Genomic DNA, 115,343 nt, shown 5'->3' on the forward strand with positions numbered 1-115,343 from the left:
CGCTCCTGATCACTTTTGCATCGCCTTTTTCCGCTACGTCAGGCTTGGCTTGGCTCTGTTTCACCGGCTCGCTCACCCCCGGCAGCGGCCGAAACGATGAAGCTGCCGTTAATATAATCAACAAGATGCCCTGTGCGACCATGTCGCCATCGTTACCAAATTTATTAACGAAGGTCTATTGCCCCTGAGTTCTCGCTATGGTCTGTTGCGGTCAGAGACGGGGTATTTGGGAGGTATTTGTGGGATCACCTTTCGTTCAATTCGATTCAAGTGGCGCGCTCATTGATCGCAAGGCAGGTGGCAGGGATATGCCATGTCTCTGTCGGGCCAGATGGTGCCTTCTACTGTAATCGCGGCTGATGCTGACGCATCGCTTACGGGCAGCCTTTCCGGTACGGAAGGCTATGATCTGATCGGCGTGGATCTGGTCGCAGGCCAGACTTACAGCTTCTCCTACCGTGGCACCGCGACGGGCGGGATCGACGATCCCTATCTGGCGCTGTTCGATCCCACATTGGGTTCGGTGCTGGCGGAAGATGATGATGGTGGCGCAGGTCGTGGATCGCTGATCACCTTTACAGCGGCCACAACGGGGACGCATTATCTCTACGCCACGTCATGGTATACGCTGGGAACCGGCGATCCGTCGCTGGATACCGGCGACTATACCATCGATGTCTGGTCGCCAGATCCTGCTAAGGACGCGCCCTCCACTTTTGCCGGCGCTGAAACGATTACCCAAGGCACGACCTTTGGCTATCTGGATTCCGGCAGCGACGTCGACATTTATCGGATCGATGTGACGGCGGGCAATGTCTATTCCTTCACCTATGCTGGCGGCATCGCCGGTTCTGCGGAATTGTCCGCTCCGGCCGAAGGCGAAAATATCGGTATCGTCTCGATCTACGATGCCGACGGCGCATTGGTCACCGCAGGTGTCAATTACGAAACCGGCGTGAACTTCTTCGCTGAAAATTCCGGCACCTATTATGTCGAAATTTCGCCCTACGACCCCGGCCTGACCGGCGGATATACGCTCGACGTCGCGGAACTCGACCCGGCGGATTATAACCCGCTGGATTCGATCGACTGGCGCAGCGCCGACAATGTGCCATTCGTCGATGTGGGCGGCGTTCCTACCGCCTATGTATATTTCGCGCCTGCCGGTGAAAATTTCGGTGAAACAGGCGACGATGGCACGACGCCGATGGTCACCTACGGCTGGAAGCAATTCCAGATCAACGGCGTGATGGCTGCGCTGGGCGAATTTGAAGAGATATTGGGCGTAAATTACGAGATTACGACCGATGTAACGCAGGCGACGTTCCGACTGGTCACGACGGAATCGACGGAATATGGCGCATATTTCTATCCCCAGGATCCCAGCTACGGGACGCAGCAGGGGATTGGCGCCTTCAACCTGCTCAGCGGCGGCTTCTCCTTGCCGGAAAGCCTGCAACCGGGTGGATATTCCTTCGCGGTCGTCATGCACGAATTCGGCCACGCACATGGTCTGGCCCATCCGCACGACAATGGCGGCGGGTCGGACGTCATGCTGGGCGTGACGGGTTCGGATTCGCTGGGCATCTACGACCTCAACCAGGGCGTCTACACCGTCATGTCCTATAATGACGGCTGGCAAACCAACCCCGACGGTCCGCAACCCTATACGCGCGCGACCATCGGCTATGGCTGGTCGGGCAGCCTCAGCGCGTTCGACATCGCCCAGCTTCAGCTACGCTATGGCGTGCATGAAAATAATATAGGCAATGACGTCTACCGGATCGACAATGCCAACAGCAAAGGCACCTTCTACGAAACGATCTGGGACACTGGCGGCACCGACACCATTCTCTACACGGGCAATGCCGACGCGCATATCGACCTGCTGGCTGCAACGCTCGACTACACACCCACAGGTGGCGGCGTAGTTTCCTATGCCGAAAGCTTCCATGGCGGCTTTACCATCGCCAATGGTGTCGTGATCGAAAATGCCACCGGCAGCTATGGCAATGACGAACTGCTGGGTAACAGCGCCGATAACCTGATCAAGGGCAATGGCGGCAACGACACGATATTGGGTCGTGAAGGCAATGATACGCTGCGGGGCAATGACGGCAACGACACCATCTATGGCGGCGCTGGCGACGACATTCTGGAAGGCGGTGCAAATGTCGACATCCTCATTGGCGGGGCCGGTTCCGATCAACTCAACGGCGGCGCGGGCAAGGATATTTTCCGCTTCGACGATGATGATGTCGATGGCAGCCGGGACTATATTCTCGACTTCACCAACCGCATCGACATCATCGACCTGAGCGGTATCGACGCGGACCGCAATACAGTGGATGATGATGCCTTCGTCCGCATCGGCAAGGCGCAATTCAGCGGCACAGCCGGGGAATTGCGTCTGGTCAGCGGCACCCTATATGGCGACACCGACGGGGATGGCGCGGCGGATTTCACGCTCCAGCTCACCGGAAAATCGCATGTCTTTGTTGAAGACATCATTCTGTAGTCGATTGCCGACCTGACGTTAACCTCGCCTGTTCGCGCGGTCGTTCATGGCCATCGAAATATCTGCGATGATATTTCGGTGGTCATAGGCGACCCGCCGGGCGGGTCTATCGCTATAGTGAATGACTATTGGCGGAAGGGGTGGGATTCGAACCCACGGATGCTTGCACATCGGCGGTTTTCAAGACCGCTGCAATCGACCACTCTGCCACCCTTCCGTTGCTTGGCTTCCTAGCGCGCCACGCGGACTTTCCAAGCATAAAAATTCCGGTCGGCCCGCTTCGTCGCCTTCCTGACGCGGCTGTGCCATTTGGGGTTTCATCTGCCGCTTGGCATGTGCCACAAAAGGGCATGGGAGATTCTTTGCGTATATTTGCCCTTTCGGCGCTGCTGGGCTTGTCCGTCATTTCTGCAACCGCACTCGTTCCAGCGACGGCGCAGGCGCAGGATGGCACGGATTTCCGCGCCTATCTGGAAAGCCTGCGGCCAAAGGCACGGGCCATGGGCATCAGCGACGCGACGATGGACGGGGTGTTTCCGACACTGACTGCCAATCCCCGCGTCGTGGCGCTGGACCAGACGCAACCGGGTGGCGGCGCCTATTCGCCGATCCCCAATTTCGAACCCTATCGTCGTCAGCATGTCGACGCCGCGCGCATCGGCCGGGGCCGCACCGTCTATCAGGCCAATCGCGCCCGGCTGTCGAGGATCGAGGCCGAGACGGGCGTGCCGGAGGAGATCATGGTCGCGATCTTCGGCCATGAAACCAATTATGGCAGCTATACCGGCGATTTCGACCTGATCCGTTCGCTCGCCACATTGGCGCATGAAGGACGCAGGCGCACTTTGTTTGAGCCGGAATTGCTGGCCACGCTTAAAATGCTGGACAGCGGCGTGCCACGCAGCCGCCTCGTTGGCAGTTGGGCCGGGGCCACTGGCTATCCCCAATTCCTGCCCAGCGTCTATCTGCGCATTGCCAAGGATGGCGATGGTGATGGCCGCGCCGACATCTGGACCAGCCAGGCCGATGCGCTGGCATCCATCGCCAATTATTTCGTGCAGGCCGGGTGGCGACGCGGCCAGCCCTGGGGCGTGGCGGTAAGCGTCCCCGCCGGCCTTGATCGTGCCAGCATCGCGGCGCGCACTACGCCCGCCCGCTGCCCGCGCGTGTTCAACCGGCACAGCCGCTGGCTGTCGATGGCGGAGTGGCGCAATCTGGGCCTGTTCCCAACTGGTGGCAGCTGGCCGGGCGACAGCGTCATGGCGACATTGCTGGAACCGGACGGGCCGGGCAAGACGGCCTATCTGCTGACCAGCAATTATCGGGCGATTCTGGATTATAACTGTTCCAATTTCTATGCTTTATCAGTGGGGTTGCTGGCCGATGCGGTCAAACAATAGGGGGATGCTGCCGGTTCTGGCCGGGGCAATGACTTTGCTCGTTTCGTGCAGCGGCGGTGAACAGCCAGGTGTACCACCGGCACCAGCGCCCATATCGCGGCCCGTGGCGCAGCGTGGCATGGTTGCCGACGATCCGGTAAAGATCGGCGCAGCTTATAAAGTCGGCGGCACGACCTATACGCCCGAAGACGCGCCCAATTACGACGTTGTCGGCTATGCGGGTTGGTATGGGGAGGAACTGGCGGGCGGGGACACGGCCAATGGCGAGGCGTTCGTTCCGTCTGCCATCACTGCCGCGCACCGCACGCTGCCGCTACCCAGCTATGTCGAGGTGACGGCGCTCGACACCGGGCGAACCATCGTGGTGCGTGTCAACGACCGGGGACCGTTCGCCAACAGCCGTATCATCGACCTGTCGCGTGGAGCGGCGGAACAGTTGGGGCTGATTGGCGCAGGCGCAGCCCCGGTGCGGGTCCGGCGGGTCAGTCCGCCCGATCAGGAACGTGTGGCGCTGCGCAGCCATGGGCGGGTTGCCGAACGGCTGGAAACGCCGCCTGCGCTGTTGAAAGCGTTGCGCGAAAAATTGCCCAGGAAGCCTGCGTTTACAGCCGCCGCCCCTGCGCCTGCTACCAAGGCCGTGCCAAAGCCGATGCTACGCGAAACATCGCCTCCGCTCGCTGGTTCGGCGCCTGTGCCGATGGCAAAATCCTATGTCGTGCAGGTCGCGGCTTTCTCCTCCCGCGCGCGTGCGCAAACGCTGGCGACGCGGATCGGCGCGCAGGCGGTCGAGGGTGCCGGGCTGTGGCGCGTGCGCTTTGGTCCCTATCCTACGCAGGATGCCGCGCAGGCAGGCGTGCGTGCTGCGGCATCCGGGGGCTTTGAGAATGCGCGGATCATGGCTAATGACGCGCCATAGGCACGTCGCGGAATCCGCTGATTCCCTCCCGCCGACTTTATCCAGCAAGGCAGTTTCCATGAAAAAGTCCGTCGCCCTTCTTCTTTTCACCGCTCTGCTGACGCAACCGCTGGTCGCTGCCGCGCCGCCTTATACCAGCGAAGCGCCGATCGCTTATCTCAAGGATCTCTCGTCCGGCGCTGTGCTGTACAGCAAGGGCGGACAGACCCGGATGCCACCGGCTTCGATGGCGAAGATGATGACGGCGCATGTCGCTTTCCGCCTGATCCAGAAGGGCGAATTGAAACTGAACACCATGTTCACCGTGCGCCCCGAAACTTGGAAACAATGGCACGGGCCGCAGGCGGGATCGACCATGTTCCTGTCGGCGGGCGAACAGGTGTCGGTCGAAAATCTGCTGCACGGCATTGTCACTCTGTCCGGCAATGACGCCTGCGTCGTTCTGGCCGAAGGGATTGCCGGAACCGAGCAGGCATTCGTCGCCGCGATGAATGAGGAAGCCAAGCGGCTTGGCCTGAAGAACAGCCATTTCGGCACCAGCAACGGCTGGCCCGACGAAGGCGTGACCTATGTGACCGCTGAAGATCTGGCTCATCTGGCGCAGGCGACGGTCGAGGAGACACCGGACCTCTACAAGCGTTTCTACGCCACCCGCTCCTTCACCTGGGGCAAGACGATGGGCGGCGCGGATATTCAGCAGGGCAACCGCAATCCGATATTGGGCAAGATCGCCGGGGCCGACGGCCTCAAGACCGGGCATACCGAGGAAGCCGGGTTCGGCTTTACCGGCTCGGCGGAACAGGACGGCCGCCGTCTGGTCATGGTCGTTGCAGGCCTGACCAGCTTCAACAGCCGCATCAGCGAATCCGTGCGTTTCATGGACTGGGGCTTCAAGGCGTGGAAAGCGCAGCCTTTGTTCAAAAAGGGTGCCGTCGTCGACACCGCGCCCGTGCAATTGGGCAGCGCTACGAGCGTATCGCTGGTCGCGCCGCAAAATCTGGCGGTCACCTTGCCCCGGACGGCATCGGCCAATGTGCAGGTGAAGGTGGTTTATACCGGCCCGATCAAGGCACCCATCGCCAAGGGGCAGAAGATCGCCGATCTGATCGTGTCCACGCCGGACACCCCGCCGCAGGTGATGGCCCTGGTCGCGGGTGAGGATGTTGCCGAAGCAGGGCTATTTGGTCGGCTTTGGAATGGCCTGAAATCGCTGTTCGGGTGACGTCTTTGCCGGACTTTGTTGGGCGGTTCATTACGCTGGAAGGCGGGGAGGGCGCAGGAAAATCCACGCAGCTTCGCGCGCTCGCGACCGTTCTGCGCGCGCACGGGATCGAAGTGGTGGAAACGCGCGAGCCGGGCGGGAGCGAAGGGGCGGAAGCTATCCGTGCGCTGCTGCTGACGGGTGGGCAGGATCGCTGGAGTCCCCGCGCCGAAGCGCTGCTGTTCGCGGCGGCGCGCGCGGATCATGTCGAAAAGACTATCCGCCCTGCTCTGGCGCGCGGCGCGTGGGTGCTGTCCGATCGTTTTCTGGACTCCAGTCGTGCCTATCAGGGGCAGGGCGCGCTGACCGATGCCGACATCGTGATGCTGCACCGCATCGGCAGCAACGGCTTCCTGCCCGACCGGACCCTGTTCCTGACGCTGCCCGAAACCGAAGCGGAAAATCGCACGCGCGCGCGGGATGGCGATGCGACCGACCGGATCGGCGGACGCGACCGCGACTTTCATCGCACGGTGGCCGACGCCTTTGCACGATTTGCAGCGCAGGAGCCTGAACGGGTGCGCGCCATCGATGCGTCCGGCGCGGCGGCTGACATCACTGACCGGCTGATGGCTGCGCTGGCCGACCTGCTGCCATGACCATGCCGATCGGCCATGATGTTCAGGCCCGTATGTTGGTTGCCGCCGCAGCGAGCGGGCGGATGCACCATGGCTGGATATTGGCCGGTCCCAAAGGCATTGGCAAAGGCGGATTTGCCCGTGCGCTGGCGCTGCGCCTGCTGGCCGATGCCGCAGGACCGCCTGTGGACGATGACGGCCTGGCCGTGCCGGAAAACCACCCGGTTCGCCGCCTGATCGAGGCATCGGCCCATCCCGATTATGCGCAACTTGCGCCGTTGGAAAAGGATGGCGTCACTGCCCGCAACATCAGCGTCGATCAGGTGCGCGGGCTTGGTCGGCTGCTGCATTCGGCCCCTTCGCTCTCATCTCGCCGGATCGTGGTGATAGACGCCGCCGACGATCTGGAACGGGGCGCGGCCAACGCGCTGCTCAAGACGCTGGAGGAACCGCCGACGGACATGGTCTTCCTGCTGGTCAGCCATGCGCCCGGCCGATTGCTTCCCACCATCCGCTCCCGTTGCCGCACCCTACGCTTCGATCCGCTGGAGGATGCGGCCATGCGTCAGGTTTTGCGTGCCACCGATGAAACATTGTCGCCCGCTGAAATCGACGCACTGGTCCGGGCGGGGGAGGGTTCTCCGGGCCGGGCCTTGCGCTATGCCGGGCTGAACCTGGTCGAACTGGAAAGCGCGCTCGTTTCGATCTCCATCGACGGGGATCCGGGCAATCGCCAGCGGCTGGCACTGGCCAAATCCCTGGCGCTCAAATCGGCACGCCCCCGTTATGAGGCGTTTCTGGAACGCGCGCCCGCCTTCATCGCCAACGCCGCACGCACGCGCAGCGGCGCAGCATTGGGTGGCGCACTCGACCATTGGGAAGCGGCGCGGCATCTGGCGGGTGGGGCCATCATTCTGTCACTTGATCCAGCGTCGGTCGTGTTCGAACTTGGGGGGCATGTGGCCGCACTGGCCCGGTCGTGAAATTGTAGCGCTGGGATGTTCCCTATGGCTGGAAATCGCTCTAGGGAAGGGCGCATGTCCAAGCCCTACACCATCACCACCGCCATCTCCTACCCCAACGGTCGTCCCCATATCGGCCATGCTTATGAAGTGATCGCGACCGATGCGATTGCCCGGTTCCATCGGATGCTGGGCCGCGACGTGTTTTTTCAGACCGGCACTGACGAACATGGGTTGAAGATGGTGCAGGCCGCGCGCGGTCGCGACATGGAACCGCGCGCGCTGGCCGACGAAATGTCGGGCTATTTCCGGTCGATGAACGAAACGCTGAATATCAGCCATGACCGCTTCATCCGCACCAGCGAAACCGCGCATCACAGCGCCAGCCAGGCGATCTGGCAGGCGATGGAGGCGAATGGCGACCTTTATCTGGATCGCTACGAAGGCTGGTATTCGGTCCGCGACGAAGCCTTTTACGATGAAAAGGAACTGGTCGGCGGGGAAGGCGGGGAAAAACTCTCGCCGCAGGGAACGCCAGTGGAATGGACGGTCGAGGAAAGCTGGTTCTTCCGCCTGTCCGCCTATCAGGACCGTCTGCTGGCACTCTACGAAAGCCAGCCCGATTTCATTCGCCCCGACAGCCGCCGCAACGAAATCATGCGTTTTGTCGAAGGCGGCCTGTCGGACCTCAGCATTTCACGCACCAGCTTCGACTGGGGGGTCAAGGTGCCGGGGTCGGACGGCCATGTCATGTATGTCTGGGTCGATGCGCTGACCAATTATCTGACCGGCTGCGGCTATCCCGACGATGCGGACCGGATGGCGCGATATTGGGCGGAAGGCGGCGACATCACGCATATAATCGGCAAAGACATTGTGCGTTTTCATACCGTTTACTGGCCCGCTTTCCTGATGAGCGCGAAGCTGCCCTTGCCCAAACAGATATTCGGCCACGGTTTCCTGCTCAACCGGGGCGAAAAAATGTCCAAGTCGGTTGGCAATGTCGCCGACCCGATCGCACTGGCGGAACGATTCGGCGTCGATCAATTGCGCTATTTCCTGCTGTCCGAAGTCATGTTCGGCAATGACGGCAGCTATAGCGCCGAAGCGATCGTGGCGCGGGCGAACAGCGACCTTGCCAACAGTTTCGGCAATCTGGCGCAGCGGACATTGAGCTTCATTGCGAAAAATCTGGAAGGCCGCTTGCCGCAACCCGCGCCGCAGGACGTCGATAGCGACCTGCTGGCCACCATCGCCGAAGCCGCCGCCACATTCCAGACCGCCATGGCCGACCTCGCCCCCTCTGTCGCGATCGAGGCATGGATGCGCGCCGTCTTCGCCTGCAACGCCTATATCGACGTGCAGGCGCCCTGGGCGCTGCGCAAAACTGATCCCGCGCGGATGGAAGCGGTGCTGGCAACCCTGTATGAAGCGATCGCCAGCCTTGCCATCATGATCCAGCCCGTCATTCCGGGCAGCGCCACCGCCTTGCTCGACCATATGGGCGTGGCGGCGGAAGGCCGCACCTACACGCTCATCGGCTCCGGCTGGTACGCCGCCCTGCGCGCCACCGGCTTCACGCTGAGCGCGCCCAAGCCGCTATTCCCCCGCCTCGAACTCACCGAAGCGGACGGATAATCGCCATGCTGATCGACAGCCATTGCCACCTCAATTACAAGGGGTTGATAGAGGATCAGGCCAATGTGCTGGACCGCGCCCGTGCGTCCGGCGTCGGCCTGATGCTCAACATCGCCACCCGCGAAAGCGAGTGGGACGATGTGCTGGCCACCGCCATCCGCGAACCGGATGTCTGGGCGACGGTTGGCATCCACCCGCATGAAGCCGACGAACATCCCCATATCGACACGGCCAAGCTGGTCGATCGCGCCGCCCATCCGCGTGTCGTGGGCATCGGCGAAACTGGCCTCGACTATTATTACGACCATAGCGACCGTGAGCGGCAGCAGGGCAGCTTTCGCTCCCACATCGTTGCGTCGCGGGAAACCGGCCTGCCGCTGATCGTCCACACCCGCGATGCGGAAGAGGATACGCTGGCGATCATGCGGGACGAGATGGGGAAGGGCGCTTATACCGGCGTCATCCACTGCTTCACCGCCAGCGGCGCCTTTGCCGACGCGGCGATGGACCTTGGCTTCTACATCAGTATATCGGGCATCGTGACGTTCAAGAGCGCGAAGGATTTGCAGGAAACGGCGGCGCGACTGCCGCTCGACCGTCTGCTGGTCGAAACGGACTCGCCCTTCCTCGCGCCGGTGCCGCACCGTGGCCGCCCGTGCGAACCGGCCTTCGTCGCGGACACCGCGCGGTTTCTGGCGAACCTGCGCGGCGAGAGGCTGGAGGATTTGGCGGCGGCCACGTCTGCCAATTTCCGCGCGCTGTTCACTAAGGCCGCATGAGCCTGATCCTCACCATATTGGGATGCGGCACATCGTCGGGCGTGCCACGGATCGGCAATGACTGGGGCGCGTGCGACCCGGCCGAACCGAAGAACCGGCGCACCCGCGTATCCATATTGGTACAAAGCCCGACCACCTGCATATTGGTGGACACATCTCCCGACATGCGCGCGCAGTTGCTGGCGGCGGACGTCATCGACATCGACGCGATCCTGTGGACGCACGACCATGCCGATCACAGCCATGGCATCGACGATGTGCGCCAGATATTCCACCACCGCCGCACGCCCGTGCCGGGCTATGGCCGGGCGCAGACGATGCGGCTGCTGGGCGAACGCTTCGCCTATGTGTTCCACGGGCGCAACGGCTATCCGCCGACTGTCGATGCGCATATCCTGCCCGATGGGCTGCGCATCGGTGACATCGACATTGCCTGCGTCGATCAGCCCCATGGCGACATCTGGTCGACGGGTTTCCGCTTCAGCCATGGTGACCGTTCGGTCGGCTATGCCACCGATTTTCACGACCTGACGCCTGACATGCTGGCGCTGTATGACGGGCTGGACGTGTGGGTGGTGGATGCCCTGCGCGAAAAGCCGCATCCCACTCACCCGCATCTGGCGTTGACGCTCGACGGCATCGTCGCGACCCGCCCCGACCGCGCCATCCTGATCCACATGGACCAGAGTATGGATTATGCCACGCTGCGCGATACTTTGCCCGATGGGGTGGAGCCGGGCTATGACGGCATGACGGTGCAACTGGCAACAGTGGAGCAGGGGGCGGTATGAATGGCGGCGATCAGGCGGCATCGACCATCTGGTATGTGCTGGCGATCATATTTGTGGCGTCCTCGCTCATCGGACGGCGGATGGCCTGGGGCGGATTATGGCGCATGGCCTTGTTGTGGGTCGCGATCTTCGCCGCGCTGCTGGGTCTGTTCAAACTGGCGCAGGATCAGGGATTTCTGACTGGCCGCTGGGCGCAGCGACCCGTGGAGCAGGGGGACGCGCCGCCGCTCCCTCCCGCCCGTGCCGAGGGGCAGGCGTTGCGCATCCCGGTTGCGCCGGACGGGCATTATTGGGTCGAAGGAACGATCAACGGCACCAGCGCCCGCTTCCTGATCGATAGCGGCGCGACCGTCACGGCATTGTCGGACCAGACGGCGCGGGCGGCGGGCCTCAACTATGACGTTGGCGCGCCCGGTATCGTCATGACGACCGCCAATGGCAAAATAGAGGCACGGCGCTCCAGTATCGCCAGCCTGGCCATCGGGCCGATCAACGCCAGCGACCTGCCCGTCGTCGTGTCGCCGGCCTTTGGAGAGGTGAATGTGATTGGCATGAACATGTTATCGCGCCTGAAAAGCTGGGGCGTGCAGGGTGGCGAAATGATATTGACGCCATGACCGCACACATCGCTCCACCGACCCAGCGCGATCGGTTGAAAGCCATTATCGGCGGGTCCACCGGCAATCTGGTCGAATGGTATGACTGGTATGCCTATGCCGCCTTCACTCTCTATTTCGCGCCGCATTTCTTCCCCAGTCAGGATCGCACGGCCCAATTGCTGAACGCGGCGGGCATTTTTGCGGTCGGATTTCTGATGCGGCCGATAGGTGCCTGGTTGATGGGCGTCTATGCCGACCGGAACGGACGCAAGAGCGGGCTGACGCTGTCGGTGGCGCTGATGTGCGCCGGGTCGCTGCTGATTGCGGTGACGCCGGGATATGAAACGATCGGCGTCGCCGCACCGCTGCTGCTGGTGCTGGCGCGCTTGATGCAGGGGCTGTCGATCGGCGGCGAATATGGCGCAAGCGCCACCTATCTGTCGGAAATGGCGGGCAAGAGCCGCCGGGGTTTCTTCTCCAGTTTTCAATATGTCACGCTGATCGCCGGGCAATTGGTGGCCATCTGCGTGCTGTTGACGTTGCAGGCGGTGCTGAGCGAGGCGCAACTGGATGCCTGGGGGTGGCGGATACCCTTCTTCATCGGCGGGGCGCTGGCGGTGGTAGTATTCTGGTTGCGGCGCGGACTGGCGGAAACGCAGAGCTTTGCGGTGGCGAAAGCGGCCGGTGCGCCCAAGTCCGGCTTTGTCGAACTGATCACGAGGCATCCGCGTGAAACGGTAACAGTCATGCTGCTGACCGCTGGCGGCACGATCGCCTTCTATGCTTATTCGATCTACATGCAGAAATTCCTGGTCAACACATCGGGCCTCAGCCGGCAAACTGCGTCGCAAATCAATGCAGTGACGCTGTTCCTGTTCATGCTGTTGCAACCGGTAGCGGGCGCCTTGTCGGACCGGATCGGGCGCAAGCCGCTGATGATCGGCTTCGGCGTGATGGGCGTGCTTTGCACCTATCCGATTTTCGCCACGCTGGCCGTGACGAAAGACCCGCTGGTCGCCGGGCTGCTGGTGATGGTCGGTCTGGTCATCGTGACGGGCTATACGTCGATCAATGCCGTGGTGAAGGCCGAACTGTTTCCCGCGCATATCCGGGCGCTGGGTGTCGCGTTGCCTTATGCGCTCGCCAATACGCTGTTTGGCGGAACGGCGGAATTTGTGGCGCTGTGGTTCAAGCAGGCGGGCATGGAGCAGGTATTCTATATTTATGTCACGGTGATGATCGCCATATCGCTGACCGTCTATGTACGGATGCGCGATACCGCAAAGCACAGCATGATCGAGGAAGATTGAGCGTGCGATAGGCTTTTATTTAACATAATATATATTATCGAACAAAATGAATGTAGCAGCAACGTTCAAATGTCACAGTTGCGCAAAGTAGAGATGTCTCACTTGGGCTACCGTGCCCTCCGGCTGTTCGGAGGTATTGAGCATGGCGGTGTTGCGTATGAGTACCGAGGAGCTTTCGCGGGTCGAGACGCTGATGCATGTGGTTTCAGGTCGCATGACCGTCACCCAGGCCGCAAGGCTGATGAGCGTCAGCCGCCGCCACGCCCATCGACTGCTGACCCGTTACCTTGACGATGGATCATCCGGGCTTTTGTCGCGCCGCCGTGGTCGACCAAGTAACCGGCGCTTGGATGATGCCATCAGAGATCAGATTGTCGCACTGGTTCGGACCCATTATCATGATTTTGGGCCTACATTGGCTGCGGAGTATTTGGCCGAACGGCATGATCTCCGGATCTCGCGTGAGAAGCTGCGGCAGATGATGATCGAGGCCGGGATTTGGAAGGATCGTCAGGCTCGCCGTCCTCGCCCCTATCAGCCGCGCTACCGCCGGGATTGTCGGGGCGAACTGATCCAGATCGACGGCTCAAAACATTGGTGGTTCGAAGACCGCGGCCCGCAATGCACATTGCTGGTCTATATCGACGACGCGACCAGCGAACTGATGCACCTCAGGATGGTCGAGAGCGAGAGCACCTTCGCTTACATGGAGGCGACCCGCGCGTATATCGAACGGCACGGCAAGCCGGTGGCCTTTTATTCCGACAAGCACAGTGTTTTCCGGAACGCGCGGGCCAGCGCCGCGCGTGGCGACGGGATGACGCATTTTGGCCGTGCGCTGGATGCTCTGAACATCGAGATCATCTGCGCCAACTCGCCACAGGCCAAGGGCCGCGTCGAGCGGGCCAACGCCACCTTGCAGGATCGCCTGGTGAAAGCGATGCGACTGGAGGGTATCTCGTCGATCGCGGACGCAAACGCTTTCCTCGACAGTTATATGGGCAGGCACAACGAGCGGTTTGCCCGCCCTGCCTTCGATGTCCGCGATCTGCACCGCCCGCTTGCCCCGCATGACGATCTGCGCTCGATCATGGTCTGGCGGGAGCAGCGAACGGTGACGGCAGCGCTGACGCTGCACTACAACAAGGCGATGTTCATCCTGGAGCCGAACGATGTCAGCGAAAAGCTGGCGCGCAAGCGGGTGACGGTCTGCGAATATCCCGACGGTCGACTGGAGATCGAGCATGAGGGCCATGTCCTGCCCTATCGTCAGTTCGACAAGATGCGGCAGGTGAACCAGCCTGCCATTGTCGAGAACAAGCATCTGGACGCAGCGTTGCTGCTGGCCCGGCAGATGCAGGCGATTATGCCGCATCACCGTAAGCGCAACAACGACGCCCCTGCCCGCCGTGACCAACCCATGCATCTGTTCCCCGAGCCAGACCCGCCACCAAAGATCGACCGCCGCAAACTGGGTGGGTCAAAGCTCAAGCGCGGCCCAAGGCTGAGCGATGCAGAGTTGCGCGAACGCCGCACGCTCGGCTTCGTGTAGAGGACATGACCGGGCCCACTGCAGGGCAGCGGGTCCATGGGTCCGCTACCCCAAGGTCAGCGCATCAGCAGGGTCTGCGCTGCGCTGTATCGATGGCTCCACGCAGCCCCTGCTGTTCCCCAACCTGTGACATTTCTATATGGCACAGATTGTGACTTCTCTATTTAGCAGGAACAATGAATGTAAGCGCAAAGTAGAAATGTCCCATCCCGCAAAATAGAGATGTCCCATTGCAATGGGTGGTCGCGGTCCGTGGTGGCATGGTCATCCTCTGCTGTGGAGGATGCGCTTATGACGGTGGTGGCCATGAACCGTGGCGAGCTTTCGCGGTATGATACGCTGCTTCGGGTGACGCGCCGCGAACTGCGGGTCGAAGATGCGGCGACGCTTCTGGGATTGACGCGTCGTCAGGTCGGCCGATTGCTCCTTCGTTTGCGGGCCGAGGGCCCCGAAGGTCTTGTTTCCCGGCGGCGTGGTCGCCCCAGCAACCGGCGTCACAGCGACGCCTTTCGTCAGCGGGTCATTGCCTTGGTGCGTGAGCACTACGCCGATTTCGGACCGACCCTGGCGACCGAGTATCTGGCCGAGCGGCACCAGATCACCATTTCGCACGAGACGCTGCGCAAACTGATGATTGAAGCTGGTCTGTGGAAGGATCGCGATGCTCGTCGCCCGCGACCCTATCAGCCCCGCTACCGCCGCGATTGTCGCGGCGAGCTGATCCAGGTCGATGGCTCGAAGCACTGGTGGTTCGAGAATCGCGGACCGCAGTGCACGCTGCTGGTTTTCATCGACGATGCGACCAGCGAGCTGATGCACCTCAGGATGGTCGAGAGCGAGAACACGTTCGCCTACATGGATGCAATGACCGCTTATATCGAGGCACACGGCAAGCCGGTGGCGATCTACTCGGACAAGCACGGCGTGTTTCGGAACAACACAGCCTCGGCCAAGGGCGATGGCATGACGCACTTCGGCCGGGCGCTGGAAGCGCTCAACATTGAGATCATTTGCGCCAACTCGCCGCAGGCCAAGGGCCGGGTCGAGCGCGCCAACGGGACGTTGCAAGACCGCCTGGTCAAGGCGATGCGGCTCGATGGCATATCGACGATTGCCGAGGCCAACGCCTTCCTGCCGGGCTATATGGCGCGCCACAACCAGCGGTTCGCCAAGGCGCCGTTCGATCCGCGCGATGTGCATCGCCCCCTTGCCCCGCATGACGATCTCAAGGCCGAGATGGTCTGGCGCGAGCAGCGTACGGTGACGCAGGCGCTGACGCTGCATTACAACAAGGCGCTGATCATCCTCGAACCTACGCAGGTCAGCCGACCGCTGGCGGGCAAGCGGGTCGATGTCTGCGAGTATCCTGACGGCCGGCTCGAGATACGTCACGAGGAACACGTCCTGCCCTACCGGGTGTTCGACAAGATCCGGCAGGTAAATCAGGCGGCGATAGTTGAGAACAAGCATCTCGATGCGGCGCTGGCGATGGCCAAGGCGATGCAAGAGATGTTGCCGCCGAGGAAGCGCAACAACAACGAGCCGTGCCGAAGATCCCAGGGCGCACACATGTTCCCGCCCCCGCAGCCGCAGGAAGGCGCACCGGTCAAGCGCAAGCGGGGCCGTCCCCCCCTTCCCCGGCTCAGCCCGATCGAAGCTGCGCAGCGTTTGCTCGAGCCCGTGTGACGGAGCCCACTGCAGAGCAGCGGGTCCGGGGCTCTGCCATCGCCAGATCAGCGCACCAGCAGGGGCTACGCTGCACAAGCTGGAAGGGTTCCGCGCAGCCCCTGCTGCATCAGGCAGTGACATTTCTATCTGGCGGAAATAGGGACTTTTCTAATTAGCAGGAACAATGAAGGATGATCTGGCCATCAATAGGGTCAGCCTCTATCCCCCGTTTAACAGCCACTTCATCGACCAAGGTGCCTATGTCCCAAGCCAGTCCAGCCGACATCATGCCGCTTGCCACCGTGATGGCGCAGTTGCGCGATCCTCTTACGGGCTGCCCGTGGGACATCGAGCAGGATTTCGCCAGCATCGCGCCCTACACGATCGAGGAAGCCTATGAGGTGGCCGACGCGATCGAGCGCAACGACATGGCGGCCCTGCGCGACGAATTGGGCGACCTGCTGCTTCAGGTCGCATTCCACAGCCGGATTGCCGAACAGGCCGGGCATTTCGGTTTGCAGGACGTGATCGACGCCATCACGCAGAAAATGATCCGTCGCCATCCGCATGTCTTTGGAAAAGGCGCACGGCGTGAAGATGGCCATGCCCAATGGGAAACGATCAAGGCCGCCGAGCGCGCCGAAAAGGAGCCGGATCCCAGCGCCCTTGCCGGCGTAGCGATCACCCTGCCCGCGTTGCTGCGGGCCGAGAAGTTGCAGAATCGCGCAGCAAGGACCGGCTTCGACTGGCCCGATATGGTCGGCGTGACGGCCAAGATCATCGAGGAACTGGACGAGGTGGAGCGCGCCGCGACCCAGGCAGAGCGCGAGGAGGAAGTGGGCGACCTGCTGTTCGCCGTGGTCAACCTCGCACGGCATCTGAACGTCGACCCGGAAGCGGCTTTGCGTGCGGGCAACAGCAAGTTCGACCGGCGGTTCCGCGCAATGGAGCATATCGCCGGAAACGGCTTTGCCGCCCTTCCGCTCGATGACAAGGAAGCACTGTGGCAGCGGGCCAAGGACATGGAAAAGAAGGCGTGATTCGCCCGGTCGCTCCGGCCGACCATGATGCCATATGGGCAATATTGGAGCCAGTGATCCGTGCAGGCGAAACGCTTGCCACGCCGCGCGACATGGCGCGGGAGGCGGCCCTCGCCCTCTGGTTGTCGCCAGACCGGACGGTGCGCGTGCTGGAAGCGGACGGCGCGGTCATGGGAATATTCTATGTCCGCGCGAACCAGATCGGCGGCGGGGCGCATGTCGCCAATGCCGGCTATGTTGTGGCGGACGACGCCACCGGGCGCGGATTCGCCCGGCGCATGTGCGCAGCCTCGATGGATCTGGCGCGAGAATTGGGCTTTCGCGCGATGCAGTTCAACTTTGTGATATCGACCAACGAACGAGCCGTCGCCTTATGGCAGGCCATGGGTTTTGCCGTGGTCGGGCGATTGCCCGGTGCGTTCGCCCACCCTTCTGGTGAAGTTGTCGACGCGCTGGTGATGTTTCGGAATTTGTAGGCCAAAGGCTTCATCCATTTCCAGACATGATCCAGACAAGGTTCGGACTTGAAACCTATATTTGACAAGTGCCTGCAAACGTCATAATTTTCTTCCACTGTCACGGAGGAACATGCGATGCGTTTGACTATCCTTCTCCCGCTCATTTTCGCCGTTGCGATGCCTGCCCAAGCCCAACAGAATGGGACAGGCATTTCAGGAATCCATTTCGGCACAGGCAATGTGTCTACCATCGGTCCCGTGACTGGCTTTGGTCCTGACAATTTCGGCGCTGGTGGTGGAGACGCATATCAAGCCATGCGTCAGGCACAGCGGCTGATTGCGTCGGGCGATTATGTCCAGGCGGACAGTGTGTTGGCGACCCTGATCGGCAGGACGGAAAATCGACAGGCCCGTTTTCTGAAAGGGGTCACGAAATTGGGATTGGGCGACCAAGCTTCGGCCCGCCGCTATTTCGAACAAAGCATGTATCGGGGGCGCAATGGTAATCCCGGTGCGATGTCGGGGCTGGCTATCGCGGAAATCCGGCTGGGTAATGTCAGCGCCGCCCGCAATATACTGGGGAAATTGCGCTATCAGCAGGAAAAGTGCGGGCATGGTTGCGACCGTGCCAATGCGCTGGAACAGGCTGTCGGCGTAGTTGAAAAAGCGCTGGCGTAACGCCCAGCAGCGCTATCCCTTCGCGCGCTTGCCAAAGCGCGCAAAGGCGGCGTCGGACAGACGCACTTCGATCCGGGTTTCGTCGCCCTGCGGATCGGTGGTCAGGACTTCGCCATGTTCGTGGAGCCAGGCGAGCGCTGCGCCGTCGCCCGCCGATACGCGCAGGCCATAGACTTTCGCGCCTGCGGTCATCTTCACGCTGATCGCGCGCTGAAGGTCCGGCACACCAGCGCCGGTCAGTGCGGACAGGATGACCACATCGTCCCGGCGCGACGCGGTTTCCCGTGCCAGCGCTTCGGCTTCCGGGTCGAGCAGGTCGAGCTTGTTCCACGCTTCGATAATCGGCGGAGCGTCCGGCTCCCCTTCCCCGCGATCGGCCGCGCCTTCGCCCGCGACGCCCAGTTCGCTCAGCACGTCCAGCACGTCGTCACGCTGTGCGTCACTGTCAGGATGGGCGATGTCGCGAACATGGATGATGAGGTCGGCGGACAGCACTTCTTCCAGCGTGGCACGGAACGCCGCGATCAACTGCGTGGGCAGGTCCGACACGAAACCGACTGTGTCGGACAGGATCGCCTTGTCCAGGCCCGGCAGCACAATCTGGCGCATGGTCGGGTCGAGCGTGGCGAACAGTAAATCTTCCGCCATGACGTCCGCCCCGGTCAGGCGATTGAACAACGTGGATTTCCCCGCATTGGTGTAGCCGACCAGCGCAATCACCGGCCATGGCGCGCGTTGCCGCCGGGCGCGGTGCAGGCCACGGGTGCGCGTGACCTGATCCAGTTCCTTGCGGATTTTGGCCATGCGGTCGCGGATCATGCGCCTGTCGGCTTCGATCTGGGTTTCGCCCGGACCGCCCAAAAAGCCAAAGCCGCCCCGCTGCCGTTCCAGATGGGTCCAACTGCGCACCAGCCGCCCCGCCTGATAATCGAGATGGGCGAGTTCGACCTGAAGCCGACCCTCGTTAGTCGCAGCCCGTTCACCAAAGATTTCGAGGATAAGCCCGGTGCGGTCGATCACTTTCGCCCCGACGGCCTTTTCCAGATTGCTTTGCTGGACCGGCGACAGGGCATTGTCGACGATGACCAGTTCGGCTTCTTCCTGCACCACCAGCGTGGCGATCTGCTCCACCTGACCGCTGCCGAACAAAGTCGCAGGCTTGCGGTCGCGGACGCGAAAGGCTTGGGCGGCGCGCACGTCAATACCGATGGCGAGGGCAAGGCCGCCCGCCTCTTCCAGCCTTGCGTCGCTGTCGCGGCGATCTAGCCCGTGGGTTTCGGCATGGACGACGATGGCGCGCGCGCCGCGCGCCACTTCGTCATCGGAGTCGCGGTTGAATATGGCCATGGGTGGTTAGAGCATCTGCCGGTCGTCCGGTCCACCTGTCGGCGGACCGGACGGAACGGGGATGATCAATCGTCCTGTTCATTCTCGCCCGACAAGTCGAGCGAATGGAGCGGCTGAACCGTCGAGATAGCGTGCTTGTAGACCAACTGGACCATGCCGTCGCGTTCCAGCAACATGCAGAACAGATCGAAAGCCGCGATTTCGCCCTGAAGCATCACACCGTTGACCAGAAACATCGTAACCGGGCTGCCCGATTTACGCACGGCCGACAGGAAAATTTCCTGCAACAATCTGGCCTTGCCGCTGTTGCTGTCGCTGACCTTGCGCAGGTCGGTCAGGTCCATCGACTGGGCGGGCATGACCGTGGAAATGGCGTGCTTGTACACAAGCTGCGACTGGCCATCGCGGCGCAGCAGCACGGAAAAATTGTCGAACCAGGTAATGATGCCTTGCAGCTTCACGCCCTTGACCAGGAACATGGTCACCGGGGTCTTGCTCTTGCGCAGGCTGTTCAGGAAGATGTCCTGAAGATTGTTCACTTTGTCGGCCATGGTCGATGCCGGTCCTTATTCTTGGCGGGACGTTACCCGCTCTTGCACCCCTGGGCAGGATGTCTTGCCTGCCCCCGCGTGTCGGGAGCAGGCCATTCGTATCGCAATTGCGAAGGGGCGTCCATGGCTCAGTGATGGCTGAACATGTCTTATTCCTTGCCGCCTAGTCTTTCCCGTCAGTGATGCCGAGCAGCTTGAGTTTGCGGTGCAGGGCCGATCGTTCCATGCCAATGAACGTCGCGGTGCGCGAGATATTGCCGGAAAAACGGCGGATCTGGATGCGCAGATATTCTCGCTCGAAACTCTCGCGCGCTTCCCGCAACGGCGCGCCCATGATGGCGGACTGGCCCATCCCCTCCCCGCCACCACTGCTGGTCAGTTCGGACGGTAGCATGTCGAGTTCGATCCGACCGATGCGGTCGCCCGGCGCCAGGATCATCGTGCGTTCGATGACGTTGCGCAACTGGCGGACGTTACCTGGCCATTCATTGGCCTGCAACGCGGCCATCGCGTCGCTGGCCATGTCTGGCGGTGGCACACGCCGTTCGGCGGCGAAGCGAGCAAGATAATGTTCGACCAGCGGCGGTATATCGTCGCGCCGTTCGGACAGCGGCGGGATGGCGAGCGGCACGACATTGAGGCGATAGAACAGATCTTCGCGGAAACGCCGTTCCTCAATCTCCCCCGCCAGATTGAGCGCGGTGGAGGATATGACACGCACATCGACTTTCACCTGCCGCTGGCCGCCAACGCGGGTAAAGCTCTGATCGGTCAGCACCCGCAATATCTTGCCCTGCGTAGTGACCGGCATGTCGGCCACTTCGTCGATATAAAGCGTGCCTCCATGCGCCTGCTCCAGATAGCCGGGGCGCACCAGGCCACTCTGATCCTCCAGCCCGAACAATTCTTCCTCGACCCGGTCGGGTTCCATGCGGGCGGCAGCGACGATGATGAACGGGGAATCGGCGCGCCCGCTCCAACTGTGGAGCATCCGCGCGGCGACTTCCTTGCCCACGCCGGCGGGGCCGGAAATGAGGACGCGGCTGCCGGTGGCGGCGACTTTCTTGATCGTCGCACGCACGCCATTGATGGCAGCGGACGTGCCGGTCAGTTCGTCATCCTGCCCGAAACGCGCGCGCAACACCTGATTTTCACGCCGCAGCCGCTCCGTTTCGGTCGCGCGGGATACCAGGTGGATCAGGCGATCGGCCTCGAACGGCTTTTCGATGAAGTCAGCCGCGCCTTTACGGATCGCGGCAACGGCCGTGTCGATATTGCCATGTCCCGAAATCATCAGCACCGGGATGGTCGGGTCGCGCCGCTTGATCTCATCGAGCAGTTCGAGGCCATCCAGGCGCGACCCTTGCAACCATACGTCGAGCAGAACGAGCGAAGGGCGGCGCGCGTCGACGGCGTCGATCGCGCTGTCGCTGTTGGCGGCGGTGCGGGTCGTGAACCCCTCATCCTCCAGCACACCGGCGACCAGATCGCGAATATCCTCTTCATCGTCGACTATCAGAATATCAAGAGCCATTGGCCGTCACTTTTCCTTTTGGCAGGGCGATGAATTGCCCTTCTTCCAGTTTTTCGAGCGCCGCTGCGGCGAAGCGCAACGTGACGCTTGCCCCCCCGCCCGGTGCATCGTCGAAGCGAATTTCCCCCAGATGCTCCTCGACAATCTTCTTGACGATGGCCAGGCCCAGGCCCGTCCCCTTGGTGCGCGTCGTCATATAGGGTTCCAGGATGCGATCCCGTTCGGGCGGCAGGCCGATGCCATCGTCGCGCACGTTGATGACAAGGTCGCCGCCGTCCATCGACAACGCCATGCGAACATGACCACGCGGCCCGCCTTCGTCGGATACGGGTTTGGATTCAATGGCCTCGACACCATTTTTGACGATGTTGGTAAGCGCCTGCCCCAATTGGCGGCGGTCGCACACCAGATCCAGATCGGGGTCGTCGGCATGATATTCGAACTGAATGTCGGGATGGGCGACTTCGTGCAGGAACAGGGCGTGGCGCGCGATGTCGCTGACCGCTTCGCGCCGGAACACGGGCTTTGGCATCCGCGCAAAGGAGGAAAATTCGTCCACGATGCGGCGCAAATCGCCCACCTGCCGCACGATGGTGCCGGTCAGGCGCGTGAAAGTCGGCCGGTCGCTGGTGATTTCCTCGGCATAGCGGCGCTGGAGCCGTTCGGCGGCGAGTTGGATCGGGGTCAGCGGGTTCTTGATTTCATGCGCGATGCGGCGGGCCACGTCGGACCATGCGGCGCGGCGCTGATCCGACAATTGCTGGGTAATGTCGTCGAAGGTCAGGATATGGCGCGATGCGTCATGCGACAGCTTGACCGCCAGCGTGCGCAGGTCGCCATGGGCGCGCAGTTGCACGATGCCATGATCTTCTTCCGACGCGATCAGTTCGGCCAGTTCGGGGGCGACCTGCGCCAACGGGCGACCGACCGGATCGTCGCCCTCTTCCACCAGGATCGCGGCGGCCGATCGGTTGAGCAATTGCACCACGCCCTGTCTGTCGACCGACAGCACGCCTGCACTCACGCCCGACAGGATCGCTTCGATAAAAGCGCGCCGTTCGTCCAGTTGGCTGTTTGCGCCGACCAGCGCGCCGGTCTGCGCCTCCAGCCGCTGGGTCATGCGGTTGAAGGCGGCGGCCAGCGTGCCGATTTCGTCGCGGCTCTGCGGGCTGCTGACGCGCGCCGACAGGTCACCCGCCGTGATGCGCCGCGCTGCCGTCACCAGTTCGTTGACCGGGCGCACCATCCAGTCGGCAACGGCCAGCGCGATATAGACGGCCAGCCCGACCAGCAGCAGCGATCCCACGAACAAAGCGACGTTGAACCGCAACTGGAGCGCGCGCGACTGGTTGGCGAAAGCGTCATAATCGCCGATCACCTTTTGCGCGCGTTCGACATTGCTGAACGAGGAACTGCCGGCGTTGCGGGTAACATAAAGGTAGATTTTAGAACCGGGGTAGAGCAGCGTCACCGCCTCGATCTGGTTCGCGCGCGCCTGCACCACGATATTTTCGCCATCGGTCAGCCGCTTGATGACCGCCGGGTCGAGCATGGCGGAAGCGGGACGGTTTTCGGGGTCCACGGTCGCGGCGGTGCGCGCGATGCCGTCCTTGCCCACTTCGATGATGGCCGAACGGTTCAGTTTGCGCGTGACGACCTGATAGAGATAACCCTCCGCAAAGCGCGGGCTGGAAACGGGCGATTGCGTCAGATAATCGCGCAGATCGTCCGCCATGGTGATGGTTTCGTCGCTGACCTCGCGCAGATTCTGCTCATAATAGCCGCGCGCCAGATCGCTGGCATTCTGGAGCATTCCGCGCGCGCTGTCCGATGCCCAGAATTGCACGCCATATTGGAACAGGAGCGACGCGAAGATCACGACCAACAGCATCGGCACACTGGCCGCGATCGAAAAGATCGCGACGAGGCGGACATGCAGTTGCCCGTCGCTGCCGATGGCGGATTGTGCCGCGCGTCGTTTGGCGACGCGCCGCCCCATCAGCATCAGCAGCGCGATCGCGGGAACCAGATTCGCCACCAGCAGCAACGCCACGATCGGCGGGGTCAGCAGGCTGTAGGATTGCCCGCCGCCCGACAGCAGATGCCAGGTCAGGCCCGCCACGCCAAGGAACAGCGCCAGAACGGTGATTTCGATCAGGCTGGCCAGCCGCCCTTTGCGCAGGAAGGGCGGCAACTTGCGCCGCCATGCCGATGCCCGCCGGGAAAATGTAGTCGCGCCGCTCATAGTGGCTTTGTTACAACAACCCCGTGCCTGATCAAACACAGTATTTGTAGTATGTCATGCCGCTGGTCGATGCAGCCCGTCGGTTCGTCCCATCGGTGGGTTGCGCCAAGCAACTGATATGGATCAATCGGCAACGCGCAACTGGAGCGGGTCCAGCCCGTAATCGGTCAGCTTCTTGCGCAACGTATTGCGGTTGATGCCCAGCAAACCCGCGGCGCGGATCTGGTTACCATCGACGCTGGCCAGCACTTCCTGCAACAATATCGGTTCGACCATCGCCAGCATGTCGTCATGCAGGCTGCGGTTGGGCTGGCCCAGGCCCACACCCAACTGGCGCTTGGCCCAGTCGCGAATGGCATGGGCCAGATGGTCGCCAGGTGCGGCATAGTCCGCCGGAACCGCGTCGAGCGGCAGCATGTTGCGTAATATCTCGGCGGTGATGACATTTTCACGGCTCAACACAGCCAGGCGCTGCATCATATTCTGCAATTCGCGGACATTGCCGGGCCAATGCCATGCCATCAGCAACTGGGTCGCATCGTCAGCCAGCGTCTTGCGCGGCAACCCCTCCTGCGCGGCCTTTTCCAGGAAATGGCGAGCGAGCATGATGACGTCCTCCCGCCGTTCACGCAACGGCGGCAGCGCGATCGGCACGACGTTCAGGCGGTAATAAAGATCCTGTCGGAAGCGGTTGTCGTCGATCAGCTGGGGCAGATGCTTGTTGGTCGCGGCAATGATGCGGACGTTGACGCGCACCGGCTTCGATCCGCCGACCGTAGTGACTTCGCCCGATTGCAATACGCGCAGCAGGCGGGTTTGCGCCTCCATCGGCATGTCGCCGATTTCGTCGAGAAACAAAGTGCCGCCCTGTGCCTGTTCGAATTTCCCCGCCGTGCGGGCATGAGCGCCAGTGAACGCGCCCTTTTCATAACCAAACAATTCTGCTTCGATCAACTCGCGCGGGATGGCCGCCATATTGATCGCGATGAACGGCTTGGTCCGTCGCTGGCCCAGACTGTGGATCGCTTCGGCCACCAGTTCCTTGCCCGTCCCCGATTCGCCCAGCACCAGAATGGACAGGTCGTTGGACAGGACACGGGCAATGGTGCGGTAGACTTCCTGCATCGCCGGCGAACGACCGACCAGTGGCAGGCCATCATGGGGCAGGCCAACGTCGCCCTGCTCCTCTCCCTCATCCTGCCGCGTGCCAAGCGCGTCGGATACCGCGCGCGTCAGTTCGTTGAGGTCGAAGGGCTTGGGCAGATATTCGAACGCGCCCTTTTCGGTCGCGCGAATGGCGGTGTTGAGCGTGTTTTGCGCCGACAGGATGATGACGCTCAGGTCCGGGCGCGCGGCAATGATGTCCGCCACCCCCTCCAACCCGTCACCGTCGGGCAGCATCACGTCGGTAATCAGCACGTCGGGCGTGAAGCTGTCCATCAGGGCGGTGCGTTCGCGGATGGACGCGGCCGTCTTGACCTTATGCCCCTGCCGCCGCAGCGCTTCGCCCACCACCACGCAGATGGCAGGATCGTCATCCACGACCAGAACGGTCCCCGTCGCAGCCATCACCCCATCCCCATCGGCAGCAGGATGCGGAAGGTGGATTCGCCTGCCTCCGCATCGCGCGAATATTGAACGAACCCGCTCATGTCGCGGACCAGCTTGTCGACCAGCGCCAGCCCCAGCCCCTGCCCGTCGCGCTTGCCGGTGATGAAAGGATTGAACAGATGGTCAAGAATATGTTCGGGAACGCCCGGCCCATTGTCGACCACCACGATCTCGATCGGCAACACCGCGCTGCCCTTGCCCCCGCCGACCATGACGGAAACGCCATGGCGAAACGCGGTTTCGACGCGGATGCGGGGCTTTTCGACACCTTCCAGCGCTTCGGCCGCGTTTTTGAGCAGGTTGATCATCACCTGCACCAGCGCATCGTCATTGATATTGGCAAATGGCAGCGATGGGTCGTAACGCTTTATGATCCGCACATTTCTGGCAAAGCCCGCCGCCGCAATGTCCGCAGCACGGTCGATCAGCGGATAAATGTTGCCAGGCGCACATTCCAGCGTCCGGTCAGTGGTAAAATCCTGCATCCGGTCGATCAGCGCGGCAATACGATCGACTTCGTTACAGATGAGCTGGGTCAGCGCAGCGTCGCGCCCGCCCTGCCCGCCTTCCAGCAATTGCGCCGCGCCGCGTATGCCCGATAGCGGGTTCTTGATCTCATGCGCCAATATTGCCGCCGCGCCCATGGCCGACCGCGCCCCGCCGGACGTGCCGCGATGGCCGATCTTGCGCGCCTGGCTTTGCGCGTGCAGCGACACCACGCGCCACCCATCATGATCGACGATGGGCGAAATCATCAGGTCCACTTCCATTTCGGCGGTGCGCCCGGCGTGAACCTTGATGTCATAGGCCGCAATCGGCTTGTTACTGTGCCAGATGTCGAAGCGCGCGCCCGCTTCTGCAATGCGGATCGTGCGCGCAATATCGCTGCCTATGATGGCGGATCGGGCCATATTGAGCAGGGTTTCGGCGCGGACATTGGCTTCGGCAATGGCATTGTCGGGCCGCACCACCAGCGTAGCGACGGGCAGCGCCGTCATCTGTTCGGCCAGCGATGGGCCATCCTGCTGCATACGCAGCCTGTCCTGCTGCATCCGCAGCGGGGCGGGAATGGACGACAAGGGGCCGTTCATGCCGCCTGGCGCGCGTCCACCGGCTCCGCTTCCGCCGCAATCAACGGTTCGTAGAAAGCCGCCAGCATATCCAGCACCTTTGCCGCGTCCGGCTCCTGATTGACGGCATGGCGGAATTCGGCCGATCCGGTCAGCCCCTTCGTATACCAGCCGATATGTTTGCGCGCCATATTGACGCCGGTATAATTGTCATAATGATCGAGCATCGCGTTGTAATGCTCTACGATCACGCGATATTGTTCCGCCAATGACGGATCGGGCAAACGCTCGCCCCGTTCCAGCCAGGCCATGACCTGACTGATCAGCCAAGGCCGACCATAAGCCCCCCGCCCGATCATCACACCATCCGCGCCGCTGTGTTCCAGCGCCATGTCGGCGTCCTCGATCGAACAGATGTCGCCATTGGCGATGACCGGCAGTTTGACCGCATCCTTGACCGACCGGATGAAGCTCCAGTCGGCGGACCCCTTATACATCTGGCACCGGGTGCGGCCATGGACAGTGATGAGTTTCGCGCCCAGATCCTCAGCGATATGGGCCAGTTCCGGCGCATTCAGGCTGCTATGGTCCCAACCCATCCGCATCTTGACCGTCACCGGGACGTCCACCGCCTCCACCGTCGCCTTGATGAGCGCAGCGGCCAGCGGCAGGTCGCGCATCAATGCGCTGCCCGCGTCGCCATTGACGACCTTCTTCACCGGGCAACCCATATTGATGTCGATGATCGCCGCGCCGCGATCCGCATTCAGCTTCGCCGCTTCGGCCATTTCGGTGGGCGAGCAACCGGCCAACTGCATCGACACGGGTTCTTCCAGCGGATGCCACGCCGCTTTTTGCAGCGACTGGCGCGTCTCACGGATCATCGCTGCCGTCGCGATCATTTCCGTCACATTGAGGCCGCAGCCATAGCGGCGCACCAGCGTGCGGAACGGCATGTCGGTCACGCCCGTCATCGGGGCCAGCACGACTGGCATATCAATGGTGATGGGACCAATGGCGATGGGCGAGAGTGTGCGCATGATAGAAGAATGAACCTGCCTAAAAAACAGGCAGTCCTTAGCGGGAAATGCCGCTTTGGGCAAGCGAAGGGGTCTGGCGGGCTTTGGGGCAAGCGGCTATGCCCCGCGCCATGACATCCAACAGGCACAGGACCATCGCCCTGCTGGTTGCCGCTGGCAGCGGTAACCGGGCGGGCGGCGACACTCCCAAACAGTTTCGCGTCATCGGCGGCAAGCCCGTGATCGTCCACGCAGTCGACGCACTGGCCGCGCATCCGGCGATCGACGCGATCGTCGTGGTGATCGGAGCGGGACAGGAAGCGCAGGTTCGCGCGCTGTTTGGCGACAGGATTCTGGTCGAGGGGGCGGAAAGTCGGCGCGGCTCGGTGCGTGCGGGGCTGGAGGCGATTGCGGCGGCGGGCGGCGCGGATCGGGTGCTGATCCACGATGCGGCGCGGCCTTTCCTGCCCGGCGCGGTGGTCGATCGGCTGCTGGATGCGCTGGACGGGGCAGAGGGTGCAATTCCCGTGCTGCCCGTGGTCGATACGCTGGTGCGCGGTGCAGCAAGCGCGATGGGCGACGGCGTGGCGCGCGACGATCTGTATCGCGTTCAGACGCCGCAGGCTTTCCGTTTCGACACGATCCTGGCCGCGCATCAGGCATGGGACGATGCCCGCGAAGCGACCGATGACGCACAGATTTTGAAAGGCCGGGGCCATGACGTCATGTTGGTTGCGGGCGATGAAGGATTGGAAAAATTGACCTATCCAGCTGATTTCGCCCGTGCCGAAGCCAAATTCGCGGCGGCACGAACCGTCCGCGTCGGCATGGGCTATGATGTCCACCGGCTCGCCCCGGACGAACAATTATGGCTGGGCGGCATACTGGTGCCGCATGATCGCGGGCTGGCGGGGCATAGCGACGCGGACGTGGCGCTCCATGCCATCGTCGATGCGCTGCTGGGCGCGCTGGCCGAAGGGGACATTGGTAGCCATTTTCCACCCTCCGACGCGCAATGGCGCGGCGCATCGTCCGACCGCTTCCTGGCCTATGCGCGGGAACGGGTGGCGGCGCGGGGCGGCTCAATCGACCATGTCGACCTGACCATCATCTGCGAAGCGCCCAAGATCGGCCCGCACCGCGACGCCATGCGCGCGCGGATCGCACAGATATTGAACATCGCCATCGACCGGGTCAGCGTGAAGGCGACCACCACCGAACGGCTGGGCTTTGCCGGGCGGCGCGAAGGGATTGCGGCGCAGGCCATTGCCACCCTCTCCCTTCCCGCGCTATCCTGACGCCATGCCAGACAGCATCCTCCCCCCCATCCTCGTCGACCTTGCCGAACGAGTCATCATCGCCAATCGCCGTGCGGGTCGCACCGTGGCGGTGGCGGAAAGCTGCACCGGCGGACTGGTGTCGGCCGCGCTCACGGAAATCGCCGGATCATCGGACGTGTTCGAAGCCGGTTTCATCACCTATTCCAACGATATGAAGGCACAGCTTCTCAAAGTATCTCAGGATGTGCTGGACACGTTCGGAGCCGTATCGATTGCCACGGCATGGGCCATGGCGCAGGGCGCGCTCAAGCAAAGCCATGCTCATGTCGCCGTCGCCATCACCGGCATTGCGGGTCCGGGCGGCGGGTCGGAACAAAAGCCGGTCGGCACAGTCGTATTCGCCCGCGCCGAACGGGGCGCAGGCGCGGACAAGGTCGTTGCCGACATGCGGCATTTTGAAAATAATGGCCGTGGCGGCGTGCGGCTTCAGGCCGCGTTATGCGCGCTCGAACTGTTGCTGCCCGACTCGCCCGGCGCGTAAAGCTGCGCCGCGCGGGTTTCGAACGCGCCGATCATCTTGCGCAGCGCCTTGTCGAACATCTGTCCGGCCAGCATTTCGAACAGCCGGTTCTTGAATTCGAACTCCACCTCGAAATCGACCAGCACCCCGCCCTTCCCATCGTCGCGGAAGCGCCATTCATTGTGCAGATGCTTTAACGGCCCGTCGAGATAGTCGACCCGGACATGATCCGGGCGATGCTTGTGGACGCGCGACGTGAAGCTTTCCTTGATCCCCTTGAACCCCACGATCATGTCGGCGACCATTTCACTGTCGTCATCCGACCGCACACGAATGGCGCTGATCCAGGGGAGAAATTCGGGATAGGCCTCTACATTGGACACCAGATCGAACATCTGGGTCGGGGTGTAGGGCAGGTCGCGGGTTTCGCTATGCTTGGGCATCGCGCGTTCAGGCCTTTGCCGCAGTCCTGGCCAGCTTGGCCTCTCGCGCCGCGCGCATCTGCGCGAAATCCTCACCCGCATGATAGCTGGAGCGGGTCAGCGGCGATGACGCGACTTGCAGAAAGCCCTTGGCCCGCGCGATCCCGGCATAGGCGTTGAACGCCGCCGGAGTGACGAAATCGATCACCTTGGTATGTTTGGGCGTGGGTTGCAGATATTGGCCCATCGTCAGAAAATCGATATCGGCCGACCGCATGTCGTCCATCACCTGATGCACTTCCAGCCGTTCCTCGCCCAGCCCCAGCATGATGCCGGATTTGGTGAAGATGGACGGGTCCAGCCGCTTGACTGATTCCAGCAACCGCAGCGACGCATAATAGCGCGCACCGGGGCGGATCGTCGGGTAAAGGCGCGGCACCGTTTCCAGATTATGATTATACACGTCGGGCCGGGCCGCGACGATCATCTCGACCGCGCGCTCATGCTTGTTGCGGAAGTCCGGCGTCAGGATTTCGATCGTCGTATGGGGCGTCGTGCGGCGCAGCGCTTCGATCACCTTGACGAATTGCGACGCGCCGCCATCGGGCAGGTCATCGCGGTCGACCGAGGTGATGACGATATGTTCAAGGCCCATTTCCGCCGCCGCATCGGCTAGATTCTGCGGTTCGTTGACATCGACCTTGCGCGGCATCCCCGTCTTGACGTTGCAAAAGGCGCAGGCGCGGGTGCAGACATCGCCCAAAATCATCACCGTGGCGTGCTTCTTGGTCCAACATTCGCCAATATTCGGGCAGGCCGCTTCCTCGCAGACCGTATTCAGCCCCTTTTCCCGCATCAGCTTGCGCGTCTCATGATAGGCGGGGCTGGTCGGTGCCTTGACGCGGATCCAGTCGGGCTTGCGCGCACGTTCCGGCTTGGCTTCGGGCTGGCCGGGGACGGCAATGGGCGTAATGTCGTTCATGCGCCCCAGATAGCGATGCCGGGCCACTCTTGCCAGTGCAGAGTTTGTGCGGCACATCCCCTTCATGACAGATTTTACCGACATGCTGACAGGCTATCACCGCTTCCGCGAAACCGGCTGGGCGCAACAGCGCGGGCGATGGGACGAACTGGCCGAAGGGCAAAGCCCGCGCGTCATGGTCATTGCCTGTTCCGACAGCCGTGTCGACCCGACCCAAATCTTCGACACCAGCCCCGGCGAGATTTTCGTCGTGCGCAATGTCGCGGCGCTGGTGCCGCCGTTCGAAACTGCGCCGGGCCATCATGGCGTTTCGGCCGCGCTGGAATTTGCCGTTCAGGTGCTGAAAGTCGGCGAGATCGTCGTCATGGGTCATGGAAAATGCGGGGGTTGCAAGGCAGCGCTCAGTCATGACCTGAAAGATGCGCCGCCGGGCGAAGGCGGCTTCATCCATAACTGGATCCAGTTGCTCGACGGTGCGCGCGACACGGTGATCGCCGCGCATGGTGACGACCGCAGCCGCGATGTCGAACGCGCGATGGAGCAGGAAGCGGTCAAGGTCAGCCTCGCCAATCTGCGCACCTTCCCCTGTGTCCGGTCCAAGGAACGTAAGGGCGAATTGAAGCTGGTCGGCGCTTTCTTCGCGATTTCCGACGGGCAATTGCACGTCATGGACGAACAAAGCGGCGTATTTTCGCCCGCCTGAAAGGACCGAACGATATGGCGTCCACACGCGATGGCAGCGGCAATATCGCCCTGCTGATAGACGCCGACAATGCGTCCGCTGCCCATTTCGATCCGGTCATGACCGTGCTGGCGGAGCTTGGCACGGTCAATATCCGCCGCGCCTATGGCAATTGGAGCAAGGCGACGCTCAAGACCTGGGCGGCCCTGTCCGTCGCGCAAGCGATCGAACCGCAGCAGCAGTTCGACCTGACCAAGGGCAAGAACGCCACCGACATGAAGATGACGATCGATGCCATGGACCTGATGGCCAGCGGCCGCGTCGATGGATTCGGCCTGATGTCGAGCGACAGCGATTTCACCCCGCTGGTCACCCGTATCCGCCAGCAGGGCATCCCCGTCTATGGCTTCGGATCGGCCAACACACCCGAAGGCTTCCGCCGCGCCTGCAGCCGTTTCATCAACGTAGCGGCGCTGAAAGCCGCCGACATGCCCGTGGCGACCAAGGCACCGGCAAAAACCGCGCCCGCCGCCAGCACCGCCCCGGCCAAAGCGGCAGCGCCACAGGCCGTCAAGCCTGCCGCGCCCCAACCCGCGCCCACTCCTGCCGCGCCAACCCCAGCCAAGGCCGTCGATCCCGAAGTCGTCCGCCTGCTGATCGACGCCTATGACGAAGCCAAGCGCGATGAGCGCGGTTTCGTGGCGCTGGGTCCGGTGGGGCAGCGCGTGGGCAACCGCTCCAGCTTCGACGTGCGCAACTATGGTTATAAACGCCTGTCGGATCTGGTCGCGGCCATCCCAAACTTCATCAGCGAAGTGCGCGAAGGCGGCCAGACCTGGATCAAACGGGTCAAGTGAGGCGGCGGTGGGACGAAGCCTGATCATTCCCCTCCCGCTTGCGGGAGGGGCAGCGAGACTTGTGCGCAAAGCGCATTAGTCGCAGCGGGGTGGGCTGTCGCAACGTCATGCCCACCCACTGATCCCCTCCCGTAAACGGCAGGGGGAACATATCCGAAAATGGTCGGTCAACGACGAATCGCCCCTTCATTTATCCTCATCTCTCAAGACCAAAAAAAGGGCCGGTCCATAAAGAACCAGCCCGCAAAGTTTTAGGAGAGGATGCCTGAAAGGCGCATTCTCTATGCAATGATAGCGGTATCACCGCAAATGCGAAAAGCGGAGGAGCAGTTGCAATTTTTGCAACCGGTCCACCGTTTCCTAAAAATCACCGCGTCAGCTTCTTGTACGACAGCGCGGTAGGCCGATCGGCCGCATCGCCCAGGCGGCGGCGCTTATCTTCTTCATAGGCTTCGAAATTGCCTTCGAACCATTCGACATGGCTGTTGCCTTCGAATGCCAATATATGGGTGGCCAGTCGATCGAGGAAGAAGCGATCATGGCTGATGACCACGGCGCAACCCGCGAAGTTTTCGATCGCTTCTTCCAGCGCGCCCAGCGTTTCGACGTCCAGATCGTTGGTCGGTTCATCGAGCAGCAGTACATTGCCGCCCTTTTTCAGCATCTTGGCGATGTGGACGCGATTGCGTTCACCGCCCGACAGCTTGCCGACATTCTTCTGCTGGTCCTGCCCCTTGAAATTGAAGGCGCCGACATAGGCCCGCGTGGACATGTCATGGCCGTTGACCTTCACATAATCGAGGCCGTCGGACACTTCTTCCCAGACATTCTTCGACCCGTCGAGATGGTCGCGGCTCTGATCGACAAAGCCCAGACGCACCGTCGAACCAATGTCGATCTCGCCCGAATCGGCCGTCTCCTGACCCGTAATCAGCTTGAACAGCGTGGATTTACCCGCCCCGTTCGGCCCAATCACGCCGACGATGCCACCGGGCGGCAGCAGGAAGGACAGATCCTCGAACAACAGCTTGTCGCCAAACGCTTTGCTGATGTTCTTGAACTCGATCACCTTGCCGCCCAGACGCTCTGGCACCTGAATGACGATCTGCGCCTTGCCGGGCGAACGGTTGTTCTGACCCGCGACCAGTTCCTCGAACTTCTTGATGCGCGCCTTGGACTTGGTCTGGCGACCCTTGGTCCCCTGACGGATCCATTCCAGCTCGTCGTTGATCGCCTTCTGGCGGCCCGTGGCCTCCCGATCTTCCTGTTCCAGACGCTTGGACTTCTTCTCCAGATAGGTGGAGTAATTGCCTTCATAGGGGAAATATTTCCCCCGATCGAGTTCCAGGATCCAGCCCACGACATTGTCGAGGAAATAGCGGTCATGGGTGATCATCAGCACCGCGCCCGCATATTCCTTCAGATGATTTTCCAGCCAGGTGACGCTTTCGGCATCCAGATGGTTGGTCGGTTCGTCGAGCAGCAATATGTCCGGCTTCTGGATCAGCAGGCGGGTCAGCGCGATACGGCGCTTTTCACCGCCCGACAGGCTTTCGACCGACCAGTCCGACGGCGGGCAGCGCAGCGCTTCCATCGCCAGTTCCAGCTGGCTGTCGAGCGACCAGCCATCGACCGCGTCGATCTGCTCCTGCAACGTCCCCATTTCTTCCATCAGCGCGTCGAAATCGACGTCCTCTGGCGGGTCGCCCATGATGTTGCTGATTTCGTTGAAGCGGTCCATCTTGTCCGCAATATCGCGCGCGCCGTCCTTGACGTTTTCCAACACGCTCTTGTTGGGGTCAAGCTGGGGTTCCTGCGGCAGATAGCCGACCGTGATATTCTCGCCCGGCCATGCTTCACCGGAAAAATCGGTGTCGATTCCGGCCATGATCTTGATCAGGGTCGATTTACCCGCACCGTTGGGACCAACGATGCCGATCTTGGACCCGCGATAAAATTGCAGGTTGATGTTGCTCAACACCGGCTTGGCCGCGCCGGGGAAGGTCTTTGTCATGCTTTTCATGACATAGGCATATTGCGAGGCGGCGGACATGTTCGGGCAGCTCCAACGGTCAGGACAAGGGGATTTTGCGCGGAGTTAGCGGAGGCGGGGCGCATTGGCAAATGGGTGATGGCCCGCTACGCTGCAACCCATGCAGAAAATCCGATCAGGCCCGCTTGCCGCCCTCCTCCTTGGCAGCATTTTCACCCCCACATTTGCAATGGCCGCCCCAGCGGACAGCATGGCGATTCGCGATGCGGCGCTGGCCGATATGGTCGCGTGGGACTTTACCGAAGGTCTGACTACCGAAGTCGGCCCGCGCCCCGCCGGCACGCAGCAGGAAGCGCGCGCGCGCGACTGGGCCGTGGCGAAGCTCAAAGCGCTGGGCTTCTCCAACGTGCACGCGGAACCCTATACCATGCCGGTCTGGGTGCGCGGGCGTGATGAAGCGAAGATTCTGTCCCCCTACCCGCAAAATCTGGTTCTGGCCGCGCTGGGCAATAGCGGATCGACATCGGACAAGGGGCTGGAGGGCGAAGTCGTCTATTTCCCGACCATAGCCGATCTGGAAGCTGCGCCCGCCGCCAGCGTGAAAGGCAAGATCGCCTTCGTCAGCCACGGCATGGAAGCGACGCAGGACGGCTCCTCTTATGGCTATTTCGGCGCGGCACGTCGGCAGGGACCAAGCATCGCATCGAAAAAGGGCGCGATAGCCATCCTGATTCGATCCATCGGCACCGATCATCATCGCGTGCCGCATACCGGCGTGCAGATGTGGGCGCCGGGCGTGACGCCTATCCCGGCAGCGGCGCTCAGCGTGCCGGATGCCGAACAGCTTGTCCGCATGATTGGGCGGGGGCAGCCGGTTAAGCTGCACCTGACCTTGACGTCGAAGATGCTCAAGGACCAGCCTTCGGGCAATGTCTTCGCCGAAATCCCCGGCAGCGATCCTGCGGCTGGCATAGTCGTGGCGGCCTGCCATCTCGACAGTTGGGATCAGGGGACCGGCGCGATCGACGATGCTACAGGATGCGGCATCGCTGCGGCTTCCGCGTTGCAGGTGGCCAAGAGCGGTACCCCCCGCCGCACCATTCGCGTGCTGATGGCAGGCGCGGAAGAAGTCGGCGGCGACGGCGCGCGCGCCTATTTCAAGGCGCATGGGGCGGAAAAGCACGCTCTGGCGATCGAATCGGATTTCGGCGCGGATCGGGTTTGGCGCGTGGATTTCAAACTGCCGCAGGGGCATGAAGCATTGGCAAAGCAGATCGCCGCCGGGCTTGCGCCGCTGGGCGTGGGGGCCAGCGGACAGGAAGCGGGCGGCGGCGCGGACATCGCTCCACTGGTGAAGGCAGGCGTCCCTGTCATCGACCTGCAACAGGATGGCACGCGCTATTTCGACCTGCACCACACGCCCGACGATACGCTGGACAAGGTCGATCCGGTGCAGTTGCGTCAGAATGTCGCGGCTTGGGCCGTCACGTTAAACCTTGTCGCCAACGCTTCAGAAACATTGGGCATTAACTGAACTTTTATAGTAGACAACGCCTTGTCGCGTGATTCCTTCGTTTCACCGGCGCAGAAAAGCATTGATTTGTGCATCGCACACGTTAATGCGGGTCGCTCGCGTAGGGTCACACTTAAAGTGCCTGACGCGGCAAAATGCTATGGGAGCCGTACACAATGAAGAAGATCGCTGCTGTTTTCGCTTCGGCCAGCCTGATGGCCCTCGCCGCTTGCGGTGAGAAGCCGGCCAACGAAACCGCGAACGCTTCGAACGCCGTCGTGGAAAACGTTGTTGAGAACGCCGTGAACGCTGCTGAAAATGCAACGAACGCTGCTGACAACGCTGCGAACGCTGCGAACAACGCCGCGAACGCAATGTAATCTTCGCATTAGCGAGATTTCCGAAGGGCGGGCCGCTATGTGGCCCGCCCTTTTTGTTTGTGCGCGACCCATGCGAATCCCGCCTCTCTACGCCGCGCGGAACATCCCCGCGTCTCCATCCGTTCGCAAATCATCGAACAATGGAGTGACGATCATGGGCAAAGGCATCTTATTATGGCTGATCGGCGTACCGATTCCGATCATTCTGCTATTATGGCTGTTCTTTCACTGATCGGTGATTGACGCGACGCGCGGTTCCCCGCTAAAGCCGCCCCTCGTCGGGGAGTAGCGCAGTCTGGTAGCGCGCCTGCTTTGGGAGCAGGATGTCGCAGGTTCGAATCCTGTCTCCCCGACCATTTTCAATTTATCGTTATATTTCAGTAACTTGCGCCGATTTTGGCGTCGGAAATTGACAGCAAAATTGACAGCTCAAACGACAGTCGCTGCATATCCATTGCTAGAACGGCAAAGGCGGCGCGCTCGATTCGACCAATTCAGGAAATGACATCGTCATTTCCGCTGTAATCCACTCCCCTAACGCCAACGCGGCAGCGTCGCGGGTCTCACTATCGGCTAGATGCACGAGTAACTGGCGCGGGGCGCACTGCACCCAACCAGCGATGGCGTTAGCCAGGTCAGCATCTTGAACAGGCGGTGGGGAAAGTTCGTGTCTCATGGTGGAATGAGAACATATCAAGAACGCGATTGCAAGGGCGTGTGTCACTGAGCGCGCGCATTTTGTTATGGACACCACAATAGGCCACGCTCTTATAGGGCTTCCACGCCGATACCCGGCGGGGAGCAAGCCATGACATACGAACGTCCTGTTACCGATGCCCTTGAAGCCTGGGCGATGTTTCTTCTGCACGCCGGATGGGATCGCGCGGCAGACGAATTGTTCTACAAGATCGAACAGTCGGAGGCCGCAGCGGCCTCCGACTGTTCAGAATGGGCGGCAGCCTTCTCTGCCTAGTCGCTAGGGTCAAAAGGCAGCGAGTAAGGCTCATCGGGGCGCTGCCAGTTGCTTGTGTTCTCTAGCAGCGCAATCCGCGCCAAGGCGCGGTAAACCATAGGACGGAGTGAGCCGGGCGCATAACCATGCGCCCGCTCGTTTTCGCTAAGCCATCGCGCGATCTTGGTAGGTGTCGCCTTTCCTAGCCCAAACTGCCTTTCAAGCAAAGTTCTAGCCGCCCACACGTCGCCCAGGAACGCTGCAACCCGTTCCAAACTGCCAGCTTTGAAATGGTCACTCTGTCGCCAAAGATGGGGCGCGATGCAGCGTGCGCGCTCATCAGCAGCGTCGAGAACTTTCCGCACGAACTCCGGCGGTAGCTCCACAGGGCACGCCTTGGCACGGACGCGGGCCGCTTGCTTGGTCAGATGCCACCGTAGGCTCTGCACTTCACGATTAGGACCACCAGACCCCAATACCTGTTGCTATGCAGGTCACATCGGTGATCTATTTACCGCTATCCACATTGGTGACTATACAAGATGTCAGTATCACACCCTGCATATCGTCTGGAGAAATGAATTGACGTTGGATCAAGTATTTTCAGCGCAGGCATTTCCAATTTTAGCCGCCCTTTCTGCCACACATGGCGTGCGGTCGTTCGCTGTTGAGAGAGATGGCTTTGACATTGATTTAGATTCAAAAATACTTTTTGAGATTCATCAAATCATGGGCAACACAGCATTCCCAAAATCAAAGACGATGGAGGTAAATTATCGCGATTACGATGGGCAAATAAATAGACGAGAAATTGACATAAAATGTGCATATAAGTTTAATAAGTCATTTTACATTGATGCAGAATGCTGGTTGCGTGGTGGAATTAGGTCATTCAAATTAGATAATATTTCAACATTCAAACTAGAAGATAAAATGTTTATTGACGATATCAAATTATCTAAAGATATAGATGATTCTGATTTTTTTATACATCCGAAAAAATGGGGTCAATTTAGAAAATCTGCTATGTTCTTGCGTCAGCATACTATAAAAAGGTCAGCTAGCAAACAGGATACATTTGAAATAGTTGCACGGTTCATTTGGAATTGTTTGAGTGCTGGCTACTGGAGTGATTTTGCGACACCTCAGCAAGCTGTAGGAGCCGCCCTTTTAGCTGAAACATTTATCGCAGAGACGGTGCCAGACTGGGACATCACTGAAGCAGAACTGATGATCGGTAAAGCACCAAAGTCGGTATTTTTCGGAGCATTGGCATCAATCAGCGAATTTCGTAATGCGCATGAACAGTAACATATGATCACACGCAACAAAAAAGAAAATACTGGGTTAGTCGCTAAATTAACCTTCGATTTCATATATTTTCGTAATCAAGAGCGCGATCTGTTTCCGAAGTGACGGGGGCGAGGCTCGTGCTTGACATGAAATTGAGGTCGCACACCTTGACAATCACCGATAAAATTTTGGCGTTGAATATCTAAATATATGATTTGATTTCAAATGCGCCACCCAACATCATGGGCATCATCAAGCACGAACACGCGCGCCACGCATTCCGATGGAATGCGTGGACATGCCGTTTGGCAAACCGTCATTAATTAGTTGGGCGGCGGTCACCGCGCGCCGACGCACCATACTGGCGATGCTGAGCATTCATTGCGCGCGCGCGCTAACCAGCCGCCCACCCCGCGCAGTTTTTGCCATCTACAGGTATGAACGTGCGCCAATGGCCATACCAGCCGACGCTGCAAGCGGCCAAGCCTTCCCGCACGTGGATTAAGCCGCTTATGTCGATCGCTTCAAACGAACTTGATCGAACAACTTGAAAAATATTTTTAATTCAAACATTTGCTGATCGTTACCCCCCCTAGGGGGGGGGCTACCCCGCGCAGTAGCGGGCCACCGTCGCACGGCTAATACCGAATTGCGCCATCGTCTGAGAAATGCTCGCCGCGTTCTCCTTACGCCATGCGGCCACCTGGGCAGCATCACCGGCCTTGGGCCTGCCTAGCCCCTCCTTACCCCGGTGTGTGCGCCCTGTAGCCTGTAGCGCCACCTTGGCAGCTTCTCGCCCAGCATCGCACCGTTCCTTGATTCTAGAGCGTTCCATGTCTGCAATCTGGGCAAGGACCGCGACAATCAACTCGCCAACGCCGCGACCGATTGCCCCTAGCCCACGAACATCCAGCGTCACGCCCATATCCAGCAACCGGCGCACTGTTGCCTGAACGTCCAGGGCATCGCGGCCCAGGCGATCTAGTGCAGCCACATAAAGGGTATCGCCTTCACGCACATATGACAGCAGTTTCCCGAAGCCTGGGCGATCTGCCGCCATCGTGGCACCGCTTATGCCTTCGTCCGCAAACTCTTTATCAAAGCCATCACCAAGCACTTGCCGCTGGGCTTCGATGCTCTGCCCACCAGTGCTAACACGATAATATGCGATGCGGTTCAAGGGATGCCTCCGAGTCTCAAAAGATACCCTTTACTATCGAGCCTGTATCATTAGTCAATATGGTATCTTTTGAGGCGCTATCTTGCTGGTTTTTGGGCTGTCCAAAACCTACAACTTTTGAGGCGGAAAGGCTGCGATACTCTTATTATTGGCAACATCGCTTAGATTATTCACGGTATGAAAAAGTTGCACGGCAGGGCAATCGTTATGGAGCAGCCGCGGCTGGTTCGTAGGGTTGTTCTCCGCCGGGATTCAATCGCTTGCTTCACGCTTCGCACATGGTAGCAACGTCCATTGAATAGAGCGGGAGGTCGTATGGCGCTGGAAGATGAAGTAAAGGCGGCTCGAACGGAGATAGTGTCAGACGGATACGATATGTCGATCGGTGAAGTGATGAACCTTTATCGAGATAACGAGCTAAAGATTGATCCAGCTTTTCAACGGCTTTTCCGGTGGGATGAAACCCGGAAGACACGCTTCATAGAATCTCTGCTGTTAGGAATCCCAATCCCGCCTATTTTCGTATTCCAGGATGAAAAAGGTGTGTGGGAGCTTATCGATGGTTTGCAACGCCTTTCTACAGTCTTTCAATTCACCGGGATTTTGAAAGGCGACGCGAATGGCCTCACGCTTGAAGGAACACAATTTTTGCCAAGTCTGTCCGGCAAGCGTTGGGAGGATTCAGATAGGGGCATTGGAGATGGCATCGGATCGTTGCAGCAGTTACAGATTAAACGTGCGCGAGTTCGCGTAGAAATCCTAAAAATGGAAAGTGATGCAAAGGCCAAGTATGAGCTATTTCAGCGGCTCAATACAGGTGGCGCAGGCCTTACTGAACAGGAAGTTAGGAATTGTATTGCCGTTATGGTAAACAAGCAACTTTTTGATCTTCTTATTCGATTATCGAACAACTTTGATTTTGTCACGACTACTGCGCAAACCGAAACCGCTATTGAAGCACAGGCAGGAGTTGAGTTGGCTCTTCGCTTTCTTGCCTTTCGCAATGTTGCATACGAGCGTGGACTCGATGTGCACGAATATCTGACCAATGCGCTTTTGACGATGGCCTCTGATGAAGGCTTTGACGAGATCGTCGAAGAAAGCGATTTCACTAAGACGTTTGATTATTTGAATGCTGCTCTGGGAGATAGCGCATTCCGCCGCTGGGATGGAAACAGCTTCAAAGGGAAATTTCTCATTTCGGTTTTCGAAGTTCTAGCTTTTGGCGTGTCGAAAAATATCGTCGCGCTTGATGCGATGGATGCGGCGGAGCGCAAATCATTTCTAGTAAGCAAAGCGAAGGAACTTTGGAACAATGAAACCTTCAAGGCAAACTCAGGTGGAGGAACCCGCGGCACCACACGCCTAGTAAATCTTTTGCCGATGGCTGAAGAGTTCTTGAAGCCCTAAGCGAGCTAGATATGGCAAAAATACGCTCATTAGACCAACTACAAGATACTCTAGATGGCGAACTTGGGTGGCGGATTAAGGAAGTCCTAAATCTCAAGATGAGTATTTCTGGCACAAAATCTTTAGCTCAATCCACTCTCATCAGAGCTGGAATTGCCCTTTTATACGCGCATTGGGAAGGTTTTATTAAAAGTGCCTCTCTTTCATATGCAGAATATGTTTCAACTCGTGGACTAAAATTTGAAGATTTGAAGCCATGTTTTATTGTTCTCGGCCTCAGAGGAAGACTAGAACTACTAGCTGTTAATAGAAAAAATGCGCCTTCGGTAGAGGCTTTACACTTCGTTCAATCAAAGCTAAGTGAAAATGCAATATTTAATCTTTCGAATGCAATAAACACAGAATCAAATTTAAGTTCATCTGTTTTTGAAAACATATCTGGATCGATAGGAATTGATACAAGCGGATATTCTTCATATTATAATTTGATCGATGAAAGCTTGTTAAAAAGAAGAAACAAGGTAGCTCATGGAGAATATCTTGATATTAACGCAATTGAATGGAAAGATCTAGCGGACACAATTATACAACTTATGAGATCATATAAAACTGACATTCAGAATGCTGCCACACTCGGCTCTTTTAAAGCACCGTAGTCAGATTTTATTCGCCTCAATCAGCGCAGCGCCAAAATCATCCATGCCGATATGGTCTCGTTTGGTCACGTCGCGGCTTTTCTTCGCCATGCCCAGCTTGACCAATTGCTGCCCCAGCATCGCTACGTTCCGGCGGTAGTTCTCTTGGTCGATCCCCTGCCCTGCCAACAGGCTTTCGGTGTCGCGCTCGCATAGCATAGCGAAGGTAGCAGCGGCATAGAGCAACGCGCGTTCGCTGGCTGTCGGGCCGCGACCAAGCTGAATGATGAGATCACCGGCTATCGCTTTGAACCGGCGTGCTTCCAGGGTGCGGCCATCGACCTTGCGACCACCAACCATCAAGGCGTCATCGGTCATTGGCTGGTTTTCCCATGGTCTTGATTGCCGATTGGACCCGCGCCTGCATTACATGAGAAGCCCTGCCGTCCAGGGCGTTGCGAACGGACGTTGCTGAAACACCGGCATGTGCGGCGATGCGAGCAATGGTAATATCTTTGCGGCGCTTGCTGTTAGATTGGCTGTCGATTGCCTGACGGCGTGGCATACGAACGCCGGTCTGAATATGTGCCAGGGCCGCGCTCCTGACAGCATTGGGGTCAAGATCGGCCCAATCGCATATCGCTTGGAAATCAGCATCGGCTTCAACAAACCAGCGCAGGGCGCTTTCGCGGCATTTTTCGCGCCCGCCCGACGTCCGTTCGTTGACAGCGCCATTTCCCATGGCTTCGCTGATTGCGTTGATAATGATCGCCATGGCTAGGCGCTTTTCCGGCTGTTCATATCCCTTGGTTTCATCGGCGGCGCGAATATGGTTTGTCATGATTTGGCCAGCACCGCTTTGCATCGGCAACCATATTCAAGTGGTGGCGTGAAATGGTCGCCCAATGGAGTTACAAATGGCTGATCGAGCGGGACGCCTTTCGGATTCATCGCTGGCACCTGGGCATGAGTATGGCGCACGCGCTCATCACCGGCGGTTTTCCAATAGCGGCGCTGATCGGCAGCCAATGCCCCTGCACGTTGGGCGATGCGCCAGCCTGCCAGCTTGGCGGTTTCAATTAGAGTGTGGATGACTTCGCCCGCAACGGCACGCGCACGGTAGGCGCGCAATTCCTTGGCATGATCGTCAAGGATGGTTTCAGCCTGGGCCATGGTCAGCTTAGGATTGTTCAGCGCCTTTTTGAGCATCTGGCGCTGGGCGGCGGAAACATGGCCGCGAGTAGCAGCGAGTAGCCGGCGCGTGTCGATATTGCGGACCACCATGATCGGGACACGCACCCCGTTTGGACCGACGCGGGCGGGAATGACCTTTTGCGGAGCTGCCAGATATTGGTGCAGCGTCATGCGCATAGTTTCCAGCATGGCGGCTTGTTTCACCGTCAAGCCGATGGACCGCCGGAGTTGCAAAGCTCGCGAATAGGGTTTGCCAGGCCCGTAGATGGCGGTTTCAATGGCAGCCGCGAATGCCAGCGCGCTATCGGCATTGAAACGTGCCAATAGGCGCTGGGCTGCGACGTTGGGAGGAGTAAGCCCAGCATCGCGTGGATTGATCGAATGACCGACCTGGGCAGTGGCGTGGGCGGCGGCGGCTGCAACCAAGCCGACAAGCATAAACAGAAGGTCAGCGTTGCCTTCTGCGATAGTGGGCAACAGATTGTCGTCTGCTAGGTCCAGCGTCATCACGAGTTGCGCACGGATATGATCGGCGTCGATATCGTCAAGGATTGCCGCGATTAGGTCAGCATTGATTTCATCGAACGCGGCGGAATGAACGCGGCTGAGCAAAGCGGCAAGATCGCGTTCATACGAGAGGGCCAAGGCTTCTATGTGGTCCGGCGCGGCCATTAGAATTGCACCTCCGCATTGTGGGCGGACGGCATGTAGAGATATGGCTCAATCTGGCGGCGAACGTGCTTTGGCAATTCGTCCGGCGTGCTGGCGTAATACATGACCATAGAGTCACCCAGCATACGCTGCATGATTGCGGGGCCGCCGCCTGGGCCGCCGGAAGCGAGAAGGTGGATAGCGAGGTCAACGGTCGCCCCGACAACAGACGGAACGATGTCGACAGCCAGGGGATAGCCCAGCACTGCGCGCGATGGAACGCGCGGCCATGCCAACGGCTGAGTGGGTGCAAGCTTGCGGCCCTGCCAACGCATGTTGTCGAGGATTGCAGTTGCCGTGATGATCGCCTTCGCGCGGGTGGCGTCGTTTGCAGCGTGCCAAGGCGCAGCGAACAATCGGGAAGTCGCAACCTCATTGGCCTGGGCAAGCGTGGTGTAACTATTGGTTCCGACGATCAACGCCGGTGCGGTGTCGGTCATGACAGATAGACTTTCGTGATGGTGTCGGCGCCAGTGCTGCGATGCTCAACCCGGACGGCTTTCAGGGTTTCGCCGTTGGGAAGCGTGAAGGTATCGCCAACACCGGCGGCACGGGGATGATTGAGAAGCCATATTGTTGCGGCCGCATCGCTGGCTTTTTCGCGGGATGCGGGGCCGACAATGCGGCCGGGAGAGTATGTGACGCGGGCAGCATGGATCGTGCTGCCCGCTTTGGTTTCGGTGCCTGTGATGTTGCGCGCCGGGGGCAGCCAATGCTCCACAGTATCAGTCATCAAAGATCGAACATCGGACAGCATACGGAAAACCTGAGTGTTAAATGAGTGCCGGTCGCGTTCGCCCAGGATAGGGAGACATGACGAACCACCGGCTTTCGGGGTTATTTTGCGCAGCCACTCACCGAATTGGCCGCCCCGCAAGCGGGCCTCTGCTTCCCCGTGCAAGCACGGGGCGCTGAATCTGTTAGGCCAGTTTCACGCCCTTCAACCGGGCCGCGCACTTGGGATGCTCCAACACAATCGTGCTGTAGTGTTCTACCCGCGTGCGGAATGCCGGTTTGGACTGAAGTTCGCCCAGGTCACGAACGCTAATCGGGGCCGACTGCGCGCCGAACATGGCACCGGGACCGAACGATACCGCATAAATAGAAGCGGTGTTGTTCGCTGTCCCTTGGGTTTCATCGAAGCCCAAAATTGCGTTGCCTTCATTGTCATCTTCGATGATGCCGAACGGAACGCCGTAATACATATCGACTTCGCGCCCCAGGTCATCCTTGGCGATGGTCAAAGCGTTAAGGCTGCGAGCCATCTGCCGGATGGTCTGCCGCATTTTTTTGTTCATCAGCAGCAGCGTGGGCGAGCCGTTGACGGCGTCCACAAGGTCATCAAGCATCTGCATGGTCAGCACCGCGCCGTTCGTGCCTGCGGTGATGACCTGATTGCCGGTGAGGCGCGTATTCAGGCCATCGAACTCCTTGGGGTTCGTCGTGCTATCGCCATCGAACACCGTTTTGAGGTGCGAAAGGGAAAGCGCCTTGACCTTCATAGCGTCGTGGATGGCGCGGGTGTCGTTCGCGCTGGTTGCCCAGGCGATCAGCGCGGCGTCAACGTCCAGGTCGCCGCCGATGATTTTCAGCGGGTCGGAAAGCTGATTGATGACGCCGGTGCTGTCGTCATAGGATTCATTGATCCCACGGAAGGCGATCCCCGGCAGCGTCTGCTCGCGGTTATAGACATATGCCGCACCTGCAATGTTCTGATATGGCATATACTGCATGATAGCATTGGTGCTGGCGAAAATTTCGACCACGCCGGACTGCAATGCGTCGGGATTGAGTTTGGCCCATTCGGTTTGGGTCAGCATTTTCAGATTTCCTCTAATTTTTTCTACGCGTTATTTGCTGTAACCAGCCGCAAGCCGCGCATAGACCGGCATGGACGTGGTATCGGTAGCCCTGGGCGTGATGGCAGGCTTTGCGCCGCCATCAGTGGGCAGCACGACAGGCTTGTCGAAAGCGCCGGTAGCCTTTGCCTGATTGAACCAGGCAATTTGATCGGCAGGCGACAGGCTTACAGGGATAAGCCCGCGCAGATGGTCGGGAACACCGGCCAAGACCGTTTTAGCAGTATCGGCAAGCTGCGCCTTGATTGCGGCAAGTTCATCGCCGCTTGTGTCGGTTTGTGTGCCGGAAGGCGTTTCGTCGCTCATGTTATCCTCACGAATTAAAGGGGTATGGCCAGTTGCGCGGACTCGTCGCGACGGCGTTGAAGTTCTTGGAAAGCGGTCTGTCGGTCTGGGAAGCCATCGGGATTGGCGGCCATGAGGGCATCGACTGGCGACCAAATGCCCAGGTCAGTTTTGGCTTGCGCGTTCGTCAATTGTTCCGTTTCCGAAAGCTGATCTTGCTGTTCAGCAAAATCGACGCCTACAGACGCATCGTCGGGGATAGTGCCGGGGGCGTGGGCATTGACCACGGTCTTCACGACATGAAACAGGCGGGCTTCCATGGCGCGCGCTTGGGCAATCTGATCCTGCCGAACCTCTTTCAGGTCCAAGCGGCCCGCGTGCTTGGCGCTACCAGACTCCGCAACCTTGGACAGGTCGAATAGGTCAGCGCCAACGCCGTAGGTTGCAGCCATTTCGCGCAGCACAAATTCAATCGCCGACAGGATCGAGCCGATAGGGGCGTTAGGTGCAGCAAAGCCAAACTGGCCATTGGCAGGCAGAGCCACAACACGGTCGGGGCCGAATTGCAGGACTTCGTTGGCACTTATGCCAGAAGCCCAGGCTTGCCCGTGTGCTTGATGCTCAACTGCACGCCAAAGGTTCGCTAGGCCAACATTCACCGCGTCCTGGGCAGCGTAAAGGTCCGCGCCGCCGGGCAACCAGAATTGATCGTCAGGCAAACGGTCAAACCAGGGGACGAAAGGCAAGATACCATAAGGATTGCCGTTATCAGGATTCCCTGGGATGGCCTTAGCAGCGCCGCGATAATCAAGCCTGCGAAAGCCGGTCGGCGTCCAATCTGCATATGTCGTATCTTCGACCCTATCGCCGGGGTAGGTCACAATGATCCGGCCAGGACGTTCGGGGTTGGTATAGATCACGTCCAGCGTGTTGGGCGTATGGACGTTCAGGGTGGGCGTGCCGGATTCCTCATCCCAACCAACTTGCAGCGCAACAGTTTTGCACACCTCAAGGTAGCGGCTTGCCTTTTTCAGCACCGCGTCGGCGTTCATCGCCCGATAGAGTGTGTCACCCGTAGATTGATCGAAGCCGTTGAAAACGCGGCGGGGTGGCAAGCGGTAGGTGCTGGCACGCTTGTCAACGATCGCGCGAACAAGATTGACGCTGAATATCCGAAACTGGTCTGGGCGGCTGAAACGCCGTGCAATCAAGTGGTAGGCGTCATCGTGGCTATTGTCCCAATAGTATCGCAGACGCCGCGCGCAATCATCTTTTCGTTGACGCGAAGAAGATGCTAATTTAACAACATCAGATGAAGATGAAAGAAACTTAATCACAAATTCTCACAGCATTAAAGCACGTTGGCAGTATAGCCTATATTTACAATAATTGGAAATGTATTTTATCTTGGTAGAGTGTGCGCACCGATATTTTTGATTTTGCTTTCGATGAATGCTGGTAGTTCAATGATATTGAGCGGACCGCGTTCGCGGTATGCTGAATACAATTTGCGCACTTCCACCATTGATCGGCAGCCATCGGCGCATGGTGGGATGATACCGCCGCCATTAAGCGCGCAGTGTGCGATGCTCGCTCCCCTGCCATTGCAATGGATTCCCTCAATTTCGTAGGCGCAAAGGGTAACAGTCCGAAGGCTGTAAACCGCCCAGGCTAGGGCATGGACATAATCATCATGCGCGCCGCGTGGGTGCGTGAATTTCGGAACTGCGGCCAACCCGTCCGTGGCCTTGCCATCCTCCACCACCTCAAAAATCGCCATTTCAGCCAGCAAATCTTTGAATGCCGGATGGATATGCAACCGCCCTTCCGCTGCGGCCTGATATAGCGCGGTGAATGCAGCGTATTTCGTGGCGCGTGAAGGGTGGATGACTTCCGACCCGCCGCCGTAGGGTTGCGCAGCACACCAGTCGGCAACGTCCTGCGCGCCGTAGCTCTCCAGCGTAACGCGCGACATGCCGTAAGCATGGTGATAGGTTTCAAACCGCTTTTTGATGCCGCCCAATCGGCCCAGGAACACCGTGTCGGCATCCATGACGAATATATGCTCCTCATCGTCTAGGACGATCTTGGCAATGCAAGCCGTCACCGTGGCATCACCATGGCGCGAGCCGCCAAAGGCGCGATCTAATCCTGCCCCCACGGCAAACGCCGACCCCGCTGCTAAAGCCTTCACGTCGAGCGGATACTCCTCGGTGCAGGAGTCCAGCACAGATTTTGGGAACAGGGCGTTAGCGGCATCACCCCAGCGGTTAAGATGCAGAAGGGCGAACTTATGGGGCAACATCTGCCGCGACAACGAACGTAGCTTATTAGGCGCGATCCAGGGCGGCGATTGGCGACAGGCTTCGTCTAAATCAGCATATTCGATATGGGCAAATGCTATCGACGTGTCAGGGTCGGTAGGATGATTGGCGCTCTGCCAGAGTTCCCACAATTTGGATGATCGCGGCGCGACCGTGGAATCAATGATGAGCAGCGAGCCATTGGTATCGAGCAGCGAACCGGCAAGCGCTTCGTAAACATCATCACCGCCATTTCTCGCCGCGTGGATTTCGGAAATCTGGGCAGCGGTTAGTTTCATACCCCACAGGGCAGCGGGATTGCTCGAATAGGCTTGGATCACACTGCCCGTTGAAGGCATTTCGATCCGGTCGGCACCGATCTTGACCGTGCCTGCCGCGACAAGCCTCTTGAGCAGTGGCGTGTTCTCAAACGCCTGCCTGATTGTCCTGAATGCCGTTGACGCTACTTGCTTTTCGGAGTTTGCCAGGACCGCGATATTCTCGGACGGACGCGACATGAAGCGCCACGCTATGAGCATCGCCGCAAGGACCGTTTTGCCGTGTCGCCTAGGGAAACTAAACACCGCGACCGACACGTCTGGATTGTCCAGCGCCTTGGCCACCTCTGCGCGGATGCGATCATCCAACACGAACGGGATATAGCCCCCGCTGCCAGATGGCACGCGCGGCTGAACATCGGCCAAGAACTGGAAAAAGCCCTCGGAGCCTTCGCGCCAGGACGAAATGGATGCGGCAAGATTTGATACAGGCGAATGGCGCGACAAAGGTAATACCAGCGAGAGATTGGGGACGCCGCTTGTTCAGCAGGATCAGCCTAATCGCACCCGGCTTGGGAGGCCCATTTCGGACTGGGCCACAGGTGGCCCTTAGTAATCGCTGCCCGATGCCGCTACGCGGCTAGTGGCCCATTGTGAGCGCGCTAACGTGATCGCCTCAAACGCCGTGCGGTATAACTCGCCGGACGCTGGCAGATTTTAGCCTCCATCTGCGAAGGAGGGGTTTACGGTCACCAAGACCACGCCGACGATGATAACAGCTTTGGAACAGAAAGTGAATAGCCTTCTGCTTGGTCAGCGCTCAAAGACCACCCGCAAACCTCCCCACCGGCGCGTTTCAGTTGCAACGTCGAACCCCCTAGCGCGTGCTCGCGTATACGTGTGCGTGCATTATGCGCTCGCGTATACGCGTATGCGTGCGCGCCGCGCGTCTTAAACCTAACAATAATATATAAGATTCTTAGATTCATATTTTGAATCAGATTCATACTCATTGAATTGGTTATCTTCACTTCGTTCAGATAACCGAGCGACGCTTCGCATCGCTCTTTTTTGTCAAAGGTCAATAATGCTGACCTATATCGTTTGAAGCGAAACCAGACACCAGCGGAGTGCAGAAACCGACCGGAGTTAAAAACCTGCGGGGTGGGGCTTCCGCATGGGCAAGCCGGTTTTGGCAAGCTAAGGGGGCCGCGTGGTGATATTTTGGCATCGGTGTGCCTAAATAGCCTCTATTTTGCCCGTAGAGGCACCGCACAGCGCGAAAACTTGCCTCACCTAACACACACAGCCAAACATACGCGGCGGCGCTCTAGACCCGGTTTACGGGCAATTAGGATTTTCAGGCTTGAACGATCAAATGACTGAAATCTACGCCATCAAACCGCACTGCTTCCATCCAACCGCTGAACATCGAAACGGTGCCTTGGCTCAACTGGCCATAGCCACTTGTCGTCGTCTTTTGGTTGTGACCGAGGCAAACCTCAATCTGATCGTCGAGAAGTTCGGCTTCGCTACGCAAGCGATCAGCAAGCGTATGGCGGAAACTATGAGAGCCAAAGCCGTCGTTGCCATCCTTTATGTCAACATCAGTCAAATATTCACGCCACCATCGCGACGGCGTGGCACCGATATGACCGCGCGAATTTGCCTCAAGTTCGGGGAAAAGCGGCGCGGCCAAATTGTTGCCCATCTGTTCCATCATGCGCGCATGGAACGCTAGGAAGCCGATGCGCTCCAACATGGGATGGACTGCCGCCGGGCGGCTTTTGCGGTTCTTGGTCGCCAAGCCTTCACTGTCATCGTGGCAGATATGGATAAACCAGACGCCGCGATCCTGCCGAACGTCGCCGACACGAAGCTGGGCTATTTCACCGATACGCGCGCCGGAAAACATGCAGATAAGCGGTATCCATTTCCGCCAATCATCAGCTTGTTGGTTGCCCTTCAAATGCTCACGGCCTTCACCAAGGAAACCAGTGAACAGCGGCGAATGGAGCATCTTGTTTAATTGCTCGGTCGAGAACGGCGGGCGGCGGTTCTTGCCCTTTACCTTATCATAGAACAAGCCCGCACAGGGATTGCTCAAGCCTGCCCAAGCTGGTTGCCTGGCTAACCAGGCATACAGGGGCGATATCGTGCTGAGCGCGTTGTTAATGGACGTGAACGCCGTTTGAGGCAGTCCCAATTCGCGCGCCCGCTTGGCAGCCTCTCGCATGGGCAAATGTTTCAGTTGCTTGTTGCTCATCCATTTGGGCGGCAGATCGCGCTTGGTGTCCCGAAAGGCGGCAACCTCAACCGGGGTGATGCTGCGAATGGAACGGTCAGCACCGACAAATTCGGCGAACTGTTGGATCGTTTTCCGATTTTGCGTAGCGGTATCGAGGTTCTTTTCCCCTTTCGCCATGGCTTCTGTCGCCCAACGCTCGAACAACTCAAGCAAAGTTTCACCGGGGGCAGCCTTGTCAGATGCGTGCTTACGGACGCGGGAAACCAGTTTGCTATCTGTTTCCGCTTCAAGGTCACCGCTTAACCGCTCCTTTGCTACCCTGCTTGCCGCAACCTGGGCGACGGCAAGGCGTTCGCATAATGTCGCGTAGCCTGGGCTATCGGTCGGCAGATCGAAGCCCATCGCCTCAATCGCCGCGTCCGCAAGCCCCCGCACTGGGCCAAACTCGCCGGTGATTGTATTGAGCGCGTGCGCTTCCACGTTAAATTGGGTGCGGCGGAGATGGCGACGATAGGCGGCAGCATCCCCGCTTGCCAATGACCTGCGCCGATCATCCTCATATGCAAGAATGCTGTCATATCCCACGGCGACCGCCGCCGATTCGATATCGTTGATTGAGGGCACGCGCAGCGTTGGCAAGAGCAGCCCCCATTTTACATCAAGTTGGTTGGCGTGGTGTCGCGCCAATGCCTTCGCCTGTTCCCGATCCGTGGTCCCTAAGCTGAACTGGACAAGCTTCTGTCCCTCCATCTCATGCAATCGCTTTGGCACCGCGCGACTGAACCAGAAGCAATCAGTGTTCGGACGTTCCCAAAGGTAGGGTGTTTTGCGGGATGATTTCATGACGAAAACCATACCCTAAATGGGTCGAAATTGACAGCGAAATTGACAGTGAAATTGACTTAGGAGAACAAAAAAGGACGTAATATCAACGACTCAGCAGAAATCCTTAGTCAAGAGATTTAGGCAATTCTGCTCCTGTCTCCCCGACCACTTCCTTCAAATGATGCGCACCACAGCCATCCATCCCGGCACCGCCGCCAGCGCCAGGAACGTGCCGAGCGGTACACGCGCCATCCGGTCCCTGACCCGGCCCGTCACCAGCATGACGATCAACCCCGCAACTGCCGCAATCAGCAAGATGAACGGCAGCGCCTGCCACCCGCACCACGCCCCAAGCGCGCCCAGCAACTTCGCGTCGCCCAGCCCCAGCCCGTCACGCCCGCGCAGCGCACGATAGCCGATCGCAATCGCCAGCAACGCGCCATAACCCACCGCCGCCCCGACGATCCGGTCGATCAGCACGACATCGGTCGCCCACATGCCCAACGTCAGGCCTAGAAAGGCCAGCGGCAGAGTCAGCGCATCGGGCAACCAGAAATGGCGCCAGTCCAGCACTGCCAGCGTCAGCAGCATCCAGCCCAGCACCGCCCATCCGATCCCGCCCAGATCGGGCATCCCCCCGATCGCCAGCGCGCCGATCAGTGCGCAACCCGCTTCCACCCGGCCATGCAGCGGGTCGATCGCCGCGCCGCAGGTCCGGCATCGGCCGCGCTGCACTAGCGCGCTGAACAAAGGGATGAGGGCGCGCGCACCCAGCACCCGCCCGCATCCGTCACAGGCGGACCGGCCCCGCGCCACACCGCGCCCCTGTGGCCAGCGCAGGATCAGCGTAGCGAGAAAACTGCCCAGAATCGCGCCCGCAACCCCGCCGAGCAGCACCATCACAGGCTGAATCACAACGTGCCTTCGACCTTGAGAACCTGCGCATTGCCGACGGTCGCAAAGCCCGACCGGCCCAGCGCTGCCGCCAGGGTCGGGTCAGCTGTTTCCACGCGCATTTCCGCGCTATACCGGCCCGATCGCCACAGGCGCAGCGCGATCTTCTCCATGCCCGACTGGCTCACCAGCAGCAGCAATATCGCATCGCCATCGCACGCCACGGTGCCGGACAATCCCTGCGCCAGGTTCAGCCCCGGAAACTGCCCCGCCATCCGCGCCCGGACCCGCCCTTCGCCATGGCCGCAATGGTCGCTGGCGAACCAGGCCGTCACATCCTCCATGTCCAGACTGGCGATCGGCAACGGCGCGAAGCTGCGGCCCAGCGGCACCGCTCCGGTCACATCGTCCACGCCGATCCGCCCGAACCCGACGGTCAGCGCCCCGCTAATGTCGTCGGCCAGCCCCGCCTTGCGCGCAATGTCGAACCGCGCCCGCGCCATGAGTAGCGAAACGGGGGATAGCCCCGCCCGCACGCTGCCCATCGGCATGTCGCCCAGCATCAACTGGTCGATCCGCCCACTCCACACCGTGCCGCGCACATCGCGCGCCGCCACGCCCAAACGCTCCAGCCCGACCAGCCCCAGCGCCACACACATCGGCAGGAACAGAATGAAGCCCAGCAACAGCACCACCAGCAACGCAATCCGCGCCCGGCGCGAAAGAATAAGCCCCATCATGGCTGGTTTCCCCGCACCAGCACCGCCTGCACCGACAGGCTGCCCGCCGTCGCAGCGGGCCGCGCGCTCATCGTTTCGACGCGCACACCCTGCCCCTCCAATGCCGCGATCCATGAAAACAACGCCACCGGGCGCACCGACGCTATCGCCACGTCCATCCGGTCACTGCCCTGCGCCTGCGCCCGTTCCAGCGTCAGCCCGGCCTCGCCCGCGCTCTGGCCGACAAACTGGTCGATCGGCGTGACGGGACCAGCGCTGGCGCCATTGCGCGGCAGATTCTTGAGCTGCTTCACCGCCGCGCGCACCGCCGCATTGCGATCGGTCGCGGCGATCAGATCGTCCCGCGACGCGCGTTGCGCCCGGTCGATCGGCACGACGATGCCGAACCACAGCACGACCGCGCCCAACAATGCGAACATCACGCCCAGCATCCACTGTTCGCGGCTGGATCGCTCCGCCCAGGCCGCTTTCATCCGTTCCATCATGACCGCACCGTAATATCTGCCAGCGTCCGCCCGCCCGCATCCTGCGATGGCGTGGCCGTGATCGTGAAGCCCGCCGCCTGCAACGCCAGCAGCACCGCATTGATGTCATCCGCCTTCGCCGCCGCCAGCGTCGCGCGCAACATCCCGTCCGGGTCGCGCGACAAGGACGTCAGCGCCACCCCCGGCGCATCCTGCATCGCCGCCATCACGGCTGCAACCGGCGCGGTAAAGGCCCGTCCGCCGGCGCCCCGCGCCGCCAACTGCCCCTCCATCTCGCCCAGCGCCTGCGCCGCATCGCTCGCGCCCGGCAGCACCTGTTGCGCCAGCATCAGGCTTTGCGTATCCAGACGGCTGGCCTCGGCATGGTTTTTGCCGATGCCGACCAGCGAAACCAGCAAACCCACCAGCAGGATCAAACCACTCCAAACCGCGATCCGGCCCAGCGCACGCTGGTCGATCGCGCGGCGCACCCGCTTGGCGAAATCCCCCTGCCGCAGGTCGATCGGCGGCGCATCGAGCGCAGCGATCGCCCGCCCCTCGATCACGCCCGTCTGCACGTCCGCGACTGCCGCGTCACCGATCAGCACGGGCAACGCCATGTCGCCGCTCAACGCCATGTCCACGCCGCGCAGCACCACGCCATCGCCGATGACGCCACGCGCAAAACCGCTCTCCGGTTGTGGCAACAACAATGGCGCAGGCACGATCAGGTCCGGGTCCAGCCCATGATGCTGCGCCCATAACAACCATTGCTGCATGTCGGTCCGCGCCGTCAGAGCCACCACATGGGGTCGGGCCGGATCGTCATTCTCGTCCGTCACGGCAAACAACTGATCCGACAGGGCAATCCCGCCCGCCAGCACCGCCAGCCGCGCCGCCGCCCGCCCCTGCCGCACGGGCAGGTCAGGATGCGCGATCCAGTGCAGCGCCACTTGCGCAGCGGGTGGCACGATCATCACCCGCGCCGCATCGGGCAAGGCCGCAAGCCCGCACGCCGCCAGCCAGTTCGCGCCTTCGCCCGCCTGCGTCAGCGCACCATCCACCACCCGCATCCAGCGTGGCGGCCCATCGCCCTCCTGCGATAAAAATACGATCAGGGCATCGCGACTGCTCATGCGCCCGCCCCCCAACTGCGCCGCACCAGCTTGGCCGGTGCCTCCCGCGCATCGATCAGCGCGCGCTCCACCAGCTGCGTTCCCCCGACATTCACCAACACGTCCACTTCGAAAAATCCTGTCGTCAATTTGACCTGTTCGGCCACCTCCGCCATCGGCGACAGGCCGGCCAGCGAGGGCAGCGCCCAGAATTGCACCGTGCTGCCGTAGCCGTCCGTCGGCCGCTGCGCCAGCAATTGCCGCGCCTGCGCCACGCTCAATTGCCCCGGCAACAGCATGGCGAACAAGGGTGCCTGATCGGGCAGCAATGTGTTGATGTTGATCGGCGACAGGTCAGTCACCGGCAACGCGCACACCCATGGCCGCGCCAGATCATAGATGGCCGGTGTAATGCCATTGACCGCGCGCAACTCCGACGCATCCACCATCATCCGGTTGGCCGCGCGATAGGGCCGCTGCGCCTGCGCATAAGTTTCATCCTCCGCCCCACCCGGCTGCGGCACGGCGTCGCTGTCGACCCAGTCGGCCAGCCCAGCGGAAGCCCCCTGCGCCGCGCGCGCATCGACGCCCAGCGCCTGCAACAATCCCTGAAACTGCGCGACACCTGCCGGGCGCACCTTCAGGCTGGCCTCGCTTTCCCCGCTGACCACGCTGTTCAAATTGAAACAATTGCCCCCGTCGATCACCCTCGCGGTCGCAACCCCGCCCGGCACCGGGATGCTCTGCGGCGCGCCCAGCCATCCGCCCGCCAGCGTGATGCGCGCCGGATTGGCCGCCACCAGATCGCCGATCCGCAACCGCGCCACCTGCGTCGCAGCGTCCGCATAGGCGCGCGCCTGGTCGATCGCGCCGCCATTGCCGGTCATCCGCGTGGCCAGCGCCACCCGCTCCAGCGCCGTCGCGGCCACCACCGCCATCACCGCCACCAGCAGCAATACGGTCAGCAACGCGGCCCCGCATTCACCCTTTTTGCGTGGATCAGGCATCGGGCGCCCCTTCGACGATCGGCTTTTCGACCGGCCCTGGCGCGACCAGAAAGCGCAGCATCACCGGCGGTTCGCCCGTGCGGGTCAGTGTCATTTCGACGGCGCGGGGCAGCAGGTCGGGCTGGCTCGGCGTCCATGCTTCCCGCCACTTCCCCTCTGCATCGCGAAAGCGCAGCGTCACAGCCTCGACATGTTCCAGCAGCGCGGCGGGTTCCTCGCCCGCTGCACCGTCCAACTGCGCATAGCTGCGCCGCTCCAACCGCCCCTGCCGCACCCAATATTCGATTTTTTGCAGCGAAGGACGCGGCAAATCGCCCAGATTGTCCCATCCCCCGCGCACCAACTGCATCACCGGCTGGCCCTCGCCCTGCGGATCGGCCCAGAAGGCCGGGGCCAGCGTGCCGCTTTCGGTGCGCGTGATCCGCGCCACCGCCTGCCCCAGATCGCCACCGATCGCGCCGCCTGCCCGCTGGATCGCAGCCATATCATTCAGCCGCGCCTTGACCTGCGCCTGCGCCGACACGCTATTGCCCAGCAACAACACCCCCGCCCCCGCCAGCATCGCAAAGATCATCAGCGCGACGAGCAGTTCGATCAGCGTGAAGCCCTGTTGGGCGGAACGCTCCAAAGGCGTGAAGCCGCGCTCGTCACGCATCACGCCACCACCCGCACGAAACTCAGCACCACCGGCGACGCGCCCGGCTGGCCATCGACGGTCAGGTCCACCTGCAACAGACGCTGGTCGTCGGTCGACTTCACCACGCGATGCCATCGCCAGCGCCGCCCGCCATTGTCCACTTCGCCATCTTCCTGCCCGGCGGACGGCGGCAACGGATCGCTCTGCACCTCCACCATCAAATTGCGCGCGACGATCTGGCCCAGCGCCTTGCTGTTCAGGTCGGCGGCGGTCCGCAACGTCACCCCCTGCAACCGCACCAGCGCCAACGCCGCCAGGCTGAACACCGCCAGCGCGACCAGCATTTCGAGCAAAGTGAAGCCGTGTTCGGCGGAACGCCCCAAAGACGTGAAGCCGCGCTCATTTACACCACACCGTGTTCCCGCGCAGGCGGGAACCCAGTCCAGTTCGGGCATCGACTTGCCCGCCTGCGCGGGACCACACTGAACCCGCTTCCTACCCACCGACCATGACCTTCCCCGCCATGTCGACGCGCACCGACACCCGCTCGCCCTCGCGCGCCAGTGTCACGGTCAGCGGATCGGTCGGCAGGCCAGTGCCGTCGAAGGCGATCTGTTGCCGCCCATCCTTGCCCACCAGCGCGCGGGTGCCACCCTTCCAGTTGGCGGTGACGAACGGCTTGTCCTCAAGCGGCACCCATTGCCCACTCTCGCGCCGCTGAAAGCCATAGCCCGATGCGGACACCCACAGCCCCATCGGCGCGGCGGTCACGACCGCTTCGTCGCGCGCGGCGGCCACGCGCGCGGCAAAGCGGTCGGCATCCTCGATCACGCGCCCGCGCGGATCGGGGATAGCCAGCACCACGGCAGCCGAAATGAAACCGATGATCGTCAGCACGACCATCAGTTCAATAAGCGTGAAGCCGTGTTCGGCGGAACGCCCCAAAGACGTGAATCCCGCTTGCGACGCAGGATCAAATCTCGCTGGAGAATATATCCGCATTTTCCGCTTCCCCGCCCGGCTGGCCGTCCGCGCCCAGCGAACTGATGTCGAACGCGCCCTTGCGCCCCGGCACGGTGTAGACATAGGCCCGGCCCCACGGATCGTCGGGCAGCTTCTTGACATAGCCGCCACGCCGGTAACGCTGCGGCTGCGCCAACGATGCAGGCGGATTGAGCAGCGCCAGCAAGCCATCGGACCCGGCCGGATAGGTCAGATTGTCGAGCCGATATTGCTCCAGCGCCTGTTCGATCGTCGCAATGTCGGCCTTGGCCTTCTCCACCCGCGCCGTATCGGTCGCGGGAATGACATTGATCGCCACGATCGTCGCCAGCAGGCCGATGATGACGATGACGACCATCAGTTCGACCAGCGTGAAGCCGTGTTCGGCGGAACGCCTCTCCCCACACTCGTCATCTCCGCGAAAGCGGGGATCCCGCTTCTTCTTCAGCAGCGCCACAGGATGGAGCAGAACAGTGAGATCCCAGCTTTCGCTGGGATGACGGCCAAGGAAATGCTTCATATTCAACTCCTTCAAGCCCCGGTCAGGCTTTGCAGCTGCAAAATGGGCAGCAGGATGGACAGGATGATGACGGCAACGATGCCGCCCATCAGTATGATGATGATCGGTTCCAGCATGGCGAGCGCGGTGGAGGTGAAGGCGTCGAACTCCCGCTCCAGATAATCCGCCGCCCGCTCCAGCATGGTGTCGAGCCGCCCGGCACTTTCCCCGCTGGCCGCCAGATAGACCAGCAGCGGCGGAAACACGCCCGCCCGGCGCAGCGCTGCCGACAGGCTGCCTCCGCCCCGAATCGCCTCGACAATCTCGTCCGACGCCCGGCGCAGCACCCGGTTGTGAACCGTATTGGCGGTCAGCGTCAGCCCCTCCATCAATGGCAGGCGGCTGGCCACCATGGTCGATAGCGTCCGCGCCATCCGCGCCGCGTGCAGGTCGCGGATCAGCTTGCCCAGCACCGGCAGGCCCAGCAGCGTCGCGTCGAAGCGATAGCGGAACCGCTCATTCTTCATCGCCCGCCAGAAGCCGACCCCGCCCAGCACGATAAGGATCAACAGCAACCACCAGTAAGCCGCCAGAAAGGCCGACACGCCCATCACGATCCGCGTCAGCAACGGCAATGCCTGCCCCACCGTATCGAACTGCTCGACCACCTTTGGCACGACGAAGATCATCAGCGCCGCGACCACGAACACCGCGAATGTCGCCAGCACCGATGGATAGGCAATCGCCGTCAGCACCTTCGATCGCATGATCGCCTGCCGCTCCATCAGGTCGGACAGGCGCTCCATGATCGTGGGCAGGCTGCCCGAACTCTCACCCGCCGAAATCATCGCGCGATAGAGCGGCGGAAAGCTTTTCGGCTCCGCGCCCAGCGCATCGGCCAGCCGCCGCCCTTCCATCACGCCTGAATGCACCGTGCCGACGATGGCACGGACATGATCCTGCTCGCTCTGCCGCCCAATGGTCCGCAACGATTCCTCCAGCGGACTGACCTGCGTCAGCGTCGCCAGTTGCCGCGTGAACAGCGTCAATTCCTTGGGGCTGAGGCGGGGCGAACGCAGCGCCATGCCCGCCCGCTTGCGCGCGCTTTCCACCGCGCCCGGCGTCAGCGCGACGATGAACAGCTTGCGCGCGTCCAGCTTCGTCCGCGCATCCTCTATTGCGTCCGCCTTGACCCGACCCGTGCGCTCCTTGCCCGCCGGGTCGATCGCGACATAATCGAAATCAGCCATCGGCGATCGTTTCCGCCTCGACTGAATCGCGCCGCGACACCCGGATCGCTTCTTCCGCCGTCGTCTGCCCGTCCCGCACCAGCGCGCGGGCGGCAGAACCCAGATTGGGCGCATTGAGGAAAGCGTGCCGCGCAATCAGCGATTCGTCGCCACCATCGTTGATCAGGCGGCGGATGGTATCATCGACCCGGATCGCCTCGAACACGCCGATCCGCCCCTTATATCCCGTGCCACTGCACGCATCGCACCCGCGCGCGCGGTAGATGATCGTGCCGGGGTCGAAGCCCAGCAGCGCACTGGCCGACTTGTCCGCCTGCACCGGCTCGCGGCAACTCTGGCAGAGCCGCCGCACCAGCCGCTGCGCGATCACCGCGCGCAATGTGGACGCCAGCAGGAACGGCTCGACCCGCATGTCGCGCATCCGCGTGATCGCGCCCACCGCATCATTGGTATGCACCGTGGACAGCACCAGATGCCCGGTCAGCGACGCCTGCACCGCAATTTCCGCCGTCTCGCGATCGCGAATTTCGCCGATCATCACCACGTCGGGATCCTGCCGCAATATCGCGCGCAGCCCCGCCGCAAAGGTCAGCCCGACCTTGGCATTGACCTGCGTCTGGCCCACACCCTCCATCGCATATTCGACCGGATCCTCGACCGTCAGTATGTTGCGCGACCCGTCGTTCAACTGCCGCAGGCCCGCATAAAGCGTCGTCGTCTTGCCCGATCCGGTCGGCCCGGTGACCAGAATGATGCCATTGGGTTCGCTTAAGCCCTCGCGGAAAATCCGGTCCGGCACGCCGGTCATCCCCAACAGGTCGAGCGTGATGCCCGCATTTTCCTTGTCCAGGATACGCAGCACTACCCGCTCCCCCGCCCGGCTGGGCAGAGTGGAAACACGCACGTCGAGCAGCTTGCCCCCCAACGTCAGGCCGATGCGCCCGTCCTGCGGCACGCGCCGTTCGGCAATGTCCAGCCGCGCCATCACCTTGACTCGGCTGACCACCACCGGCGCGACATGCGGCGGCATCCGCAGCGTTTCGCGCAGCACGCCGTCGATCCGCATCCGCACGACCAGACCCGTCTCATAGGGTTCGATATGGATGTCAGACACGCCCTGCCGCGCCGCTTCGGCGATGATGCCGTTGATCAGGCGGATCGCAGGCGCATCGTCCGCACTGTCGAGCAGATCGTCGGCAGTCGGAATATCGGCGGCAAGAATATCCAGCTCGTCCGCGCCCACTTCGAGCGATCCCGCCATCGCAGCCGCGCTGCCCTCCATCGCATAATGGTTCGACAGATGCCGGTCGAACTGCGTCGGTTCCACGAACAGCACATCGAAACTGCGCGCCAGATGCCGCCGCACTTCCAGCAACACGCGCGGATCGCTCCCCTCGCGCACCGCAATCGTCAACCGCTCGCCCTCGATCGGGAGCATCACCACGCCATGCTTGCGCGCGAAGCCATAGGGTATGTCGATGGGGCGAGGGGGGGCGGGAACCGCCAGTGTTTCGTCGCTCACTTGCGCTCTCCACTGGGCGGCACATCCACTGGCCGCACCACACGGCTCGACTGACGCACCACCGGCTCGATCACCTGTCGGACACCCGGCTGCACCACCGTATCGCTGGGTTGCGCCGCGACCGGCGGGGTTGCGCCCATATAGTCGCGGACCAACTCGTCGATGGTCGGCTCCATGTCGGGATTGCGCTGCAACTGCATGTCGCGGACATAGCCATAGCGCTGCTGCGTCAACCGCTGCGCATCTTCCTTCGACCGCAATATCGTCGGGCGGATGAACACCATCAGGTTGGTCTTGGTCCGGCTGCGGCTGCGCGATTTGAACAATTCGCCCAGCCCAGGAATATCGCTCAACAACGGTATCCGCTCGATCGTCTTGCGCTCATTATCGTCCAGCAATCCGCCCAGCGCCAAAATCTCGCCATCGTCCACCGTGACCGTCGTTTCGATCTCGCGCTTGTTGATGATGAGGTCGCTGCTGCTATTGCTCACCGGCCCGGCCACGCTCGACACTTCCTGCCGCAGGAACAGCTTGATTGCGCCGCCAGTGTTGATCTGCGGCTTCACCTCCAGCTTGATGCCAACGTCCTGCCGCTGGACCGTGCGAAACTGATTGTCGAAATTCTGGCTCAGCGCCTCGCCCGTCGTAACCGGCACCTGCTGGCCCACCAATATCGACGCCTTCTGGTTATCCAGCGTCATCACCGACGGCGTGGACAGCAAATTGCTTTCCGTGTCGGATTTCACGGCATTGATGATCGCCCCGAAAATCCCGTTCTTGCCGATCTGCGTCCCCAGCCCGCCGATGATCCCGGTCGCGCTGGTCAGGCTGCTGATCGCGGCCTGCTGCAATGTGCTGGCCAACTCGCCATTGGTCTGCGTCTCGGTCGTCGTCGTGCTGCCGTCCGCCGCCACCACCGTCGTCTTGGTCGTGCCAAGCTGAGTCGCACCATAGGCACCCGCAAGCGTCAGCAGATTGGGCGAAGCGTTGGAATAATTGGTCGCGGCAAAGCCAGTCGACGTGCTGCCCAGCAGGAATTGCACGCCCAGCTTCTTGGCCGCCGCATCGCTGATTTCCACGATGATCGCTTCGACCAGCACCTGTTCGCGCCGCGTGTCGATCTGGCGGATCGTTTCGCCCAGCATCCGCTGCACATCATTATTAGCCGCCACGATGATCGCGTTCGCGCCCTCATAACGGGTGACGATCGCCGGGCCGCGCGTCGAAATGCCGCTGCCACCGGAGGAGGATGACACCGCCGCAACCGGGGCCGCCGCCGCGCTCGCTGGAGCCGCACCGCCCGCCGCTGGCGTGGATGCGCTCACCGGCTGGCTGGTCGATTGCCCGACCAGTTGCTGCAACACCGGCAGCAATTTTTCCGCGTCCGCATGTTCCAGCCAGTAAACCCGTATTTCGGTGCCGCTCGCCGCCTGTTGGTCCAACTGCCGCGCCATCGCCACCAGACGCGCGACGGTTGCCCCATCGCCCCGGATCGCCACCGCATTGCTGCTGTCGATCGGCACCACCGTCGCGGCGGACGGCGAAGCATTTTCCCCTGCGCCCCCGCCCGCGACCAATGCCTGCAACGACGTCGCAATTTCCCGCGCGCCCGCATTTTTCAGCATCACCATCTGCGTCGCCGACGTGTCCCGGTCGATCCGCGCAATCACCTGACGAATGCGTGCTATATTGTCGGCATAGTCCGCCACCACCACACTGTTGCCCGCGCGGTTGGCCGTGACCGACCCTTCCTTGCTGACCAAAGGCCGCAGCGTTTCCAGCGCGCTCGCCGCATCGATCGACCGCAAGCGGAACACCTCCGTCACGAAACTGTTGCGATTGCTCGCCCGGCCCACCGCGCTTGGCTGCCCCGCCGCACCATCGGCGGGCTGGATGCGATAGGCGCCGCCCGGCGCCGGCACCGCGACCAGCCCGTTGGCGCGCAGGGTGGACAGCACGATCTCGAAATATTCGGATCGCGACAGCGGCCGGTCGGTCACGACCGACACTTTCCCCTGCACCTTGTTGTCGATGATGAAGGTGCGCCCCGTCACCCGCGCCGCATCCTGAATGAAGGCGCGAATGTCCGCGTCCCGCACGTTGAGCGTCTGTTGCGCATGAACGGGAACCGCCAGCACAAGAGCAAGCGCAGCGGAAAGATGGAGGAAATGTCTGGTCATTGGCCTTGCACGATCAGGTTGACGGAGGCGACGGCAGCGCCACGCTCCACGGTCAGGGACAGGCGCGCTCCGGGCGCGATCTGGTTTTGCAATGCTTGCAGGTCGCCCAGCGGCTGGCCGTTCACCTGCGTCACGATGTCGCCGGGGCGAAAGCCCGCGCTGGCAAATCCCGGTCCCTTCGCGCTGACGACCAGGCCCGTGACCCGGCCATTCTGCATCCGGGGCGCAAAGCCGATGTCGCGTTTCAGGCTGTCGGCGGTCGGGCCAGTCCCGCCACCGGGCGCAGCGGGCGGCGGCGGCGCAGCGCTCTGCCATCCGGCATTGTCGGCGGGCGCTGGCGCAGCGTCGGGCGCGGGCGTCGACTGGTCGATGAAAATCTGCTCCTCGGCCCCGCCCCGGTCGATCGTCACATGATCGAACGCCACCGATTTCAGCACCACTCCGGGCAGGATTTCATCCCCCACGGCAAAGCTGTTCTGCACCCCGTCAGGCGACGCGATGATCGCGCTGCCCTGCCCGGATCCTTCGTTCAGGCGGATGCCATAAAGCGTCAGCGCCAGCGATGTGACGACGGCATTGCCCGGCTGGGCGGGCGCGCCGCTGCGGAAAAAGGGATCGAAACTGGCAAACAAGGCCTGTCGCGCAGTCGGCGACAGGATTTGCGCCTGCCGTCCTTCCCACGGGCCAAAGCTGCCCACGGGCGCGACAATCACCCACATCAGCCGCACCAGTTGCAGCGCCAGCACAGCGAGCAGTCCGTGTTCAGCCAGGCGCAGCGCGTCGAACGCGCCCTTGCGGTTGCCCCTGCCGCGCATAATCTGCCCAAACGGCACCCGCATGATATGACCCAAGCCCCCGACTGTTCCAGTCGTCTGCTAGGGATTTTGTCTTACTCAAAAATGACACTTATGTGACCGATATATTACACCGCCTTTATCACGCGCGTCCCACTTGCATTTGCCGGGCCGGGCGATAGCAACGGCCCATCATGACGGCGCAAAATCCCCCCGTCGCATCCGATGGCGACCCCGCATGGATCGGCACGCATCCGCGCATTCAGCGCGTGCCGAGCCGCGACCTCACCCTGTTCATCCAGCGCGATTTCCTGTCGGCGGACGAATGTGCCGCGCTGATCGAACGGATCGACGCACACCGCCGCCCCTCGACCATCGCGGACGCCAATGGCGACGGCTATTTCCGCACCAGCGAAACCTGCGACCTCGACCATGACGATCCGTTCGTGGCGGCAATCGACGCCCGCCTCGCCACCTTCGCTGGCATCGCCCCGCTGCATGGCGAACCGATCCAGGGCCAGCGCTATGATGTGGGTCAGGAATTCAAGGCGCACACGGACTATTTCGACCCCAAGGGCGCAGACTTTGCCAAATATTGCGAAGTCGCGGGCAACCGCACCTGGACGCTCATGGTCTATCTGAACGAACCGGCGGCAGGCGGCGCCACTCGCTTCCCCAAAATCGGCAAGACGGTGCAGCCGCAAAGCGGCAAGCTGCTCGCCTGGAACAACCGCAACACAGATGGCCAGCCCAACCCCGCCAGCCTGCACCACGGCATGAAGGTGCGCAGCGGCGTCAAGCATGTCATCACCAAATGGTATCGCGAACGCCCCTGGGGCTAGGCCAGCACTTTCACCACCCCGTCATCCCCACACCCCGTCATCCCAGCGAAGGCTGGGATCCCCCTTTCTTCTTCCGCAACGGCGAGAACGAAAAAAAGACCGGCCCGCACGAAACGGCCCGGTCTTGTTACGCCATCAACGGGACCGCGCGAACGCGGCCCCATTGGCATCAGAAGGCTACGGTCATCGACGCAGCGATGGTCGTGCCGATCTTGTAGCGGTTATAGAACACCTTGTTATCGCCCGCCTGCTGGAACTCCTGGAACTTGCGGCCCAGAATGTTGCGCGCTTCAAGCTTCACTTCGCTGTTGATCCCGCCGGGCAGCTTGACCGCCTGACGCGCCACGAAGTCCAGTTGCACGCCCGGCTTTTCCTTGATGTCGGGTTGCAGGTTTGGCCCACGACTGGTCACCCGGTCGCTGGCATAGGTCAGCAACAATGTCTGCTGCGACAGGCGATCGGTATCTTCCAACCCCAGTTGCAGATTGAGCAGATGGTCCGACTGGCCCGTCAACGGCACGCCGTTCAGGAAATAGTCGGATGCGGCAGGCAGGTCGCCGGTGGTGTAGGTATAGGGCGTGGTCGTGTCGCCTGCCTGCACCTTCAGCTTGGACTGGGTATAGGTATAGTTGCCGATCAGCGCGATGCGGCGGTTCTCGAAGAACGGTTCATCGCCCAGCCCGTAAAGCGGCACATATTTCTGCGCTTCCAGCTCGAAACCATAGAGCGTCGCTTCGGGCGCATTGGCAAAGCTGGTCGTCACGGCATAGGTGTCGGTGATCGTGGTATAGGTTTCGATCGGATTTTCGATCTTCTTGTAGAAACCTGCCGCGATCAGCCGCTCATCCTTGCCCATATACCATTCGGCGCGGACCTCCGCGTTCCACAGCTGGCTATCCTGCAAATAGGGGTTGCCGCGATAGAAACGGTTGGAATCGGTGTCGAGATAGGGCTGGGCAATCAGCTCGCGGAACTGCGGGCGAGCAATCGTCTTGGACGCGCTGGCGCGGAACTGCACGCCCTTGGCCGCTTCGAACGTCAACGTGACGGCGGGCAGCCAGTAATCCTTGCGGATTTCGTTGAACGGGGTCACGCCCGTGCTGTAAACATCCACGCCGGTAACTGACTGCACACCCTTTTCGTAGCGCACGCCAGCATTGAACGACAGGCCGGGGAACAATTCCGCCTGCACCTGGCCATAGCCCGCATGGACCCGCAGAGCCGCATCATAAACTGGATAATTGCCCGAAAATTCCAGCAGGCTGATGTCGTACAGCTGCACCGACGCATCCGACAACAGATAGTCGGGGCGCAACTGCTGCACCGGGATCGGCAGGTTGGTCGCATCGAAATGCAGCTCGTAACGCGACGATGTCCGCTTCGTGTCGGTGAAGGCATAGCCTGCCGTCACGGTGAAGGCCGGTGCGATCTTGTAGCTGAGGTCGATGCCCGACGACCACAGGTCTTCGTTCAGGTCGCTGAACGTCACCGACGCATCGCCGCGCTGGCGATTAAGGGCGTTGATGAAGCGATCGCCGACCGGATCTTCGGCCAGTGCGCGGTTGGTGCGGACATAGACGAAATCGCGCTCGTAGGGCGCTTCACGCTGCGACTTGGCATAGGCACCGCGCAGGTCCAGGCTCAGCGCATCGTTCAGCTTGAACTCGCCGACCAGCTGGGTGTCGATCAACTGACGCTCATACCAGGCGGTATTTTGCGTCATATAGTCCGCGCCCTGAATCTGGCCGTCATTCTGCCCGATCGACAGCGCGCTGCGCTTCAGCGTGTCGCGGATATACAGGTTGGTCCAGCGCAGCTTCTGGTCGCCCAGCTCAAGGCCCACGCCCAGCAGGCCGTTGACCGTCATTTCATTGTCGGTGCTGATCTGCTGCGTATTCTTGCCGGCCCCTGCCGCCACGTCCAGCGACGCCTGCTGCAACGTGTCGCGGGTGCGCCACTTGTTGCTGTAGGACGCCGTGGCGATGACGCCCAAACGTCCGTCGCTGCCGATGTCGGTCGCCGTGCCTGCATTGATCGAACCGGAAAAATTGAACGGCAGGCTGTTGGTGCGCTGCACCACCGACGTGTCGGAATTGAGGAACTGCATGGCGATGTTGCGCAGGTCCGCGCGCGCCATGTTAGGGAAGGGCGTCCCGCTGTCGATCGCGTTTTGCAGCAGCGGCGGCACATCGCGCGAACCATCGTCAAAGCCGGTCCAGTCGGACTTGCTGCCATAATGGGTATAGCCCAGCTGGCCCGACGTTTCGGTGTTGGCAGAGCTGCCGAAGCCGACTTCCAGATAGCTCTCGGTCGGAATCGCCTTGGTCGTCAGGTTGATGACGCCGCCGCCAAATTCACCGGGGAAGTTGGCGGAAAAGCTCTTTTGCACCAGCGTCGAAGCAATCACGCTGGTCGGGAACAGGTCCAGCGGCACGACGCGCTTCAACGGCTCAGGGCTGGGCAGCGGCGAACCGTTCAGCAGCGCGAGCGAGTAACGATCGCCAAGGCCACGGACATAGACGAACCCGCCCGACACGACCGACAGGCCGGTCACGCGCTGGAGCGACCCTGCAATGTCGCCTTCGCCCGTGCGCTTGATGTCGGCGGCGGACAGGACGTTGACGACTTCGGGCGCGGACTGCGACACGTTGGTCGTGCGGCGGCCGGTGACGATGATGTCCGCGCCGGGGATCGACACGTCGACATTGCCCTCTTGCGCAGCGGCCTCGTCGGCGGCGCTGGGGGTCGTGGTCATGCCCGCGTCACCTGTCGAGGTGCCGGGATTGGATTGCGCCATGGCGACAGGTGCGACCAGGGCGGTGGAAATCAGGAGCAGGCGCGCCAGGCTGAGCGGCTTCGACATGCTAGGTGTCCCCCTTTGGGAAATTCAGTGCAAAGAAGGCGGGGGAGCGAATAACTACGCTCCCCCGCCCCTGTTGAGGTCGTGGGTCCGATCAGGTCGTCGGGATCGCCGTGCAATTCTTGCTGGTGGTGCCAAAGCTGGCGGTCACCGAGTTGCAGGTCCAGCCAGCATACCAGGTGTCGCTGCTGTCCTTGACCGCGCCGACATAGTTGGTCGTGGTGAAGTTGCTGTCGACCGTCTTGGGGTCGGTCGCAACCAGCGCGGTTTCGGTAGCACCGTTGATGAACAGCGACGTCAGCGACGGGGTGTAGGTGATCGTGGCGTTCGGGCCAGCTTCGAAGATCGACTTCACCACATCGGCGGTCACGCCGGTGTTGCCCTTATAGGGCGTGGCGCTGCACTGCATCGCGACCGAGATGTAGCGTGGCTTGCCAGCGTCCTGCAACGCGGTGTCGGCGTCGCGCACGGTGGCGGCGGCGTCGATGCGCAGGCAGCTCTGGGTCGGGCTGACGATCAGGCCGTTCACCAGCGTCAGGTCCGCACCGCCGCGCAGCAGCATCGAAGCGCCGTTGCTGCCGGTGGTCGAACGACCGATGAAGGTGAAGTTGGCGACCTTGACGAACTGACGCGGCAGGGCGTCGACGCCGTTATTGGCAGCCGACCCACCGTTGGAGTCGGTTTCCATGAAACTGTCGCCAATGTCGTTGCCCGAACGATGGGCGCTGATGACATATTGGATCGTGCCGCGATAGCCGACGTCGGTGTCCAGATTGTCGTCCTCGACGCCCGTGGTCACGATGTAGCGCGGGTGAACCGAACCACCGAAGATTTCGATGGCATCGTCCGAACTGTTATGGACCTGGATATGGTCCAGCGTGGTGCCGGTGCCGACGCCCGACGGGGTCAGACCCTGCAATTCGCTCGAACCCGACAGGACGAAGCCGGAATAGCGGATCTGCACATAGGACATGCGGCCCGAATTGTCGGCGTCGTTCGCGCCACCATAAAGGGCGTTGCTCGCGCCTTCGGTGTCACGCTCGCACGCCGTGGTGCCGGGCGCTGCGGCAGGTGCCTGGCAATCGGTGATCCGGCCACGGCCCAGCAGCACGATGCCGCCCCACTGGCCCGACGACTGGTCGGTCGCGGTGCCAAGCACGTTTTCGCGGCTGGTGAAGACGATCGGCTGAGTCGCGGTTCCGACAGCATTGATGCGATTGCCGCGATTGACGGCCAGGAACGTGTTGCCGGTGCCGGCAAAGATGTTCACGCCCGGATCGATCGTCAGCGTCACGACATTGTTCGTGCTTGCCGCGCCCTGATCGGTGCCGACATCGACGCGACCGGGCATCGAATAGATGACGCCAGCCACCTTGGCGATCGCCGTGGTGCTGTTGAAACGCGCCGGGAAGGCGCAGTTGCGCCAGGTGTTGGTGCCATCCGAAATGGTGCCAAGGTCGGTCAGCTGGTCAGCGCCCGAAATAGTGGGGCAGCTGGCGGCCGGGGTTACCGACGTGGGGGTCGGGGTCGGCGTGGGGGTCGGCGTAGGCGTGGGGGTTGGCGTCGGCGCGGGAATGACGATGGTGCCTTCGCCCGGCGACGCGATATCGTCCGCGCCGCAAGCGCTCAGCGCCGCGCAGGCGCAGCCCGCCATCAGGATCGTGTGAATACGGTTATTCTCGGCCATGTCGTCTCCGCTCCGGTCAACACCGGGTTTGTTGCAGTGCGAAGCGCAGGGGAAACCGACTCGGACAACGCCCCCTGTCGCCCTCAGGAGCGGCAGATAGGAGCCTCCAATGACATGGCCGTGCCGTTTTCATGACGAAACGACGACTTATAAATGACAATAATATGACATTGGTTGCACATATATGACAAAGGGCATCGCCCGGATGGACGATGCCCTTTGTCTCTGACCCGGTGCGACCCGTTCAGCGTGCGGCGTAGCGCATTTCCAGACGACTGAGCGCACGGCGCGCAATGTCACGCGACGATGCTTCGCCGCCATCGGCAGTTACCAGCATGATATCGGGGGCATAACGCGCGCTCTGATAGGCGGCGCGCGCATCGGCCATACGGCCCAGCCCGACATAGGCATTGCCCAGGTTGATGAGGCGGGCCGGATCATTGGCGGCATCGGGGCGCACCACGGTCAGCCTTGTCGCGGCCCGATCAAACTCGCCGGCTTTCAGCGCCGCCGAGGCAAGGCGACCATCGGGCAGCCCGACCTCGACCAGCCGTTCCGATGCGAAGGCGCTCGCAGGCGCGAGCGAAACCAGCGCAACACCCAATATGAGAGCGACCTTCGACATGATTTTTCTCCAAAAAAACTTCTTACTATAGTCTCTATTATTTCACTGTGATGACAGTTGGGCAATAGCGCCGGGAAGGGAGAAAAAGGATTTATATCACAGTCTAATCAACGTCTTATGATTTTTTCTTCATACTGTCATAAATATGTAATTGAAATGACAGGTCGAATCCATCGATTCGATTCGCGCCGGACATGCCAAAAGGCGGCGACCGCTGATGCGACGCCGTTGCGCGTTAAACCGACAAAAAAGACAGGTCCGGGAGGTTCTGTTGCCCGGCCCTCCCGGAAGCCGCTGAATTCCCTTCTGTTGCCCGGTGGGTTCAACCGCGCTATTTTAGAATGAAGTCAGGCCGTTAGGCCCTCATTCACGCTGCAATGGCGAGTGCTTCGTTATCGTTGGCACTTGTGAGTTTTGCACAGTTTAACGGCTTACACGGGCCGGGTAAAAATATCGCCTTTGAACACACGTCGATCCTAGTTCGCCCCCGTCAGACACCCCGCTCAAAGCGGGGCATGTGGTGGAGACGCCGGGTACTGCCCCCGGGTCCGCTGCGTCTATTATACGACACAATTTATCACCATAGCCGGGCGAACCCGGCCCGACCTATATGGAACCGCGCGGGCCATTTATCAAGTCACTCGCGCAAAAGGGAGCAAACGACATGTGCATCATGGCCATGGCATGGGCCGCTCATCCGCGCTGGCAACTGCTGCTGATCGGCAATCGGGACGAATATCACGCCCGCCCCGCCGCACCGCTTGCCCCCTGGCCCGACCGGCCGGGCGTCATCGCCGGACGCGACCTGCAATCGGGTGGCACCTGGCTGGGCGTATCGACGGCCGGGCGTGTCGCCATCGTCACCAATCTGCGCGGCCATGGCGATCGCTCGCCCGATCGCGCCTCGCGCGGCGCACTGGTCGCCGACCTGCTGGCGGGCGACGGTTCCTATGCCGATGCGCCACCATCCGCGCTGGACGATTTCAACCCCTTCAACCTCATTCTGATCGACGACCAGACCGCCCATTTCCTGACCAACCATCCCGCCCCGCGCCGAACGCACCTGCCCCCCGGCCTCTATGGCCTGTCCAACGCCACGCTCGACGCCCCCTGGCCCAAGACGCTGGCGCTCAAAGCCGCGCTTGCCGAATGGCTGACGACCAACCCCGACACCCCGCAATCCCTGTTCGATCCCCTCCGCACCGAAACCCTGCCTGCCACGCAGGCAGGCGACGAAACCTCCCCCATCTTCATCCGCGATTCCCTCTACGGCACGCGGTGCAGCACCATCGTCGCCATCGACACCGCCGGACAGGGCCAGATCATCGAACGCCGCTTCGACGCTACCGGCCACGCCACCGGCGACACCCTGATCGACTTCCGCTTCCCCCCGGCGCAATCGCACGCTAAAGCGATCCCATGATCCTCGTCATCGACAATTATGACAGCTTTACCTGGAACCTGGTCCATTATCTGATGGAACTGGGCGCGCGGGTCGAAGTCGTCCGCAACGACGCCATTTCCGCCGGACAAGCCTTGTCCAGCGGCGCGAAGGCGTTCCTGCTTTCGCCCGGCCCCTGCACTCCCAATGAAGCGGGCGTCAGCCTGGATCTCGTCGCCGCCTGCGCCGACGCGGGCGCGCCCCTGCTGGGCGTATGCCTTGGCCATCAGGCGATCGGCCAGCATTTCGGGGGCAAAGTGGTGCGCGGCGGCCTGATGCACGGCAAGACGTCGCCCGTCACCCATGACGGCACCGGCCTGTTCGCGGGCCTCCCCTCGCCCTTCACGGCAACCCGCTATCACTCGCTGATCGTGGAGCAGATTCCCGAAACACTGGTCGTCAACGCCACCAGCGAAGACGGATCGGTCATGGGCTTCCGTCACGCCACGCTGCCGATCCATTCGGTGCAATTCCACCCCGAAAGCATCGCCACCGAACATGGCCATGACATGCTGGCCAACTTCCTGAAAATCGCCGGCATCCCGGTGCGGGCGCGCGAAGCGGCGTAACAAACCGCCCGCGTGCGCCGGGGAAAACTGCATACCCCCTCGACTCATCCGCCCCGCCGCGATTAAGGCCAATCGCGATGACCAGCCTGCCCGATCCTGCCGCGCCGCTCGACGCGCTGACCGCCGCCCGCGCCTTCGACCTGCTGTTTGACGCGGACTTGGCCGAACAGGACATCGCCGCCTTCCTCGTCACCATGGCCCGGCGTGGCGAAACTGCGACCGAAATCGCCGCCGCCGCCCGTGCCATGCGCGCCCGCATGATCCCGGTCACTGCGCCACCGGGCGCGATCGACGTTTGCGGCACCGGGGGCGATGGCCATCACACCCTCAACGTCTCGACCGCCGTGTCGCTGGTCGTCGCCGCGTCCGGCGTGCCGGTCGCCAAACATGGCAATCGCGCCGCATCGTCCAAGGCCGGAGCCGCCGACACGCTCGAAGCCCTCGGCCTCGACCTCGATCGCGCCGCCGCTACGGCGCAAGCAACCCTCGCCGACCTCGGCATCTGCTTCCTGTTCGCGCAAAATTACCACCCCGCGCTCAAGCGCCTCGGCCCCATCCGCCGCGCCATTGGCGAGCGCACTATCTTCAATCTCATGGGACCGCTCGCCAATCCCGCGCGCGTCCGTCGCCAGCTCGTCGGCATCGCCCGCCCCGCCTATGTCCCCATCTATGCGCAGGCATTGAGCGACCTGGGCGTGGACCGCGCCATGATCGTGTCGGGCGACGAAGGGCTGGACGAACTCTCGCTCGCCGGAGGCAATGACCTGGCCGAAGTGACCGGCGACGGCCTCATCGCCATGCGCCGCCTGTCCGCAGCCGATCTTGGCCTGTCCACTCATCCGGTCGAAGCGATCCGGGGCGGCGACGCCACCCATAATGCCGCCGCCCTGCGCGCCCTGTTGCAAGGCGAACCGGGGCCATATCGGGACGCCGTGCTGCTCAACGCCGCCGCCGCCCTTGTCGTGGCCGACGCGGTTGCCGATCTGAAGGAAGGCGTCGAGGAAGCGGCCGAAACCATCGACCGTGGCCTTGCCAACGCTCTGCTCAATTGCTGGATTGCCTATTCATGACCAACAAGCTGATCGAGATTTGCGATTTCAAGCGGGAGGATGTCGCCCATCGCAAGGCCGCTACCACCGTTTCGTCGCTCTACGCCCGCGCAGCGGAACAGACGCCCCCGCGCGGCTTTCGCAAGGCGCTGGACGATGCCGCCCTGTCCGGCTTCGGCCTGATCGCGGAAATCAAGAAAGCCAGCCCCTCAAAAGGCCTGATCCGCGCCGATTTCGATCCGCCAGCCCATGCCATCGCCTATGCGGCGGGCGGCGCGGCCTGTCTGTCGGTGCTGACGGACGAACCCTATTTTCAGGGCCATGACGATTATCTCATGGCCGCCCGCTCCGCCTGTGCGCTGCCCGTCCTGCGCAAGGATTTCATCGTCGATCCCTGGCAGATCCTCGAAAGCCGCGCGCTCGGCGCGGACGCCATCCTCATCATCGTCGCGGCGCTGGACGATGCGCAGATGAAGGACATAGAGGATACCGCGCTCGGCCTCGGCATGGACGCATTGATCGAAGTGCATGACGAAGCCGAACTGGAGCGCGCGCTGAAACTGCGCTCGCGCCTCATTGGGGTCAACAATCGCGACCTGCGCGACTTCACCGTCGATTTCGCCCGCACCTACGAACTGGTGGGGAAGGCACCGGAAGGCTGCACTTTCATCGCCGAAAGCGGCCTGACCTCCCATGCCGACCTCACCGCCATGGCCGACCATGGCGTGCGCTGTTTCCTTGTCGGTGAAACACTGATGCGCCAGCCCGACGTGGAGGCCGCAACGCTCAATCTCCTCACCGGCGCATGACCGGCCTCACCCATCTGGACGAAGACGGCGCGGCCCGCATGGTCGATGTCTCTGCCAAGGCCGTAACCGCGCGCGAAGCCGTCGCATCCGGGCGGATCGACATGATCGCCGACGCTGCCAGCGCTATCGCGGCGGGCCTCGTCAAGAAGGGCGACGTGCTGGCGGTCGCGCGGGTCGCGGGCATCATGGCGGCCAAGCGCACCGCCGACCTCATCCCGCTCTGCCACCCGATCGCGCTCAGCGCCGTCACCGTGGATTTCGCCCTCGACGCCACGGGCGTCACCGTCACCGCCACTGCCCGCACCGCCGGGCAGACGGGCGTGGAAATGGAGGCGCTGACCGCCGCATCGGTCGCGCTGCTCACTGTCTATGACATGGCCAAAGCGCTCGATAAGGGCATGATGATCGGCAATATCGGCCTGATCGCAAAGACCGGCGGCAAATCGGGCGACTGGCGCCGCACCCCATGAGCCTGCTGCCGGTAGCCGAAGCCCAGGCCCGCCTGTTCGCGCTGGCAACGCTCTTGCCAGCAGAGCAAACTCCGCTCGTCGCCTGCACCGGCCGCTGGCTGGCGCAGTCCATAATCGCCTTGCGCGACCAGCCATGGGCCGCTCTGTCCGCGATGGACGGCTATGCCGTGCGCGCGGCCGAAGAACCCGGCCCTTGGCGCATCACTGCAACCAGCAGCGCCGGTGGCCCGCCCCCCGCATCGCTTGGCCCCGGCGAAGCCTGCCGCATCTTCACCGGCGCGCCTCTGCCGCCGGGTGCCGACGCCATCCTGATTCAGGAAAATGCCGCCGTCGAAGCCGACCTGCTTCGCGCCATCGACGGCACGCTGGCCACGGGCCGCCACGTCCGCCCCGCCGCATCCGATTTCGGGAATGGTGCGCCCCTGCTCGAAGCAGGCGCACGGCTCGGCCCGGCACAGATCGCGCTGGCGGCACTGGGCGGTCATGGCCAGCTCCCCGTCCGCCGCCGCCCCTGCATCGCGCTGATCTCGACCGGCGACGAACTCGTCCCGGCCGGCGCACCAACCCCACCGGGCCGCCTGCCCTCCTCCAACGCGCCGATGCTCGCCGCCCTGCTGGCCGCGCTACCCTGCGATGTGATGGATCTGGGCATCGTGCCGGACGATCTGGACGCTATGGTCGCCGCTCTCGCCCGCGCAAAGCAGGCCGACATCATCGTTTCGACTGGCGGCGCATCGGTCGGCGATCATGATCTGGTCCGCCCCGCCTTCGCTCAGGCTGGCGGCACGCTCGATTTCTGGAAGATCGCCATGCGTCCGGGCAAGCCACTGATGGCCGGTCGGCTGGACAGCGCGCTGTTCCTGGGCCTGCCAGGCAACCCCGTATCGGCCTTCGTCACCGCAACTTTATTCCTGCTGCCCCTCGTCCGCCACCTGTCGGGCGCGCACGATCCGCTGCCGCCAACGCTCGAAGCGCGCCTCGCTTCCCCCCTGCCGCAAACCGCCGAACGCGACGATTATCTGCGCGCACGTCAGGGCAAGGATGGAATCGTTACGGTAACGTCACAGGACAGCGCCGCCACTGCCGCCCTCGCCATGGCCGATTGCCTCATCCACCGCCCCGCCGGATCACCAACCGCCGCGCAAGGCGAAAGCGTCACGATAATCCCGCTTTAGCCACAAATATATGTCAGCAATGCTGTCTTTCTCCGACCATATCCTCGCGATGGTCGCGATCGCCAAATTGCCGCTCACCTTCCTGAAATCGCACGCCATTTCCCCAACGCCGACGATTGGCGTCATGGTCTGTCCGGTGCCGATCGTTAGCAGGGTAAGGAATTTGGGGCATCATCACTCTCTATGTCCATCTTGCTGTCTCTTTTGTCGGCAGCATGATCGCAAAACCCCCTTGCCCCCATCTCGTTCCCGCAAATGCGACGGGTTGCAGCGGCGCTTGACTTGCCCCGTTCCGTTTACTAACTGTTCTTCATACGTTCCACGGAAGGACCGCAGTCATGTTGACGCTCAAGCAGCAGGAATTGCTCAGCTTCATTCAAACCCGGCTGGATGAAGGCGGCGTGTCCCCCTCGTTCGAGGAGATGAAGGACGCGCTCGACCTGCGTTCCAAATCCGGCATCCACCGGCTCATCAACGCGCTGGAAGAACGCGGCTTCATTCGCCGCCTGCCCAACCGCGCCCGCGCGCTCGAAGTGTTGAAACTGCCCGACGCCATGCACCGCACGCCCGCTGCCCCGGCAAAACCCAAAGCCGCGCCCAGCCTGCCGATGCTGCCCACGGCGGCCAATGACGTCATCGAAATTCCCCTGCACGGCCGCATCGCGGCAGGTGTTCCGATCGAAGCGATGGAAGGACAGAATATGCTCTCCGTCCCCGCCGCCCTGCTCGGCGCGGGCGATCATTATGCGCTCGAAGTCTCCGGCGATTCGATGATCGAAGCGGGCATATTGGACGGCGACTTCGCCCTGATCCAGCGCACCGAAAGCGCCCGCGAAGGGCAGATCGTCGTCGCCCTGATCGACGAGCATGAAGCCACGCTCAAATTTTTCCGCCGCGAAGGGCCACGGGTCCGGCTCGACCCGGCCAACAGCGCCTATGAACCGCAACTTTATGATTCCAATCAGGTGCGGATTCAGGGCAAGCTGGCCGGACTGCTGCGCCGCTATAACTGAGGACGGGCCAAGTTACGGCGCGGTGCTGGGCGCGCGATCCACGGATGCGCGTCGCCCGGCTGCCGCACCGTCCTGACCGAACCATTGGCCAGGTTGATGGCGACGCCACCCGTCCGCGCCAGCAACCGGCGGTCGATTTTCAACCAGCGCGGCCTGCACCAGCGCGGCAATCCCCGGTCGGCGATCACGATATCCGCCGCCGCGCAGTCCTTCTCAAACTGCACCCGCTCCACGAACATGGAATTGCGAGTCATCAACACCGCCCATGTCCGCTCGCCCGCCCGTACCCGCGCCGCACATAAATCCGCCGAACAGCGCGCCTCCGGCAAACCCGCCAGCGCATCCAGCGGCCCGTCATAGCCCGCACTCTCCGCCAGCGTATCGCGCACATAATCTCCCGCTCCGGCACGCAGCAACGCCATCCGCCCCGTCGCCATCCGCACCACGACATGGCGGCCATCGCCCGTCACCAGCAGGTCAGGCGGCGACTGCATCAGCATCGCCGCCACACCGACCACAACCCCGCCAAGCCCCAGCCACCGCCCCCCGCTGCGCCACAACAGGCACCACAACAGCCCGCCGATCGTTACCCCGAACGTCCATCCCGGCATGGCCGGCGTCACCATCATCGCCATCGGCTGCGCCGCCACGCCATGGGCCAGCACCAGCAACAGGCCCAGCGCCCGTTCGGTCAGCCACCAGAATGGCGCGCCCAACCCCGCCAGATCGAACAGCAAAGCCAGCGCCTCCAGCGGCATCACCACGAACGTCGTCAGCGGAATCGCGATGATATTGGCGAACGCCCCCAGCATCCCGGCCTTGTGAAAATGAAACAGCGCGATCGGCATCAGCACCAGTTCGACTGCGATCCCCGTCATCAACGTCGCGGCCAGCACCCGCATCCCCTTGCGCATCACCCCCTCGTCCCGCGCCGCCGCAAAGGCCCGAAACCCCGGATGCTCCGCCAGCGCGACCAGCGCCGTCACGGCGGCAAAGCTCATCTGAAAACTCGGCCCCGCCACCGCTTCGGGCCAGAAGGCCAGCACGACCAGCGCGCCCGACGCCACCAGCCGCAGCGTAATCGCGTCCCGCCCCATCGCCAGCCCGCCCAGCACCAGCAACGCCGCGACGCACGACCGCACCGTCGGCACTTCCGCTCCGGTCAACAGCGTGTATCCGATCCCGGCCAGCGCTCCGCCCCCTGCCGCGATCAGCATCAACGGCCACTCCAGCGCCGCCCGGCGGCTCAGCGCCATCACCCGCATCAGCAGGAAAATCACCGCCCCGATCAGCGCCGTCACATGCAGCCCGCTGATCGACAGCAGATGCGCCAGCCCGCTGCGCCGCATCGCTTCGGCATCCGCCTCGGCACTCGCGCCCTGATCCCCGGTCGCCAGCGCAATCGCAATGCCCTGCGCCGGGCCATCGACCTGCCCGGCTATGTGCGTGAACAAACGCGCCCGTAAAGACGGCGCGACACTGGCCGGACGCAGCAACGCGATTGGCTTCAAAGCCTTGCCGGTCGCACCGATCCCTTGAAAATAGGCGCGCGCGGCGAAATCATAACCCCCCGGCACGGCGGGCGGCGCGGGCGGCATCAACCGCACGCGAAAGCGGATCACTGCCCCTTCACCCAGCCCCGCCGGTACATCATCCTCCGCAATATTGACCCGGATCATCCCCGGCAGCGCTGGCGCATCGACGGGCCGCAGCATCGCCCGCACCATCTGCTGCGCTGGCACCGGGCGCACCGACACCACTTCCCCCGTCACCGTCGCGAACAACGCGCGCGCCAGCGGCGGCTCCCCCACCAGCATCGCCTTGCCCCACACCAGCGCGCAACCGATGCACGCCAGCATCCCGCCCGCCACGATCATCCGTCGCAACCGCCCGCCTTCGGGCAGCAACAGCCCGGCACAGGCCAGCCCCAGCGCCACGCAGCAAAAGGCCATCCACCCCAGCGCATCGGGCAACAGAAACCAGGCGGAAATACCCGCGCCCAGTCCCACCGGCACCCAAAGCGGCACTTGCTCCCGCTCATTTTCCAGCCAGCATTCCACCCGCGCAAATCCGCCGCGCGCGCCCGCGCCGATCCCCCGACCAAGGGAGGTTTGTCGTGGCTCAAAAGCCATGCTAGGGGGCGTCACATCCATGGGTCAGCAAGGCGAATGTCAGGGAATATGACGGCAAGTGCAACGGGAATGAACAAGCCGGTGGTGACGCGGTTCGCCCCCTCCCCGACAGGTTTCCTGCATATCGGCGGCGCCCGCACCGCTTTGTTCAACTGGCTGTTCGCGCGCCATCATGGCGGCAAATTCCTGCTGCGGATCGAGGATACCGATCGCGCCCGCTCCACCGACGAAGCGGTTGCCGCCATTTTCGACGGCCTGAACTGGCTCGGCCTTGGCGGGGACGAGGAACCTGTGTTCCAGTTCGCCCGGACCCCGCGCCATGCGGAAGTCGCCAATCAACTGCTCGAAGGCGGCCACGCCTATCGCTGCTACGCCACGCCCGAAGAACTCGCCGCCCTGCGCGAAGAACAGCGCGCCGCCAAGCAGCCGATGCGGTATGATGGCCGCTGGCGCGACCGCGCACCGGAAGAAGCGCCCGCAGGCGCGCCCTATGTCATCCGCCTGAAGGCACCACGCGAAGGCGAAACGGTGATCGAGGATGCGGTGCAGGGCCGCGTCGTCGTGCAGAATGCCGAACTGGACGACATGATCCTGCTGCGGTCGGACGGCACGCCTACCTATATGCTGGCGGTGGTGGTCGATGATAACGACATGGGCGTCACCCATGTCATTCGCGGCGACGATCATCTCAACAACGCCTTCCGCCAGCTTGGCATCATCAAGGCGATGCAGTGGGAAGAACCCGTCTATGCCCATATCCCGCTGATCCACGGGTCGGACGGCGCGAAACTGTCCAAGCGTCATGGCGCGCTGGGGGTGGACGTTTATCGCGACGATATGGGGATGCTGCCCGAAGCGGTGCTGAACTATCTGCTGCGGCTTGGCTGGGGCCATGGGGACGAAGAATTCATCCCGCTCGCTCGCGCCATCGAACTGTTCGACGTGTCGGGCGTCGGCCGCTCGCCATCGCGCTTCGACATCAAGAAGCTGGAAAATCTCAACGGCCATTACCTGCGCGAAGCCGATGATGCCCGCCTCGCCGCGCTGGTCGCGCCACGGGTCGCCGCGCGTCTGGGCATCATCTTGCCTGAAAACGGTCTCCCACTTTTGGGCGATGCGATGGCTTCGCTCAAGCCAAGGGCCAAGACCGTTAACGAAATTGCGGAGGGCGCGGAATTTCTGTTCAAAAATTGCCCGCTGGATTTTGACGAAAAGGCATCGGCTCTGCTAGACGAATCGGCGCGCGCGCTGCTGGCGAATACAGCCGACGCTCTATCGACCGTTCCGACCTGGACGGTCGAAGCGATCGAAGACGTAATACGCCGCGTGGCGGAGGATGCCGGCCTGGGGCTGGGCAAGGTGGCGCAACCGCTTCGGGCGGCGCTTACCGGACGCACAGTCTCGCCGGGGATTTTCGATGTCCTCTTCCTTTTGGGGAAAGAGGAGAGCTTGGAACGACTGACCGCTGTGGGGCACGCATCGGTCTAGTTGATGGCACTCAAGGAGAAAAATATGTCGGATAACAATGCCACTTTGACCGTTGGAGGGGAAACCAAGGACTACGCCGTCATGGACGGCACGGTCGGTCCTCAGGTCATCGACGTTCGCAAGCTCTACGCCAATACCGGCATGTTCACCTATGATCCGGGCTTCACCTCGACGGCCAGCTGCGAATCGGGCCTGACCTATATCGACGGCGACGAAGGCATCCTGCTGCATCGCGGCTATCCCATCGGCCAGCTCGCCGAAGAATCCAGCTTCATGGAAGTCTGCTATCTGCTGCTGAACGGCGAATTGCCGTCCGCCGACGAACTGGCCGATTTCACCCGCACCATCACGCGCCACACCATGGTGCATGAACAGCTGTCGGCTTTCTTCCGTGGCTTCCGCCGCGACGCGCATCCCATGGCGATCCTGGTCGGCGTGGTCGGCGCGCTGTCGGCCTTCTACCATGATTCGACCGACATCAACGATCCGGTGCAGCGCAAGATCGCCAGCCACCGCCTGATCGCCAAGATGCCGACAATCGCGGCGATGGCCTATAAATATTCGGTGGGTCAGCCCTTCGTCTATCCGCGCAACGACCTCTCCTACACCGCCAACTTCCTGCGCATGACCTTCTCGGTCCCGGCGGAAGATTATATCCCCGATCCTGTGATCGTGGACGCGATGGACAAGATTTTCATCCTTCATGCCGACCATGAACAGAATGCCTCGACGTCGACCGTGCGCCTCGCCGGTTCGTCGGGTGCCAATCCGTTCGCCTGCATCGCGGCGGGCATTGCCTGCCTGTGGGGTCCGGCCCATGGCGGCGCGAACGAAGCGGCGCTCAACATGCTGCGTGAAATCGGCACGGTCGACCGCATCCCCGAATATATCGCCCGCGCCAAGAATAAGGACGATCCGTTCCGCCTGATGGGCTTTGGCCACCGCGTCTATAAAAATTACGATCCGCGCGCGACCGTGATGCAAAAGACGGCCGAAGACGTCCTCAAGACCATGGGCGTGACCGATCCCGTGTTCGACGTGGCCCGTGAACTGGAAAAGCTGGCGCTCAGCGATCCCTACTTCATCGAAAAGAAGCTGTTCCCCAATGTGGACTTCTATTCGGGCGTGATCCTGTCGGCCATCGGCTTCCCGACCGAAATGTTCACTGTGCTGTTCGCGCTCGCCCGCACCGTCGGCTGGGTCGCGCAGTGGAACGAAATGATCTCCGATCCAGCGCAGAAGATCGGCCGCCCGCGTCAGCTCTATACTGGCCCGGCGCAGCGCGATTATGTCGCGGTCGACAAGCGCTAAGCCAAACGCGCATCGACGTTTTTAGAGGAACGGCGCCTTGGTAACAGGGCGCCGTTTTTCGTTGCCGCCGCTTGTCAGGGCAGCGCAGGCAGGCTCAGGATGAAGCGCGCGCCTTCGCCCGGCTCTCCGCCGATGCTGATGTCGCCGCCCATCGCGCGGGCCAGACGGCGGGAGATGTAGAGGCCGAGGCCACTGCCGCCTGCATCGTCGCGGCCCAGCCGCTCGAACTTCTCGAATATCCGCTCTCGATCCGCGATGGCGACGCCCGCCCCCTGATCGACCACCATGATCCGGCTCGTTCCGTCGCTTTGCTCGGCCATGACCTGCACCATGCTGCCTTCGGGCGCGTAGCGGATGGCGTTGCCGATCAGGTTCACCAATATCTGCAACACGCGGCGAAATTCGCCGCTCGCCATGACCATTGCGTCCGGCGCGGGGGCCGTGATCGCAATCTGCCGGTCGATCGCCTTGACCGCCAGCAGCCCGGCGGCACGACGGCCCAGATCGGCCAGGTCCACGTCCTCGGTCATCACGCTGAAATCGGGCCGGTCGATTGCCTGCAAATCCGCCAGATCGTCGACCAGCGCCATCAAATGCCGCCCCGCCGACGCAATATCCTGCGCATAGCCTGCATAGTCGGGCCGCAACGGCCCATCCATCTGCGCGCTGATCGTATCGGCGTTGGCGATGATCCGCCCCAGCGGCTGGCGCAGCGAACGGTCGAGCCGCTTGCCAAACTCGGCCGGATACAGCGTGATCGGCGCGTCCTGCGCCATCGGCGCAGTAACGCCGCGCTCGACCGGAAAGGCGGTGCCGCGATAACCGACCAACTGCCCGCCAAGGTCGAACAGGGGATAGGCGGACAACCGGAACAGCCGCGACGGATCGCTGGCCAGCGCCGCTTCCTGATCGCGAAAGGCACGCCGCTGGGCAAAGCCGCGCAGCAACGCCATATCGCCATCCTCATCGGCCTGAAGCTGGAAATAGCTGGAAAAACGGCTGCCCGGCACCGGCGGATCGGACGGCGGCACCCCCGCCGGATCGCGCCCCTCCATAATCATCTGGAACTGCAATTGCGTATCGACCTGCCAGGTCCAGCCTTCGGACAGCGCGGCAATATCGCTGTCGCGTCCACTCATCGGCGCGGTGACGACGGGCCGCTCGTGCCAGTCGATGATCGACAGCGCTACACCCTCGCCCTCCGGCCGCGCCCGCACCCACATGTCGATATCGCATCGGTCCGTCGCGGCGATGACCGGACGGGACACGGTAATGCGCAACCGCATCGAAAGCCGCGCGATCGCGGCCAGTTGCGGAATGGCCAGCGCCACGCCGATGTCGCCCCCCGCTTCGCGCTGCAACGCCAGCAAAGGCGCGTCGGCGCTGGTCAGTACGCCTTGAGCCGATACCGATGCACGAATGATGGTCGGATGGGACGGCATGTTCACCAGCGCCCGACCCCGACCCCGGCCCCGCCTTCGCCAGCGATGCGGCGCAGATGGTCCAGCTTCGCGCGGAACGCGACGGGCGCCCGCAGGCCCGTGGCAGCGGCATCCGCCTGCCCTTCGCTCAACTGTTGATAAGCTTCGGCTTCCCGCACGATCGCTGCGTCCGACAGTGAAGGCCGCACCGGCCGCAACGCCAGCAGCAAGTGGCGATAATCGGCGTCCGATCCGCCCAGCACGCGGCACAGCGTCGCCACCTGCGCCACAGGTCCGACAACCAGAATATCCGTCACCTGAGCAATCGTCATGCGCACGCGGCGTGCGGCCAGCCCGGCAAACAGCAGAAACTGCCTTTGCCCCAGCGCCCCGCCCAGCAATTCGGGCGCATCGGCCCGGTCGCCCAGTTGCCGGACGAGCCGGTCGGCCTGCGCCAGCGGACTGGCCCCTTCATCATGATCGGCCAGCAATGCCCAGCCAGCCTTTTCGAACAGGCCGATCAGCGCGTCATCGGCATCCGGCACGCTGCGCTGCATGACTGCGGCCAGGCAGGCCGCCGCCGTCCACACCAGTTCGGCAAAATATTCGGCGGGAACATCCGCCCGCATCGGCTGATCCTCACCGCCGCGCGCGATCCATCGTCCCTGCGCCAGCGCCAGCGCGATCACCGCGTCGCCATGGTCGGGATCATCGACGCGCAGCAACTCGTCGGCCATTCCGCCCGGATCGCCTTCGCCATCGGGCTGCCCCGACTGGCGCAACATCAAACTGACGCCCGCCCGCATCTGCATATGCGCCAGCAGGGAAGGGCTGATCAGGGTCGGCTGCATCCGCACGCTGCGCCAGCATAAAGGGTCCGGCCAGCGATCCAGCGCCGCCGCAACTACAGGCTCTGCGTCGATCGCGGCCCGCAACGCCAGTTCGATCGTCGTCAGGCATCCGCCCAGATGCCGCCGCGTCTCCGCGATCAGCGCATCGTGGCGGACGCGATCTTCCATCGGAAAGAAAAACGCCAGGTCGATGGCATGGTCGACAGGCACGGCGGACATGCCGGCCATGACCCGCGCCATCGGCCAGCTGTCCATCATGGCCGCTCCGGTAAGGGACGAATAGGCGCTCATGGGGGCGACCATAATCCCACGTCCTTAAAATGCACTAAACCCTGACAGCTAAAAATCGTCAGTCGCGCGAACGCAGGATGATGGCCCCTGCCGAAGCGATCAGCGCCAGCATCGCTACCCGAAACCCCTGCGCCAACATCCCGAACAGGCCAGCGATAATCAGCAGGGGCAGCACCGTGCCGGGCGTCACGATCATCCATGGCCGCGCATGGCCGGTCCGCCGCCATCGGTCCGCCACCAGCATGATGCCCAGCAACAGCGCAAGGTCCGCCGCCATCGTGCTGCCCCCTGCCAGCACCATGCCTAACAGCGCCAGCACCGGCGCGGCAAAGGCCAGCCCGTTGGTGGGCGGCGACCGCAGCGCCAGTTCGTCCAGCCGATCCGCCACTTCCGCCAACAGCAGGGATAGCAGCAGCAGGCAAAATCCGGTCAGCGTCCATAAGAGCTGGATCGGCACCAGCGCGATTGCGCCCAGCGCAATGGCCGCGACCCGCACCTGCATGGCTGGCACCTGCATCCGCATCAGCGCGGGGCCGATCATCCGCGCCAGGGGGGAAAGGACATAATGTTCCACCCCTCCCCGTGACCGCCCGTTGGTAACGCCCGCCGCCGTCACTGCCTGCGCCACCAGGTCCGCCTGCTGCTGGCTGTCGACCAGCGCCACGCGCCCCTCCATCAGATCATCCTGTGGCACGGTGACGCGCCGCGCGCCTTTCTGCACCGCCGCACGCACCAGCGTCAGCGATAAATCCCAATCCCCGATCATATCGATCGTGCCGAACAGCAACGCCGGGCCGATCCGCGCCAGCCCCGCCCAGCGTTGCCCCGCGTCGATCCGCTCGAACGGCGTGCTGGCCCGGCTGTCGTCCGTCACTAACAGGGCATTGCCCTCCATCGCACCCATCGCCTCGACATGGGCCTGCGATACGATCGCGCCATCGGCGACCAGCAATATGTCGGCGTCGCGCGGCGCATCACGCACCAGCGACACCATGTCCCGCACCAAAGCGACCGCGATTCCGTCCGCGCTCAGCCGATCGACTGCCTGCGACAGGGCAGGCGTGATGACGCTGACCAATATCATGATGCGGTCCGCCCCCGCCTGCGCGGCCTGTCGCGCCTGATATTCCACCAGCGTCTGACCGGCAAAATGCAAGCTCGCCCGCAACCCTGCGGCCGAATCGGCACACGCCCGACTGGCGCTCAAAATAGCGGCAAAACCCATATGCTGAATTAGTCGACCCGATTGTTGTTCAGCCGACCTTTTCGCAAGGTGGAACGCTTCGCGCAAGCAAAGCCGTGCAGGAACGCAGATTCAGTCCTGTTGCAGCGTCGCCAGCGCCGCGCGCACGCGCCGCAACGCGCGCGGATCCCCCGGTGCAGCCTCCGCCGCTTCGTCGGCCAGCACCATCAGCGCCGTAACGCCGAAACTCGCGGCCAGACCTTTCAACCGCCATGCCGCCAACTGCCAGTTCGCGTCGCACCGCGCCCGGCTCAGCAGGTCGACCTGCCGTTCCGCGCTCTCCATGAACGCGACGCGCAGGTCGGCGATCAGGGCGCTGTCGTCGCCGACGGCCGCGGAAAGGGCTGCATGAAGGGCGCCGGGATCATAAGACATGCGACAGACGCTACCGGGATTGCGTTAAGTTTTGGTAACAGGGCATTTCCGCGCGCGGAAAAGATGCTAGGATGGCAATATGACAGGGGGCAGCACAATCGTCGAATTCTGGCGCGATCCATCGACCGCGACAGGAACGCAGGCAAAGGCGGATGACATCCTCCTTTTGGATCAAAGCGTTCTGGACCTGGATGAACCCTATTTGGAAGACCCCGATTCAGACGGTCAGGACAGCGACAGGCGGACGGGGCGGGTGCGCATCGCCCTGTCGCTGCTGGGCCTTGGCTGGGTCGGTTTTGCCGGCTGGGCGATCATCAGTTCGGGGGATCTTGCCGCTGGCCCGTCGCTCTGGGCAGGTGCTGTCGCCACTTTGGTCGCGCCGCTCATCCTGCTCGCGCTCGCCTATCTGCTGCTCATCCGCAACAGCCGCTCCGAATCGCGGCGTTACCTTGATACCGCGCGCGCCCTGCGCACCGAAACCGATCTGCTCGAACTGCGCATAGCCCGCATCGCGACCCAGCTCGAATCGGCGCGGCAGACGATGCAGGATCAGGCCGAACTGCTCGACAGCTATGGCGCCGCCGCCAGCAGCAATATGGAAGCATCGGCCGAACTGATCGCCTCGCGCGCACAAACCACGGCCGAACGCGCCGATGCCGCCGAACGCGCCGGCACCGCGCTGATCGCGCGCATGGACATGCTGATCGGCTCGATTCCCGAACTGGAAGATCGCACTGGCCGCATGGCGGCGCAGATCATGGACAATGGCCATGCATTGGCCGAACGGATCGACACGCTCGAAACGCGCCTGCACGCGCTGGCCGAATTGTCGGACGACGCGCGCGCCCGCACCCTGTCCGCGACCAAGAGCCTGTCGAGCCAACTCACTCAGTTGCAGGAATCGACTCGCGCCGCGAGCGAGGAAGTCACTGGCCTGGCCGACATTGCCACCAACCGCATCGAAGCGACGAGCCAGAGCGCGCGGCACGCGATGGAAAACAGCCGCCAGCTACTGGAAACCCAATCCTCCGCCCTGACCGGCCTGATCGGCACGGCGCAGGCCGGGGTCGCCGACACCAGCAAAAGCATCCGCGCAACGCTCGCCCGCGATCTGGACAGCGCGCAGGCGGACATGCGCGAACGCATGGAAGTCGCGCTGCAAAATGTGCGCGCGACGCTTGGTTCCACTGACGATGGCCTGTCACGCCGCGCCGAAGCGCTCGAAGCGCTGGTCGCCGCCGCGCAGGCGGGCATAGGCAGCGCCAGCCAGAGCGCCCTCGACACTCTGAGCCGTGACATGAACGCGATAGAGATCGACCTGCGCGCGCGGCTGGACGCCACGCTCACGCGGGCGCAATCGACTCTTGCCCTGACAGACGCCAGCCTGACCGGGCAATCCGCCACGCTCGACGGCCTGATCGCCCGCTCGCACGACACGCTCGACGCCATCGGGCGGGACACCGTTGCGGGCCTTGCCGACACGATCGGCGACGTCGAAAGCCGCCTGCATCACATCAACCACATGGTCGAAGGGCAACGGACGCTGATGTCCGGCCTGCACGCCAATCTGCACGACACGATCGAAGCAACCGAAAGCCGCTTCGCCACGCTGGAGGACAGCGCGCTGGCGCGGAGCCAGCGGCTGACCGATGCGCTGGTCCGGCTGACGGCAGAAACCCAGCGGATCGACGGCGCGCTCGCGGCAGGTGGGCTGAATGCCGAACGGTTGATCGGCTGCGCCGAAAACCTGCTCGTGGCGCTGGATTCCAGCGTGCGTGAACTGGACGAAACCTATCCCGGCACACTCGACCGCTTCGACGCCCGGCTAGAACAGAGCCGCGCGCTGCTGGGCAATACGACACCCGAAATGGAGCGTCTGGAAGCCATTTCGCAGGCGCTGGTCGGCCGTGCCGAGGAAGCCGAAGAACTGCTGCGCGGCCAGGGCAGCCGCCTGACCGAATGGCTGGAAAGCACGCAGGGCGGGCTGGAGGCCAATCGCGATCTGGTCGACCGGCTGCGCATCGCGCTTGACGGCGCGCATCAGGACGCGACACGGATTACCGAAGGCGCCGGGCCACTCCTCATCACCGCCCTGCTCCGGGTCAAGGACACAGCCGATCAGGCCGCCGAACGCGCGCGTCAGGCGCTGGGCCGCGCCATTCCCGAAGCGGCGCAGGCACTGGCCGACGCCAGCGAACAGGCGATGCAGGATGCGCTGGGCGACAGAGTGACCGCGCAGATCGAACAGGTCGCCCGCGTGGCCGAAGAAGCGGTCAAGGCCGCGCATCAGGCGTCCGAACGCCTCACCCGTCAGCTACTGACGATAGCGGACACCAGCGCCAGTGTGGAACAGCGGATCGAGGAAGCCGAACGCGCATCCGAAACCCGCGACCGCGACCATTTCGCCCGCCGTTCGGCGTTGCTGATCGAATCGCTCAACAGCACGGCGATCGACGTGGCCAAGATTTTGTCCAACGACGTTACCGATTCCGCCTGGTCCGCCTATCTGAAGGGGGATCGCGGTGTGTTCACGCGGCGCGCGGTCAAGCTGCTGGACGCCGGAGAATCCCGTGAAATCGCGCTCCATTATGACAATGACGCCGAATTCCGCGACCATGTGAACCGCTACATCCATGATTTCGAAGGGATGCTGCGGATCATTTTGTCGGCCCGCGACGGCAATGCTCTGGGCGTCGCCATTCTCTCGTCCGACATGGGTAAGCTCTATGTCGCTCTGGCGCAGGCGATCGAGCGGCTGCGTCAATGATGTCAGATCAGGTAACCCACCTCATATAGTCCCCAGCGCTTCCCTGCGAAGATCAGCGGCACGAACGCACTGCGCAGCGCCCGATAACGCCCCTCGCCCAGATCCTGGCGATAGGTGAACAGGAAAAAGTCGCCCTCTCCGTCCAGCGCCCGGCGCGTCTGGCTGTCCATGAACATCTGACGGTTGCGGGCATGTTCCATATTCCATGCCCGCTCTCCTGGTCGCTGCGGCTGGCTGCGCGCGCTGATATGCGTGGGCAGCCAACCGTTCATGTCGATCAGGCAACACCCCACGATCGCGCTGTCCTCACCCGTTTGCCGGTCCAGCATCGGGCGTAGCGCCGTATCGGCGAAATCCGCCAGCCGCGTGGCATATTGCGGCGGATCGGACCCTTCGATCATGCGATAATCATTGTCGAACAGGTCGGACAGATGCAGCGCGCCGTCGGCGATGGCCCGTTCGATCCGCTCGGTCACTTCCTCTGCGCCTTCCTCCGCCAGCGCGATGTAGCGGCTGTTGCGCGTGCGTTGCGGCCCATGGGCGGCGGTATTGAGCATGTCGTTGGCCATGCCTTCCAGCGCTTCAAGCTGCCCGCGCGCCATGTCGACTCGCACCGCGCTTTCGCCAGCCGACTGGCTGAACGCGGCCAGTCCCTGGCGCAACGCCGATACATCGCCATCGGCGGCATCGGTGCAGGTCACGATGGCTCCGGACCGCTCGCCAAACTGGCTTACCAGCGATGCGATTTCCGCCATGGTCATCCGCAACCTGTCGATATGCCCGCCAACGTCGCGCCCCCGCACGATATTGGCTTCCACGCCGCCGATCAACGCGCGGGCGTCCCGGTCCAGCTGGCCCAGCTTGTCACCCACCGACGCGGCCGATTCGCCCGCTTGCCCGGCCAGTCGCCGTATCTCGTCCGCCACGACCGCAAAGCCCTGCGTCGCTTCGCCGCCCCGTGCCGCCTCGATCGCGGCATTGACGCCCAACAGGCGGGTCTGCCGCGCAATCGCGCCCAGCTGGTCGGAAATATCCCCCACCACCCCGATCACCGTCAAAAACTGGCGCAAATGCCCTTCCAGCCCCGTGACATGATCCACCAGCCCCGCGACCTCGCCCAGCGACAGCGTCACGACGTCATGCCCGTCCGCGATGATGCGCCCCGCGCGGCGCGCCGTCAGGCTCAATTCCTGTGCCGCAGCGACGCTTTCATTCTGGCTGGCGGCCAGCATGTCCATATTCGCCTGCAAATCCGACAGGCGCGTCGAATCGCGCTGGATGCGCCGGTTCAGGCGGCTGAGATACCCGGCCGTCTCGCTGCACTGCAATGCGATGTCGCCCGATCTTTCCCCAAGGTCGGCCAACAAGTCCCTGTTTTCCAAGCGCGCCCCGTCTCTTTTCGATCATATCGAGTGTGACGGATTAACCATGCGCTGCAACACTTAATATTCCGCCCTCCCAATGCGACAGGCCATCGCAGCCCCGGCTTGCATCGCGCGGCGCGCTGGCCGAAAAGCAACTTCATGCTCCTCAACTTTCTCGACGCCCTGCGTGCAGCGGGCATCCCCGCCAGCATCAAGGAACATCTCCTGCTGCTCGAAGCGCTGGATCGCGACGTCATCGACCGGACGCCGGATAATTTCTATTATCTCGCCCGCGCGACCTATGTGAAGGATGAAGGGCTGCTCGACCGCTTCGACCAGGTTTTCGCCAAGGTCTTCAAAGGCGTACTGGGCAACGAAGGCGTAGAGGCAGAAATACCGGAGGAATGGCTGCGCCTGGTCGCGGAAAAATATCTCAGCCCCGAAGAGATGGAGAAGATCAAGTCCCTGGGCGATTGGGACGAGATTATGGAGACGCTCAAAAAGCGGCTGGAGGAACAGCAGGGCCGGCATCAGGGCGGCAACAAGTGGATCGGCACCGGCGGCACGTCCCCCTTCGGCCATGGCGGCTATAATCCCGAAGGCGTCCGCATCGGCGGGGAAAGCAAGCACAAGCGCGCGATCAAAGTGTGGGAAAAGCGCGACTTCGCCAATCTCGACAACACAAAAGAGTTAGGAACCCGCAACATCAAGGTGGCGCTGCGCCGCCTGCGCCGTTTCGCCCGCGAAGGATCGGCCGAGGAACTGGATCTGGACGAAACCATCCGTGGCACCGCGCGGCAGGGCTGGCTCGACATAAGGATGCGGCCCGAACGGCATAATGCGGTCAAGCTGCTGCTATTTCTGGACGTGGGCGGATCGATGGATCCGTTCATCAAGCTGTGCGAGGAACTTTTCTCCGCCGCGACCGGCGAATTCAAGAATATGGAATTTTTCTACTTCCACAATTGCCTCTATGAAGGCGTGTGGAAGGATAATCGCCGCCGCTTTGCCGAACGCACCCCGACATGGGACATCCTCCACAAATATGCCCATGACTATAAAGTGATTTTCGTCGGCGACGCCGCGATGAGTCCCTATGAAATCACGCACCCCAGCGGATCGGTCGAACATATGAACGAGGAAGCAGGCGCGGTCTGGCTCCAACGGGTCGCCCATACCTATCCTGCGACCGTGTGGCTCAATCCAGCGGCGCAGGCGCATTGGGGCTATAGCCAGTCGACTCGCATCATCCGCGACCTGATGAACGACCGCATGTATCCGTTGACGATCGAGGGGATCGACGCGGCAATGCGCGAACTCACCCGCAAACGCTGATGGCTTCGATTGCGGCAGAGGCGCTGGCGTTGCTCCGTCGCGGCGATGGCGCGTCGGCGATGGCGCTGGTCGAAACCGCCTGCGCACAGGCCGACGGCGAAGCGCTGGCGATGCGTGCGCTCTGGCAGGTCGAAGGTCGGCTTATGCCCCGCGACCTTTCTGCCGCCCGCGCGGACCTGAACGCCGCGACACAGGCCGGAAATGTCGGCGCTGCCCGGATGCTGGGCGGGTTTCTGGCCACCGGCACCGGCGGCGCGCGCGACTGGGCAGGGGCGCTGGCCCTGCTCGACGCATGGGTGGATCGGGACATATTGGCTACACGGCAAAGGACATTGATCGCTGCGATGGCCATCGACGCGGCGGGCGACCCACTGCACATCCCCACCCCGCACTCCCTGCACGAAACACCGCCCATCCACGCCTTCCCCGGCCTGCTAAGCGCGCCGGAATGTGATCTGCTCACTGACCTTTCGGACCACCGCCTGCGCCCCGCCCTCATCTTCCATGAAGGACAAGGGCGCTTCGTTGCCGATCCGATCCGCGATTCCGATGCGGCGGGCTTTCCCATCGTGTCCGAATGGCCCGCCATCCACGCCATCAACCGGCGCCTGGCGGCCGCGAGTGGCACACAGGTCGAACAGGGCGAAGTGCTGCAAATCCTGCGCTACCGCCCCGGCCAGCAATATCGCGCCCATCTCGACGCCGTTCCCGGTCTGGCGAACCAACGCAGCCTAACGCTGCTCGTCTATCTCAACGATGAGTATGACGGCGGCGAAACCCGTTTCAGGCGCCTCGACATCACCTATCGCGGGCGCAAGGGCGATGGCCTTCTGTTCGCCAACTGCCTGGCCGATGGCCGCCCGAACCCCCTGACCGAACATGCCGGTATGCCCGTGCGATCCGGCACGAAACGGGTCGCCAGCCGCTGGATCCGGCAACGCCCGTCCGAAACCCCTGACGGCTTTGGCCAGCACGAAGCATCCGCCTGAATGTACGAACAGACCCGTTTCGCCCGCATCCGACACGCGCTGGAACAGGCCGCCGTCGCGCCGGGCTGGCGCGGCCATGCGTTTGAATTTGCGATGTTCGGTTTCAAACAGGGCTGGGCCTGCCTGTTCGGCGGCCTGATGCTCGCGCTGCTGCTTGGCACGCATCTTTTCTATCCTGCCACAGCGCCACTGCACCGCTATGATTTCCTGACGCTCTGCGCGCTGGTGATCCAGATTGGCATGATCGTGCTGCGGCTGGAAACATGGCGCGAAGTCGCGGTCATCGCCATCTTCCACATCGTTGGCACAGTGATGGAATTGTTCAAGACAGCGGCGGGATCATGGATCTATCCCGAATCCAGCCTGCTCCATATCGGCCCGGTGCCGCTCTTTTCCGGCTTCATGTATGCCGCCGTGGGCAGCTATATCGCGCGCGTCTGGCGCATCTTCGATTTCCGCTTCACCGCCTATCCCCCGCGCTGGACCAGCTTCGCCCTTGCCGCTGCCATCTACATCAATTTCTTCGCGCACCACTGGCTGCCAGACATTCGCATCGCGCTGTTCGTCATTATCGCGCTCCTGTTCGGGCGCTGCCATATCTGGTTCCGCCCCCTCCACCGTCACCGCGCCATGCCGCTGCTGCTCGGCTGGCTGCTCGTCGCCCTGTTCATCTGGTTTGCCGAAAATATCGGCACCTTCGCCAACGCCTGGACCTATCCCGATCAGGCGAGTGGTTGGCACATGGTATCACCGATGAAAATGGGCGCCTGGTATCTGTTGATGATCGTCAGTTTTGTTCTGGTATCGCTGGTATCCCCCATCAGGCCGCCGGAAACAGAACCCCGCCCGTCATCGGCACCGGCACGCCAGTCGTCCCCGGAAAACTGATCGGCAACCCGGCCAGCCGCCGCACCGCCATATAGGCAAAACCCTCCGCCTCCAGCGCGTCGCCATCCCATCCCAGCGCGTCGACCGCCCGCACGTCAACGCCCGTCCGCTGCGCCAGCATGGCCATCAGCGTCGCATTATGCCGCCCGCCGCCCGCGACATGGATGCAGCGCGGACGCTCCGGCAAATGCGCCACGGCCCGCGCTACCGCCGCTGCGGAAAAAGCCGTCAGCGTCGCTGCACCATCTTCCAGCGTCATGCCACGCACTGCATCAATCGTGAACGCCTCCCGGTCGATGCTCTTGGGCGGGGGCAGGGCAAACCAGGGATCGGCCATCATCGCCGCCAGCCGCGCCTCATCCACCGCGCCCCGCGCCGCACAGGCTCCGCCCGCATCATAGGCCGCATCGCCCTGCGCCTGCATCCAATTGTCGATCAGCCCGCTCGCCATGCCCGTGTCGAACGCGACCAGCGCGCCATCGCTGCCGATCGCGGTGATATTGGCCACCCCGCCCAGGTTCAACACCGCCACCGGCTTGTCCAGCCCGGCGGCCAACGCGCGATGATAGACCGGCATCAGCGGCGCACCCTGCCCGCCTGCCGCCACGTCCGCGCTGCGCAGGTCTGCGACCACCGTTATGCCGAATACGCCCGCCAGCGCCGCGCCATCGCCAATCTGCCAGGTCCAGCGTCGTTCGGGCCGGTGCGCCACGGTATGGCCGTGAAAGCCGATCACGCCGACATCTTGCGCAATATGCCCGCTGCGCCCCAGCAGGTCGGCCACCGCCTCGACATGCCGTTCGGTAAGCTCTGCCTCCACCGACGCAATCAGCGGCTCAAACCCCGGCGCGTCCATCGCCATCGCCCGCGCGCAGCTTTCGGCCAGCCGCACCCGGAACCCCTCATCATAGGGCATGGCGTGAAAAGCGACTGGCTTCACCGCACCTTCCCCATCGGTTTCGATCAACGCCGCGTCGATTCCATCGCGCGACGTGCCGGACATCAGGCCGATTGCCAGCATATGAAACGACTCCGCCTCTTTAATCCCTATCTCGCCAATGCTACAGGCGCGCGCCATGAGCAACTATCAGTCCGATCTCCTCCGCCTGCTCGAAGCACGCGGCTACATCCACCAGCTGACCGACGCGGCGGGCCTCGACGCCATGGCCGCCAAACAGGTGGTGCCGGGCTATATCGGCTTCGATCCGACGGCACCCTCGCTCCATGTTGGCAGCCTGGTGCAGATCATGATGTTGCGGCGGATGCAGCAGGCCGGGCATAAGCCCATCGTCCTGATGGGCGGCGGCACTGGCAAGATCGGCGACCCTTCCTTGCGCGATGAAGCCCGCTCGCTGCTGACCAACGAAAAAATCGCGGAAAATGTCGCCAGCATCAAACGGGTGTTCGAACGCTTCCTGACATTCGGCGATGGCCCCACAGATGCCGTCATGGTCGACAATGCCGACTGGCTCGATGCCCTCGAATATATTCCGTTCCTGCGCGACATCGGCCAGCATTTCTCGGTCAACCGGATGCTCAGCTTCGATTCGGTCAAGCTGCGTCTGGACCGGGAACAGTCGCTCAGCTTCCTCGAATTTAACTATATGATCCTGCAAGCCTACGACTTTCTGGAATTGTCGCGGCGCGCGGCCTGCCGTCTCCAGATGGGCGGGTCGGACCAGTGGGGCAACATCGTCAACGGCATCGAACTGGCCCGCCGGGTCGATGGCACGCAGGTTTTCGGCCTCACCTCCCCGCTCATCACGACGGCGGACGGCGGCAAGATGGGCAAGACCGCCAAGGGCGCGGTCTGGCTGAACGCCGACGCACTCTCCCCCTACGATTATTGGCAATTCTGGCGCAACACGCAGGATGCCGATGTCGGCCGCTTCATGCGCCTGTTCACCGACCTGCCGCTCGAAGAGATCGCGCAGCTGGAAAAGCTGGACGGGTCGGACATCAACCATGCCAAGAAGCTTCTGGCCGACGCCGCAACCACGATGGCCCATGGCGCAGACGCCGCCGCCGCCGCCGCCGAAACCGCACGACGCACGTTCGAGGAAGGCGCATCCGACTCCAACCTGCCGACCGTCAGCCTGGGCGCGGATGGCCTGACCGTGGTGCAGGCGACGACTGCCCTGGGCTTTGCCACATCCAACAAGGAAGTCCGCCGCAAACTGGCGGAGGGCGCAATCCGTTTGAACGGCGAAGTCGTTTCGGACCCGGCTACCCTATTGAAAGTGGGCGACAAGCTGAGTTTCGGCGCAAAAAAACACGGTCTGGCCACCGCCTGACGCAACAAAAATAAGTCAGGAAAGCATTAACCAGCTTTCCTGACATTTCATTTACGGCCGGGCGGGCAGGCTGCCGCTCATGTCCTCGGTTTTTGCCAATCTCAACCATGTCATGCGCTCGCGCGACCCGTCCGTCGAACAACGGCGGGCGCCACGCGACCTTGTCGACATGGTCAGCCATGCCACGGCGCGCGGACGCACCCATGGTGTGCGCATCATCAACCTTTCACCACAGGGTTTGATGTGCCGCAGCGACGGCGAATTGCTGATGGGGGAACGGGTGACGATATGGCTACCGATCCTGAAAGACCATCCCGCCGAAATCCGCTGGAGCGAAGATGGCCGCGTCGGCATGGAATTTTTCGAGCCGATAAAGCCGCGCATCTATGACGCGCTGATGGCGCTCATCCCGCCGCGCCAGACGGCATGGTAAGCGCTTCGGTCCGTTCGATCCGTTGACGATGGCGCACCAGCGCTTCGGGCATGTCCGTGCGCAGGAAATCCAGCATCGCTTCGCGCACATCGCACCGCAGGTCGAATGCAACCCCTGCATTGCGCGCCGATAGCAGGCAGCGCAGTTCCAGCGCATCGGCGCGATGCTCCGTCACCTGCAACAACACCACGCGCCCATCCCACCGATTATTCGCCTGCGTTACCGCGACCAGCTTCTCGCGAATGCGCGCCACATCGGCGGTCGGATCGACATAGAGAAATACGGTGCCGAGCAGGTCGGACGTCTTGGTCGTCCAGTTCTGAAAGGGCTTTTCCAGAAAATAGGATACCGGCACCACCATCCGCCGGTCGTCCCAGATGCGCACGACGACATAGGTCAACGTGATATCCTCTATCCGCCCCCATTCGCCCTCCACGATCACCACATCGTCCAGCCGGATCGGTTCGGAAAATGCCATCTGGATGCCCGCGATCAGATTCTTGAGCGCAGGCTGTGCCGCCGCACCCACCGCCAGGCCCACCAGCCCTGCCGACGCCGCCAGCGTCACGCCGATCGTGCGGACCCCCGGTATCGCCATCAGCATCATCGCGATCACCAGCACCGCAACGATGCTCTGCGCGATACGATAAAGGATGCGCACCCGCGTATGCCGCTTGCGCGCTTTGAGATTATCTTCCGCGCTGATGTCCGCACCGCGCTCGATCATCACGCGCATCGCCCGCATCAGCCGCAACATCAGCCAGCCGACCAGCAGGGCAAAGACCATCTTCGACCCGATCGACCACAGCGATGCGACGCGCGGCCCCATGTCGAGCGGCTGCAACCCCGCCCCCAGCGCCAGCAACACCACCAGCCAGCGCGTCGGCTGAAAGATCGCGGGCAACAACACCGGGTCCATCCGCCGCCGCACGACCCGCAGCACAATGGCATAGAGCGCCCAGTGTATCAGGAACGCGGTGACGACTGCCGCGATGATCGAGAACGCAGCGGTCGATGTGATATGGGTCAGACTGATGTCGGTCATGCGGGGGCAACGCGACGACGTGAGGATTTGTTTCGCAGGTGCGGTAGGTTTCAGGGAATGAACTGGCGCAGCGCACTACGCCCCACCTCCCCATCGTCATCCCCGCGAAGGCGGGGATGACGGGAAAGGGTGGATGGCGGACTGTCCGCTTTTGACGAATGACACGCAAAAGCGGACGCTGCTTACCCGGTAAAAGCGGGGGCATAATCCACACGCCCGGTCGGTGTCTTTTCGATGGTCAGGTTTAGCCGCATGAAATATTCGGGCGGCGCTCCTTCATACCGCAAGGCATCGTCTCGCTCGAATCCGAAGCGGCTATAATAGGCCGGATCGCCAAGAACCACGCAGCCAGCGGCGCCTTGCAAACGGAGTTGTTCCAGCCCCTTGCGTATCAAGGCCGAACCCATGCCCGACGACTGATGCGCGGGTTCGACCGATACCGGCCCCAGACCAAACCATTTGCTCTGCGTGCCATCAATGGTGACAGGTGAAAAGGCGATATGCCCTACCAACGCCGCATCCTCGACCGCTACCAACGAGATTGTGAGAGCGTTGGCCGCTCGCAGCCTCTCGATTATTGCAGGTTCGCTTTGGTCACTGTGTGCCGCGCCTTCAAAGGCCCGTGCCGTCACATTGGCGATGGCGGTGTGATCGCCCTCTTGCTCGTCTCGTATCAACATCGCGTACAGTATAGCGGATATCTGCTATCGGGCGTCAAGACTTCCGGCTTCGATGTCCTCTTTTGGTCGTCCCCAGAAACGGACAGCCCTACCCCCCGCGCAGCAATCCCACCGCCGCATCCCGCTCGAACAGATACAGGCACACCCGCGCCGCCTGCCCGCGCGCACTGTCCAACCCGCCATCCCGGTCGATCAGCAGATGCGCGTCATCCCGCGCCGGGTCGATCAGCGCCGCCACATGCTCCGGCGTCGCCAGCTTCAACTGCGCCTCGCCCGACTGCCGCGTGCCAAGCACTTCGCCAGCCCCGCGCAGCTTCAAATCCTCCTCTGCAATGCGGAAACCATCATTGGTTTCCCGCATCAGCGCCAGCCGCGCCCGCGACGTCTCGCCCAGCGCATTGCCGCGCAGCAGCAGGCAGACCGACGGCTTGTCACCCCGCCCCACCCGCCCCCGCAACTGGTGCAACTGCGCCAGCCCGAACCGTTCGGCCCCCTCGATGATGATCAGGCTGCTGTTAGGCACGTCGACGCCCACTTCGATCACCGTCGTCGCCACCAATATCTGGGTGCGGTTGGCGGCGAATGCTTCCATCGCCGCATCCTTGTCCACGCCCTTCATCCGGCCATGGACCAGCCCCACCCGATCCCCGAACCGGCCGCGCAAGGATTCCGCCCGTGCCTCCGCCGCCGCCTGATCGCTCGTCTCGCTTTCCTCGACCAGCGGACATACCCAATAGGCCTGCCCCCCACCCTCGACATGCCGCGCCAGCGCGTCGACCACCTCGTCCAGCCGACTGGCGGCCATCACCACCGTCTGGATCGGCTGTCGCCCCGGCGGCATCTCGTCCAGCTTGGACACTTCCATTTCGCCATAATAGGTCAGCGTCAGCGTGCGCGGGATCGGCGTCGCCGTCATCACCAGCAGGTGCGGCGCGCGTTCCGCCTTGGACGCCAGCAACATCCGCTGCGCCACGCCGAACCGATGCTGCTCGTCGATCACGGCCAGCCCCAGCGCCCTATACTGCACCGCTTCCTGAAAAATCGCATGGGTGCCGACCAATATGTCGATGCTGCCATCGGCCAGCCCCATCAGCGTGGCTTCGCGGACCTTGCCCTTCTCCCGCCCGGTCAGAATGGCAATCTCCACCGGCAGGCCCGACGCCATTTTGCGCAGCGTCTCATAATGTTGCCGCGCCAATATCTCGGTCGGGGCCAGCATCGCCCCCTGCATCCCGGCCTCGACCGTGTTGAGCAACGCCATCAATGCCACCAGCGTCTTGCCCGACCCCACATCGCCTTGCAGCAGGCGCAGCATCGGCGTCCCCTGCGCCATGTCGCCTTCAATCTCCGCGCTCGCCCGACGCTGCGCGCCCGTCGGCGCGAACGGCAGCTTGAGCCTGTCGCGCAACCGACCGTCGCCCTGTATCGGCACGCCCCGCCGCCGCCGCGACGATTGCCGCACCAGCATCAGCGCCAACTGCCCGGCGAATATCTCATCATAGGCCAGCCGCTCGCGCGCCTGCGCGTCCCCCGGATCGGCATGAACTCGCCCCAGCGCCTCCCGCCATGTCGGCCAGCCCCGCTGCGCCAGCAAACTCGGCTCGATCCATTCGGGCAGGTCCGGCGCGCGCATCATCGCCTGGTTCACCAGATCGCGCATCCGGTTGTTGGTCAGCCCCTCCGACAGGCCATAGACGCTTTCGCGCGCAGGGATCGTCGCGGCTTCTTCGGGCGGCAGCACATAGTCGGGATGGACCATCTGCAAATTGTCGCCATAGGCTTCCAGCTTGCCCGACACGAATTTCGTCTCGCCCAGCGGCAGCAACTTGCGCGGCCACGCGCTGTTCTTGCCGAAATAGGTCAGCGATACCGGATTGCCATGCCGGTCCGTCGCATGGACGCGAAACGGCGCGCGCGCGCTCCCGCTGGCGCGATAATCCACCGGCGTCAGTTCGATGCCGATCACCCGCCCGGCATCGGCCATGTCCAGTTCGTCGGTCAGCTTGCGATCGACCCAACTGACCGGCAGGTGAAAGGCAATATCGACAGCCCGCGCCAGCCCCAGCCGCTCCAGCGGACGGGCCATCGCCGGGCCAATGCCCTTAAGGACAGAGATTTCGGCAAAGAGCGGATTGAGAATATCGGGTCGCATGGCTATCTGACGCGCTCTACCTGAAGCCGGATGGTCATACAAATGCCCGATCCGCGTTTTTGCCGCGCCCGCAAAAGGAACAAATTGTGAACGATGATCCCCAGATGCGCCGCCTGAAATTCCGCGCCTGGCACCGTGGCACGCGCGAATCGGATTATGCTGTCGGCGGTTTCTTCGAACGCTATCATATGGAATGGGACGCGCAGGAAATCGCCTGGTTCGAACGGTTCATGGATGAACAGGACGCCGACATCATCGGCTGGGCGCTCGGCACCATCCCCGTGCCGGACGAATGGAAAGGCCCGATGATGGACAAGTTCCTAAAACTCGATTTCGTCAAAATCCAGAACTGACACATCCTCCCCTGCAAGGGGAGGTGGCAGGGCGCAGCCTTGACGGAGGGGTGTCCCCCTCTCGATAGCACGACACCCCTCCACCACTTCGTGGTCCCCCTCCCCTTGCAGGGGAGGATATAAGAGCAAACAACATGACCGATCTCCAAAAAATCCTCCGCGCCAAAGCGCCGCTAACCCTGTCGGGCGTCCCCGCCGGGTTCCAGCCCTGGCTGCTGGCCGACATTGCCCGCGCGGCCTATGGATCGGGCGCGGGCCGCGCTGTGTTCGTCGCGTCGGACGAGCAACTGATGCGCGCGGTCGCGGAAACGGCGCATTATTTCGCGCCAGAGATTGAGATCATTGAAATCCCCGCCTGGGATTGCCTGCCCTATGACCGGGCCAGCCCGTCGCTGCGCGCCGCCTCGGCCCGGCTCGCGGGCCTCCATGCGTTGCAGGCACCACCCAAAGCCCCGCAACTCGTCCTCACCACCCTCAATGCCCTGACCCAGCGCACCCTCACCCCCTTCCGCGTCCGCCAGCTTGTCGCCCGGCTCGCGCCCAAGGAACGGATCGCCATCACGCGCCTCGCCGAAATGCTGCAATCCAATGGCTATGTCCGCACCGACACCGTGCATGACCGGGGCGAGTTCGCGATTCGCGGCGGCATTGTCGATCTGTTCCCCGGTGGCGAGGATCAACCGTTCCGCCTCGACTTTTTCGGCGATGAAATCGAAACCGTCCGCCGCTTCGACCCCACCGACCAGCGGACCACCGGCAATGTCGATGGCTTCACCCTCCTCCCCGCCTCCGAAGCGCTGCTGGACGAGGACACGATCAAGCGTTTCCGCAGCCGCTACCGCGAAACCTTCGGCGCGACCGCAACCGGCGATCCGCTCTATCAGGCGGTGAGCGAAGGCCGCCGCCTTGCCGGCATGGAACATTGGCTCCCTTTGTTCGAGGAGAAGCTGGTTCCGCTGACCGATCATCTGGGCGACACCGCCGTCATCATCCGCGATCCCGGCGTGGCTGGCGCAGCAAACGGCCGGTTCGAATCGATCCGCGACTATCACGCCAACCGCATCCAGGCGAAATCGTCCGACCCCGGCGCCTATCGCCCGCTCAAGCCCGAATCGCTGTATCTCGATGCAGCGGAATGGAACGCCGCCGTCGCCACTCTGCCGATGCACGCGGCCACGCCCTTCCATGAGCCGGAAAGCGCGACCGTGCTGGACTTCGCCGTGGATGGTCCCCGCGATTTCGCCCCCGAACGCGCGCAGAACGCCAATATCTACGAAGCCGTCGCCAAACATCTGGCCTCGCTCGCCACCAAGAAGAAAAAGATCGTCATCGCCAGCTATTCGGTCGGCGCGCGCGAACGGCTGTCGGGCCTGCTCCTCGACCATGGCGTCAAACGCATCGCCGCTGCCGATGGCTGGCAGGAAGCGCTGGGCATCGCCGCGGGGGGCAGCGTTACGCTGACCGTCCTGCCGCTCGACCATGGCTTTACCGCGCCCGATGTCGCGGTGCTGACCGAACAGGATATGCTGGGCGACCGCCTCGTCCGCCGCGCCAAGCGCAAGAAAAGCGCCGACGCCTTCCTACAGGAACTGGCGACCCTCTCGCCCGGCGACCTCGTCGTTCATATGGACCATGGCATCGGCCGCTATGAAGGACTGACCCAGATCCCGGTCAGCAAAACCGCGCATGATTGCGTCGCGCTCAGCTATGCGGGCGGCGACAAGCTGTTCGTGCCGGTCGAAAATCTCGAAGTCCTCTCCCGCTACGGTTCCGACAGCGACGGCGTGTCGCTCGACCGGCTGGGCGGCGAAGCATGGCAACGGCGCAAGGCCAAGATGAAGGAGCGCATCCGCGAAATCGCGGGTGAACTGCTCAAGACCGCCGCCGTGCGCGCCCTGCGTTCCGCCACCATCGCCGAACCCGACAGCGCGGGCTATCCCGCCTTCGTCGATCGCTTCCCCTATCAGGAAACCGACGATCAGGACCGCGCGATCAGCGACGTGATAGAGGATCTGGCGTCGGGCAAGCCGATGGACCGCCTCGTCTGCGGCGATGTGGGCTTCGGCAAGACCGAAGTCGCCCTGCGCGCCGCCTTCGTCGCCGCCATGTCAGGGATGCAGGTCGTCGTCATATGCCCGACGACCCTGCTCGCGCGCCAGCATCATATGCAATTTGAGGAGCGCTTTCGCGGCTTCCCCGTCAATATCGGCCGTCTCTCCCGCCTTGTCCCCGACAAGGAAGCCAAGAGCGTCAAGGCGGGCCTTGCCGACGGCACGATCGACATCGTCGTCGGCACTCATGCGCTGCTGGCCAAGGGTCTGGAATTCAAACGCCTCGGCCTCGTCATCGTCGATGAGGAACAAAGGTTCGGCGTCACCCACAAGGAACGGTTGAAGTCGCTCAAGACCGACGTCCATGTCCTGACGCTGACCGCCACGCCCATCCCGCGCACGCTTCAGATGGCAATGTCGGGCCTGCGCGAATTGTCGGTCATTCAGACCCCGCCGGTCGATCGCCTCGCCGTGCGCACCTACATCATGCCCTGGGATGGCGTGGTCATCCGCGAAGCGCTGCTGCGCGAACATTATCGCGGCGGGCAGAGCTTCTTCGTTGTCCCCCGCATCACCGACCTGACGGAGATCGAGGAATTTCTGCGCAACGATGTGCCGGAAATAAAGGCCATCGTCGCCCATGGCCAGATGTCGCCGACGCAGGTGGAAGAACGCATGTCGGCCTTTTACGACAAGCGCTACGACGTGCTGCTCTCGACCACCATCGTCGAATCCGGGCTGGACATTCCCAGCGCCAACACGCTCATCATCCACCGTGCCGACCGCTTCGGCCTGGCCCAGCTTTATCAGCTGCGCGGGCGCGTGGGCCGGTCGAAAACCCGCGCCTATGCCTATATGACCACGCCCGCCAACCGCATCATCACCGAAACGGCGGAAAAGCGGCTGAAAGTCCTTTCCGACCTCGACACGCTCGGCGCAGGGTTCCAGCTGGCCAGCCACGACCTCGACATTCGTGGCGCGGGCAATCTGGTGGGCGACGAACAATCGGGCCATATCCGCGAAGTCGGCTTCGAACTCTACCAATCGATGCTGGAAGAAGCGATCATGGACGCCAAGGCAGGCGGGGCCGGCCTTGAAATCCGCCGCGACAGCTTCTCGCCCCAGATCAGCGTCGATGCGCCGATCATGATCCCCGACGATTATGTCCCCGACCTCGACCTGCGCATGGGCCTCTATCGCCGCCTCAACGATGTCGAGGACCGTCAGGGTCTGGAATCCTTCGCCGCCGAACTGATCGACCGTTTCGGCAAGCTGCCCGCGCCCACGCAAAACCTGCTCAAGATCATCGAGATCAAGCAAAATTGCGTGAAAGCCAACATCGCCAAGATCGACGTCGGGCAAAAGGGCGCTTTGGTCAGCTTCTTCGAGGACAGCTTCCCCAATCCTGCGGGACTCATCTCCTATATCCAGCGGCTCGACGGCGTGGCGCGGCTGCGCCCCGACAGCAAGATCGTGGTCAACCGCAATTGGGGCGATTCCGCCGCACGCCTCAACGGCGCGCTGCAATTGTCGAAGGGGCTGGCGAAAGCAGCGGGGTGAACATCCTCCCGCCGAAAATGCGCGTAACTTCGGCGTAACTTGACTATTACTTTTCTGTAACCCGGCAACGGAAAAGCGGGGAAAAAGCGGGCCGGAAATGCCCCAGCGACGGTGTGAACTTCGCTGCGGTCCTTGCCCTTATTCCCTGCTGTCCTACCCAGACCGGATTTGCTAAAGCTTTGGGAAAGGGGAATATGACTATGGCTGTCGAACTGCTCGTGCTGGCCTGGGCCATGGTCCTGCTGCTCATCCACATCTTCGCCGCTGCACACGTCAAGACGAAGCAATATGGCACCGACTGGAACATGGGCGCGCGCGACGAAAGCCTGCCGCCGCTCAACCCCCTTGCCGGGCGGCTGGCCCGCGCGCAGGCGAATTTTCAGGAAACCCTGCCCATTGCCATCGTCGCGCTTATCGGCGTGGTGGTTGCCGGTCGATCGAGCGAAATGACGATGCTGGGCGCGCATATCTGGCTGGGCGCGCGCATTGCCTATCTGCCGGTCTATGGCTTTGGCATCCCGAAAATCCGCACGCTGATCTTTCTTGTCAGCTTGGTCGGCCTCGGCATGGTCCTCTGGCCGCTGCTAACCCTCTAACCGGCCAGCACCAGCGCGATCAGGTCGGCGGACGACACCCCTGCCGACCGCAGAAATCCTTGATAATAATCGCACCCCTCACGCGCCAGCAGGTCAAGCTGCGTCTGCGTCTCGACCCCTTCGGCAACGACTTTAAGGCCCAGCGACTTGGCCATATGGATGACCCCGCGCACGATGATCCTGTCCCGCGCCGTCCCGGCAATATCCTGCGCCAGCCCGCTGTCGATTTTCAGGTAATCGAGCGGCAGGCTTTTGAGGTAGGCGAGGCTGGAATAGCCCGTCCCGAAATCGTCGATCGCCACCGCCAGCCCTTCGGCCCGCAGCGCCGTCAGCAGCGCCGTCGCCGAATCGACATCCTCGATCAAGCCGCTCTCGGTAATCTCCACCGTCAGGCGCGCACGCGGAAAACCGCTCCGGTCCACGATTTCCAGCAGGTCGGTCATGAAACCGGGCTGCGCAATATCGGCGGCGGTCACATTGATCGACAAACGCAGCGCCGACAGCGCCCGTGGCCACGCCGCCGCCTGCCGCAACGCCTCATTCTGGATATGCGCCGACAGCGGCAGCATATAGTCCGACCGCTCGGCCGTAGCGAACAATATGCCCGCACCCAGCGGCCCATATTGCGGATGGTTCCACCGCGCCAGCGCCTCTACGCCGCTGATCTGTTCGGAATCCACCCGATATTGCGGCTGGAACACGATGCCGATTTCACCCCGGTCCAGCGCCAGCCGCAGGTCGGTTTCCAGCTTGTCCGGGTCGACCTGCCGACTATGGCGATCCGCCGACAGGATGCGAATCCCCTCCCCGCCCGCCTGCCTGGCATCGGCCAGCGCCGTCCCCGCCCGGCGCAGCAGGTGCGTTGCATCATCTTCCGGCCGCGCCTGCGCAATGCCGCACCGCGCAATCAGGCGGATCATATGATCCCCCGCGCTGAACGGTCGCCCGATCGCCGCGATCAATTGCCGCGCCAGAAATGTAGCCCGGTCGCTACCCGCCGCCTCGCCGGTCAGCCCGACCAGAAATTCGGTCCCCGCAATCCGCGCGACCATGGCACCGGGGGCCACATCATCGACCATCCGCTCGATCCGCCGCGCAATCCGCCCCAGCAGCGCGTCGCCGACCACCTGACCATAGGCCGCATTCATCCGGTCGAACTGGCTGATCGACAACAGCACGGCCGTCGTGGCAAGGCCAGCCCGCTGCTCCAGCCATTCCAGCGCCGCATGGCGCGACCGCAGCCCAGTCAGAACGTCGCGGCTCGCCAGATCGCGGTCATGCGCGTCCGACAGCCATTCGACATCGGCCGCAACCACGCCATTTTCGACTCGCAAATGATGGACCAGCCGATTGCCCGGACGCCCCGGCAAGGCATGGGCCAGCGCCCCCGGACGCCCGGTGCGCATCATCGCTTTGAGCGCGACCAGCACCGCGCCCCGCTCGGCACGCGGCAGGCGGCGCACCAGCGCTCCCGGCGTCAGACGCGACGTCCCGATATCCAGATGCCGGGCCAGGCTTTCGCTCAGTTGCACCACCAAATCGCGCGGTCCCAATTCCCAATAGAGCGCATCGCCCCGGCGGATCCGCTGCGCGCGTCGGCTATGCGCCGCACCACCGCCGATCCGATCCACCAGCCGCTGCGCCGAACCCAATGCCGCTCGCAAGGACGCCTCGCTGAACGGGGCAGTCAGATAATGAGTCGCACCGGCCTCCAGCAATGCTGGAAGCATCGCTTCGTCCACGCCGTCCACCAGCACAAGCAAGGCACCTCCACCGGCCTCCATCGCTGGAACCAGCGGCGCCAGCAGTTTCTCCACGCTGCCCCCGCCCCGCATATCGACCAGCGCGACCTGCGCTTCGCTGCGCAGATAGCGTTGCGGCGCATCGCCTGCACGGCGCGCACCGATCGCACGCCAACCCACCAGCCCGACGGCATGGCACAGCCCGTCGCGGTCACCCGGCGACAGGATGAACAGGCTGCGTTGTCCCTCTGCGGTGCGATCCCCGCTCACTATTCTGGTCCTCCGGCATGACGCATCGTCACGCCTTAGCAACAAGGCGTTACCGACCTCTTGCGCGCCGGGCAACACCGCATCATCCGGGGCGCTTGCACGGGGCCGGTCCATACCCTAGCTAAGGGGCATGGCCATGGCCGAACCTTCACGCAATATGATGACCGACGGCCTTGGCCGCCGGATCAGCTATCTGCGCATTTCGGTCACTGACCGCTGCGACCTGCGCTGCCGTTATTGCATGGCCGAAAAAATGCAGTTCCTGCCAAAAAATCAGGTGCTGACGCTGGAGGAGATCGCCTTGCTGGCCGATCTGTTCGTGGCGCGCGGCATCGACAAGATCCGCCTGACCGGCGGTGAACCGCTGGTGCGCCGCGACATTGGCGATCTGGTCCGCCGCATCGGGCGGCATCTGGGCAACGGCCTGGACGAACTGACCCTGACGACCAACGGCACCCGCCTGGCCGACCATGCCGACATGCTGTTCGATGCCGGGGTGCGCCGCGTGAATGTCAGCCTCGACAGCCGCGACCCGGCCCGCTTTGCTCATGTGACGCGCGGCGGCGACATCGACACCGTGCTGCGCGGCGTGGATGCGGCACGCGATGCGGGGCTGGCGGTCAAGATCAACATGGTGGCGCTCAAGGGCGTCAATGAGGATGAAATCCTGCCCATGCTCCACTGGTGCGACGCACAGGGTTTCGACCTGACGCTGATCGAAACCATGCCATTGGGTGAAACCGGCGAGGACCGCACCGACCATTATCTGCCGCTCACCAAAGTAGCCGACCAGATCGGGCAAAGCCACGCCCTGACCCCCTTGCCCCACCGCACCGGCGGCCCGGCGCGCTATCATGGGGTGGATGGCATGTCCGTGCGCCTCGGCCTCATCACACCACTGACCCGCAATTTCTGCGCCGACTGCAACCGCATCCGCATGACGTGCGAAGGAAAGATTTTCATGTGCCTGGGGCATGAGGACCATGTCGATTTCAAGGCGGCCCTGCGCGACGGTGGCCTGCCCGCCGTCGAACCGCTGATCGACCGGGCGCTGCGTTTGAAGCCGGCCGCTCATGACTTTCGCATCGGCACAGGCGAAGGTGCCGCCACCACCCGCCACATGAGCGTCACCGGCGGATGAACAGCGAACCACGGCGCGCCCTGCTCGCGTCCCCCACACAGGCGGCCAGAGCGGCGGAAGAACGGCTGCGCGCCACTTATGACTTCGTCCCGCTCGATCAGGCGGAAATGGTCATCGCTTTGGGCGGCGACGGTTTCATGCTGCAAACGCTTCATTCGATGCTGGAAGCCCGGCGCATCCTTCCGGTGTTTGGCATGAACCTAGGCACCGTCGGCTTCCTCATGAACGAATGGCGGCTCGAACGGCTGGACCAGCGGCTGGAAAAGGCCAAGAGCTTCAAGGTCAATCCGCTGCGCATGACCGTCGATACGGTGGATGGCGAACGGTTTTCGATCCCCGCGATCAACGAAGTGTCGCTGCTGCGTGAAACCCGCCAGACCGCCTGGCTGGAAGTGCAGGTCAACGACCGCATCGTCCTGCCCGAACTAGTGTGTGACGGCGTGCTGGTGGCAACGCCCGCCGGGTCCACAGCCTATAATCTGTCCGCCCATGGGCCTATCCTGCCGCTGGGGTCCGCTCTGGTCGCACTTACCCCCATCAGCCCGTTCCGTCCCCGTCGGTGGCGTGGTGCTATTCTGCCCGAAAATACCGTGATCCGCTTCACCGCGCTCGATCCGGTCAAGCGCCCGGTCAGCGCCGTGGCGGACCAGCGCGAAGTGCGCGACGTCGCGCAGGTCGAAATCCGCATCGACCGCACGACCCCGCTGACCTTGCTGTTCGACCCCGAACATACGCTGGATGATCGGATCGCGGCCGAACAGTTCATCGCCTGAAAGCCCCAGAAAAAAATGATGATTTTACTGCTTGCCATTTCTCGAATCTCGCTGCTATAGGCGCGTCCTGCCCAGCGAGAGCCGGGCTGCTCCCTGATAGCTCAGCGGTAGAGCATTCGACTGTTAATCGAATGGCCGTAGGTTCGAATCCTACTCAGGGAGCCAATTCTAAAAGTGGGGGTTTTTTGCCCCCTTTTGGTGCTGGGCCGGAACCGCCAGTTCCGCCGATTTTTTCAAGAATTCCAAACGGTTCTCGGAACGTGACGGTCAGCGCTCCACCCGCGAATGACGAGTTCGATAATATCAAATTCAGAGCCCGCCGCTTGGTCGCCAAGGGCTGATCCGCAAACTGGTTGTGGGCGGTCCTCGCGAAATCCAGCAGCGCCAGACCATCATCAATCAGGTCGTCCTCGGCGGCATGCAAGCTCTCCATATCTCGCAGCGTCCGATCCCGCTCTTCACGCCAGGTCGCTGAAACCCGGTCGTGGAATTCGACCGTGACCCGCCCATCGATCTTGTCGAGGTAAAGAGTGTCCAATCGGTGTTGAAGGCGATCGGCCTCAGCCCGCAAGCGCTCAACCGATTCGTCGCGGTCGCGCCGCTCGTCTGCATGACTCTCACGGATGGCTCGCTCAATGAGCCGGAATGACGCATCATCCAGCCGAAGCCGCCTGAGGACAGCTGCGAACTGCTCGTCGAGCGCCTCCTCCCGTATGTATCGTTCTGGGCAGCGCCCCTTGAACCTGGAGCAGTGGTAGTAGATGTATCGGCCCTTCTTGATCTCGGCCGTGACCGCGCAACCGCAGTGACCGCAGGTGATCAGTCCGGTGTAAGCAAATTGAAGCCGATTGCCGTGGACGTTGGAGATGCTCCGGCCATCCAGGATCTCTTGCACGTTGGACCAGGTGGCAAAGGTCGTCAGCGGAGTATGCGAGCCCTTGTAGAGTTTGCCCAGCCATTCGAACGAACCCGTGTAAATCCGGCTGCGTAGCATTGTGTTGATCGTGCTCACGCCCACTGGTTTTCCGCTCTTGCGGTACCGGAGGCCAGCCCGGACGGCCAATTGGGTAACTTCCTTGAGCGAATACTGGCCGCTCTCGAACCATTCGAACACGCGGGTCACCAACGGACCGATATCCGGATCGATTGTGATGACCTTCTTGCCGAGCGGGCCCATCACATTCACATAACCGAGGGGAGCGAAGGTCGGCCAAATCCCCTGCTCTGCCTTTTCGAGCATTCCCTTGCGGGTCTCCTCAGAGAGATTGTCGATATAGTTCTTGGCCATCAAAACCTTGATGCCATGCATGAACTTCTCCGATGATCTCGAATCCCGAGAGAGAACAACATTCTCCTTCACGAAATGGATCTCGATATCCAATCCGTCGACCGTCACCCAGTCCTTGAGGTTGCGGTAGAGCCTGTCGGTCTTCTCGACCAGAATCGTTCTGACGCTTGGATGGGATCTGATGTAGCGAAGCATTTCCTCGAATCCGGTACGCCCCGCGCGCTTCGCGGTCTCCACGTCAACATGTTCAGAGGCAATCGTTATGCCGTTCTGAGCCGCATACTCTCGCATCAACTTCTGCTGTGCCGGGATAGAAAATCCTTCCTTCTCCTGCTCGCTGGTCGATACTCGTGCGTACATGACCGCCTTATTGCGTTCTTGAATGATACGCTTTGCCTTCGGTTGTACGATCTTTGCGCGGGGTCTCGTCATCTCAATTACTCCTCATTACCCCAATATACCATCCATCCTCCCGTTTTTGAAAGTCATCCGGCGAAGTTCGATATGTGAATTACTTGGGGTTGTTTGGTTTTCCTTGCAGTTGGCGGTTCCTCCACGATCCTATTGGCGACTGTCGAAAGCGGTGAAAAAATCCACGAAATCCCCCAGAAAGTTTCTCGCTTCATCGTCGCTGACAGGACGATCGAGGTGCTGTTCGAAATACGCTCTGGCGTCAGCGACTAGGGCGGCCGAGAACATCGCGCGCCTGGAAACCCGTCGCCTTCCAAAGCTAGGCGGAGTGTCATGCATCCCGGAGGCTACAGTCACCAAGGGTATTGGTGGCGGTTCGACGGGCTCTGGATCGTGCTCGGAATCGAATGCTGGAAGTGAGGCGACAACTTCTGCCCCTACGGGCGGTGGGGGTGGTGAATTGGCTCCCAGAACCTTCGGCCGACGACGACGCCTCATGGCGTAGTCACAGACACTGGCGACAGCCCCTTTGAGGGTCGAGCAAAGAGGCTGGCCCCGAACCGTCGCCGTAGATGAACGAGGACGCTCGAGGTGTAGCGTTGTTGCCGCCATCCCGTGGGACTATGATAGACACCGATCGCCTTCCAATAGTCGCGCGTGGTGGCCAACCCGGAGAGGAATATCCAGCGCGCGGCTTCGACGTTGAAACAGGCATCCTGTTTCAACCAATGGCGGACATGTCGCTCCGGCCGACCGGTGATCGTCGCCAGCCGCGGTACCCACCAGCTATTGACCTGCAATGGCCCGAGGTCGTGGCTGCCGTCGCTGTTTGCGACTTCCGCGCCAATCCAGCCGCCCTCCTGATCTCGCAATCCCCAGAGCGTCTTGGCAAGCCAACCGCGACCGGCAGCTGACCGAGCAATGCACGTCGCGACGATCTGCTCGTCGATCGTGTTTTGACGGGTCGTTCGGGCTTCCAGGGAATGGACAGGGAATGCGAACATCAGGGCAGCTAAGACCGCCCTGATGAAGATCGGCGCGAACCTGGGTGCAAAATCGGCCCTAGTGATCATGGCCAGCCCCATGGTCGTGCTCTTGTGCGGGGGCCGGATCAACACGTGAGGGCGCCGTCTGGGTGTGTGGCCCCTCCTCAACACTCCGCGTCAGGATGTTCGTAAGCCACCGGTCCACAGCCTCCACCGCAGACTGCGCACGACCGGCAAGCAGATGGGCCAGGCCGCCCTGTTCGGTCCGGTTGCGGGCCTCCTGCTCCGCACGCATCCGCTCCTTGCGTTCCTGACGCTCACTGCGCTGCTGATCGCGCAGCCGATCCCATCGCTCTCCATGGCGCTCCTCGCGAGCCCTGTAACTGTCGCGATCGAGGCGGCCGAGGCCTTCCAGAGCGGAGGTCTTCTCCCCGGAGTGGCGTTCAAGCTTGTCGACAAGGCGCTCCCGATCCTCGGTCCACAGCTTTACGCCGTAACGCGCGCGCGTGATCGCGGTGTAATAGTTTTGGCCGGTCACCAGCCCGGAATTCACCGGCGCGAGCACATAAGCGCGGTCATAGGTCTTCGACTGGGCAGAATATACGGTCTCCGCGTAACCATGATCCCAGCTCTTGTGCTGGGAAAGGTCGATGTCCTGGACTCGCCCTTCCCGGTCCCAGCGGATCGTCGCGACCGTGCCATCCAGACGCTCGACGGTGCCGCGCTCGGCGTTCTTCAAACCAAGGTCATGGTTCACCAAACGCCACTGGATGCGGTCACCCGTGGCCAAATCGCGCTCTTCGCTGCGGAACACATTGACCTGCGACGCGCGTCCGATACGAGGGTCCCACCGGATGGTCCGACCATGTTCGTCGACCATCCGGACCACCTGCCGACCGTTTGCGTCACGGCCGATCCCGATGACCCGATATTCGGTGTCGCGGGCGACTCCCAGGCCCGCATTGTCCCGCGAGAAGATCAGCACCTGCCCGCCCGAATAGAAGCGGGTAAAGTGCTTCTCCTGATCGGTCATCCCGGCGGGCGTCAGGACTGAGAGCCGGGCGTCTTCCGCCGCAATTGCGCCCTCCGTCTTCAGAGCTTCCCGGATCTTGGTATTGACGATCAACCTGGTAGCATTCTCAAGGACGAGGATGTTGGTGTTCGCGCGGTTCTCGGGTTTCAGCCTGGTCCATTCGCCGACTAGTCCCCTGGCGAGAGCCTCTGCATCCCCGCCGCTGGTCACCTTGTCGAGGTTCTCCAGCGAGGCGGCATAGTTACCCAGACGAGCCTGGGTCACCGCTGCCTTCATCATCCGGGTTTCCTGGCGTATGGACTCGGTAAGCTCGGCCGTCGGAAGGCCCAGCTTCTGCAGCAGCCAGAAGGCCTTCCCCTGTTCGATGGCGCCGGTCTGCTTGTTGTCGCCGAGAACGATCAGCCGAGCGCCGGTCATACGGCTGATCTCAAGGACGCGAAGCGCCTGCCGGTTGCCAAGCTGACCGGCCTCGTCGAGTACGAGGGTATAGCTGTCGTCGATGTTGCGCCCGCCCCCGGCGACAAGGCTGGCGACGGTCCGGGAGTCGATCCGTGCGTCGGCGCCTAGCTTGGCCGCGGCTGATGATGTCGGCGCGAGCGCAACGAGCGTCATGCCTTGTGGGGCGGCGTCGTTCAGAGACTTTACCAGCGTCGACTTACCCGCACCGGCGACGCCGTGGACGCCGACAAGCCGGTCGCTGGTCGTCCCGACATGGAGAAGCGCTGCCTCCTGGGCAGGATTGAGGCCAGCTTCAGCCATGACCTCGCGAATGCGTTCGACGGTCGCAATGGGCGTGGCGTCATTAAGCGAAAGCGAGAGATGCTCGGACAGAGCCAATTCAAGGCGAGCGGTCCGGCGGGTGGTGCGGCCCCGAGTATGGATCTCGTCTCCAGTTTGATGCCGCGTTGCTAGCAGCTTGAAGCGGCTTTCATGTTCCTCGGCCAGGGGGCGAATATCCGAGAGCCTGACCTCGCCCACATGAGAGGCAAGAGCGAGCCGGAACATCCGGCCGAGATTGTTGACAGCCTCGCGGGTTTCCGCCTGGCGGATACCGAACAGCATCGCGCGGGCCGACGTGCGGTCATCCGGCGGGCGCACGTCGGTCTCGCTGCGGTCTGCATCTTCCCGCGCGGCGTCGAGGGCCTTCCGATAGGGCGCCGACCTGGACGCCCACTGGTCGTGCAGATCCTCCAGCGAGATTTTCTCCTTGGGACCGCGCGTCGCATAGAAGGATCTCTGCCTGCCGGCCTGCCCGGTCAGGCCATGCTCCTTTGCATGCGCGTTGATCTGTTCGGCCCGCTGCGACATGGCCCTGGCCAGCTCGGACGGAACGCCCCGGATTTCAAAAAGGCCTTTGCGGGGGTCGAAGTCGATCTGATAGCCAAGCTCGCGAAGGTCGTGCGCCAGCTCGTTGCGATAAACCTGCCCGGCGACGATCTGCTCGACGAACATCGCCCTGGTTTCGAGACTGACCATTTGATCGCCATCCTGGCGATTGGTCATGTTCATGACGACGACGTGCGTATGCAAATGCGGATCGAGTTCGCGCGATGCATGTTCGGTGAAGCGCGCAAAGATCAGCCGCCCCGTCGTCTCATGGACGATCTCGCCATCGACCCGGTGCCGCAGGGAAGCATGTTCCTCGAGATAGTCCAGCGCCGCGCCGACGGCCTTTTCATGGGCCACAAGGATACGCTCGTCGCCCATGACGAGTGCCATGATTGAAACCGACTTCGGCGCATTGACCGCGAAGTCCCATCCGGGGTGATGCTGGATCTTCCCCCCGGCACGGTGACGGCCGAGCTGAAGATCGCCAACCTTCCCGGCGAGAAGATCCTGGAAGATATCCGGGTCGATCTTTCCCTCGAGCCCAAGCTCGGCGGCGATCTGGCCGCCCCACTCCGAATGCTCGTCGGTGCCCTTGGTGTAGTAGTCGCCGACCGTATAGTAGCGGCTGATATTGGCGGGCTTGCCCTTGAGGCGGATGGGATTGATCATGCCGGCGTCGCCGAATTCCGGTCGCCATCATGGCGACCATGCTGCCGCAGTCGGAACGCGGTCGGTTTGCCGTAAAGCGTAAGCGGTGGGGGCGATGGCGGCGCGTCCACACCGCCGCCGCCCAAGTCGGTAACCTCGGCGGCCGGCGCGTCGACATTCTCTGTCGCTTCGGCCGCCGGCAAGGGGGCAGGCTGGTTGAGTGGCAGCTCCGGCCCCATGTCCGCAGGGGGCGCGCGGCGCCGTCGTGTGGCCGGACGCGGTGCCGCTGGCATTGGCTCTGCGGGCGGCTCGGGCGATGCGACCGGTCCCATGGACATCCGGACAGGGGTGGTCGTGCGTTCCTCAAATGCCACGGCGATCGAGGGTATGCGATTATAGCTGTCCTCGAAGCGCACCACGGGCAGATTGCGCCCGAACCGAAGATAACCGCAGAGATTGGGAAGGTTGGTGACCTCGGTGTGCATCACTAGGGGCCGGGTCACCTGCATCCGCGAAAGGTTCACGCCGTCCCGCATGTCGTTGACGCCGTAGGACATGCCTTCGTTCGCTTCGACCTGCTCAACTTGGCCGAGATTTTCGCTGACATGTTTCGCGGTCGGGGTGTCGTTGGCGCGTAGCGCCACCCAGGTCGAGCAATAGCCGGTGATCGCCGCGGCATCCTGGATGCCATAGGTCGCTTCAAGCTGCGGGTAGCTCTGGAAGCCCAGGATACCGCACCCGCCATATTTCCGGGCGCGAGCCAGGAAGTCGGAGAGGCTGGGCAGTTTCTGGAGCGAGGGAAGCTCGTCGATCACGCAATAGAGGCGCCGGTTGCGGTCGGCCGAGAGGCTCATGATCGCGCTGATCGCGATGTCCAACCAGACCGTGATCAGGGGGCGGAGCGACGGGAGCTGGTCCGCCTTCACGGTGATGAACAGCCAGCTGTCGTCCCGCTCGTTCGCCACCCAGTCGCGGATCGACAGGCCATCCTCGGTATCGTCGAGATAGGCGAAGGACCGCATCACCGAGGCGAGCTCGGCCTGGATGCCGGCCGAGGTCCGCTCCCCCTCCATGGAGATGAATGCTGCTGCGTCGGTCCCCTGCGCAAAGGCCGCGAGGTCCTTCAGCTTGGATCGCAGCAGGGTATCGAGCAGGATCGAGACCAGCGTACGCTGCTGGCGCGCGAGCTTGCGGAGCACCGCTACCAGGGTGCCGCGTGCAGACTTGGCCCAGAACGGATCGCCGGCCTTGTCGGGGATCGTCGACTCCGCGATCTGGTCGTAATGATAGTCCTTGGGAACATCGACCCAGGGGGACCAGCAGTCGGTCCGGACGTCCAACGGGTTGAGTAGGACATCGATGCCAGGACGGTAGAATTTCTCGACGAAGGTTCCGGCGGTGTCATAGACTATTGCCCGCTTGCCGCGCTGGCGGATGCCGGCGAGCATTTTGATGATGATGTTGGTCTTGCCGGTGCCGGGCGCCCCGCAGATCAGGATATGCTCGGGCTCGAAGATGTCGGGGACATTGACCCCGCCAATCTCGAAGCTGCCGCGCGCATGGCGCCAGAGCGCGCGGCGCACCTGTCGCACGGTCCCGAACCGGGCCCCGCGTAGGAACTGATTGGAGCCGAGCCCCCTCCCCGTGCGCGTAAAGTAGAACCAGGCCCAGAACAGCATGGCGAGCGCGAACACCCCCGAAAGCGCGGCGCCGTGGATGAGGTAGCGTTCGAAGGCCTCCAGCGTCGTGTGCGCTAGACCTGAGTCGAGCAGCCCTTTGGGGGTCGTCCAATATTCCCTACCAGCAGGCGTCTTGAACAGGATGGGTGCCGCATTGCCCGGAACCGCGTCCCCCATGAAGCTCGCTTGGCCCAGCTTCAGCAGGACATAGCGCTCATATTCGGTCGACTTCTCGAACCCGTACCAGATGATGCCGCCGATCCAGATCACCAGCCCCGCCACGAGGGTCTGATAGAAGACCTGTGTGGTCATCCGAACATTGTGGACAATGGCCTGGCCGCCGCGGGTCCAACTCCCCAGCGTGTCGTGCCGAAAGATGCTCACGCCTGGTCCTGCTCGGGATCGAGCAGCCCCCTTTCCCGGAGGAGGCGCCGGGCATCGGCAAGCCCCTGT

101 protein-coding genes, 3 tRNA genes and 1 other RNA gene (2 of these 105 cut by a window edge) are annotated in these 115,343 nt (G+C 62.3%); 49 read left to right on the plus strand and 56 right to left on the minus strand.

All coding sequences use genetic code 11. From position 1 onward, the window contains the following. Positions 1-142 carry the start of a hypothetical protein gene (locus SPBM01_RS21740; protein WP_223177781.1) on the minus strand. It extends 221 nt beyond the left edge of the window, so the window shows 142 of its 363 coding nt (coding positions 1-142); the start codon lies at positions 140-142; the stop codon falls past the left edge of the window. A 171-nt stretch (positions 143-313) separates the two neighbouring features. Between SPBM01_RS21740 and SPBM01_RS04555 the strand changes: the two genes are divergently transcribed. Further along, positions 314-2,518 carry a M10 family metallopeptidase C-terminal domain-containing protein gene (locus tag SPBM01_RS04555; protein WP_188064208.1) on the plus strand — a complete coding sequence of 735 codons (2,205 nt, stop codon included), beginning with the start codon at positions 314-316 and terminating at the stop codon, positions 2,516-2,518. A 129-nt stretch (positions 2,519-2,647) separates the two neighbouring features. Here the strand turns inward: SPBM01_RS04555 and SPBM01_RS04560 are convergent. Next, positions 2,648-2,735: transfer RNA gene (locus SPBM01_RS04560), tRNA-Ser, on the minus strand. A gap of 133 nt (positions 2,736-2,868) precedes the next feature. On the opposite strand from SPBM01_RS04560, the gene SPBM01_RS04565 reads away from it, so the two are divergent. The 15 genes from SPBM01_RS04565 (at position 2,869) to SPBM01_RS04635 (ending at position 18,148) form a co-directional block, all read left to right on the plus strand. Then, the gene (locus tag SPBM01_RS04565) at positions 2,869-3,918 is read left to right on the plus strand and encodes a lytic murein transglycosylase (protein ID WP_188064209.1); all 1,050 of its coding nucleotides are present in this window, start codon (positions 2,869-2,871) and stop codon (positions 3,916-3,918) included. Further along, the gene (locus SPBM01_RS04570; protein WP_188064210.1) at positions 3,902-4,834 is read left to right on the plus strand and encodes a septal ring lytic transglycosylase RlpA family protein; all 933 of its coding nucleotides are present in this window, start codon (positions 3,902-3,904) and stop codon (positions 4,832-4,834) included. Before SPBM01_RS04565 ends, SPBM01_RS04570 begins: the two co-directional genes overlap by 17 nt. Before the next feature lie 58 nt (positions 4,835-4,892). Next, the gene (locus SPBM01_RS04575; RefSeq protein ID WP_188064211.1) at positions 4,893-6,056 is read left to right on the plus strand and encodes a D-alanyl-D-alanine carboxypeptidase family protein; all 1,164 of its coding nucleotides are present in this window, start codon (positions 4,893-4,895) and stop codon (positions 6,054-6,056) included. Between the two features lie 5 nt (positions 6,057-6,061). Continuing rightward, positions 6,062-6,694 (plus strand): dTMP kinase, encoded by a 633-nt coding sequence (tmk, locus tag SPBM01_RS04580; protein ID WP_188065550.1) that lies wholly within the window; start codon positions 6,062-6,064, stop codon positions 6,692-6,694. Beyond that, positions 6,691-7,656 (plus strand): DNA polymerase III subunit delta', encoded by a 966-nt coding sequence (locus tag SPBM01_RS04585; RefSeq protein ID WP_188064212.1) that lies wholly within the window; start codon positions 6,691-6,693, stop codon positions 7,654-7,656. Before tmk ends, SPBM01_RS04585 begins: the two co-directional genes overlap by 4 nt. A gap of 54 nt (positions 7,657-7,710) precedes the next feature. After that, positions 7,711-9,273, plus strand: coding sequence for a methionine--tRNA ligase (gene metG, locus SPBM01_RS04590; RefSeq protein WP_188064213.1), 1,563 nt, complete (start codon positions 7,711-7,713; stop codon positions 9,271-9,273). 5 nt (positions 9,274-9,278) lie between these two features. Then, entirely contained in the window at positions 9,279-10,052 is a 774-nt protein-coding gene (locus SPBM01_RS04595) for a TatD family hydrolase (RefSeq protein WP_188064214.1), read from the plus strand. After that, positions 10,049-10,843 carry an MBL fold metallo-hydrolase gene (locus tag SPBM01_RS04600; RefSeq protein WP_188064215.1) on the plus strand — a complete coding sequence of 265 codons (795 nt, stop codon included), beginning with the start codon at positions 10,049-10,051 and terminating at the stop codon, positions 10,841-10,843. Before SPBM01_RS04595 ends, SPBM01_RS04600 begins: the two co-directional genes overlap by 4 nt. Beyond that, the gene (locus tag SPBM01_RS04605; RefSeq protein ID WP_188064216.1) at positions 10,840-11,460 is read left to right on the plus strand and encodes a TIGR02281 family clan AA aspartic protease; all 621 of its coding nucleotides are present in this window, start codon (positions 10,840-10,842) and stop codon (positions 11,458-11,460) included. Before SPBM01_RS04600 ends, SPBM01_RS04605 begins: the two co-directional genes overlap by 4 nt. After that, positions 11,457-12,752 carry an MFS transporter gene (locus tag SPBM01_RS04610; RefSeq protein WP_188064217.1) on the plus strand — a complete coding sequence of 432 codons (1,296 nt, stop codon included), beginning with the start codon at positions 11,457-11,459 and terminating at the stop codon, positions 12,750-12,752. Before SPBM01_RS04605 ends, SPBM01_RS04610 begins: the two co-directional genes overlap by 4 nt. Positions 12,753-12,894: 142 nt before the next feature. Then, entirely contained in the window at positions 12,895-14,304 is a 1,410-nt protein-coding gene (locus tag SPBM01_RS04615) for an ISNCY family transposase (protein ID WP_188062578.1), read from the plus strand. 291 nt (positions 14,305-14,595) lie between these two features. Continuing rightward, positions 14,596-15,990, plus strand: a complete 1,395-nt coding sequence (locus tag SPBM01_RS04620; RefSeq protein WP_188062959.1) for an ISNCY family transposase — start codon at positions 14,596-14,598, stop codon at positions 15,988-15,990. Positions 15,991-16,232: 242 nt separating this feature from the next. After that, entirely contained in the window at positions 16,233-17,012 is a 780-nt protein-coding gene (gene mazG, locus SPBM01_RS04625) for a nucleoside triphosphate pyrophosphohydrolase (RefSeq protein WP_188064218.1), read from the plus strand. Further along, a complete protein-coding gene (locus tag SPBM01_RS04630; RefSeq protein ID WP_262504324.1) occupies positions 17,009-17,488 on the plus strand; it encodes a GNAT family N-acetyltransferase in 480 nt (159 codons plus the stop codon). Before mazG ends, SPBM01_RS04630 begins: the two co-directional genes overlap by 4 nt. 297 nt (positions 17,489-17,785) lie before the next feature. Then, the gene (locus tag SPBM01_RS04635) at positions 17,786-18,148 is read left to right on the plus strand and encodes a tetratricopeptide repeat protein (protein ID WP_262504325.1); all 363 of its coding nucleotides are present in this window, start codon (positions 17,786-17,788) and stop codon (positions 18,146-18,148) included. A gap of 12 nt (positions 18,149-18,160) precedes the next feature. Here SPBM01_RS04635 and hflX read toward each other — a convergent pair whose 3' ends face one another. From hflX to dusB, 7 genes are all read right to left on the minus strand, one after another. Further along, positions 18,161-19,495, minus strand: coding sequence for a GTPase HflX (hflX, locus tag SPBM01_RS04640; protein ID WP_188064220.1), 1,335 nt, complete (start codon positions 19,493-19,495; stop codon positions 18,161-18,163). 65 nt (positions 19,496-19,560) lie between these two features. Continuing rightward, positions 19,561-20,046, minus strand: a complete 486-nt coding sequence (gene hfq / locus SPBM01_RS04645; protein ID WP_188064221.1) for an RNA chaperone Hfq — start codon at positions 20,044-20,046, stop codon at positions 19,561-19,563. Between the two features lie 163 nt (positions 20,047-20,209). Beyond that, positions 20,210-21,580 carry a sigma-54-dependent transcriptional regulator gene (locus tag SPBM01_RS04650; protein WP_188064222.1) on the minus strand — a complete coding sequence of 457 codons (1,371 nt, stop codon included), beginning with the start codon at positions 21,578-21,580 and terminating at the stop codon, positions 20,210-20,212. Continuing rightward, a complete protein-coding gene (locus SPBM01_RS04655) occupies positions 21,570-23,825 on the minus strand; it encodes an ATP-binding protein (protein WP_188064223.1) in 2,256 nt (751 codons plus the stop codon). Before SPBM01_RS04655 ends, SPBM01_RS04650 begins: the two co-directional genes overlap by 11 nt. Positions 23,826-23,948: 123 nt before the next feature. Continuing rightward, positions 23,949-25,394: a nitrogen regulation protein NR(I) gene (ntrC, locus tag SPBM01_RS04660; RefSeq protein WP_188064224.1), complete on the minus strand. Its 1,446-nt coding sequence runs from the start codon at positions 25,392-25,394 to the stop codon at positions 23,949-23,951. Further along, on the minus strand, positions 25,394-26,527 hold the full coding sequence (locus SPBM01_RS04665; RefSeq protein ID WP_262504326.1) for a two-component system sensor histidine kinase NtrB: 1,134 nt from the start codon (positions 26,525-26,527) through the stop codon (positions 25,394-25,396). Before SPBM01_RS04665 ends, ntrC begins: the two co-directional genes overlap by 1 nt. Further along, positions 26,524-27,546, minus strand: coding sequence for a tRNA dihydrouridine synthase DusB (gene dusB, locus SPBM01_RS04670; protein ID WP_188064225.1), 1,023 nt, complete (start codon positions 27,544-27,546; stop codon positions 26,524-26,526). Before dusB ends, SPBM01_RS04665 begins: the two co-directional genes overlap by 4 nt. A gap of 98 nt (positions 27,547-27,644) precedes the next feature. Between dusB and SPBM01_RS04675 the strand changes: the two genes are divergently transcribed. Further along, positions 27,645-28,823, plus strand: coding sequence for a bifunctional 2-C-methyl-D-erythritol 4-phosphate cytidylyltransferase/2-C-methyl-D-erythritol 2,4-cyclodiphosphate synthase (locus SPBM01_RS04675; protein WP_188064226.1), 1,179 nt, complete (start codon positions 27,645-27,647; stop codon positions 28,821-28,823). Between the two features lie 4 nt (positions 28,824-28,827). After that, a complete protein-coding gene (locus SPBM01_RS04680; RefSeq protein ID WP_188064227.1) occupies positions 28,828-29,346 on the plus strand; it encodes a CinA family protein in 519 nt (172 codons plus the stop codon). On the opposite strand, the gene SPBM01_RS04685 is transcribed toward SPBM01_RS04680, so the two are convergent. Together SPBM01_RS04685 and lipA are read right to left on the minus strand one after the other, a co-directional pair. Continuing rightward, complete coding sequence (locus SPBM01_RS04685) at positions 29,292-29,768, minus strand: type II toxin-antitoxin system RatA family toxin (RefSeq protein ID WP_188064228.1); 477 nt, start codon at positions 29,766-29,768, stop codon at positions 29,292-29,294. The two genes, SPBM01_RS04680 and SPBM01_RS04685, sit on opposite strands and share 55 nt — an antisense overlap. A 7-nt stretch (positions 29,769-29,775) precedes the next feature. Next, on the minus strand, positions 29,776-30,786 hold the full coding sequence (gene lipA / locus SPBM01_RS04690; RefSeq protein WP_188065553.1) for a lipoyl synthase: 1,011 nt from the start codon (positions 30,784-30,786) through the stop codon (positions 29,776-29,778). A 7-nt stretch (positions 30,787-30,793) separates the two neighbouring features. Between lipA and SPBM01_RS04695 the strand changes: the two genes are divergently transcribed. Together SPBM01_RS04695 and SPBM01_RS04700 are read left to right on the plus strand one after the other, a co-directional pair. Continuing rightward, on the plus strand, positions 30,794-31,432 hold the full coding sequence (locus SPBM01_RS04695; RefSeq protein ID WP_188064229.1) for a carbonic anhydrase: 639 nt from the start codon (positions 30,794-30,796) through the stop codon (positions 31,430-31,432). 14 nt (positions 31,433-31,446) lie between these two features. Then, positions 31,447-32,268, plus strand: a complete 822-nt coding sequence (locus SPBM01_RS04700) for an NYN domain-containing protein (RefSeq protein WP_188064230.1) — start codon at positions 31,447-31,449, stop codon at positions 32,266-32,268. Positions 32,269-32,635: 367 nt separating this feature from the next. Here SPBM01_RS04700 and ettA read toward each other — a convergent pair whose 3' ends face one another. Beyond that, entirely contained in the window at positions 32,636-34,321 is a 1,686-nt protein-coding gene (gene ettA / locus SPBM01_RS04705; protein ID WP_188064231.1) for an energy-dependent translational throttle protein EttA, read from the minus strand. Between the two features lie 100 nt (positions 34,322-34,421). Here ettA and SPBM01_RS04710 point away from each other — a divergent pair, with 100 nt between their 5' ends. From SPBM01_RS04710 to SPBM01_RS04730, 5 genes are all read left to right on the plus strand, one after another. Beyond that, the gene (locus SPBM01_RS04710) at positions 34,422-35,795 is read left to right on the plus strand and encodes a M28 family peptidase (protein WP_188064232.1); all 1,374 of its coding nucleotides are present in this window, start codon (positions 34,422-34,424) and stop codon (positions 35,793-35,795) included. Between the two features lie 155 nt (positions 35,796-35,950). Beyond that, positions 35,951-36,154, plus strand: coding sequence for a hypothetical protein (locus tag SPBM01_RS04715; protein WP_119743806.1), 204 nt, complete (start codon positions 35,951-35,953; stop codon positions 36,152-36,154). A gap of 279 nt (positions 36,155-36,433) precedes the next feature. Continuing rightward, positions 36,434-36,510 (plus strand) — tRNA-Pro (locus SPBM01_RS04720). A 452-nt stretch (positions 36,511-36,962) separates the two neighbouring features. After that, positions 36,963-37,127 (plus strand): hypothetical protein, encoded by a 165-nt coding sequence (locus SPBM01_RS04725; RefSeq protein ID WP_188064233.1) that lies wholly within the window; start codon positions 36,963-36,965, stop codon positions 37,125-37,127. A gap of 567 nt (positions 37,128-37,694) precedes the next feature. Next, the gene (locus tag SPBM01_RS04730) at positions 37,695-38,417 is read left to right on the plus strand and encodes a WYL domain-containing protein (RefSeq protein ID WP_223177784.1); all 723 of its coding nucleotides are present in this window, start codon (positions 37,695-37,697) and stop codon (positions 38,415-38,417) included. A 586-nt stretch (positions 38,418-39,003) separates the two neighbouring features. On the opposite strand, the gene SPBM01_RS04735 is transcribed toward SPBM01_RS04730, so the two are convergent. After that, complete coding sequence (locus tag SPBM01_RS04735) at positions 39,004-39,579, minus strand: recombinase family protein (protein ID WP_188064235.1); 576 nt, start codon at positions 39,577-39,579, stop codon at positions 39,004-39,006. A 315-nt stretch (positions 39,580-39,894) separates the two neighbouring features. Here SPBM01_RS04735 and SPBM01_RS04740 point away from each other — a divergent pair, with 315 nt between their 5' ends. Together SPBM01_RS04740 and SPBM01_RS04745 are read left to right on the plus strand one after the other, a co-directional pair. Beyond that, complete coding sequence (locus SPBM01_RS04740; protein WP_188064236.1) at positions 39,895-40,989, plus strand: DUF262 domain-containing protein; 1,095 nt, start codon at positions 39,895-39,897, stop codon at positions 40,987-40,989. Positions 40,990-41,000: 11 nt separating this feature from the next. Continuing rightward, entirely contained in the window at positions 41,001-41,645 is a 645-nt protein-coding gene (locus SPBM01_RS04745) for an MAE_28990/MAE_18760 family HEPN-like nuclease (RefSeq protein ID WP_188064237.1), read from the plus strand. On the opposite strand, the gene SPBM01_RS04750 is transcribed toward SPBM01_RS04745, so the two are convergent. The 23 genes from SPBM01_RS04750 to SPBM01_RS04860 all read right to left on the minus strand — a co-directional run bounded on the left by SPBM01_RS04750 (position 41,646) and on the right by SPBM01_RS04860 (position 63,476). After that, a complete protein-coding gene (locus tag SPBM01_RS04750; RefSeq protein ID WP_188064238.1) occupies positions 41,646-42,002 on the minus strand; it encodes a hypothetical protein in 357 nt (118 codons plus the stop codon). Then, positions 41,992-42,465, minus strand: coding sequence for a hypothetical protein (locus tag SPBM01_RS04755; RefSeq protein WP_188064239.1), 474 nt, complete (start codon positions 42,463-42,465; stop codon positions 41,992-41,994). The genes SPBM01_RS04750 and SPBM01_RS04755 overlap by 11 nt, the downstream gene beginning before the upstream one ends. Continuing rightward, entirely contained in the window at positions 42,462-43,490 is a 1,029-nt protein-coding gene (locus tag SPBM01_RS04760; protein WP_188064240.1) for a hypothetical protein, read from the minus strand. Before SPBM01_RS04760 ends, SPBM01_RS04755 begins: the two co-directional genes overlap by 4 nt. Beyond that, complete coding sequence (locus SPBM01_RS04765) at positions 43,490-43,969, minus strand: DnaT-like ssDNA-binding protein (protein WP_188064241.1); 480 nt, start codon at positions 43,967-43,969, stop codon at positions 43,490-43,492. The genes SPBM01_RS04760 and SPBM01_RS04765 overlap by 1 nt, the downstream gene beginning before the upstream one ends. Then, positions 43,966-44,286, minus strand: coding sequence for a hypothetical protein (locus tag SPBM01_RS04770; RefSeq protein ID WP_188064242.1), 321 nt, complete (start codon positions 44,284-44,286; stop codon positions 43,966-43,968). The genes SPBM01_RS04765 and SPBM01_RS04770 overlap by 4 nt, the downstream gene beginning before the upstream one ends. Positions 44,287-44,449: 163 nt before the next feature. Further along, positions 44,450-45,349, minus strand: a complete 900-nt coding sequence (locus SPBM01_RS04775; RefSeq protein ID WP_188064243.1) for a major capsid protein — start codon at positions 45,347-45,349, stop codon at positions 44,450-44,452. A gap of 30 nt (positions 45,350-45,379) precedes the next feature. After that, the gene (locus tag SPBM01_RS04780; protein ID WP_188064244.1) at positions 45,380-45,694 is read right to left on the minus strand and encodes a hypothetical protein; all 315 of its coding nucleotides are present in this window, start codon (positions 45,692-45,694) and stop codon (positions 45,380-45,382) included. A 14-nt stretch (positions 45,695-45,708) separates the two neighbouring features. Further along, a complete protein-coding gene (locus SPBM01_RS04785; RefSeq protein ID WP_223177786.1) occupies positions 45,709-47,010 on the minus strand; it encodes a hypothetical protein in 1,302 nt (433 codons plus the stop codon). Between the two features lie 65 nt (positions 47,011-47,075). Beyond that, the gene (locus SPBM01_RS04790; protein WP_188064245.1) at positions 47,076-48,761 is read right to left on the minus strand and encodes a terminase large subunit domain-containing protein; all 1,686 of its coding nucleotides are present in this window, start codon (positions 48,759-48,761) and stop codon (positions 47,076-47,078) included. A gap of 853 nt (positions 48,762-49,614) precedes the next feature. After that, complete coding sequence (locus tag SPBM01_RS04795; RefSeq protein ID WP_188064246.1) at positions 49,615-51,345, minus strand: site-specific integrase; 1,731 nt, start codon at positions 51,343-51,345, stop codon at positions 49,615-49,617. 156 nt (positions 51,346-51,501) lie between these two features. Beyond that, positions 51,502-52,242: a prepilin peptidase gene (locus SPBM01_RS04800; RefSeq protein ID WP_410483024.1), complete on the minus strand. Its 741-nt coding sequence runs from the start codon at positions 52,240-52,242 to the stop codon at positions 51,502-51,504. Continuing rightward, on the minus strand, positions 52,239-52,961 hold the full coding sequence (gspN, locus tag SPBM01_RS04805; RefSeq protein ID WP_188064247.1) for a type II secretion system protein N: 723 nt from the start codon (positions 52,959-52,961) through the stop codon (positions 52,239-52,241). The genes SPBM01_RS04800 and gspN overlap by 4 nt, the downstream gene beginning before the upstream one ends. After that, positions 52,958-53,446, minus strand: coding sequence for a type II secretion system protein GspM (gene gspM / locus SPBM01_RS04810; RefSeq protein ID WP_188064248.1), 489 nt, complete (start codon positions 53,444-53,446; stop codon positions 52,958-52,960). The genes gspN and gspM overlap by 4 nt, the downstream gene beginning before the upstream one ends. Beyond that, entirely contained in the window at positions 53,443-54,561 is a 1,119-nt protein-coding gene (gene gspL / locus SPBM01_RS04815) for a type II secretion system protein GspL (RefSeq protein ID WP_188064249.1), read from the minus strand. The genes gspM and gspL overlap by 4 nt, the downstream gene beginning before the upstream one ends. Next, complete coding sequence (gene gspK, locus SPBM01_RS04820) at positions 54,558-55,547, minus strand: type II secretion system minor pseudopilin GspK (RefSeq protein WP_188064250.1); 990 nt, start codon at positions 55,545-55,547, stop codon at positions 54,558-54,560. Before gspK ends, gspL begins: the two co-directional genes overlap by 4 nt. Beyond that, the gene (gspJ, locus tag SPBM01_RS04825; RefSeq protein ID WP_188064251.1) at positions 55,540-56,202 is read right to left on the minus strand and encodes a type II secretion system minor pseudopilin GspJ; all 663 of its coding nucleotides are present in this window, start codon (positions 56,200-56,202) and stop codon (positions 55,540-55,542) included. The genes gspK and gspJ overlap by 8 nt, the downstream gene beginning before the upstream one ends. Further along, positions 56,202-56,528 (minus strand): type II secretion system minor pseudopilin GspI, encoded by a 327-nt coding sequence (gene gspI, locus SPBM01_RS04830; protein ID WP_262504410.1) that lies wholly within the window; start codon positions 56,526-56,528, stop codon positions 56,202-56,204. The genes gspJ and gspI overlap by 1 nt, the downstream gene beginning before the upstream one ends. 151 nt (positions 56,529-56,679) lie before the next feature. Then, positions 56,680-57,087: a GspH/FimT family pseudopilin gene (locus SPBM01_RS04835; protein WP_262504411.1), complete on the minus strand. Its 408-nt coding sequence runs from the start codon at positions 57,085-57,087 to the stop codon at positions 56,680-56,682. Between the two features lie 70 nt (positions 57,088-57,157). Next, on the minus strand, positions 57,158-57,706 hold the full coding sequence (gspG, locus tag SPBM01_RS04840) for a type II secretion system major pseudopilin GspG (protein ID WP_316725373.1): 549 nt from the start codon (positions 57,704-57,706) through the stop codon (positions 57,158-57,160). 11 nt (positions 57,707-57,717) lie between these two features. Continuing rightward, positions 57,718-58,935, minus strand: a complete 1,218-nt coding sequence (gene gspF, locus SPBM01_RS04845; protein WP_188064253.1) for a type II secretion system inner membrane protein GspF — start codon at positions 58,933-58,935, stop codon at positions 57,718-57,720. After that, entirely contained in the window at positions 58,928-60,457 is a 1,530-nt protein-coding gene (gspE, locus tag SPBM01_RS04850) for a type II secretion system ATPase GspE (protein ID WP_188064254.1), read from the minus strand. Before gspE ends, gspF begins: the two co-directional genes overlap by 8 nt. Then, positions 60,454-62,637 (minus strand): type II secretion system secretin GspD, encoded by a 2,184-nt coding sequence (gene gspD / locus SPBM01_RS04855; RefSeq protein ID WP_188064255.1) that lies wholly within the window; start codon positions 62,635-62,637, stop codon positions 60,454-60,456. The genes gspE and gspD overlap by 4 nt, the downstream gene beginning before the upstream one ends. Then, a complete protein-coding gene (locus SPBM01_RS04860; protein ID WP_188064256.1) occupies positions 62,634-63,476 on the minus strand; it encodes a type II secretion system protein N in 843 nt (280 codons plus the stop codon). Before SPBM01_RS04860 ends, gspD begins: the two co-directional genes overlap by 4 nt. A gap of 149 nt (positions 63,477-63,625) precedes the next feature. Between SPBM01_RS04860 and SPBM01_RS04865 the strand changes: the two genes are divergently transcribed. Beyond that, complete coding sequence (locus tag SPBM01_RS04865; protein WP_188064257.1) at positions 63,626-64,273, plus strand: prolyl hydroxylase family protein; 648 nt, start codon at positions 63,626-63,628, stop codon at positions 64,271-64,273. A 169-nt stretch (positions 64,274-64,442) separates the two neighbouring features. On the opposite strand, the gene SPBM01_RS04870 is transcribed toward SPBM01_RS04865, so the two are convergent. The 4 genes from SPBM01_RS04870 to ssrA form a co-directional block, all read right to left on the minus strand. Then, a complete protein-coding gene (locus SPBM01_RS04870) occupies positions 64,443-67,136 on the minus strand; it encodes a TonB-dependent receptor domain-containing protein (RefSeq protein ID WP_188064258.1) in 2,694 nt (897 codons plus the stop codon). 91 nt (positions 67,137-67,227) lie between these two features. Further along, complete coding sequence (locus SPBM01_RS04875; RefSeq protein WP_188064259.1) at positions 67,228-68,820, minus strand: hypothetical protein; 1,593 nt, start codon at positions 68,818-68,820, stop codon at positions 67,228-67,230. Positions 68,821-69,064: 244 nt separating this feature from the next. Continuing rightward, entirely contained in the window at positions 69,065-69,445 is a 381-nt protein-coding gene (locus tag SPBM01_RS04880; protein ID WP_188064260.1) for a tetratricopeptide repeat protein, read from the minus strand. Positions 69,446-69,740: 295 nt separating this feature from the next. After that, positions 69,741-70,085: a transfer-messenger RNA gene (ssrA, locus tag SPBM01_RS04885) on the minus strand. Positions 70,086-70,109: 24 nt separating this feature from the next. On the opposite strand from ssrA, the gene SPBM01_RS04890 reads away from it, so the two are divergent. The 7 genes from SPBM01_RS04890 to lexA all read left to right on the plus strand — a co-directional run bounded on the left by SPBM01_RS04890 (position 70,110) and on the right by lexA (position 75,971). Further along, positions 70,110-70,868 (plus strand): NRDE family protein, encoded by a 759-nt coding sequence (locus SPBM01_RS04890; RefSeq protein ID WP_188064261.1) that lies wholly within the window; start codon positions 70,110-70,112, stop codon positions 70,866-70,868. Beyond that, positions 70,865-71,455, plus strand: a complete 591-nt coding sequence (locus tag SPBM01_RS04895) for an anthranilate synthase component II (protein ID WP_188064262.1) — start codon at positions 70,865-70,867, stop codon at positions 71,453-71,455. Before SPBM01_RS04890 ends, SPBM01_RS04895 begins: the two co-directional genes overlap by 4 nt. Positions 71,456-71,532: 77 nt before the next feature. After that, positions 71,533-72,525, plus strand: coding sequence for an anthranilate phosphoribosyltransferase (trpD, locus tag SPBM01_RS04900; RefSeq protein WP_188064263.1), 993 nt, complete (start codon positions 71,533-71,535; stop codon positions 72,523-72,525). After that, positions 72,522-73,313 carry an indole-3-glycerol phosphate synthase TrpC gene (gene trpC, locus SPBM01_RS04905; protein WP_188064264.1) on the plus strand — a complete coding sequence of 264 codons (792 nt, stop codon included), beginning with the start codon at positions 72,522-72,524 and terminating at the stop codon, positions 73,311-73,313. Before trpD ends, trpC begins: the two co-directional genes overlap by 4 nt. Continuing rightward, on the plus strand, positions 73,310-73,783 hold the full coding sequence (gene moaC, locus SPBM01_RS04910; RefSeq protein WP_188064265.1) for a cyclic pyranopterin monophosphate synthase MoaC: 474 nt from the start codon (positions 73,310-73,312) through the stop codon (positions 73,781-73,783). The genes trpC and moaC overlap by 4 nt, the downstream gene beginning before the upstream one ends. Then, positions 73,780-74,958 (plus strand): gephyrin-like molybdotransferase Glp, encoded by a 1,179-nt coding sequence (gene glp / locus SPBM01_RS04915; RefSeq protein WP_188064266.1) that lies wholly within the window; start codon positions 73,780-73,782, stop codon positions 74,956-74,958. The genes moaC and glp overlap by 4 nt, the downstream gene beginning before the upstream one ends. Before the next feature lie 338 nt (positions 74,959-75,296). Continuing rightward, positions 75,297-75,971 carry a transcriptional repressor LexA gene (gene lexA, locus SPBM01_RS04920; RefSeq protein WP_188064267.1) on the plus strand — a complete coding sequence of 225 codons (675 nt, stop codon included), beginning with the start codon at positions 75,297-75,299 and terminating at the stop codon, positions 75,969-75,971. Here lexA and SPBM01_RS04925 read toward each other — a convergent pair. After that, entirely contained in the window at positions 75,962-78,103 is a 2,142-nt protein-coding gene (locus tag SPBM01_RS04925; RefSeq protein ID WP_188064268.1) for a ComEC/Rec2 family competence protein, read from the minus strand. The genes lexA and SPBM01_RS04925 overlap by 10 nt on opposite strands. 69 nt (positions 78,104-78,172) lie before the next feature. Between SPBM01_RS04925 and gltX the strand changes: the two genes are divergently transcribed. Further along, positions 78,173-79,591, plus strand: a complete 1,419-nt coding sequence (gene gltX / locus SPBM01_RS04930; protein WP_188065558.1) for a glutamate--tRNA ligase — start codon at positions 78,173-78,175, stop codon at positions 79,589-79,591. Between the two features lie 24 nt (positions 79,592-79,615). Continuing rightward, positions 79,616-80,902 carry a citrate synthase gene (gltA, locus tag SPBM01_RS04935; RefSeq protein WP_188064269.1) on the plus strand — a complete coding sequence of 429 codons (1,287 nt, stop codon included), beginning with the start codon at positions 79,616-79,618 and terminating at the stop codon, positions 80,900-80,902. A 74-nt stretch (positions 80,903-80,976) separates the two neighbouring features. Here gltA and SPBM01_RS04940 read toward each other — a convergent pair whose 3' ends face one another. The 4 genes from SPBM01_RS04940 to SPBM01_RS04955 form a co-directional block, all read right to left on the minus strand. Continuing rightward, positions 80,977-82,350 (minus strand): sensor histidine kinase, encoded by a 1,374-nt coding sequence (locus tag SPBM01_RS04940; RefSeq protein ID WP_188064270.1) that lies wholly within the window; start codon positions 82,348-82,350, stop codon positions 80,977-80,979. Continuing rightward, a complete protein-coding gene (locus SPBM01_RS04945) occupies positions 82,347-83,477 on the minus strand; it encodes a DUF2336 domain-containing protein (RefSeq protein ID WP_262504327.1) in 1,131 nt (376 codons plus the stop codon). The genes SPBM01_RS04940 and SPBM01_RS04945 overlap by 4 nt, the downstream gene beginning before the upstream one ends. Before the next feature lie 46 nt (positions 83,478-83,523). Further along, a complete protein-coding gene (locus SPBM01_RS04950; protein ID WP_188064272.1) occupies positions 83,524-84,690 on the minus strand; it encodes a hypothetical protein in 1,167 nt (388 codons plus the stop codon). Positions 84,691-84,780: 90 nt separating this feature from the next. Beyond that, positions 84,781-85,083 (minus strand): Hpt domain-containing protein, encoded by a 303-nt coding sequence (locus SPBM01_RS04955; RefSeq protein ID WP_188064273.1) that lies wholly within the window; start codon positions 85,081-85,083, stop codon positions 84,781-84,783. Between the two features lie 79 nt (positions 85,084-85,162). On the opposite strand from SPBM01_RS04955, the gene SPBM01_RS04960 reads away from it, so the two are divergent. Beyond that, positions 85,163-87,850: a hypothetical protein gene (locus tag SPBM01_RS04960; RefSeq protein WP_188064274.1), complete on the plus strand. Its 2,688-nt coding sequence runs from the start codon at positions 85,163-85,165 to the stop codon at positions 87,848-87,850. Between the two features lie 2 nt (positions 87,851-87,852). Here SPBM01_RS04960 and SPBM01_RS04965 read toward each other — a convergent pair whose 3' ends face one another. Beyond that, entirely contained in the window at positions 87,853-89,217 is a 1,365-nt protein-coding gene (locus SPBM01_RS04965) for a methyl-accepting chemotaxis protein (protein ID WP_188064275.1), read from the minus strand. A 156-nt stretch (positions 89,218-89,373) separates the two neighbouring features. Between SPBM01_RS04965 and SPBM01_RS04970 the strand changes: the two genes are divergently transcribed. From SPBM01_RS04970 to SPBM01_RS04980, 3 genes are read left to right on the plus strand one after another with little or no spacing between them, the layout of a single operon-like run. Then, entirely contained in the window at positions 89,374-90,549 is a 1,176-nt protein-coding gene (locus tag SPBM01_RS04970; protein WP_188064276.1) for a vWA domain-containing protein, read from the plus strand. Beyond that, positions 90,549-91,538 carry a 2OG-Fe(II) oxygenase gene (locus SPBM01_RS04975; protein ID WP_188064277.1) on the plus strand — a complete coding sequence of 330 codons (990 nt, stop codon included), beginning with the start codon at positions 90,549-90,551 and terminating at the stop codon, positions 91,536-91,538. Before SPBM01_RS04970 ends, SPBM01_RS04975 begins: the two co-directional genes overlap by 1 nt. Next, positions 91,539-92,426, plus strand: a complete 888-nt coding sequence (locus SPBM01_RS04980) for a DUF817 domain-containing protein (protein ID WP_188064278.1) — start codon at positions 91,539-91,541, stop codon at positions 92,424-92,426. Here the strand turns inward: SPBM01_RS04980 and SPBM01_RS04985 are convergent. Then, a complete protein-coding gene (locus tag SPBM01_RS04985; protein WP_188064279.1) occupies positions 92,359-93,447 on the minus strand; it encodes an anhydro-N-acetylmuramic acid kinase in 1,089 nt (362 codons plus the stop codon). The genes SPBM01_RS04980 and SPBM01_RS04985 overlap by 68 nt on opposite strands. Before the next feature lie 55 nt (positions 93,448-93,502). Here SPBM01_RS04985 and tyrS point away from each other — a divergent pair, with 55 nt between their 5' ends. Further along, the gene (gene tyrS, locus SPBM01_RS04990; protein WP_188064280.1) at positions 93,503-94,720 is read left to right on the plus strand and encodes a tyrosine--tRNA ligase; all 1,218 of its coding nucleotides are present in this window, start codon (positions 93,503-93,505) and stop codon (positions 94,718-94,720) included. Positions 94,721-94,799: 79 nt separating this feature from the next. Further along, on the plus strand, positions 94,800-95,153 hold the full coding sequence (locus SPBM01_RS04995) for a PilZ domain-containing protein (protein WP_188064281.1): 354 nt from the start codon (positions 94,800-94,802) through the stop codon (positions 95,151-95,153). Here the strand turns inward: SPBM01_RS04995 and SPBM01_RS05000 are convergent. The 3 genes from SPBM01_RS05000 to recG form a co-directional block, all read right to left on the minus strand. After that, positions 95,125-96,198 carry a mechanosensitive ion channel family protein gene (locus SPBM01_RS05000; protein WP_188064282.1) on the minus strand — a complete coding sequence of 358 codons (1,074 nt, stop codon included), beginning with the start codon at positions 96,196-96,198 and terminating at the stop codon, positions 95,125-95,127. The two genes, SPBM01_RS04995 and SPBM01_RS05000, sit on opposite strands and share 29 nt — an antisense overlap. A gap of 182 nt (positions 96,199-96,380) precedes the next feature. Then, positions 96,381-96,878: a GNAT family N-acetyltransferase gene (locus tag SPBM01_RS05005; protein ID WP_188064283.1), complete on the minus strand. Its 498-nt coding sequence runs from the start codon at positions 96,876-96,878 to the stop codon at positions 96,381-96,383. An 88-nt stretch (positions 96,879-96,966) separates the two neighbouring features. Then, positions 96,967-99,030, minus strand: a complete 2,064-nt coding sequence (gene recG, locus SPBM01_RS05010) for an ATP-dependent DNA helicase RecG (protein ID WP_188064284.1) — start codon at positions 99,028-99,030, stop codon at positions 96,967-96,969. An 86-nt stretch (positions 99,031-99,116) separates the two neighbouring features. Between recG and SPBM01_RS05015 the strand changes: the two genes are divergently transcribed. The 3 genes from SPBM01_RS05015 to SPBM01_RS05025 all read left to right on the plus strand — a co-directional run bounded on the left by SPBM01_RS05015 (position 99,117) and on the right by SPBM01_RS05025 (position 103,590). Beyond that, on the plus strand, positions 99,117-99,383 hold the full coding sequence (locus tag SPBM01_RS05015) for a succinate dehydrogenase assembly factor 2 (RefSeq protein ID WP_188064285.1): 267 nt from the start codon (positions 99,117-99,119) through the stop codon (positions 99,381-99,383). A 134-nt stretch (positions 99,384-99,517) separates the two neighbouring features. Further along, positions 99,518-102,994, plus strand: coding sequence for a transcription-repair coupling factor (gene mfd / locus SPBM01_RS05020; RefSeq protein ID WP_188064286.1), 3,477 nt, complete (start codon positions 99,518-99,520; stop codon positions 102,992-102,994). A gap of 200 nt (positions 102,995-103,194) precedes the next feature. Continuing rightward, positions 103,195-103,590 carry an MAPEG family protein gene (locus SPBM01_RS05025; RefSeq protein ID WP_188064287.1) on the plus strand — a complete coding sequence of 132 codons (396 nt, stop codon included), beginning with the start codon at positions 103,195-103,197 and terminating at the stop codon, positions 103,588-103,590. On the opposite strand, the gene SPBM01_RS05030 is transcribed toward SPBM01_RS05025, so the two are convergent. Further along, positions 103,587-105,602 carry a putative bifunctional diguanylate cyclase/phosphodiesterase gene (locus tag SPBM01_RS05030; protein ID WP_262504328.1) on the minus strand — a complete coding sequence of 672 codons (2,016 nt, stop codon included), beginning with the start codon at positions 105,600-105,602 and terminating at the stop codon, positions 103,587-103,589. The two genes, SPBM01_RS05025 and SPBM01_RS05030, sit on opposite strands and share 4 nt — an antisense overlap. Positions 105,603-105,732: 130 nt before the next feature. Here SPBM01_RS05030 and moaA point away from each other — a divergent pair, with 130 nt between their 5' ends. The 3 genes from moaA (at position 105,733) to SPBM01_RS05045 (ending at position 107,681) form a co-directional block, all read left to right on the plus strand. Next, entirely contained in the window at positions 105,733-106,743 is a 1,011-nt protein-coding gene (moaA, locus tag SPBM01_RS05035) for a GTP 3',8-cyclase MoaA (RefSeq protein ID WP_188064289.1), read from the plus strand. Then, complete coding sequence (locus SPBM01_RS05040; RefSeq protein ID WP_188064290.1) at positions 106,740-107,516, plus strand: NAD kinase; 777 nt, start codon at positions 106,740-106,742, stop codon at positions 107,514-107,516. Before moaA ends, SPBM01_RS05040 begins: the two co-directional genes overlap by 4 nt. Positions 107,517-107,606: 90 nt before the next feature. Then, a tRNA-Asn gene (locus SPBM01_RS05045) sits at positions 107,607-107,681 on the plus strand. On the opposite strand, the gene SPBM01_RS05050 is transcribed toward SPBM01_RS05045, so the two are convergent. From SPBM01_RS05050 to SPBM01_RS05070, 5 genes are all read right to left on the minus strand, one after another. Then, complete coding sequence (locus SPBM01_RS05050; protein WP_262504329.1) at positions 107,671-109,236, minus strand: recombinase family protein; 1,566 nt, start codon at positions 109,234-109,236, stop codon at positions 107,671-107,673. The genes SPBM01_RS05045 and SPBM01_RS05050 overlap by 11 nt on opposite strands. A gap of 473 nt (positions 109,237-109,709) precedes the next feature. Beyond that, the gene (locus SPBM01_RS05055; RefSeq protein ID WP_410483025.1) at positions 109,710-110,300 is read right to left on the minus strand and encodes a lytic transglycosylase domain-containing protein; all 591 of its coding nucleotides are present in this window, start codon (positions 110,298-110,300) and stop codon (positions 109,710-109,712) included. Continuing rightward, positions 110,278-113,232, minus strand: a complete 2,955-nt coding sequence (gene mobF / locus SPBM01_RS05060; RefSeq protein ID WP_188064291.1) for a MobF family relaxase — start codon at positions 113,230-113,232, stop codon at positions 110,278-110,280. The genes SPBM01_RS05055 and mobF overlap by 23 nt, the downstream gene beginning before the upstream one ends. Continuing rightward, positions 113,229-115,274, minus strand: coding sequence for a type IV secretion system DNA-binding domain-containing protein (locus SPBM01_RS05065; RefSeq protein ID WP_188064292.1), 2,046 nt, complete (start codon positions 115,272-115,274; stop codon positions 113,229-113,231). The genes mobF and SPBM01_RS05065 overlap by 4 nt, the downstream gene beginning before the upstream one ends. Then, positions 115,271-115,343, minus strand: partial view of a hypothetical protein gene (locus tag SPBM01_RS05070; protein ID WP_188064293.1) — the end only. 230 nt of this gene lie beyond the right edge of the window; only the last 73 of its 303 coding nucleotides appear in the window; the start codon falls outside the window, past its right edge; the stop codon is at positions 115,271-115,273. The genes SPBM01_RS05065 and SPBM01_RS05070 overlap by 4 nt, the downstream gene beginning before the upstream one ends.

This window comes from Sphingobium sp. KCTC 72723, from assembly GCF_014280435.1.
Classification (GTDB): Bacteria; Pseudomonadota; Alphaproteobacteria; order Sphingomonadales; family Sphingomonadaceae; genus Sphingobium.

Coding starts and splice junctions, on each gene's coding strand:
- SPBM01_RS04610 (WP_188064217.1), top strand. CDS start 11,457: ATGACCGCACACATCGCTCCACCGACCCAGCGCGATCGGTTGAAAGCC.
- ntrC (WP_188064224.1), bottom strand. CDS start 25,394: ATGGCTGCGACGGGGACCGTTCTGGTCGTGGATGACGATCCTGCCATC.
- SPBM01_RS04680 (WP_188064227.1), top strand. CDS start 28,828: ATGCCAGACAGCATCCTCCCCCCCATCCTCGTCGACCTTGCCGAACGA.
- hflX (WP_188064220.1), bottom strand. CDS start 19,495: ATGGCCATATTCAACCGCGACTCCGATGACGAAGTGGCGCGCGGCGCG.
- SPBM01_RS04675 (WP_188064226.1), top strand. CDS start 27,645: ATGCCCCGCGCCATGACATCCAACAGGCACAGGACCATCGCCCTGCTG.
- SPBM01_RS04980 (WP_188064278.1), top strand. CDS start 91,539: ATGTACGAACAGACCCGTTTCGCCCGCATCCGACACGCGCTGGAACAG.
- SPBM01_RS04875 (WP_188064259.1), bottom strand. CDS start 68,820: ATGGCCGAGAATAACCGTATTCACACGATCCTGATGGCGGGCTGCGCC.
- SPBM01_RS04880 (WP_188064260.1), bottom strand. CDS start 69,445: ATGTCGAAGGTCGCTCTCATATTGGGTGTTGCGCTGGTTTCGCTCGCG.
- SPBM01_RS04635 (WP_262504325.1), top strand. CDS start 17,786: ATGCGTCAGGCACAGCGGCTGATTGCGTCGGGCGATTATGTCCAGGCG.
- moaC (WP_188064265.1), top strand. CDS start 73,310: ATGACCGGCCTCACCCATCTGGACGAAGACGGCGCGGCCCGCATGGTC.
- lipA (WP_188065553.1), bottom strand. CDS start 30,786: ATGTGCCGCACAAACTCTGCACTGGCAAGAGTGGCCCGGCATCGCTAT.
- SPBM01_RS04780 (WP_188064244.1), bottom strand. CDS start 45,694: ATGAGCGACGAAACGCCTTCCGGCACACAAACCGACACAAGCGGCGAT.
- mobF (WP_188064291.1), bottom strand. CDS start 113,232: ATGATCAATCCCATCCGCCTCAAGGGCAAGCCCGCCAATATCAGCCGC.
- SPBM01_RS04595 (WP_188064214.1), top strand. CDS start 9,279: ATGCTGATCGACAGCCATTGCCACCTCAATTACAAGGGGTTGATAGAG.
- SPBM01_RS04960 (WP_188064274.1), top strand. CDS start 85,163: ATGACAGGGGGCAGCACAATCGTCGAATTCTGGCGCGATCCATCGACC.
- SPBM01_RS05025 (WP_188064287.1), top strand. CDS start 103,195: ATGGCTGTCGAACTGCTCGTGCTGGCCTGGGCCATGGTCCTGCTGCTC.
- mazG (WP_188064218.1), top strand. CDS start 16,233: ATGTCCCAAGCCAGTCCAGCCGACATCATGCCGCTTGCCACCGTGATG.
- dusB (WP_188064225.1), bottom strand. CDS start 27,546: ATGCGCACACTCTCGCCCATCGCCATTGGTCCCATCACCATTGATATG.
- SPBM01_RS04945 (WP_262504327.1), bottom strand. CDS start 83,477: ATGGTCGCCCCCATGAGCGCCTATTCGTCCCTTACCGGAGCGGCCATG.
- SPBM01_RS04570 (WP_188064210.1), top strand. CDS start 3,902: ATGCGGTCAAACAATAGGGGGATGCTGCCGGTTCTGGCCGGGGCAATG.
- SPBM01_RS04775 (WP_188064243.1), bottom strand. CDS start 45,349: ATGCTGACCCAAACCGAATGGGCCAAACTCAATCCCGACGCATTGCAG.
- SPBM01_RS04605 (WP_188064216.1), top strand. CDS start 10,840: ATGAATGGCGGCGATCAGGCGGCATCGACCATCTGGTATGTGCTGGCG.
- mfd (WP_188064286.1), top strand. CDS start 99,518: ATGACCGATCTCCAAAAAATCCTCCGCGCCAAAGCGCCGCTAACCCTG.
- SPBM01_RS05040 (WP_188064290.1), top strand. CDS start 106,740: ATGAACAGCGAACCACGGCGCGCCCTGCTCGCGTCCCCCACACAGGCG.
- gspI (WP_262504410.1), bottom strand. CDS start 56,528: ATGCTGGTCGCGCTGGCGGTGTTCAGCCTGGCGGCGTTGGCGCTGGTG.
- SPBM01_RS04665 (WP_262504326.1), bottom strand. CDS start 26,527: ATGAACGGCCCCTTGTCGTCCATTCCCGCCCCGCTGCGGATGCAGCAG.
- lexA (WP_188064267.1), top strand. CDS start 75,297: ATGTTGACGCTCAAGCAGCAGGAATTGCTCAGCTTCATTCAAACCCGG.
- SPBM01_RS05005 (WP_188064283.1), bottom strand. CDS start 96,878: ATGTTGATACGAGACGAGCAAGAGGGCGATCACACCGCCATCGCCAAT.
- SPBM01_RS04565 (WP_188064209.1), top strand. CDS start 2,869: ATGGGAGATTCTTTGCGTATATTTGCCCTTTCGGCGCTGCTGGGCTTG.
- SPBM01_RS04995 (WP_188064281.1), top strand. CDS start 94,800: ATGTCCTCGGTTTTTGCCAATCTCAACCATGTCATGCGCTCGCGCGAC.
- SPBM01_RS04925 (WP_188064268.1), bottom strand. CDS start 78,103: ATGGCTTTTGAGCCACGACAAACCTCCCTTGGTCGGGGGATCGGCGCG.
- SPBM01_RS04740 (WP_188064236.1), top strand. CDS start 39,895: ATGGCGCTGGAAGATGAAGTAAAGGCGGCTCGAACGGAGATAGTGTCA.
- SPBM01_RS04575 (WP_188064211.1), top strand. CDS start 4,893: ATGAAAAAGTCCGTCGCCCTTCTTCTTTTCACCGCTCTGCTGACGCAA.
- SPBM01_RS04760 (WP_188064240.1), bottom strand. CDS start 43,490: ATGGCCGCGCCGGACCACATAGAAGCCTTGGCCCTCTCGTATGAACGC.
- recG (WP_188064284.1), bottom strand. CDS start 99,030: ATGCGACCCGATATTCTCAATCCGCTCTTTGCCGAAATCTCTGTCCTT.
- SPBM01_RS04600 (WP_188064215.1), top strand. CDS start 10,049: ATGAGCCTGATCCTCACCATATTGGGATGCGGCACATCGTCGGGCGTG.
- SPBM01_RS04715 (WP_119743806.1), top strand. CDS start 35,951: ATGAAGAAGATCGCTGCTGTTTTCGCTTCGGCCAGCCTGATGGCCCTC.
- SPBM01_RS04725 (WP_188064233.1), top strand. CDS start 36,963: ATGACATACGAACGTCCTGTTACCGATGCCCTTGAAGCCTGGGCGATG.
- SPBM01_RS04755 (WP_188064239.1), bottom strand. CDS start 42,465: ATGACAAACCATATTCGCGCCGCCGATGAAACCAAGGGATATGAACAG.
- SPBM01_RS04650 (WP_188064222.1), bottom strand. CDS start 21,580: ATGGCTCTTGATATTCTGATAGTCGACGATGAAGAGGATATTCGCGAT.
- SPBM01_RS04795 (WP_188064246.1), bottom strand. CDS start 51,345: ATGAAATCATCCCGCAAAACACCCTACCTTTGGGAACGTCCGAACACT.
- SPBM01_RS04985 (WP_188064279.1), bottom strand. CDS start 93,447: ATGCTGGCAATCGGCCTGATGTCCGGCACGTCGCGCGATGGAATCGAC.
- gspL (WP_188064249.1), bottom strand. CDS start 54,561: ATGAGCAGTCGCGATGCCCTGATCGTATTTTTATCGCAGGAGGGCGAT.
- SPBM01_RS04950 (WP_188064272.1), bottom strand. CDS start 84,690: ATGGGTTTTGCCGCTATTTTGAGCGCCAGTCGGGCGTGTGCCGATTCG.
- hfq (WP_188064221.1), bottom strand. CDS start 20,046: ATGGCCGACAAAGTGAACAATCTTCAGGACATCTTCCTGAACAGCCTG.
- SPBM01_RS04970 (WP_188064276.1), top strand. CDS start 89,374: ATGCTCCTCAACTTTCTCGACGCCCTGCGTGCAGCGGGCATCCCCGCC.
- gspD (WP_188064255.1), bottom strand. CDS start 62,637: ATGACCAGACATTTCCTCCATCTTTCCGCTGCGCTTGCTCTTGTGCTG.
- gspG (WP_316725373.1), bottom strand. CDS start 57,706: ATGAAGCATTTCCTTGGCCGTCATCCCAGCGAAAGCTGGGATCTCACT.
- gspM (WP_188064248.1), bottom strand. CDS start 53,446: ATGATGGAACGGATGAAAGCGGCCTGGGCGGAGCGATCCAGCCGCGAA.
- SPBM01_RS04975 (WP_188064277.1), top strand. CDS start 90,549: ATGGCTTCGATTGCGGCAGAGGCGCTGGCGTTGCTCCGTCGCGGCGAT.
- SPBM01_RS04835 (WP_262504411.1), bottom strand. CDS start 57,087: ATGGTCGTGCTGACGATCATCGGTTTCATTTCGGCTGCCGTGGTGCTG.
- SPBM01_RS04615 (WP_188062578.1), top strand. CDS start 12,895: ATGGCGGTGTTGCGTATGAGTACCGAGGAGCTTTCGCGGGTCGAGACG.
- SPBM01_RS05050 (WP_262504329.1), bottom strand. CDS start 109,236: ATGACGAGACCCCGCGCAAAGATCGTACAACCGAAGGCAAAGCGTATC.
- SPBM01_RS04890 (WP_188064261.1), top strand. CDS start 70,110: ATGTGCATCATGGCCATGGCATGGGCCGCTCATCCGCGCTGGCAACTG.
- SPBM01_RS04765 (WP_188064241.1), bottom strand. CDS start 43,969: ATGACCGACACCGCACCGGCGTTGATCGTCGGAACCAATAGTTACACC.
- moaA (WP_188064289.1), top strand. CDS start 105,733: ATGGCCATGGCCGAACCTTCACGCAATATGATGACCGACGGCCTTGGC.
- SPBM01_RS05000 (WP_188064282.1), bottom strand. CDS start 96,198: ATGACCGACATCAGTCTGACCCATATCACATCGACCGCTGCGTTCTCG.
- SPBM01_RS04685 (WP_188064228.1), bottom strand. CDS start 29,768: ATGCCCAAGCATAGCGAAACCCGCGACCTGCCCTACACCCCGACCCAG.
- ettA (WP_188064231.1), bottom strand. CDS start 34,321: ATGTCCGCCGCCTCGCAATATGCCTATGTCATGAAAAGCATGACAAAG.
- SPBM01_RS04895 (WP_188064262.1), top strand. CDS start 70,865: ATGATCCTCGTCATCGACAATTATGACAGCTTTACCTGGAACCTGGTC.
- SPBM01_RS04750 (WP_188064238.1), bottom strand. CDS start 42,002: ATGACCGATGACGCCTTGATGGTTGGTGGTCGCAAGGTCGATGGCCGC.
- trpD (WP_188064263.1), top strand. CDS start 71,533: ATGACCAGCCTGCCCGATCCTGCCGCGCCGCTCGACGCGCTGACCGCC.
- SPBM01_RS04710 (WP_188064232.1), top strand. CDS start 34,422: ATGCAGAAAATCCGATCAGGCCCGCTTGCCGCCCTCCTCCTTGGCAGC.
- SPBM01_RS04700 (WP_188064230.1), top strand. CDS start 31,447: ATGGCGTCCACACGCGATGGCAGCGGCAATATCGCCCTGCTGATAGAC.
- SPBM01_RS04955 (WP_188064273.1), bottom strand. CDS start 85,083: ATGTCTTATGATCCCGGCGCCCTTCATGCAGCCCTTTCCGCGGCCGTC.
- gspF (WP_188064253.1), bottom strand. CDS start 58,935: ATGGCTGATTTCGATTATGTCGCGATCGACCCGGCGGGCAAGGAGCGC.
- metG (WP_188064213.1), top strand. CDS start 7,711: ATGTCCAAGCCCTACACCATCACCACCGCCATCTCCTACCCCAACGGT.
- SPBM01_RS04555 (WP_188064208.1), top strand. CDS start 314: ATGTCTCTGTCGGGCCAGATGGTGCCTTCTACTGTAATCGCGGCTGAT.
- SPBM01_RS05055 (WP_410483025.1), bottom strand. CDS start 110,300: ATGGGGCTGGCCATGATCACTAGGGCCGATTTTGCACCCAGGTTCGCG.
- SPBM01_RS04655 (WP_188064223.1), bottom strand. CDS start 23,825: ATGAGCGGCGCGACTACATTTTCCCGGCGGGCATCGGCATGGCGGCGC.
- SPBM01_RS04870 (WP_188064258.1), bottom strand. CDS start 67,136: ATGTCGAAGCCGCTCAGCCTGGCGCGCCTGCTCCTGATTTCCACCGCC.
- gltX (WP_188065558.1), top strand. CDS start 78,173: ATGAACAAGCCGGTGGTGACGCGGTTCGCCCCCTCCCCGACAGGTTTC.
- SPBM01_RS04770 (WP_188064242.1), bottom strand. CDS start 44,286: ATGCTGTCCGATGTTCGATCTTTGATGACTGATACTGTGGAGCATTGG.
- tyrS (WP_188064280.1), top strand. CDS start 93,503: ATGAGCAACTATCAGTCCGATCTCCTCCGCCTGCTCGAAGCACGCGGC.
- SPBM01_RS04745 (WP_188064237.1), top strand. CDS start 41,001: ATGGCAAAAATACGCTCATTAGACCAACTACAAGATACTCTAGATGGC.
- gspK (WP_188064250.1), bottom strand. CDS start 55,547: ATGCCTGATCCACGCAAAAAGGGTGAATGCGGGGCCGCGTTGCTGACC.
- trpC (WP_188064264.1), top strand. CDS start 72,522: ATGACCAACAAGCTGATCGAGATTTGCGATTTCAAGCGGGAGGATGTC.
- SPBM01_RS04865 (WP_188064257.1), top strand. CDS start 63,626: ATGACGGCGCAAAATCCCCCCGTCGCATCCGATGGCGACCCCGCATGG.
- SPBM01_RS04585 (WP_188064212.1), top strand. CDS start 6,691: ATGACCATGCCGATCGGCCATGATGTTCAGGCCCGTATGTTGGTTGCC.
- SPBM01_RS04860 (WP_188064256.1), bottom strand. CDS start 63,476: ATGCGGGTGCCGTTTGGGCAGATTATGCGCGGCAGGGGCAACCGCAAG.
- glp (WP_188064266.1), top strand. CDS start 73,780: ATGAGCCTGCTGCCGGTAGCCGAAGCCCAGGCCCGCCTGTTCGCGCTG.
- SPBM01_RS04620 (WP_188062959.1), top strand. CDS start 14,596: ATGACGGTGGTGGCCATGAACCGTGGCGAGCTTTCGCGGTATGATACG.
- gspJ (WP_188064251.1), bottom strand. CDS start 56,202: ATGCGTGACGAGCGCGGCTTCACGCCTTTGGAGCGTTCCGCCCAACAG.
- gspN (WP_188064247.1), bottom strand. CDS start 52,961: ATGATGGGGCTTATTCTTTCGCGCCGGGCGCGGATTGCGTTGCTGGTG.
- SPBM01_RS04695 (WP_188064229.1), top strand. CDS start 30,794: ATGACAGATTTTACCGACATGCTGACAGGCTATCACCGCTTCCGCGAA.
- gltA (WP_188064269.1), top strand. CDS start 79,616: ATGTCGGATAACAATGCCACTTTGACCGTTGGAGGGGAAACCAAGGAC.